General features: G+C 70.1%; 101 protein-coding genes, 1 tRNA gene and 1 pseudogene (1 of these 103 only partly in view). 66 read left to right on the top strand and 37 right to left on the bottom strand.

What is annotated here, in order from left to right; all coding sequences use genetic code 11:
• Positions 1 to 151 precede the first annotated feature (151 nt).
• Positions 152 to 1,186, bottom strand: a complete 1,035-nt coding sequence (locus tag G4Z16_RS12890) for an alpha/beta fold hydrolase (protein ID WP_197350918.1) — start codon at positions 1,184 to 1,186, stop codon at positions 152 to 154.
• A 77-nt stretch (positions 1,187 to 1,263) separates the two neighbouring features.
• On the opposite strand from G4Z16_RS12890, the gene G4Z16_RS12885 reads away from it, so the two are divergent.
• The 7 genes from G4Z16_RS12885 (at position 1,264) to G4Z16_RS12855 (ending at position 6,252) form a co-directional block, all read left to right on the top strand.
• The gene (locus G4Z16_RS12885; protein ID WP_197350917.1) at positions 1,264 to 1,881 is read left to right on the top strand and encodes a TetR/AcrR family transcriptional regulator; all 618 of its coding nucleotides are present in this window, start codon (positions 1,264 to 1,266) and stop codon (positions 1,879 to 1,881) included.
• Positions 1,882 to 2,455: 574 nt separating this feature from the next.
• Entirely contained in the window at positions 2,456 to 2,782 is a 327-nt protein-coding gene (locus tag G4Z16_RS12880; RefSeq protein ID WP_246530823.1) for a helix-turn-helix domain-containing protein, read from the top strand.
• 72 nt (positions 2,783 to 2,854) lie between these two features.
• On the top strand, positions 2,855 to 3,184 hold the full coding sequence (locus G4Z16_RS12875; protein ID WP_197350916.1) for a hypothetical protein: 330 nt from the start codon (positions 2,855 to 2,857) through the stop codon (positions 3,182 to 3,184).
• Between the two features lie 103 nt (positions 3,185 to 3,287).
• A complete protein-coding gene (locus G4Z16_RS12870) occupies positions 3,288 to 4,004 on the top strand; it encodes an ABC transporter ATP-binding protein (protein ID WP_197350915.1) in 717 nt (238 codons plus the stop codon).
• Positions 4,001 to 5,533, top strand: a complete 1,533-nt coding sequence (locus G4Z16_RS12865; RefSeq protein ID WP_197350914.1) for a hypothetical protein — start codon at positions 4,001 to 4,003, stop codon at positions 5,531 to 5,533. The genes G4Z16_RS12870 and G4Z16_RS12865 overlap by 4 nt, the downstream gene beginning before the upstream one ends.
• Positions 5,514 to 5,747: a hypothetical protein gene (locus G4Z16_RS12860; protein WP_197350913.1), complete on the top strand. Its 234-nt coding sequence runs from the start codon at positions 5,514 to 5,516 to the stop codon at positions 5,745 to 5,747. Before G4Z16_RS12865 ends, G4Z16_RS12860 begins: the two co-directional genes overlap by 20 nt.
• Entirely contained in the window at positions 5,716 to 6,252 is a 537-nt protein-coding gene (locus G4Z16_RS12855; RefSeq protein ID WP_197350912.1) for a hypothetical protein, read from the top strand. The genes G4Z16_RS12860 and G4Z16_RS12855 overlap by 32 nt, the downstream gene beginning before the upstream one ends.
• Positions 6,253 to 6,352: 100 nt before the next feature.
• On the opposite strand, the gene G4Z16_RS12850 is transcribed toward G4Z16_RS12855, so the two are convergent.
• Positions 6,353 to 7,336, bottom strand: a complete 984-nt coding sequence (locus tag G4Z16_RS12850) for an alpha/beta fold hydrolase (protein WP_197350911.1) — start codon at positions 7,334 to 7,336, stop codon at positions 6,353 to 6,355.
• Between the two features lie 545 nt (positions 7,337 to 7,881).
• On the opposite strand from G4Z16_RS12850, the gene G4Z16_RS12845 reads away from it, so the two are divergent.
• A complete protein-coding gene (locus tag G4Z16_RS12845; RefSeq protein ID WP_207794545.1) occupies positions 7,882 to 8,034 on the top strand; it encodes a hypothetical protein in 153 nt (50 codons plus the stop codon).
• A gap of 267 nt (positions 8,035 to 8,301) precedes the next feature.
• Here the strand turns inward: G4Z16_RS12845 and G4Z16_RS12840 are convergent.
• A pseudogene (locus tag G4Z16_RS12840) lies at positions 8,302 to 8,748 on the bottom strand (SRPBCC family protein).
• Between the two features lie 274 nt (positions 8,749 to 9,022).
• Here G4Z16_RS12840 and G4Z16_RS12835 point away from each other — a divergent pair.
• The 5 genes from G4Z16_RS12835 to G4Z16_RS12815 all read left to right on the top strand — a co-directional run bounded on the left by G4Z16_RS12835 (position 9,023) and on the right by G4Z16_RS12815 (position 13,759).
• Positions 9,023 to 9,775 carry an alpha/beta fold hydrolase gene (locus G4Z16_RS12835; protein ID WP_197350910.1) on the top strand — a complete coding sequence of 251 codons (753 nt, stop codon included), beginning with the start codon at positions 9,023 to 9,025 and terminating at the stop codon, positions 9,773 to 9,775.
• Complete coding sequence (locus tag G4Z16_RS12830; RefSeq protein ID WP_197350909.1) at positions 9,775 to 11,064, top strand: cytochrome P450; 1,290 nt, start codon at positions 9,775 to 9,777, stop codon at positions 11,062 to 11,064. Before G4Z16_RS12835 ends, G4Z16_RS12830 begins: the two co-directional genes overlap by 1 nt.
• Positions 11,065 to 11,262: 198 nt before the next feature.
• Positions 11,263 to 12,492, top strand: a complete 1,230-nt coding sequence (locus tag G4Z16_RS12825) for a Tm-1-like ATP-binding domain-containing protein (protein WP_197354456.1) — start codon at positions 11,263 to 11,265, stop codon at positions 12,490 to 12,492.
• Positions 12,482 to 13,309: a phosphoenolpyruvate hydrolase family protein gene (locus tag G4Z16_RS12820; protein ID WP_197350908.1), complete on the top strand. Its 828-nt coding sequence runs from the start codon at positions 12,482 to 12,484 to the stop codon at positions 13,307 to 13,309. The genes G4Z16_RS12825 and G4Z16_RS12820 overlap by 11 nt, the downstream gene beginning before the upstream one ends.
• Positions 13,310 to 13,342: 33 nt before the next feature.
• On the top strand, positions 13,343 to 13,759 hold the full coding sequence (locus tag G4Z16_RS12815) for a cupin domain-containing protein (protein WP_197350907.1): 417 nt from the start codon (positions 13,343 to 13,345) through the stop codon (positions 13,757 to 13,759).
• A gap of 194 nt (positions 13,760 to 13,953) precedes the next feature.
• Here G4Z16_RS12815 and G4Z16_RS12810 read toward each other — a convergent pair whose 3' ends face one another.
• Together G4Z16_RS12810 and G4Z16_RS12805 are read right to left on the bottom strand one after the other, a co-directional pair.
• Positions 13,954 to 15,348, bottom strand: a complete 1,395-nt coding sequence (locus tag G4Z16_RS12810) for an alpha/beta hydrolase (protein WP_343070806.1) — start codon at positions 15,346 to 15,348, stop codon at positions 13,954 to 13,956.
• 175 nt (positions 15,349 to 15,523) lie between these two features.
• The gene (locus tag G4Z16_RS12805; RefSeq protein WP_197350905.1) at positions 15,524 to 16,519 is read right to left on the bottom strand and encodes a helix-turn-helix domain-containing protein; all 996 of its coding nucleotides are present in this window, start codon (positions 16,517 to 16,519) and stop codon (positions 15,524 to 15,526) included.
• A gap of 247 nt (positions 16,520 to 16,766) precedes the next feature.
• On the opposite strand from G4Z16_RS12805, the gene G4Z16_RS12800 reads away from it, so the two are divergent.
• From G4Z16_RS12800 to G4Z16_RS12785, 4 genes are all read left to right on the top strand, one after another.
• Positions 16,767 to 17,435, top strand: a complete 669-nt coding sequence (locus tag G4Z16_RS12800; RefSeq protein WP_197350904.1) for a GOLPH3/VPS74 family protein — start codon at positions 16,767 to 16,769, stop codon at positions 17,433 to 17,435.
• Between the two features lie 256 nt (positions 17,436 to 17,691).
• Entirely contained in the window at positions 17,692 to 17,865 is a 174-nt protein-coding gene (locus G4Z16_RS12795; RefSeq protein WP_197350903.1) for a hypothetical protein, read from the top strand.
• A gap of 239 nt (positions 17,866 to 18,104) precedes the next feature.
• Positions 18,105 to 18,743: a DUF4142 domain-containing protein gene (locus G4Z16_RS12790; protein ID WP_197350902.1), complete on the top strand. Its 639-nt coding sequence runs from the start codon at positions 18,105 to 18,107 to the stop codon at positions 18,741 to 18,743.
• A 77-nt stretch (positions 18,744 to 18,820) separates the two neighbouring features.
• Entirely contained in the window at positions 18,821 to 19,546 is a 726-nt protein-coding gene (locus G4Z16_RS12785; RefSeq protein ID WP_197354454.1) for a class I SAM-dependent methyltransferase, read from the top strand.
• Between the two features lie 57 nt (positions 19,547 to 19,603).
• On the opposite strand, the gene G4Z16_RS12780 is transcribed toward G4Z16_RS12785, so the two are convergent.
• The 4 genes from G4Z16_RS12780 to G4Z16_RS12765 all read right to left on the bottom strand — a co-directional run bounded on the left by G4Z16_RS12780 (position 19,604) and on the right by G4Z16_RS12765 (position 23,389).
• On the bottom strand, positions 19,604 to 20,959 hold the full coding sequence (locus G4Z16_RS12780; RefSeq protein WP_197350901.1) for a hypothetical protein: 1,356 nt from the start codon (positions 20,957 to 20,959) through the stop codon (positions 19,604 to 19,606).
• A 279-nt stretch (positions 20,960 to 21,238) separates the two neighbouring features.
• Entirely contained in the window at positions 21,239 to 22,243 is a 1,005-nt protein-coding gene (locus G4Z16_RS12775) for an MBL fold metallo-hydrolase (protein WP_197350900.1), read from the bottom strand.
• A gap of 50 nt (positions 22,244 to 22,293) precedes the next feature.
• Positions 22,294 to 22,656 (bottom strand): PaaI family thioesterase, encoded by a 363-nt coding sequence (locus G4Z16_RS12770; protein ID WP_425508161.1) that lies wholly within the window; start codon positions 22,654 to 22,656, stop codon positions 22,294 to 22,296.
• Between the two features lie 253 nt (positions 22,657 to 22,909).
• A complete protein-coding gene (locus tag G4Z16_RS12765) occupies positions 22,910 to 23,389 on the bottom strand; it encodes a hypothetical protein (RefSeq protein WP_246530822.1) in 480 nt (159 codons plus the stop codon).
• A 439-nt stretch (positions 23,390 to 23,828) separates the two neighbouring features.
• Between G4Z16_RS12765 and G4Z16_RS12760 the strand changes: the two genes are divergently transcribed.
• Positions 23,829 to 25,307, top strand: coding sequence for an MFS transporter (locus G4Z16_RS12760; RefSeq protein WP_197350899.1), 1,479 nt, complete (start codon positions 23,829 to 23,831; stop codon positions 25,305 to 25,307).
• A gap of 124 nt (positions 25,308 to 25,431) precedes the next feature.
• On the opposite strand, the gene G4Z16_RS12755 is transcribed toward G4Z16_RS12760, so the two are convergent.
• On the bottom strand, positions 25,432 to 25,893 hold the full coding sequence (locus tag G4Z16_RS12755; protein ID WP_197350898.1) for a MarR family winged helix-turn-helix transcriptional regulator: 462 nt from the start codon (positions 25,891 to 25,893) through the stop codon (positions 25,432 to 25,434).
• Positions 25,894 to 25,989: 96 nt separating this feature from the next.
• Between G4Z16_RS12755 and G4Z16_RS12750 the strand changes: the two genes are divergently transcribed.
• Entirely contained in the window at positions 25,990 to 26,832 is an 843-nt protein-coding gene (locus tag G4Z16_RS12750) for an SDR family NAD(P)-dependent oxidoreductase (RefSeq protein WP_246530821.1), read from the top strand.
• A gap of 29 nt (positions 26,833 to 26,861) precedes the next feature.
• Here G4Z16_RS12750 and G4Z16_RS12745 read toward each other — a convergent pair whose 3' ends face one another.
• The 3 genes from G4Z16_RS12745 to G4Z16_RS12735 all read right to left on the bottom strand — a co-directional run bounded on the left by G4Z16_RS12745 (position 26,862) and on the right by G4Z16_RS12735 (position 30,376).
• Entirely contained in the window at positions 26,862 to 28,583 is a 1,722-nt protein-coding gene (locus G4Z16_RS12745; protein ID WP_197350896.1) for a Na+/H+ antiporter, read from the bottom strand.
• A 154-nt stretch (positions 28,584 to 28,737) separates the two neighbouring features.
• On the bottom strand, positions 28,738 to 29,637 hold the full coding sequence (locus G4Z16_RS12740) for an MIP/aquaporin family protein (protein WP_197350895.1): 900 nt from the start codon (positions 29,635 to 29,637) through the stop codon (positions 28,738 to 28,740).
• 91 nt (positions 29,638 to 29,728) lie between these two features.
• Positions 29,729 to 30,376 carry a TMEM175 family protein gene (locus G4Z16_RS12735; RefSeq protein ID WP_246530820.1) on the bottom strand — a complete coding sequence of 216 codons (648 nt, stop codon included), beginning with the start codon at positions 30,374 to 30,376 and terminating at the stop codon, positions 29,729 to 29,731.
• A gap of 285 nt (positions 30,377 to 30,661) precedes the next feature.
• Here G4Z16_RS12735 and G4Z16_RS12730 point away from each other — a divergent pair, with 285 nt between their 5' ends.
• The gene (locus tag G4Z16_RS12730) at positions 30,662 to 31,294 is read left to right on the top strand and encodes a TetR/AcrR family transcriptional regulator (protein WP_197354447.1); all 633 of its coding nucleotides are present in this window, start codon (positions 30,662 to 30,664) and stop codon (positions 31,292 to 31,294) included.
• On the opposite strand, the gene G4Z16_RS12725 is transcribed toward G4Z16_RS12730, so the two are convergent.
• Together G4Z16_RS12725 and G4Z16_RS12720 are read right to left on the bottom strand one after the other, a co-directional pair.
• Complete coding sequence (locus tag G4Z16_RS12725; RefSeq protein WP_197350894.1) at positions 31,263 to 32,267, bottom strand: MaoC family dehydratase; 1,005 nt, start codon at positions 32,265 to 32,267, stop codon at positions 31,263 to 31,265. The genes G4Z16_RS12730 and G4Z16_RS12725 overlap by 32 nt on opposite strands.
• A 5-nt stretch (positions 32,268 to 32,272) precedes the next feature.
• Complete coding sequence (locus G4Z16_RS12720; protein ID WP_197350893.1) at positions 32,273 to 33,676, bottom strand: 3-oxoacyl-ACP reductase; 1,404 nt, start codon at positions 33,674 to 33,676, stop codon at positions 32,273 to 32,275.
• A gap of 72 nt (positions 33,677 to 33,748) precedes the next feature.
• Here G4Z16_RS12720 and G4Z16_RS12715 point away from each other — a divergent pair, with 72 nt between their 5' ends.
• The 3 genes from G4Z16_RS12715 to G4Z16_RS12705 all read left to right on the top strand — a co-directional run bounded on the left by G4Z16_RS12715 (position 33,749) and on the right by G4Z16_RS12705 (position 38,166).
• Positions 33,749 to 35,050: an acetyl-CoA C-acetyltransferase gene (locus G4Z16_RS12715; RefSeq protein ID WP_197350892.1), complete on the top strand. Its 1,302-nt coding sequence runs from the start codon at positions 33,749 to 33,751 to the stop codon at positions 35,048 to 35,050.
• Between the two features lie 82 nt (positions 35,051 to 35,132).
• Complete coding sequence (locus G4Z16_RS12710) at positions 35,133 to 37,055, top strand: AMP-dependent synthetase/ligase (RefSeq protein WP_246530819.1); 1,923 nt, start codon at positions 35,133 to 35,135, stop codon at positions 37,053 to 37,055.
• 643 nt (positions 37,056 to 37,698) lie between these two features.
• On the top strand, positions 37,699 to 38,166 hold the full coding sequence (locus G4Z16_RS12705; RefSeq protein ID WP_197350891.1) for an ASCH domain-containing protein: 468 nt from the start codon (positions 37,699 to 37,701) through the stop codon (positions 38,164 to 38,166).
• A gap of 63 nt (positions 38,167 to 38,229) precedes the next feature.
• On the opposite strand, the gene G4Z16_RS12700 is transcribed toward G4Z16_RS12705, so the two are convergent.
• The 7 genes from G4Z16_RS12700 to G4Z16_RS12670 form a co-directional block, all read right to left on the bottom strand.
• Positions 38,230 to 39,432, bottom strand: coding sequence for a lipase family protein (locus G4Z16_RS12700; RefSeq protein ID WP_197350890.1), 1,203 nt, complete (start codon positions 39,430 to 39,432; stop codon positions 38,230 to 38,232).
• Between the two features lie 415 nt (positions 39,433 to 39,847).
• Positions 39,848 to 40,849 carry a hypothetical protein gene (locus tag G4Z16_RS12695; protein ID WP_207794544.1) on the bottom strand — a complete coding sequence of 334 codons (1,002 nt, stop codon included), beginning with the start codon at positions 40,847 to 40,849 and terminating at the stop codon, positions 39,848 to 39,850.
• A 214-nt stretch (positions 40,850 to 41,063) separates the two neighbouring features.
• Positions 41,064 to 41,999, bottom strand: coding sequence for a TauD/TfdA dioxygenase family protein (locus G4Z16_RS12690; RefSeq protein ID WP_197350888.1), 936 nt, complete (start codon positions 41,997 to 41,999; stop codon positions 41,064 to 41,066).
• A 294-nt stretch (positions 42,000 to 42,293) separates the two neighbouring features.
• Positions 42,294 to 42,749, bottom strand: coding sequence for a thioesterase family protein (locus G4Z16_RS12685; protein ID WP_246531278.1), 456 nt, complete (start codon positions 42,747 to 42,749; stop codon positions 42,294 to 42,296).
• Between the two features lie 152 nt (positions 42,750 to 42,901).
• Positions 42,902 to 43,930 (bottom strand): 3-hydroxyacyl-CoA dehydrogenase NAD-binding domain-containing protein, encoded by a 1,029-nt coding sequence (locus G4Z16_RS12680; protein ID WP_197350887.1) that lies wholly within the window; start codon positions 43,928 to 43,930, stop codon positions 42,902 to 42,904.
• 163 nt (positions 43,931 to 44,093) lie between these two features.
• Positions 44,094 to 44,987: a beta-keto acid cleavage family enzyme gene (locus G4Z16_RS12675; protein WP_197350886.1), complete on the bottom strand. Its 894-nt coding sequence runs from the start codon at positions 44,985 to 44,987 to the stop codon at positions 44,094 to 44,096.
• A 146-nt stretch (positions 44,988 to 45,133) separates the two neighbouring features.
• Positions 45,134 to 46,072, bottom strand: coding sequence for a TetR/AcrR family transcriptional regulator (locus G4Z16_RS12670; protein WP_197350885.1), 939 nt, complete (start codon positions 46,070 to 46,072; stop codon positions 45,134 to 45,136).
• A gap of 347 nt (positions 46,073 to 46,419) precedes the next feature.
• Here G4Z16_RS12670 and G4Z16_RS12665 point away from each other — a divergent pair, with 347 nt between their 5' ends.
• The gene (locus tag G4Z16_RS12665; RefSeq protein ID WP_425508160.1) at positions 46,420 to 46,851 is read left to right on the top strand and encodes a spore-associated protein A; all 432 of its coding nucleotides are present in this window, start codon (positions 46,420 to 46,422) and stop codon (positions 46,849 to 46,851) included.
• Positions 46,852 to 47,033: 182 nt separating this feature from the next.
• Here G4Z16_RS12665 and G4Z16_RS12660 read toward each other — a convergent pair whose 3' ends face one another.
• Positions 47,034 to 47,747, bottom strand: a complete 714-nt coding sequence (locus G4Z16_RS12660) for a hypothetical protein (RefSeq protein WP_197350883.1) — start codon at positions 47,745 to 47,747, stop codon at positions 47,034 to 47,036.
• Between the two features lie 1,173 nt (positions 47,748 to 48,920).
• Between G4Z16_RS12660 and G4Z16_RS12655 the strand changes: the two genes are divergently transcribed.
• Entirely contained in the window at positions 48,921 to 49,172 is a 252-nt protein-coding gene (locus tag G4Z16_RS12655) for a DAK2 domain-containing protein (protein WP_246530818.1), read from the top strand.
• A gap of 398 nt (positions 49,173 to 49,570) precedes the next feature.
• Here the strand turns inward: G4Z16_RS12655 and G4Z16_RS12650 are convergent, their stop codons facing one another.
• Entirely contained in the window at positions 49,571 to 49,774 is a 204-nt protein-coding gene (locus G4Z16_RS12650) for a cold-shock protein (RefSeq protein ID WP_028432886.1), read from the bottom strand.
• Between the two features lie 286 nt (positions 49,775 to 50,060).
• Between G4Z16_RS12650 and G4Z16_RS12645 the strand changes: the two genes are divergently transcribed.
• The 5 genes from G4Z16_RS12645 (at position 50,061) to G4Z16_RS12625 (ending at position 55,769) form a co-directional block, all read left to right on the top strand.
• Positions 50,061 to 50,969 carry a menaquinone biosynthetic enzyme MqnA/MqnD family protein gene (locus tag G4Z16_RS12645; protein ID WP_197350882.1) on the top strand — a complete coding sequence of 303 codons (909 nt, stop codon included), beginning with the start codon at positions 50,061 to 50,063 and terminating at the stop codon, positions 50,967 to 50,969.
• A 93-nt stretch (positions 50,970 to 51,062) separates the two neighbouring features.
• Positions 51,063 to 52,259, top strand: coding sequence for a cyclic dehypoxanthinyl futalosine synthase (gene mqnC, locus G4Z16_RS12640; RefSeq protein ID WP_197350881.1), 1,197 nt, complete (start codon positions 51,063 to 51,065; stop codon positions 52,257 to 52,259).
• 210 nt (positions 52,260 to 52,469) lie between these two features.
• Positions 52,470 to 53,567 (top strand): CCHC-type zinc finger protein, encoded by a 1,098-nt coding sequence (locus G4Z16_RS12635; protein ID WP_197350880.1) that lies wholly within the window; start codon positions 52,470 to 52,472, stop codon positions 53,565 to 53,567.
• A gap of 82 nt (positions 53,568 to 53,649) precedes the next feature.
• The gene (locus tag G4Z16_RS12630) at positions 53,650 to 54,342 is read left to right on the top strand and encodes a demethylmenaquinone methyltransferase (protein WP_197350879.1); all 693 of its coding nucleotides are present in this window, start codon (positions 53,650 to 53,652) and stop codon (positions 54,340 to 54,342) included.
• Positions 54,343 to 54,485: 143 nt separating this feature from the next.
• Positions 54,486 to 55,769, top strand: a complete 1,284-nt coding sequence (locus tag G4Z16_RS12625; RefSeq protein ID WP_028437891.1) for a geranylgeranyl reductase family protein — start codon at positions 54,486 to 54,488, stop codon at positions 55,767 to 55,769.
• A gap of 77 nt (positions 55,770 to 55,846) precedes the next feature.
• On the opposite strand, the gene G4Z16_RS12620 is transcribed toward G4Z16_RS12625, so the two are convergent.
• Positions 55,847 to 56,860 (bottom strand): ArsR/SmtB family transcription factor, encoded by a 1,014-nt coding sequence (locus G4Z16_RS12620; RefSeq protein WP_197350878.1) that lies wholly within the window; start codon positions 56,858 to 56,860, stop codon positions 55,847 to 55,849.
• A 281-nt stretch (positions 56,861 to 57,141) separates the two neighbouring features.
• Between G4Z16_RS12620 and G4Z16_RS12615 the strand changes: the two genes are divergently transcribed.
• The gene (locus G4Z16_RS12615) at positions 57,142 to 57,993 is read left to right on the top strand and encodes a peptidoglycan recognition protein family protein (RefSeq protein ID WP_197350877.1); all 852 of its coding nucleotides are present in this window, start codon (positions 57,142 to 57,144) and stop codon (positions 57,991 to 57,993) included.
• A 31-nt stretch (positions 57,994 to 58,024) separates the two neighbouring features.
• Positions 58,025 to 58,909 (top strand): hypothetical protein, encoded by an 885-nt coding sequence (locus tag G4Z16_RS12610; RefSeq protein WP_197350876.1) that lies wholly within the window; start codon positions 58,025 to 58,027, stop codon positions 58,907 to 58,909.
• A 126-nt stretch (positions 58,910 to 59,035) separates the two neighbouring features.
• On the opposite strand, the gene G4Z16_RS12605 is transcribed toward G4Z16_RS12610, so the two are convergent.
• On the bottom strand, positions 59,036 to 59,800 hold the full coding sequence (locus G4Z16_RS12605; protein ID WP_197350875.1) for a C40 family peptidase: 765 nt from the start codon (positions 59,798 to 59,800) through the stop codon (positions 59,036 to 59,038).
• Positions 59,801 to 60,682: 882 nt separating this feature from the next.
• On the opposite strand from G4Z16_RS12605, the gene G4Z16_RS12600 reads away from it, so the two are divergent.
• The 15 genes from G4Z16_RS12600 to G4Z16_RS12530 all read left to right on the top strand — a co-directional run bounded on the left by G4Z16_RS12600 (position 60,683) and on the right by G4Z16_RS12530 (position 77,829).
• The gene (locus G4Z16_RS12600) at positions 60,683 to 61,042 is read left to right on the top strand and encodes an NADH-quinone oxidoreductase subunit A (RefSeq protein WP_028437889.1); all 360 of its coding nucleotides are present in this window, start codon (positions 60,683 to 60,685) and stop codon (positions 61,040 to 61,042) included.
• 12 nt (positions 61,043 to 61,054) lie between these two features.
• Positions 61,055 to 61,609, top strand: coding sequence for a NuoB/complex I 20 kDa subunit family protein (locus tag G4Z16_RS12595; RefSeq protein ID WP_028437888.1), 555 nt, complete (start codon positions 61,055 to 61,057; stop codon positions 61,607 to 61,609).
• Complete coding sequence (locus G4Z16_RS12590; protein WP_197350874.1) at positions 61,606 to 62,346, top strand: NADH-quinone oxidoreductase subunit C; 741 nt, start codon at positions 61,606 to 61,608, stop codon at positions 62,344 to 62,346. The genes G4Z16_RS12595 and G4Z16_RS12590 overlap by 4 nt, the downstream gene beginning before the upstream one ends.
• A complete protein-coding gene (locus G4Z16_RS12585) occupies positions 62,346 to 63,683 on the top strand; it encodes an NADH-quinone oxidoreductase subunit D (protein WP_197350873.1) in 1,338 nt (445 codons plus the stop codon). Before G4Z16_RS12590 ends, G4Z16_RS12585 begins: the two co-directional genes overlap by 1 nt.
• Positions 63,680 to 64,576: an NADH-quinone oxidoreductase subunit NuoE gene (nuoE, locus tag G4Z16_RS12580; RefSeq protein ID WP_197350872.1), complete on the top strand. Its 897-nt coding sequence runs from the start codon at positions 63,680 to 63,682 to the stop codon at positions 64,574 to 64,576. The genes G4Z16_RS12585 and nuoE overlap by 4 nt, the downstream gene beginning before the upstream one ends.
• Entirely contained in the window at positions 64,576 to 65,925 is a 1,350-nt protein-coding gene (gene nuoF, locus G4Z16_RS12575; protein ID WP_197350871.1) for an NADH-quinone oxidoreductase subunit NuoF, read from the top strand. The genes nuoE and nuoF overlap by 1 nt, the downstream gene beginning before the upstream one ends.
• The gene (locus tag G4Z16_RS12570; RefSeq protein WP_197350870.1) at positions 65,922 to 68,462 is read left to right on the top strand and encodes an NADH-quinone oxidoreductase subunit G; all 2,541 of its coding nucleotides are present in this window, start codon (positions 65,922 to 65,924) and stop codon (positions 68,460 to 68,462) included. The genes nuoF and G4Z16_RS12570 overlap by 4 nt, the downstream gene beginning before the upstream one ends.
• A 29-nt stretch (positions 68,463 to 68,491) precedes the next feature.
• The gene (gene nuoH, locus G4Z16_RS12565) at positions 68,492 to 69,889 is read left to right on the top strand and encodes an NADH-quinone oxidoreductase subunit NuoH (protein WP_197354439.1); all 1,398 of its coding nucleotides are present in this window, start codon (positions 68,492 to 68,494) and stop codon (positions 69,887 to 69,889) included.
• A 16-nt stretch (positions 69,890 to 69,905) separates the two neighbouring features.
• Entirely contained in the window at positions 69,906 to 70,655 is a 750-nt protein-coding gene (gene nuoI, locus G4Z16_RS12560; protein WP_197354438.1) for an NADH-quinone oxidoreductase subunit NuoI, read from the top strand.
• 2 nt (positions 70,656 to 70,657) lie between these two features.
• Positions 70,658 to 71,608 carry an NADH-quinone oxidoreductase subunit J gene (locus G4Z16_RS12555; protein ID WP_246531277.1) on the top strand — a complete coding sequence of 317 codons (951 nt, stop codon included), beginning with the start codon at positions 70,658 to 70,660 and terminating at the stop codon, positions 71,606 to 71,608.
• A complete protein-coding gene (gene nuoK / locus G4Z16_RS12550; protein WP_028437880.1) occupies positions 71,605 to 71,904 on the top strand; it encodes an NADH-quinone oxidoreductase subunit NuoK in 300 nt (99 codons plus the stop codon). Before G4Z16_RS12555 ends, nuoK (G4Z16_RS12550) begins: the two co-directional genes overlap by 4 nt.
• A gap of 13 nt (positions 71,905 to 71,917) precedes the next feature.
• A complete protein-coding gene (gene nuoL / locus G4Z16_RS12545; protein ID WP_197350869.1) occupies positions 71,918 to 73,807 on the top strand; it encodes an NADH-quinone oxidoreductase subunit L in 1,890 nt (629 codons plus the stop codon).
• A gap of 5 nt (positions 73,808 to 73,812) precedes the next feature.
• The gene (locus G4Z16_RS12540) at positions 73,813 to 75,477 is read left to right on the top strand and encodes an NADH-quinone oxidoreductase subunit M (RefSeq protein ID WP_197350868.1); all 1,665 of its coding nucleotides are present in this window, start codon (positions 73,813 to 73,815) and stop codon (positions 75,475 to 75,477) included.
• Entirely contained in the window at positions 75,474 to 77,141 is a 1,668-nt protein-coding gene (gene nuoN, locus G4Z16_RS12535) for an NADH-quinone oxidoreductase subunit NuoN (protein WP_197350867.1), read from the top strand. Before G4Z16_RS12540 ends, nuoN begins: the two co-directional genes overlap by 4 nt.
• Before the next feature lie 145 nt (positions 77,142 to 77,286).
• A complete protein-coding gene (locus G4Z16_RS12530; protein ID WP_197350866.1) occupies positions 77,287 to 77,829 on the top strand; it encodes a hypothetical protein in 543 nt (180 codons plus the stop codon).
• Between the two features lie 838 nt (positions 77,830 to 78,667).
• Here the strand turns inward: G4Z16_RS12530 and G4Z16_RS12525 are convergent.
• Both G4Z16_RS12525 and G4Z16_RS12520 read right to left on the bottom strand, forming a co-directional pair.
• Positions 78,668 to 79,591 carry a fumarylacetoacetate hydrolase family protein gene (locus G4Z16_RS12525; RefSeq protein WP_197350865.1) on the bottom strand — a complete coding sequence of 308 codons (924 nt, stop codon included), beginning with the start codon at positions 79,589 to 79,591 and terminating at the stop codon, positions 78,668 to 78,670.
• A complete protein-coding gene (locus G4Z16_RS12520; RefSeq protein WP_197350864.1) occupies positions 79,566 to 80,960 on the bottom strand; it encodes an MFS transporter in 1,395 nt (464 codons plus the stop codon). Before G4Z16_RS12520 ends, G4Z16_RS12525 begins: the two co-directional genes overlap by 26 nt.
• A 366-nt stretch (positions 80,961 to 81,326) precedes the next feature.
• Between G4Z16_RS12520 and G4Z16_RS12515 the strand changes: the two genes are divergently transcribed.
• Together G4Z16_RS12515 and G4Z16_RS12510 are read left to right on the top strand one after the other, a co-directional pair.
• On the top strand, positions 81,327 to 82,679 hold the full coding sequence (locus tag G4Z16_RS12515; RefSeq protein WP_197350863.1) for an enolase C-terminal domain-like protein: 1,353 nt from the start codon (positions 81,327 to 81,329) through the stop codon (positions 82,677 to 82,679).
• 5 nt (positions 82,680 to 82,684) lie between these two features.
• Positions 82,685 to 83,461 (top strand): FadR/GntR family transcriptional regulator, encoded by a 777-nt coding sequence (locus G4Z16_RS12510; RefSeq protein WP_197350862.1) that lies wholly within the window; start codon positions 82,685 to 82,687, stop codon positions 83,459 to 83,461.
• 66 nt (positions 83,462 to 83,527) lie between these two features.
• Here G4Z16_RS12510 and fahA read toward each other — a convergent pair whose 3' ends face one another.
• A complete protein-coding gene (fahA, locus tag G4Z16_RS12505) occupies positions 83,528 to 84,754 on the bottom strand; it encodes a fumarylacetoacetase (protein WP_246530817.1) in 1,227 nt (408 codons plus the stop codon).
• A gap of 329 nt (positions 84,755 to 85,083) precedes the next feature.
• Here fahA and G4Z16_RS12500 point away from each other — a divergent pair, with 329 nt between their 5' ends.
• The 4 genes from G4Z16_RS12500 to G4Z16_RS12485 all read left to right on the top strand — a co-directional run bounded on the left by G4Z16_RS12500 (position 85,084) and on the right by G4Z16_RS12485 (position 89,881).
• On the top strand, positions 85,084 to 86,097 hold the full coding sequence (locus tag G4Z16_RS12500; protein WP_197350861.1) for a polyprenyl synthetase family protein: 1,014 nt from the start codon (positions 85,084 to 85,086) through the stop codon (positions 86,095 to 86,097).
• A 420-nt stretch (positions 86,098 to 86,517) separates the two neighbouring features.
• Complete coding sequence (locus G4Z16_RS12495; protein ID WP_197350860.1) at positions 86,518 to 87,885, top strand: LolA family protein; 1,368 nt, start codon at positions 86,518 to 86,520, stop codon at positions 87,883 to 87,885.
• Positions 87,886 to 87,993: 108 nt separating this feature from the next.
• The gene (locus G4Z16_RS12490; protein WP_197350859.1) at positions 87,994 to 88,986 is read left to right on the top strand and encodes an ABC transporter ATP-binding protein; all 993 of its coding nucleotides are present in this window, start codon (positions 87,994 to 87,996) and stop codon (positions 88,984 to 88,986) included.
• Positions 88,973 to 89,881: an ABC transporter permease gene (locus G4Z16_RS12485; protein WP_197350858.1), complete on the top strand. Its 909-nt coding sequence runs from the start codon at positions 88,973 to 88,975 to the stop codon at positions 89,879 to 89,881. The genes G4Z16_RS12490 and G4Z16_RS12485 overlap by 14 nt, the downstream gene beginning before the upstream one ends.
• Here G4Z16_RS12485 and rarD read toward each other — a convergent pair.
• From rarD to G4Z16_RS12450, 7 genes are all read right to left on the bottom strand, one after another.
• On the bottom strand, positions 89,871 to 90,923 hold the full coding sequence (gene rarD, locus G4Z16_RS12480) for an EamA family transporter RarD (protein WP_246530816.1): 1,053 nt from the start codon (positions 90,921 to 90,923) through the stop codon (positions 89,871 to 89,873). The genes G4Z16_RS12485 and rarD overlap by 11 nt on opposite strands.
• 195 nt (positions 90,924 to 91,118) lie before the next feature.
• Entirely contained in the window at positions 91,119 to 92,210 is a 1,092-nt protein-coding gene (locus tag G4Z16_RS12475) for a 2-oxoacid:ferredoxin oxidoreductase subunit beta (RefSeq protein ID WP_197350856.1), read from the bottom strand.
• Positions 92,203 to 94,188 (bottom strand): 2-oxoacid:acceptor oxidoreductase subunit alpha, encoded by a 1,986-nt coding sequence (locus tag G4Z16_RS12470; RefSeq protein WP_197350855.1) that lies wholly within the window; start codon positions 94,186 to 94,188, stop codon positions 92,203 to 92,205. The genes G4Z16_RS12475 and G4Z16_RS12470 overlap by 8 nt, the downstream gene beginning before the upstream one ends.
• A gap of 236 nt (positions 94,189 to 94,424) precedes the next feature.
• Positions 94,425 to 95,108 carry a response regulator transcription factor gene (locus G4Z16_RS12465; protein WP_281393687.1) on the bottom strand — a complete coding sequence of 228 codons (684 nt, stop codon included), beginning with the start codon at positions 95,106 to 95,108 and terminating at the stop codon, positions 94,425 to 94,427.
• A gap of 139 nt (positions 95,109 to 95,247) precedes the next feature.
• Complete coding sequence (locus G4Z16_RS12460) at positions 95,248 to 96,567, bottom strand: sensor histidine kinase (protein WP_197350854.1); 1,320 nt, start codon at positions 96,565 to 96,567, stop codon at positions 95,248 to 95,250.
• Positions 96,568 to 96,814: 247 nt separating this feature from the next.
• On the bottom strand, positions 96,815 to 98,065 hold the full coding sequence (locus G4Z16_RS12455) for a sensor histidine kinase (protein ID WP_197350853.1): 1,251 nt from the start codon (positions 98,063 to 98,065) through the stop codon (positions 96,815 to 96,817).
• Positions 98,066 to 98,308: 243 nt separating this feature from the next.
• Positions 98,309 to 99,148, bottom strand: a complete 840-nt coding sequence (locus tag G4Z16_RS12450) for a serine protease (RefSeq protein ID WP_246530815.1) — start codon at positions 99,146 to 99,148, stop codon at positions 98,309 to 98,311.
• Between the two features lie 386 nt (positions 99,149 to 99,534).
• On the opposite strand from G4Z16_RS12450, the gene G4Z16_RS12445 reads away from it, so the two are divergent.
• The 11 genes from G4Z16_RS12445 to htpX all read left to right on the top strand — a co-directional run bounded on the left by G4Z16_RS12445 (position 99,535) and on the right by htpX (position 111,059).
• Positions 99,535 to 99,906 carry an NADH-quinone oxidoreductase subunit A gene (locus G4Z16_RS12445; protein WP_197350852.1) on the top strand — a complete coding sequence of 124 codons (372 nt, stop codon included), beginning with the start codon at positions 99,535 to 99,537 and terminating at the stop codon, positions 99,904 to 99,906.
• Positions 99,897 to 100,610 (top strand): NADH-quinone oxidoreductase subunit B, encoded by a 714-nt coding sequence (locus G4Z16_RS12440; protein ID WP_197350851.1) that lies wholly within the window; start codon positions 99,897 to 99,899, stop codon positions 100,608 to 100,610. The genes G4Z16_RS12445 and G4Z16_RS12440 overlap by 10 nt, the downstream gene beginning before the upstream one ends.
• Positions 100,607 to 101,875 carry an NADH-quinone oxidoreductase subunit C gene (locus tag G4Z16_RS12435; RefSeq protein WP_197350850.1) on the top strand — a complete coding sequence of 423 codons (1,269 nt, stop codon included), beginning with the start codon at positions 100,607 to 100,609 and terminating at the stop codon, positions 101,873 to 101,875. Before G4Z16_RS12440 ends, G4Z16_RS12435 begins: the two co-directional genes overlap by 4 nt.
• Positions 101,872 to 102,834, top strand: a complete 963-nt coding sequence (locus tag G4Z16_RS12430) for a complex I subunit 1/NuoH family protein (RefSeq protein ID WP_197354429.1) — start codon at positions 101,872 to 101,874, stop codon at positions 102,832 to 102,834. The genes G4Z16_RS12435 and G4Z16_RS12430 overlap by 4 nt, the downstream gene beginning before the upstream one ends.
• On the top strand, positions 102,834 to 103,472 hold the full coding sequence (locus tag G4Z16_RS12425; protein WP_197350849.1) for a NuoI/complex I 23 kDa subunit family protein: 639 nt from the start codon (positions 102,834 to 102,836) through the stop codon (positions 103,470 to 103,472). Before G4Z16_RS12430 ends, G4Z16_RS12425 begins: the two co-directional genes overlap by 1 nt.
• Complete coding sequence (locus tag G4Z16_RS12420; RefSeq protein ID WP_197350848.1) at positions 103,469 to 104,038, top strand: NADH-quinone oxidoreductase subunit J family protein; 570 nt, start codon at positions 103,469 to 103,471, stop codon at positions 104,036 to 104,038. The genes G4Z16_RS12425 and G4Z16_RS12420 overlap by 4 nt, the downstream gene beginning before the upstream one ends.
• Positions 104,038 to 104,466 (top strand): NADH-quinone oxidoreductase subunit NuoK, encoded by a 429-nt coding sequence (gene nuoK, locus G4Z16_RS12415; protein WP_197350847.1) that lies wholly within the window; start codon positions 104,038 to 104,040, stop codon positions 104,464 to 104,466. Before G4Z16_RS12420 ends, nuoK (G4Z16_RS12415) begins: the two co-directional genes overlap by 1 nt.
• A complete protein-coding gene (locus G4Z16_RS12410; RefSeq protein ID WP_197350846.1) occupies positions 104,463 to 106,493 on the top strand; it encodes an NADH-quinone oxidoreductase subunit 5 family protein in 2,031 nt (676 codons plus the stop codon). The genes nuoK (G4Z16_RS12415) and G4Z16_RS12410 overlap by 4 nt, the downstream gene beginning before the upstream one ends.
• A gap of 26 nt (positions 106,494 to 106,519) precedes the next feature.
• Positions 106,520 to 108,385, top strand: coding sequence for a complex I subunit 4 family protein (locus tag G4Z16_RS12400; RefSeq protein WP_246531275.1), 1,866 nt, complete (start codon positions 106,520 to 106,522; stop codon positions 108,383 to 108,385).
• Entirely contained in the window at positions 108,382 to 110,007 is a 1,626-nt protein-coding gene (locus G4Z16_RS12395; RefSeq protein ID WP_197350845.1) for an NADH-quinone oxidoreductase subunit N, read from the top strand. The genes G4Z16_RS12400 and G4Z16_RS12395 overlap by 4 nt, the downstream gene beginning before the upstream one ends.
• A 191-nt stretch (positions 110,008 to 110,198) precedes the next feature.
• Positions 110,199 to 111,059, top strand: coding sequence for a zinc metalloprotease HtpX (gene htpX, locus G4Z16_RS12390; RefSeq protein WP_197350844.1), 861 nt, complete (start codon positions 110,199 to 110,201; stop codon positions 111,057 to 111,059).
• 307 nt (positions 111,060 to 111,366) lie between these two features.
• On the opposite strand, the gene G4Z16_RS12385 is transcribed toward htpX, so the two are convergent.
• Positions 111,367 to 111,855 carry a YajQ family cyclic di-GMP-binding protein gene (locus G4Z16_RS12385; RefSeq protein ID WP_197350843.1) on the bottom strand — a complete coding sequence of 163 codons (489 nt, stop codon included), beginning with the start codon at positions 111,853 to 111,855 and terminating at the stop codon, positions 111,367 to 111,369.
• 189 nt (positions 111,856 to 112,044) lie between these two features.
• On the opposite strand from G4Z16_RS12385, the gene G4Z16_RS12380 reads away from it, so the two are divergent.
• Both G4Z16_RS12380 and G4Z16_RS12375 read left to right on the top strand, forming a co-directional pair.
• Positions 112,045 to 112,126: transfer RNA gene (locus tag G4Z16_RS12380), tRNA-Tyr, on the top strand.
• A 148-nt stretch (positions 112,127 to 112,274) separates the two neighbouring features.
• Positions 112,275 to 112,942 carry the 5' portion of a GNAT family N-acetyltransferase gene (locus tag G4Z16_RS12375; RefSeq protein WP_197350842.1) on the top strand. Its footprint extends 193 nt past the window's final position, so only the first 668 of its 861 coding nucleotides appear in the window; the start codon lies at positions 112,275 to 112,277; the stop codon falls past the right edge of the window.

Raw genomic sequence — 112,942 nt, 5'->3', positions numbered from 1 at the left:
CGGCTTCGGAGCCCACTGATCGATGGCCAGTACGGCAGCTCGTCGCCCTTCGAGCCGGAGCCGGAGCCAGAGCCCGCGGCCGCGGTGGCGTGGCCCGGTCCAGGTGCAGGACTCGTCAACTCCCCCTGCTCCGTGTTCTAACGGGCCCGGGTCAGGGGGCGGCGAGGAACTCGCGGACCTGGCGGGCGATGTCCTCGGGTTGTTCCGAGCCCACGGCGTGGGAGGCGTCCTCGTGGACCACGACGGTTCCGTTGCGCAGACGGCGCTCGGCGACCTGGCGGGAGGCGTCGATGTCGTGCATGACGGAGTCGCCGGCGAGGATGGCGAGCACGGGCATCTTCAGACCTGCCAGGTCGTCTTCGGAGATCAGGGTGGGCTGGGGAAGCTTGATCGCGTAGGTGCTCATGGCGGTCTCGGTCATGCGGGCCAGGGGTACGTCCTCCACCGGTGCGCCGCCGGCGGTGTAGGAGTTGAACGAGTCGCGCCAGGACTTGGGCAGCCAAGGCACCGAGGCAGGGATGGCCCTCACCGCCGTCTCCGCGGGCATGCCGCTGAAGGTGTAGACCGGGTCGATCAGCATCAGGGCGTTGATCCGTTCCGGGTGGTGGACAGCCAGATTCGTGGCAGTCCATCCGCCTATGGACAGGCCCAGAACGTTGAACTTCTCCTCGGGCAGCGCCGCGAGGGTCCGGTCGAGCCACGCGGCGTTGTCGGCGTCGGTGGCGATCGGGGCCTCCTGCACGCTCATGCCGGGCTCACCGAGCAGGTCCACGGCGTACACGTCCGCGACTTTCAGCAGGGAGGGCATGTTGTCCGCCCACACGGGGGTGGGCGAGGAGCGACCCGGCAGCAGCACCAGCGGATCGACGTCGTCGCGGCCTGTGCCCTCGAACTTGTAGACCCGTACGAACCCGAATCGGGTACGGACGTCCAGGGTCCTGTCCGGCTCCGGCATGTCCTCCATGGCGGCCTTGTAGTCGCGCAGGAACTCCTGTTGTGCCTGCGCGGAGTTCCAGTGGCCGACGGGAGAGGGGGTGCGCAGCGCGAAGGCCGCGGTGAGCACCGTGACCACGACGACGGCGGCAGTGATCGCGAGCATCGTGCGTCGTCGTCGCTTCCAGCCGGGCTTGCGGTCGGGCCGGCCCCGCGACGGTTTGGTGCCGTCGTCCTGCTGACGCCTTCCCATCGTGCTTCCCCCTGCTCGTCGTCCGAAAAATTTGACCGCGTGGTCAAAGATTAGCAGGCTGCGGGTAGCCTCCTGCCATGGCAGGACGACGCCCAGGGGGTAAAGGGCCGAGCCGCATCGAGCGGGAACGGCGTGCCCAACTGACCAGAACCACGATCGACTTGGTCACCGAGCACGGGTACGCCGCCGCCTCCCTCGCGCGGATCGCGCAGGCCGCCGGGGTCACCAAAGGCACGGTCGTCTACCACTTCGCGACGAAGGACGCCGTACTGGAGGCCGCGTATCAGCAGGTCCTCAACGAGCTGGTGGCCGACGTCGGGCAGGCCGTGGACGCGGTCACCGCCGAGCAGGCACCGGCCGCCTATGTCCGGCGGATGGTCGGGCACTTCGCCGAGCACCCCAAGCACGCCCGCATGATCGTGGAGTCGAGGCTGCATCAGGTCAGCAAGGACGAAGACACCCCCGCAGGGGCCACCGGGCCTGCGCGCGCGGAACGCCGGCAACCCCTCGCCGCCCTGTTGACCGAGGCGCGAGGGGACCGCAGCCGAGCCGAGGGCCGCGACATGCGCACACTGGCCGTCCTCGTGGGCGGGATGATCGACGCTGTCGTGGCCGAGGGGCTGGACGATCCCACCTACGACATGCAGGCGGCCGCCGAGACGATCGTGCAGATGCTGGAGGCCGAGCTCTTCTAGGGCGCTCCGCCCATGGGGGCCTTCGACCCCGAGTCGCGGCCGGCGCCGTGGCGGCGTAGCACCGTCCTGGCGCACGGCCCGTCAACGCACCGCTCGTCAACTCCCTTGGCTCCTCCGCGAGTCGGGGGAGTTGCCGGTGTCCCCGTCCCGTGGCGCGCGTACTCGGCGGGCATCGGCGGTGCGGCGTCCCCTGCCGCCGTGGACTGTCCACGGCCGCACCGTCCTGCGTCTTGAGACGGCCCCTGGGGACACGGAGGGCGACAGCAAGTTCCTTCGGCAGCGGCTGAAAATGGCCACCTCAGCTGAAAAAAGTAGCCATGTCACCCAACGGGTATCGGCCACTTCCGGTACGCGCACCCCTGACCTCGGTCATTCCACTTTCACCGGTTCTTCACATGGGGGCCTCGCTGGTTCGCAGTTCGGCCATGATTCCGTCGCCCGATCCTGCGTAGTCGAATAAGCGCCAGCTCACATCGCTGCATTGCCCGTGGTTCAAGCCCCGCTTACGGTAAGCGCTGCGACATGGGGTTCTGACCAAGCCGACCAGGTCATACGCAGCCGAACGCTCAGGCGCGTGACCGCTGCCACGGGGGATCGGGAAGTGGACCTGCCATCAGACAGACGTGTTGATCACGACGGGTCTCGCGTCTGCTGCGGAGGCATCAGCGTGCCGTCATGGGTGCGCGCCGCAGATCTGTCTCTTCTGACCGCCCGTGAGCGCGAAGTTCTCGTCGCGCTGGGCGACTGCCTGCCGAACTCCGTCATAGCCGGCCGTTGGCACGTGGCCGAGCGAACGGTCAAGAAGCATGTGGCCAGCGTGTTCACCAAGCTGGAGATCTCCTCACGCGCGCAGGCGGCCGTGATTGCGAACTACCGGAAATGCATCGAACAGTGCCCCTGAGGACACTAGCGGCATCTGTCATGAGCATGGCATTTTTCACCGGGTCAACATCAACCGCAGAGGAGAAGAACTGTGTCTGCGTCAACTCTCGTACGGGAACCCGGGACCGCCGAGCCGGTGAGGGCGAAGTCCGCCAGTGCGGCCACGTCCGCGTCGATCGCTGCGTACGTGGCGGCCACCACGGCGCCCGAGCGTGCCCTCGCGTCGATCAGATCCAAGGTCGACAAGGGGCTTCTCCGCTACGACGCGTGGTTCCTGATCTTCACCGCCGTCATTCTCGGCCTGGGCGCCACCATCTACGCCGGCCTGGTCATCTGGTGCGTCGTCTACCAGGACAAGAGCTTCACCGGCAGCTGGTCCTTCAAGGACTTCGGTCTGAAGGTCAGCGCCGAATGCGTGTAGCTGCCTGACAGCTGATTCGAACGGTGTCCAGGAAGCCCGGGCCGCATCCGGGCTTCCTGGACACCACCCTGGTTGACGGACTCGGTAAAGGAATCCCGCGACAGTGTCTCTCCTGAATGTCAACGACGTCAGCTACTCCTACGACGGCATTGTCAACGTCCTGCTGGACGTTTCCTTCACGGTCGAGGAAGGCACGATCGTCGGTCTCGTCGGTCCCAACGGTTCCGGCAAGTCCACACTGATCAAGAACATCTTCGACCTCGTCCGTCTTCAGTCGGGATCCATCCGGATCGGCGGCCACGAGCACGCCCGGCCCGAGGCGAAGAAGCAGGCCATCTACCTCTCCAGCAACGACTACCTGCCCGAGTTCCTCACCGCCCGCGAGTACATCTCCATGATGGGCAAGCTGTTCGGCCTCGACGTCGACCACGGTGAAGCGCTCGGCCTGTTCCGCAAGTTCGCCATGGAAGGCCGCTACGACGACCTCATCGAGGATTACTCGCACGGTATGCGGAAGAAGACGCAGCTGGTCTCCGCGCTCGTCATCCGCCCGCCGCTGCTCGTCATCGACGAGACCCTCAACGGCATCGACATCGAAGCGCTGCACCTCGCCGAAGGGGAGTTCAGGAAGGTCCGCGACGAGGGCCGCTCCGTCCTGCTGTGCACGCACGACTTCGCCGTGCTGGAGCGCCTGGCCGACAGGACCCTCTTCCTCGACCTGGGTTATGTGGTGCGTGACGAGCAGACGAAGGACCTGGTCGAGGAACACGGATCGGTTGCCGCCATGGTTTTCGACTACCTCGAAACGTCCGAGCGATGACCGGCGTACGGCTGAAGCACTCGGCTGTCCTGGCCAGGATGCTCTTCGTCTTCTTCCTCCGCCGGGTGCTGCGGGCCGGCTTTCTGAGGTCCACCCCGGTCAGGGTGTTCGTGATGGCGGCGGCGGTTGTGCTCCTGGGCGCCATGTGCACCGCCTCCTACTACTTCCTGCGGCCCATGGCAGGCGAAGCAGCCGTGTGGCGGCTGCTGTTCGACACCGCGACGGTGTCCATCCTGCTGTGGGTGCAGATCGCCTTCCTCCTGGTGAAGGTGCTGTTCATCAACGCCGAAGGGATGCTCAGGCTCAGCTACCAGCTGCCCGTCACCAACCGGGAACGGTCGGCGGCGTTCCTCCTCTACGAGGCAGCCATGACGGCCCTGGTCGCCGCCGCGGGACTGGTCTCCCTCTCCGTGAGCGCGCTGATCATCCTCGGACCGTCCGCGAGCGGATACATCACCGCGTCGGTCGTTCTGCCCGTCGTCCTGGCCTACCTGGGCCTGTCCGTCCTCTACCAACTGCTGACCAGGCTGTGGATGTTGCTGGGGCTCAGCAGGATGGCGGGCATCCTCAACGTGCTGGCCCTGTTCGCGATGCTCGCGTACTACTTCGGGCAGATGACGCCGATGATCTCGGACGTCTCCGGCGCGTACCTCAGCAAGCGGACCGAGTACACGTGGGTCACGTCGGTGTCCTGGGCCTGGAACGAACAGGGGCCCTGGCTGACGCTGGCCGCCGGGGCGGCACTGTCGGCCCTGCTCGTGGCCCTGGTCTTCGCGCTCGCCCCGAACCAGCATGTACGTCAGGCCCGATACCTGAAGCTTCCCGGAAGCGTGCGGCTGCGAGGCGTTCTCGGGCCTTACGACTGGTGCCTGCTGCGCAGCGCGCAGACCGTGGCCGCCGCCGCGATGGCGCTGGCCGTGTTCGCCTACCTGCTGCTGTCCGAATCCTCGGTGAACCCCCTGTGGGGCCTCGCCGCCCTGTCCTTCGGCGGCCTCTACCAGTTCACGGCCACACAGCAGTTGAGGGTGCTGCCGGGTGCGCAGGAGCCGGCCTGGCGGGTCTATGTGCGGCTCATCAGGGCGCAGCTGGTCCTGCTCGCCCTGTTCGCCGTGCCCGCCTTCGCGATCACGGTCGCGCTCTTCCCGCACCTGCTCCTCTCCAGCGCCGTGGCACTGGCGTCCTGCGTGGGCGGAGCGGGGGTGACCACCTGCATCAGCATCGTCTTCCCGGCAGAGAAGGACAACCCGTTCTCGGTGTTCCTGGGGCTGTCGGTGTTCATCGTCGTTGTCGGCCTGTCAGTGATCGGCCTGGGTCTGCTCAGTCTCCCGCCCTGGGCGGTGGTCGTCTGCCTTTCCGGGGGAGCCGTCGCGTTCGTCTGGTACGCGATCCAAGGAATCCAAACAAGCGAGTCGAGGAGAAGGAATGATCAAGGCCATGTCGGTAGTGAAGTCCGCTCTGGGGGCCGCGCTGCTGACGCTGGGCACCGCAGTGGTGACCCTTCTCGTCCTTATGTTCTCAACGGGTCCTGACCAGATCGTCGAACGGAAGGCGCTCTTCGGGTCGATGGTCTTCGAGACCGTGAAGAAGGACAACGGGGCGCTGGGCATCACCGCGGGCGTCGACAATCCGGTCCCGCTCGTCGTCCTGTTCATCTTGCTGACGGCCTTCCTGACCATGACCGCGGCCATCTACCGGGGGTTGAAGCAGCGCCGTGAGCAGCTCCTCAACGAGTCGGGCAGATGACCTGAAGGTCCGCACCGTCGCCTTGGCGGTGGCCGCGCAGGTGTGGCCTCTGCTGGCGTTGGTCGGTGGCCTCCTGGCCGCGGCCCTGGCCTGGATGGCGCGTTCCGGTGACGCCGTACCGGCCACCATGGCTTGGGTGTTGCTGGTCAAACCGGCCGCCCTGGGCATGGTGGTCGGGTTCGCTCTGCACGAGTCGGCGCACGTCGTCGTCCTCAAGCGGATCCGTACGGTCACTCACATCACGATCGAGCGGTCAGCGTTGCGCACGTCGGTCGTGCCGGAAGGGACCATGACCGCGCGGCAGGCGGCCGTGGTGGCCCTGGCCGGGCCGTCCGCCTGCGTCGCGGTGGGTGCCGTTCTGTGGATCTCGGGTCTCGACCGGTCCTTGTCCTGGTGGTACCTCGCGCACATCGTGTTCCTCTTGCCGTTCTTCGGCGACGGCCGAGCGCTCCGGCACGGTCTCCGCGCGGCGTCGGGCCAGACCGTCGAAGCAGAAGGGAACTGAAGTCCTGCGCGCTCCGCCGCGACCGCGTCCGCGCTCGTACTCGCAGATCATCTGCTTCGCAGCTCCTGGGGAAGCCCCAGCCAGTGCGTGGGGCCGTGCCTCATGGAGCGAGAGCCGTGAGCCAGTCGGTCAGGATCTGATTGGTCTCCCGGGGGCGTTCTTGCTGGATGAAGTGGCCGCAGCCCTCGAGGATGTGCGAGGCGGCGAGGGCGGGCAGCGTGGTGGGGTACTCCGTGATGGCGTTGGCCAGCCAGGTCGTGGAGGAGTCCAGGCTGCCGCCGATGAACAGGGACGGCTGGGTGATGGGGGCGCTCTCGAAGGCGGCGAGGTCCTCCCAGTCCCGGTCCATGTTCCGGTACCGGTTGAGGGCTCCGGCCATGCCGGTGCGTTCGAACTCCCCGGCGTAGACGTCAAGTTCGTGTTCGCTGAGCCAGGCGGGGAGCCGGCCGGCGGGGAAGCGGTCGCGCAGCATGCCGTCACGGCTGACGAAGTGCGGGTCCGGCGCGCCGGGAGAGGGCATGGTGTCGGCGGACAGGGCCGCGAAGAAGCCCGCGAGCCAGCCGCGGACGTCGGGCTCGATCTCGGCTTCGGCCCGGCCCGGTTGCTGGAAGTAGGAGACGTAGAACTCGTCCGTGCCGCCCATCTGCGCGAAGACCTCGCTGGGCCTGGGGCCGCCGGGCGGCGTGTAGGGCACACTCAGCAACCCGACCGCGCGGAACACTTCGGGCCGGACGAGGGCGGAGGTCGCGGCGATGGTCGCGCCCCAGTCGTGCCCCACGATCACCGCGGACCGCTCACCCAGGGCCTCCACCACGGCCACGTTGTCCGACACCAGATCGAGCATCCGGTACGCCTCCACCCCGTCGGGCTTGGAGGAGCGCCCGTAGCCGCGGACATCGATGGCCACCGCCCGGTAGCCGGCGGCGGCCAGTGCGGGCAGCTGGTGACGCCAGGCGTACCACGACTCGGGGAACCCGTGCAGGAGCAGGACCAGAGGCCCGCTGCCCTGCTCCACCAGGTGTGTTCGGCCGGCCGGCGAGGAGACCAGACGATGGGCGCCGTCAGCGGCGGGTGGCTGAGACATGGTTCGTTCCTCCTGGTGGCGTCGGGCGGGGTGGTGCGGACGAGCAGTCCGGACCGGGCTGACGTCTCAGCGGTCAAGGGCGGCATCGACGATCATCCAGCCGACAGCGGGATGATCGCAAAATTCTTTGCCGGTTCAGCAATTCAGCGATACCCCGGCGGGCCGCCGTTGCGCCGACGTCATCGCCACGATCTGCAGCTCGCCGTGGCGGAGGAGGAGCGCCGCGCGGTACGTGACGAATCCAGAGGCCGGACGTTCCCGGTGATGGCCATCGCCGCTCCCATGACTCGGCTCAGCTCCGAAGACTGGGGGACCGTGGCGGGGTCGGCATACTGGCCGCACGGCTTACCGGAGGTTGGGCGGCGCTGTCCCGACGGAAAGGACGGCAGTCCCGGGCCCCGCATCCGATGCGCCGTCAGGTCCGATGCCTTGACGGCGCACAGGGTGGCACATGACCCCTGGCCCAACCTCGCCCGACCCACCAGCACCATGGAGGAGACCAAGTGACCGCCGACGGCAATGCTCACCGCCGTGAGCGTTATGCGATGGCGCTGTACGCGACGCTCGGGTTCTCCGCCGAGCGTCACCCCTGGGCGACCCTGGCCCCTGCCAGGCGTGAGGTCTGGTACAGGCGTGCCGACGCTGCCATGGCCCTGGCGGACGAGGAGATCGCGGAAGCCGTGCGCGCTTCGGAGTGAACATCCGTCGCGACCTCGCAGTGCCCTTCCGCAGGCAATCGGGACGGTCGGTCGGCCCTCGCCGAAAGGGGGTTCCGGAGAGCGGAGTCGACAGCCGCATCCAGTTCGACCGGCCGAGACGCAATGTGCCGAACCGCGGAAACCAAGTCACGGTCGCCGCTCGGGACTCCGGCTGCCGCCCCGGCAGGCGTACCCGCGAAGCACTGGACCTGTGTGCCGCGGGTACGCCGGTTCTCAACGGGTCCTCAACGGGTCCTCAACGGGTCCTCAACGGGCGGACTCCACTGCGGACTTGATGCGCTTGCCGAAATGGTCCGCCTCCTTGCGGGCCGCCTTCAGCGCGGCGCCGACGATCAGCTTGCCGGGCCCGTGTCCCGTCAAGGTGTTGAACAACCGCACCCGCGTCCTGCCGTCGCCCGCGGATTCCAGGTCTTAACCGCCCTCGCCCGTGACGAGGTTCTTCGACGTCTCCGTCCATCGGATGCTGCGGGGCGGATCGAATTCGGTGATCCGGAACTCCCTGTGGGTCTTCATCCCGGCGTCCTTGACCGTGCTGCGATAGACGGTATCGACGCCTGCCGGACCGTCCGTCGTCTTCGCGATCTCCAGGACCCGGGGGCTGAACTCCGGGTCGTTCTCACCATCCGCGAGGAAGGAGAAGACCTCCTCGATCGGCCGGTCGATCTCCGAGATCACTTCGAACTGTCCTGCCATCAGATCTCCACTCGTCGAGTCCGGGAAGGGAAGCGGGACAGCCGGTTCGTCAGTCGCATGAGGTTTCCGCGTCACCGGCCGGCACGTGCCCGGAAAGGCTAGCCGCGGGGTGTGACACCGGCCCGAGGCTCGTGGTGGGGGCGTGGCCGGCGGCAGGCGGTCGAATCGAAAGGACACGCGGTTCCTCGTGGAGGCGGCGACGGCGCCGTGTTCCCTGGCCCGGGACGTCGGCCTAGCATCGCCGGAGGCCCAACTCGAAGGCGGAGGGCGGAACATGAGCATCAAGCGTGTCGGCACCGGAACGCACACCGTGCTGGTTCTGCACGGCTGGTTCGGCTCGTCGCGGTCGTGGCAGGCCCTGCTGCCGCACCTGGACCGGGAGGCGTTCGGCTATGTGTTCCTGGACTACCGCGGCTACGGCGACCGTCGCGGCGAGACGGGCCGTTACTCGATTGCCGAGGCGGCGGGCGACGTGCTGGCCGCGGCCGACGAACTCGGCGTCGACTGCTTCTCGTTGCTCGGGCACTCGATGGGTGGATCGGTCATGCAGCGGGTGTACGCCGACGCGCCGGACCGGGTGAAGGCGCTCGTCGGCGTGTCGCCGGTGCCCGCGAGCGGTGTGCCGTTCGACGAGCAGAGCCGGCAGCTGTTCGAGGGCGCCGCCGACAGCCCCGCCAACCGCCGCGCGATCATCGACTTCACCACCGGGAACCGGCTCACCGGCACCTGGCTGGACGCCATGGTGCGGCATTCGCTGGAGCACTCGGACCGCGACGCGTTCGCTGCCTACCTTCCCGCCTGGGCGCGCACCGACTTCCACACGGAGATCAAGGGCAGCGACGTGCCGATCCAGGTGATCGCCGGGCGGCACGACCCCGCGCTGGGCGCCGAGACCATGCGGGCGACCTTCGGAGCCTGGTACCCGAACCTCGAGCTGGAGATCTTCCCCGACGCCGGGCACTACGCGATGGACGAGTCCCCGGTGGCCCTCGCCACCTGCGTCGAGCGCTTCCTGGGGAGGCATTGATGCCCCAACCCACGGCGAGACCCGATGTGTTCGACCCACGCGTGTTCGCACGCGGCATCCCGCACGACAGCTTCCGTCGCCTCCGCGACGAGGCGCCCGTCTGCCGGCAGGACGAACACGAGGTGGACGACTGGCCGGCCGGGCCCGGGTACTGGGCCGTCACCCGCTACCGGGACGTCCGTGCCGTGCTGCGCAACCCCGCCGACTATTCGTCCTGGCTCGGCGCCACCCAGATCCGCGACCCCGCCCCCGAGGACCTCGGCTTCATCCGGCGGATGATCCTCAACATGGACCCGCCCGAGCACAACAGGATCCGGCACCTGGCCGCCGCCATCTTCACCCGGCGGCGGCTGGAGCAGTTCACCGGGCAGATCACGGCACGCGCCACCGCTCTTCTGGACGCGGTCGCCGAGCGCGGGAGCTGCGACCTGCCACTCGACGTCACCGACGACTTCCCGCTCGCCAACCTCGCCGAACTGCTCGGCGTCCCCGCATCCGACCGCGACCTGCTGCTGAAGTGGACCAACCGGGTCATCGGCTACCAGGACCCCGAGCACGCCGACGTCGTACGCGACGCCGACGGACGACCGGTCAACCCGCGATCACCCGCGATGCTGCGCGACATGTTCGACTACGCGCACGAACTCGCCCGGCACAAGCGCAGCCACCCCTCGGACGACCTGATGACCGCGCTGGCCACCGCCACCGTCGAGGACGGCCGCCCGCTGACCGAGGAAGAACTGGCGATGTTCTTCTTCCTCGTCGTGATCGCCGGCAACGACACCGTGCGCAGCGCCCTGCCCGGCGGGGTCCTGGCCCTCCTGGAACATCCCGACGCCTACCGGCGGCTGCGCGCCGACCCCGGGCTGGTGCCCTCGGCCGTCGAGGAGATGCTGCGCTGGCACCCCCCGGTGCTCAGCTTCCGACGCACCGCCACCAGGGACACCGAACTCGCCGGGCAGCGGATCGCGCGGGGGGAGAAGGTCGTGGTCTACCACGCCTCCGCGCACTTCGACGAGCGTGCCTTCCCCGACCCGTACCGGTTCGACATCACCCGCGCGCCCAACGACCACCTGGCCTTCGGTCAGGGCCCCCACATGTGCCTCGGCGCGCACTTCGGCCGCATGCAGATGCGGATCTTCTTCACCCAGCTGCTCGCCCGCCTGCCGGAGCTGGAACTCGACGGGCCGCCGGTCCGCCTGAGTTCCAACTTCATCAACGGCATCACTCACCTGCCGGTGCGCTGGACACCGGCCCGCCCCGACGCCCGCCCACCGCTGACCGAATGAGCTGCAGCCGGCGGCACCATCCGGTCCCACCGGGCGACAGGCGCGGCGCGGTCACGTGCAGCCACCAGCCGCCCCCGGCCCTTGGGCCGTCCACACTGGAACTCGCCCTTGAGAGGGGGCAGTCGGCCGCCCGGAGCATGAGGCGACCGTCCCCCGCGTCACGATCGAAACCGAAGGAGGAACACCGGCTTGGCAGTGATGTTGTGCGGGTCCTTGGACACCAAGGCCCCTGAGTACGCATTCGTTCGCGACCTGGTGGTCGAGCGGGGGCTCGAGGTCGTGCTCGTCGATACGGGAGTGCTGGGGGAGCCCGGTCTCGAGGCCGACGTGACAGCCGCCGCCGTCGCCGAGGCTGCGGGAACGAGCCTGGAGGCGCTGAGAGCCCGGCAGGACCGAGGGCACGCGCTGGCGACGATGGCTGCCGGGGCAAAGGCCGTTGCCGATGACCTGCATGCGCGAGGGCGGCTCAGTGGCGTGCTCGCCCTCGGCGGCAGCGGCGGCTCCTCGATCGCCGCAACCGTCATGAAGTCGTTGCCCGTCGGTCTGCCGAAGCTGCTGGTCTCGACAATGGCTGCCGGGGATGTCTCCACCTACGTCGGCACCTCCGACGTCACGCTGATGTACAGCGTCGTCGATATCGCCGGCATCAACTCGATCTCCCGGCAGGTCCTCGCCAACGCGGCGGCAGCGGTCGCCGGGATGGCCGCCGCGTTCGACGCCCGGCGAACTGCGGGGGCGGCGCCGCAGGACAAGCCACTCGTCGCGGCGACCATGTTCGGCGTCACGACGGCCGCCGTGGAAACGGCGCGGCGGCGGCTCGAAGAACTGGGTTACGAGGTCCTGGTGTTCCACGCGACCGGCTCGGGCGGACGCACGATGGAGTCGCTCGCGGCCGAGGGCCATCTCTCGGGGGTGCTCGACCTGACCACGACGGAGATCGCAGACGAGGTCGGCGGCGGTGTGCTGTCCGCCGGTCCGGACCGGCTCACCGCCGCAGCCGTTGCCGGCGTGCCGCAGGTGGTCAGCCTCGGTGCACTCGACATGGTGAACTTCGGGGCCCGGAGCACGGTGCCTGAGCAGTTCGAGGGACGCACACTGCTGGCCCACAACGAGGCGGTGACGCTGATGCGGACGAGCACGGTCGAGGCCGCCGAGATCGGTGGCGTGGTGGGCAGGAAGCTCGCCGCGTCGACCGGCCCGGCCGCGTTGTTCGTACCGCGTGGCGGATTCTCGGCCCTCGACGCTCCAGGCGGGGCGTTCTGGGACCCGGAGGCGGACGCCGCGTGTGTCGGCGCTGCGCTCGAGGCGGTCGACGGCAGTTCCGTCGAGGTCGTCGACACCGAACTGCACGTCAACGACGCCGAGTTCGCGGAATCGGCTGCCGACCATCTGCACGGAATCATTCAGAGGAGGCGCCATGAATCGTGATCAGGCACTCGCCGCCTTCCGCAGCCAAATCGAGGAGGGGCGGCTGATCATCGGTGCCGGCGCCGGCACCGGGCTGTCCGCGAAGGCAGCCGAGGCAGGCGGCGTCGACCTGCTCATCGTCTACAACTCGGGGCGTTTTCGGATGGCCGGACGCGGTTCGCTGGCCGGCCTGCTGCCTTACGGCGATGCCAACGCGATCGTGCTGGAAATGGCCGGGGAGGTGCTGCCCGTCGTCGAATCCACTCCCGTCCTCGCAGGCGTCTGCGGCACGGACCCCTTTCGACGGATGCCGTGGTTCCTCGACCAACTGCGGTCGATCGGGTTCACCGGGGTGCAGAACTTCCCGACCGTCGGGCTCATCGACGGCGTCTTCCGCGCCAACCTGGAAGAGACCGGCATGGGCTTCGACCTCGAGATCGAGATGATCAGGCTTGCTGCCGAGCGCGAACTGCTCACCGCGCCCTACGTGTTCGACGCGGAGCAAGCCACAGCCATGGCGCAGGCCGGCGCCGACATCATCGTCCCGCACCTCGGCCTGACGACCAAGGGCAGCATCGGTGCCAGGACAACGATCACTCTCGACCAGGCTGTCGACCGCGTCCAGGAGATGCGCGACGCGGCCGTCGCAGTGGCGCCCCACATCCACGTGCTGTGCCACGGCGGGCCGCTCGCAGAGCCGGACGACGTGCGCTACGTCCTGGACCGGACACAGGGCATCACCGGGTTCTTCGGCGCCTCGTCGATGGAACGGCTGCCCACGGAACGCGCGATCGCCGGCCAGCTCCGTGCGTTCAAGCAGCTTCCCTCCGCCGACTAGCAACGAACGCCACCCGGACAGAGGAGATTTCTCATGCGCCGAGACCCGAGCACGCTCCCGACGATGGTCTTCGACTGGGGGTCGATCAAGTGGCACGTGACGCCGGACGCCGTTCCCGGTGCGTCCTCGACTCTGGGAGAGGTCGTGATCAACCCCAACAAGGGCCACGACAGGCACGAACACCCCGACGCCGACGAGATCCTCTACGTCGTCGAAGGCGAGGGCAGGCAGACGGTCGGCGACGACCCGGAGTTCACGGTGCGCACGGGCGACGCCGTATGGATCCCGAAGGGCACGCTGCACTCCACGTTCAACACCGGCTGGCGGCCCCTTCGTCTGGTGGCGACGTACACGCCGGGCGGTGCCGAGAACGCTCTGCGCGGGCTGCCCGATTTCGTCGAGCTGGCGCCGGGGCAGGCGCCGACGTGGGCGGTGGCGTCCGGCGGGTGAGCGCAAGCCCACCCGGAGCTTCGGCCTGTGACGGTCGCGGGTGGTCGTCCTGCGGAAGAGCCCTCCGGGTGGGCAAGAAGGAACCCCGGCCGGTCTCCCCTCGCGCCGGCCACAGTCGATGTGCCGTCCCGGGAATGGCAAGCACGGACGCGGTGTGGGCCCCTGACATGACGGGGCCCACACCCTTCGCGTCGTCAGAAGCGGTCAGGCAGTCCCGGGACGCGCCGCGGTGCTGACGGCGGGTGCTCGTTCGCGTCGCGGTCCTTGTTGTTCGCCGCCTTGCAGGTGACGTCCTTGGCCGGAAGCTTTCCGGTGCTCAGGTAGGCGTTGACCGCACGGTTCGCGCAGGCCTTCGGGTCGCTGTCGTAGACGCCGTGCCCTTCGCCGCCTCGGACGTACACCATGCGTGAGCCCTTCAGCGCCTGGTGCATGCCGCGGCCGCTGGCCAGGGGAGTCTGGGAGTCCCACTGGTTCTGGACGGTGAGCGTGCCCACGCCGTTGTTCACGTCGGTGACGGGCTCGGCAGGCTTGTTCCAGAACGCGCAGGGCGTGATGTTGGAGCCGAAGTCGCCGTAGAGCGGGTACTTGGCCTTGTCCCGGATCGCGTCGCGGCGGTACTGCTCGGGGTCCCTGGGCCAGGCAGAGGTGTCGCCGCAGACGACGGACCAGAACGACGCGGTCATGTTGTCCGTGATCTCATCCGCGGCCGCGGAGCTGCGTGCCTTCGGCCCGCCGTCGGCCGCCTCCTTCAGATCGGCGACGACGGTGGCCGCCTCCTTGGGGCTGAAGAACCGGCTTCGCAGCATGGAGCGGATCTCGTCGCCGTTGAGCTTGTCGTCCTCGTACGGGATCGGCTTCTGGTCGGCCCGGGCGATGAGTGCCCAGAAGGTCTTCCGCACCTCGGCGGAGGTCTTGCCGAGCTTGTAGGTGCTGTGGCGCTCGGCGGTCCACTTGGTCCACCGGGTGAACGCCGGTTCGGTGCCCGACGCCCATATCTGGATCATGCCCCGCCAGACCCGTGCCGGGTCGACCGCGCTGTCCAGTACGAAGCGGTCCGACCGCTCGGGGAACATCTGCGTGTAGACGGCGCCCAGATACGTTCCGTAGGAGATGCCCAGGTAGGAGATCTTCTTCTCGCCCAGCACGCCGCGGATCACGTCCATGTCGCGGGCGGTGTTGCGGGTCGTGATGTGCGGGAGCTTGTCGCCGTTGTTGTCACGGCACTTCTTCGCGACGGTCCGTGCCCACTTGACGTCACTGTTGAACGTCTCGGGCTTGTAAGGGCGTTCAAAGTTCTGCTCGGCGTCCGAAAGATCACAGGTGACGGGGCTGCTCTTGCCGACGCCGCGCGGGTCGAAGCCGATGAGGTCGTACTGGTCGCGAATCTTCTTGGGCAGCGATTCCTTCATGTAGAGGGGCATGCTGAGGCCTTCGCCGCCCGGGCCTCCGGGGTTGAACAGCATCGCGCCGTGCCGCTTGCCCGGAACGGCGGTCTTGATACGGGAGATGGCCAGCTTGATCTTCTTGCCGGTGGGGCGGTCGTAGTCGAGCGGGACCTTGATCGTGGCGCACTGGAACTTTGCGGGCATCTCGGGGTCGCAGCGGTGCCACGAAGGTCTCTGGCTCTCGAACTGTCCGAGTGGTTCCGCCGCGGCCACCTCCGTGGGAGCGAGTCCGGGAACAAACGCCGCGGTGACCCCCACAACGAGCAAGGGTGGTGCTATGCGTCGTATTCGCACGACAGCCGTTCCTTCCTTTCAGCTTTCAGGTGGAATGACTCTGTCGTGCCGAGGAGTCGGGACGAATCCATCCACGGGGCGGCTTTCGTACGACCTGCGACGTAGGGGGGTCGGCACCTGCGTAGGAGGCGCGGGGCGCGAACCCTGAGCCAGGACCGCTCGGCCTGCCACGTCCGTCCCGGCACACCAACTGGTGTCCGGCAGCCGGTAGTTGGCAGCTCCCCTGCGGTTCCCGGCGCTGCGACTGGCTACGGTTGCTCTCGCCCGGAGTCTCCGGCGGCCTGGCCGGTTCCCCGTCGGAGCCCGTGGCGAGCAGTGCGTTGAGGCGCTGCAGGACGTCGAGCTGCGCGGGGTTGTACAGGTCTCGGAGCGCCTTCCCCATGGTCTCTTTGGCGAATGCCTCCCCGTGAGGAGCGTCCGCCTCCGGTGCGCGCAGGTCCGGGTACTCGTCGAACATCTTCCGGGTGGAGGGCGCCATGCGCTCGGCGATGTCCTGGCGGGTGTGCTCGTCGGCGTCGGCGGGCAGCGTGTCGAACTCCTTGCTCACGGGGTCATGGGACTGGTTCCGCATCACGTCCGCCCAGGCCTGTCGAGGTGCCGGCCCGAGGACTCGCGTCATCACGGTGAACAGGGACCGGTCGGCGTCGGATATCTCCGTACGGGCAGCCGGGGCGAATTCGGGAGGCAGATCCGCCGGCAGCGACTGGCGCAGAATCAGGCCGAGTTCGGCGCGGGCCCGCTGAAGGCGTTCGATGGTGGCGGCGAGTTCGGCGTCGAGGGTGCGCAGGGCTTCCTCCGGGTGGTGCTCGACGTCGCCCATGGCGGCGATCTGCGCCAGTGAGAACCCGAGATCGGAGAGGCGCTTGATGCGCAGCAGCCGGACCAGGTGCGCGACGCCGTACTGCTTGTAGCCGTTGGCGCGCCGCTCGGGTTCGGCCAGCAACCCGACCTCGTGGTAGTGCCGGACCGCTCGCAGGCTGACGCCGGCGAGCTCGGCGATCTGTCGGGTGCTCCAGGCCATACGACCAGTGCACACCATGCCGTAGCGGCACGGGCAAGGCCCCATGCCGGCCGGCTCGTCGTCACGGACCGCTTGACTGTGACGCAGCGGCACGGTGTGTCGTGAGCGGTGGCAGCCCCCGGGCGGCCGCCCGACCGCCGGTACCCGCGGCGACGCGTTCGACCATGTCCGGCTCGCGGACGCGCTCCTGGTGGCGTCACCCGCGTGCCGCAACCCCGACCCCATGACCACGGCAGGAGAAGAGACCATGCGGAACGAGCTGCTCATCGTCGAGGATCTGATGCTGCTGATGATGGACGACACGTCGGGAGTGATAGCGGGAGAGGGCACCCTGTACTACACGCTGGGCGGCGCCGTGCTGGTCGAACTCGGTCTCGGCGGACACGTCAAGGTCGATGGGAACGACAGGGGACTGACCGGCCTGAAGGTGCGGGCCGCCTCCGGCGGCCCGCTGCCGGACCCCATGCTCCGGAGCGCCCACGACAAGGTCGCCAGGCGAGTACGCGGTGTACAGGGTCTCCTCGCCGAGATCGGCACCGGACTGCGCGAGCCCGTCCTCCAACGACTCGTCGAGCGAGGGATGTTGCGCCGCGAAAGCAGGAAGTGGCTGGGGGTCTTCACTGCGACGTCGATGAGGCTCGCTGACACCCGGCACAAGAAGGCCCTGGTCAAGAAGGTGCGTGCCGTCCTGGTGGACGACGTGGAGCCCGATGCCCGTACGGCGGCGCTCGTGGGGCTGCTCTCCGCGAGCGGCACCCTGACGAGCCTGCACCGCTCCATCCCGTGGTCGGGCAAGGTCCACGAGCGTGCGAAGGAACTGGAGCAGGACAGCTGGGGTGCGGAAGCGGTGAACACCGCGGTGATGCGAACCATGGCAGCGATCTCCGCAGGAACCGCCGCCGCGGTCACCACCTAGGCCAACTGGTGGCCGTCGAAGCGGCAGTTGCCGCGCGCCTGCTCGGTTCTGGCACGCCCTGCCCCGAGCAGCTCCGCACGGACCTGATCCGCATGCATTGCCGTCATCGGAACCATTCAACCGGCGGGCTCGCGATTCACCGGCGGGATTTCGGACAGAGCACAAAGCCCTTTCAGCAAGTGGGGTCAAAGAAGACCTTTGGGATTTCGGGGGACTTCTGATTTGTGCGGGCGGGCTGGCCGATCGGCACACGCTGGTGGACACGATCCCGTGGTGGCAGGACCGGTGCCGGCGGGGCATCGAGACCGGCGCCGCCGACGGGGACCCGGCAATGGTGCGCCTGCGGGACCAGGGGGCCGTGGAGTCCGTGCAGGACGCGTACCGGTGGGTGGCCGGCCACGGGAGCGTGCTGCGGGCGGCGTTGCGATAAGGCCGCCCCGAGCCGGTGATCGGGCGACGGAATCGACCCGGGGCTCCGAGCGCGAGAACCGCCCTGCGGTCGGGACGACGAGCCTTTCCGAAGTCCAGGTCTCACCAGAGGCAGCACTGTCGGCGTATGCCGAAAGGGTTTGTCAGATCGGGACGATTCCACGAGCACGAACTCACGCGCACCATTAGTCTCCGCTGTTGTCCACCGCGCTCGGAGGATTGTGTGGAGGGGGAAAAGGGATGAGTTCCACCGCGCCGTCGGGGCGGGCGGCCGGCACCGCGCTGGTCGTTCTCGGCCTCGTCGCAACCCTTGCCGCGCTGCTGGTGCCCATCTACTTCTTCGACGGGAACCGGTCCGCCGCACTCTCGAGATCCGGATGGCACGACGACGGCAAGGGGACCTGGAAGACCGAATACGGACCGCTCACCTCGCTGGACCGCGACTTCATGCGCAATGTGCGGGCCGCGGGTCTGTGGGAGCTGCCTGCCGGACGCACCGCACGGGAGCAGAGCACGAAGAGGTCGGTACGGATCGTCGGGGACCATGTCGTCGACGGGGACACCGAGTTGGACAAGCGGGTCATCCAGGCCTCTCGCGCGTTGAGGGTGACGCTGCCGAACCGGCCGACGGCCGCACAGCAGAAGTACCTGGACGACATCGACAAGGCCAGGGGCGAGAAGCTCGACGAGGTCCTCGTCAACCATCTGCGGAAGCAGGACGGCGGAACCTTGAACCTCTTGAGCCTCGTGCGCGACCAGACCCGCAATTCGATGGTCCGTTCCTTGGCGACCAGGGCCAACACGATCGTCCTCGACCACATCGCAGTGGTGGAGGAGACGGGTCTGGTGGACTACGACGCGCTGCCCCACGCGCAGTGACCGACGTCGTCCTGGTCGTCCCCGACCCGGGCGCGTGACCCGGCGCGCGAAGCGCGGGCTAGCGTGAGGGCGTGACGCTGTTCATCTCCCGGGAGGGACCGGGCCTCGCCGAGCTGGCCCGCCAGGCGCTGTCCTCCACGCAGCGCGGCTACGACCTGCTCGCGCCGAAGTTCCACGCCACCCCGTTCCGGACCCCGGACGAAGTCCTGGACGCCACCGCTCGCGCGCTGCGCCCGCTCGGCCCCTTCGGGGCGGGGCTCGACCTCTGCTGCGGCACCGGGCTCGGCGTCGACCGGGTGCTGCGGCGGGTGTGCACGGGCCCCGTCACCGGGATCGACTTCAGCGAGGGCATGCTCGCCGAGGCCCGCCGTGCGGTGCCCGACGCTGAGTGGGTGCGGGCCGACGCCCGCGCGCTGCCCGCCCGCGATGCCTTCGACCTGGCGGTCAGCTTCGGGGCGTTCGGCCACTTCCTGCCGCACGAGCGGCCCACGCTGTTCGCGCAGGTCCACGCCGCTCTGCGTCCCGGCGGCCTGTTCGCCTTCCCCGTCGCGGCGCCGCCCCCTGTCGGTTCGCGCCAGTACTGGACACTGTGGGGATTCGACACCGCGATGCGGGTGCGCAACGCGCTCTGGCACCCCCGCTTCGTCATGTACTACCGGAGGTTCCGCCTCCCGGAGGTGAGCCGCGACCTGCTCGACGCGGGCTTCACGGTCAACACCGTCCCCCTGGAGCGCCTCGGCCGCCGGCCGGACGGCAGCCCGCGCTGCCGCCTGGTCCTGGCCCGCCGCCGGGACCGATCTTGATCCATCGGCTGTGGATCAAGTTCCAGCGGCGGGCCACTCCCACGGTCCGCTCGGCATTCAGGAAGCGGCCGGGAACTCGCCCTTCGTGATGAACCATTCGCGGGTGATGGGCGGGAAGTCGATGCGCTTGGACGGGCGGTTGCCGATGATCACGAACGGCAGTTGCGCGTAGAGGGAGCTCTCCAGGGTCAGGCCCCCGTGGAGCTGCCACGCGCCGCGTCCGTCGGCGCCGCCCGGCGTCTGCTGTGAGAACTGGGCGGTGGCCCTCAGGTACGGCCCGAGGAAGGCGGTCACGCCCACCGTGTCGTAGAGGCTGACGTCCGCCTCGGGGCCGAGCGCGGTGCGCAGTTCGCCCTCGCCGGAGACGTCGGCCCTGCCGCCGGGAAGGGTCGTGCCGTCGGCCTGGTTGTCGGACTCCCAGCCGGAGTCCTTGGCGTACCGCGTGCCGACCTTCACCGTTCCGTTGACGTCCTTCTGGACGTCGACCTGTATCCGGCCGTTCGCCTGCACCTTCAGTACGAGCGTCAGCTTCACCGTGACGACGACCGGCACAGGACCGACCATGATCACGGGATGGGCCTTGACCTCGGCCACGGGGATGCGACGTGATAGATCGGGCTCCGCGACGGTGCCCTTGACGCTCCAGCCGGCCTTGTAGTCCCCTCCGACACCGATGGAGGCCGTCGCCTCGGCGGGGTCGGAAGAGCCGTGCCCGTCGTAGGAGAAGTCCACCTTCGGTGAGAAGTCGAGGTAGCCGCCCACCTGGGTCGGGGGCACCTGGTCCGACTCGTCCCCGTCGGGCAGCGGGGTGTCGAAGTCGAGGTGCAGGTTGTCGCCGTTGGCATCGCGCCCGGCCTTCGCCGCGCCCCGCTCGACGTCGAGTCCCTTGACCAGCGGATCGACCTTCCACGCCGAGGGCGAGACCGGGACCTTCCCATCGGCCTTCGCGCCGCCGAAGACCTCCGTGAGGTTGGCCCGGGAGGTGCGGATCTCGGTCTTCCCGTCGTCGCTGGACGCTACGTCCTTGACCTTGACGAGTGCGCCCGCGGGGGCCGACTTGGTGGGCGGGCTGGCGATCACATCGCCTTCGCGGACGTCGACGGCGCCGGCACCGCCGCCCCGGGTCTTCCGGGTGAGAACGGCCCGGCCGTCCTCGGCGTCGTAGGAGGTGAGCGTGACGCTCTTGGTCTTCAGGGTGTTGGGTCCCCGCCTGTCCGAGGGACGGCTGATCGCCGCGGACTCGGATCCGCCTGCTGTGACGGAGAGTTCGGCACCGCGTCTTCGGTCGTTGTCCGCGGAGGGACCGTTCGGGTCCTCTGTGGTGCCGAACGCGCTCGGTACCGCGATGCCCGCGACCAGCAAGCCGGATATGCCGATTATGGAGATCTTGGCGCGGCTAGTAACACGCTTCACGTGGAACCTCTTCGCTCGCGCGGGCGCAGGGCCCGTGCCCGTGGGGGGGTGGACCGGCGAAACCTACTACTGAGTTGCGCCCGTTCCAAGTCCCTGCGCGAACACGCCTGGTGGGCCGCATCGCCCGCTCCGCGCCTATGTGGTCCTGTGCGTACGCGTGGGCGGTTCGCGATACGGGACGAAGCGGGCGCCCGGCCAACGGCGGGGGCGCGGAACGCCGTTCGGGCTCCTGACTCGCGGGGCGCCCGGGTCACGGGGTTCCCTCGTGGGGCGCCCGGGTCACTGCGGTTCCGCGACTCCCGTCACGGGGGACGCGGGCGTGGGCCATGCGCGCGGGTACGGCACTCGCAGCGTTTCCGGCGCGACCGGCGTGTGTTCCGCGGCTGCGCGCAGCAGCCCGTCGCGGTGGACGACGGCGCCGCTGCGGAGCATGGTGTCGACCAGCTCGGCCGAGAGCGCTTCCGGGGACCTGCCCAACTGCCGTGCCGCGTCCGTGAGCCAGGCCCGTGCGTGCAGATACGGCTCGACCTCGTCGGCGGGGATCCCGTCGCGGATCATCAGGGCGAACGCGAAGATCCGCCGGGCGCCGTACCAGACCGCTCCGTCCGGATCGTCGACCAGACGCCGGGCGCGACGCAGCGCGGAGGTGAAGGCCGCGGAGGGGTCGGTGGGGATCGGACCGTGCGAGGGCAGCAGCACGCGCGGGGCCAAGCCGGCCAGCCGGTGCAGGGAGTCGAGGGCCGTGGCCGCCGCGTCGGGCCCGTCGAGGGCGAGGTTCACCCAGCCCACGTCGTAGTCCGAGAGCGCGTCTCCGGCCACGAGCAGCCGCTCCTCGGGCTGCCAGAGCGAGAGATGGCCGGGCGTGTGCCCGGGCGTGCGCACGACCTCCCAGTCGGCGTCCCCGAGCCGCAGGACCTGCCCGTCCTCCAGCGGCTCGTCGACGGTGTACGGGGCGACCGGCTGGTCGAGATACTCGGCCACGCAGCAGCCCGCGTCGCGCCGGGCGACGGCGTGGGCGTCGGGGGCGCTGGCCGCGATGCCGGCACCTCCGGCCTGCAGAAGGGCGTTCCCGCCGACGTGGTCGGAGTGCCAATGGGTGTTCACGACCCGTGTCAGATGCCCCGCGTGCGCGCGCACCCAGGCGGCCGTCTCCTCCGCGTGGCCGACGAACCCGCTGTCGACGAGGGCCGGTTGGCGCCCGTGCAGCAGGAGCAGGTTGGCGTCGGGGAACGGCCGGCGCTGCCAGGTCACCCAGGCCGGGAGCCCTTCGGGGGCGTCGTTCATCAGGGGCCTCCTTACGTGACGGCGGTGCCGGGGGTGCCGGTCATCTCTGGTCAGCTCACGCAGATCAACGTCTGCTGGCCGGTGGCGACGAGCTTCCGCTGATCGTCCTTGACGGAGAAGACTTCCAGCCGGCAGACGGTCAGGGTGCGGCCCGGCTTCAGCACCGTGCCCACCGCCTCGATGTACTCGCCGACGGCGGGTGCCAGGAGATTGACCTTGTACTCGACGGTGAGCACCGCGGTGTCCTCGGGGAAGAGGGTGAAGGCCGCGTAGCCGCCGGCGGTGTCGGCGACGGCGCTGGTGGCTCCCGCGTGGAAGTAGCCGTCCTGCTGGGTGACTTCGGGCCGCCCGGGCAGGACGATGTGCACGCGCCCCGGTCCGATGTGGGATATGCGGGCTCCGAGGTGGCCCATCAGCCCTTGCCGGTCGAAGCTCTCCTGAATGCGCTTCTGCACCTCGGGGCTTGCCTGTTCGTGCTGCGCGTCTTCTTCCACTTCTTCCACGAGCTCTCCTTGAGCGGTGTTCGCTGCCGGTCCCGCACACGGGCGTGGAGCGCTGCTTTGGGCGGGTGCGCCGGCTCTGCGTCCTGCCGGGCGTTCGACGGGGCGACTCCCGCCACCGGCGATCATCATGGCACCGAGGTGCGTGCGGCTCCCGGCCCCGGCGTCAGTCGAGCTCCAGGGGTCCGACGCCCAGGTCCTCGCGCATGCGGTTGCGCATCAGGGCCATCGCCGTGCGGCGCTGTGCGATGAGGGGCGCGTCCTCGTCGGATCCGACGGTCGCGCCACCGGCGTAGGCGTCGCGCAGGCGGCGCAGGCTGTGGAAGGCCTCGTTCCCGGCGGCCACGACGTGCTGCGGGCCCACGAGCCAGAGGCGTTCGCTCGCCGTGTAGAGCCCGGTGCCGCGGAAGGCCTCGCGTACGGCGGCCTCACGTGCCGACCCGCTCATGTGATCGCCCAGAGCGACGGCCCGTATGTCCTCACCGGCTGCCTTGAGTGCGGTGACGTACTCCGTGTACGCCTCACGTCGCACCTCCAGCGCGTGCCGGTTCTCCTCCCGGCGCCATCGGTTGCGGTCGGCGATCACGGTGGCGGCGATGCCGATCACGGCGCCGGACAGTGTGGACAGCAGCGGTATCCAGTTCATGGGCGGCAGCATCGTCGAGGGTGCCGTGCCGGTGCCAGTGCCTCTCCGGCCGTCCCGCCGGGGCTTGCCGAGGGGATGCGGCGTGCGCCGGGACGAGCCCGAGTCACGCGGTTCCGCCCGCCGTTTCCATATCCATCGGACCCCAATCGGTGCGGGGCATATGCCAATTCCCTGAGCCCCTCCCGGATGGTTTCAATCTGATTTCGAAGGGTCCTTGGAGTCTGATTCCCCGTCCGGGATGTTCCGCCATGGGTGAAGTGCCGTCAGGCGCCCGTGACTTGCGCCGAAAGCCGTCCGGACCTGTGTTTCGATACGGCACTTCCCCGGTTGACCGAGCGTGTTAACTGTGCGGCCAGGCATGCCGGTTGAGCTCGTCTTCTGACGGCAGGGGGCGAGCGGCATGACCTGAAAACAGTGAACAATTCAGACGGAGTATGCAATGGCAGTTGAAGGTGGAAGCAGCGGGACGCTTTCATCGGGCACAGTCAGAACGGCAGTACCGGCCCGCCTCGACAGACTGCCCTGGTCGCGCTGGCACTGGATGATCGTGATCGGCCTCGGGACGGTGTGGATCCTCGACGGGATGGAGGTCACGCTCGTCGGCAACATCGCCGGGCGGCTGTCCGAGCCCGGGAGCGGACTGGCCATCACCTCGGCCCAGGTCACGGGACTGGGCGCCGCTCTGTACGTGGCGGGGGCGTGTCTCGGTGCGCTGTATTTCGGTTGGCTGACCGACCGTTACGGACGTAAGAAGCTCTTCCTGATCACGCTCGCCGTCTACCTCGCGGCGACCGCTCTGACCGGCCTGTCGTTCGACAGCTGGTGGTTCTTCGTGTGCCGTTTCCTCACGGGATTCGGCATCGGAGGCGAGTACGCGGCCATCAACTCCGCGATCGACGAGCTCATCCCCTCGTACTATCGGGGCCGCGTCGACCTGATGATCAACGGCAGCTTCTGGCTCGGAGCCGCCGCCGGAGCCATGCTCTCGATCCCCATGCTCGACACGGACATCTTCGCGAAGGACGTCGGCTGGCGCCTGACGTTCGCCTTCGGTGTCGTCCTCGGCCTGGTCATCCTGGTGGTGCGGCGGAATGTGCCGGAGAGTCCACGGTGGTTGTTCATCCATGGACGCGGCGACGAGGCCGAAGAAATCGTGAAGGATGCGGAGGCACGCTGCATCGCCCAGCACGGCGAGGGCAGCTTGCCCGAGCCCGCCGGAGAGATGGTCATCAATCAGCGTCAGGCCGTCGGTTTCGGGATGATCGCGCGTACGGTCTTCTCCAAGTACCGTTCCCGTGCGTTTCTGGGGCTTTCGCTCTTCGTCGGTCAGGCATTTCTGTACAACGCCGTCACTTTCGGGTTCGGTGCCATTCTCGCGGCCTTCTACGAGGTGCCTGCCGGTGCCACGGGTTACTACTTCGTAGCCATCGCGATCGGCAATCTCCTCGGCCCGATTCTCCTCGGTCCGCTCTTCGACACCGTGGGGCGCCGGATAATGATCTCCGGCACCTATATCGGGTCCGGGGCGCTGCTGTTCGGCACGGCGGCGCTGTTCGCCGGTGGTCATCTGTCGGCGACGACACTGACCGCCTGCTGGAGCGTCGTGCTGTTCTTCGCGTCCGCGGGCGCGAGTTCGGCCTACCTCACGGTCAGTGAGATCTTCCCGATGGAGACCCGTGCCATGGCCATCGCGTTCTTCTACGCGCTGGGCACGGCGGTGGGAGGCATCACCGGTCCGCTGATCTTCGCCGAGCTCACCGAGAACGGCGTCCTCGCCGACACGACCCTCGCCTTCCAGATCGGTGCGGGCCTGATGTGCATCGCCGGTGTGGTGGCTGCGTTCCTGGCAGTACCGGCCGAGCGGCGTTCCCTCGAGGACATCGCCACGCCGCTCTCCGCCCAGGAGTCGTCAGCCTGAGGTGGCCGGCTGAGCTCGCCGGTACGTGCCGTGCCGGGACGCCCCATCGGCGTCCTGGGCGGGACGTACCGGCGGGCCTTTCCGGTGACGGAGACGCTCGCGGCACGCTCCGGGAGCCGTCGAGTCAGCCCTGTCTGTGCTTCTTGAGCTTCTGCCAGATGGTGTCCAGTGCCCGCAGATCCGCCTCGTCCAGTACGTCGGTGAAGACGGGGGCCAGGCAGGCCCTGCGAGTGGCGTCGGCCTCGGCGAAGAGCTCCCGCCCCGCCGGGGTGAGCGCGACCTGGACGGAACGCGCGTCGTGCGGCGCGGGGGAGCGCGTCACCAACTCCCGTGCCTGCAGGGCGTCCAGCACGCGGGAGACCTGGCTGCGGCTGAGCATCGTGCTGTTGCCCAGAGCCGACGCCGAGACGGGCTCGTCCTGCTGGGAGAGCCACAGCATGACCTCGAACCAGGACAGCGGCAGTTGGTGTGCCTTGGTCAGTGCCTGGCCCACGCGCTCGGTGAGTACGGTTCCGGCCCAGACGAGGCCGTAGAAGGCGCGGTCGGCGACGGGCAGTTCCCGCTGGTTGAGCTTTCCGGTCGGCATGGCTCCAGCTTACGCAGTTGTGTGTGCGTACACGAATATGTAATGTGTGTGCGCACACACGTAAACCACTCCACTCGCCGAAGGGCTTCAACTGTCATGTCTTCCAAGGTCGTTCTCATCACCGGCACCTCCTCCGGCATCGGACTGGCCACCGCCGTCGCAGCCGCCAGGGCCGGATTCCGGACGGTGGCGACGGTGCGCGCCCCCGAGCGCGCCGACGCCCTGCGCAAGGCCGCCGCGGAGGCGGGCGTCGAGCTGGACATCCGCAGGCTCGACGTGACGGAACCTGATTCCGTGACCGCCTGCGTCGACGGCGTCGTCGCCGATCACGGCAGACTCGACGCGGTCGTCAACAACGCCGGCGCGGGCCACGTCGGGACCATCGAGAACGAGAGCGTCGAGGACGTGCGCCGCGTGATGGAGGTGAACTTCTTCGGCGTCGTCCAGGTGACCAAGGCGGCCATGCCTCATCTGCGGGCGTCCGGCGGCCGGCTGGTCACCGTCAGCAGCGTCGGGGGAGTCGTCGGGCAGCCCTTCAACGAGGCGTACTGCGCCGCGAAGTTCGCCGTCGAGGGCTTCATGGAGAGCCTCGCACCGGTCGCCGCCGCCGTCGGTGTGCGCGTCTCGGTGGTCGAACCCGGCGCTGTCACAAGCGAGTTCGTCTCCAACCTGGGTGTCGACCCCCAGCAGGTCGTCGAGTCCGCCGGCCCCTACGCGAGCGCCGTACGGGCCTACATCACCCGCACCCTCGAGCAGTTCAGCGGTGACGATGCGCAGACATCGGCCCAGGCGGCGCAGCCCGTCCTCTCCGCGCTCACCGACCCGGAGCCCGCCTTCCGGATCCAGACCTCCCAGTGGGCGCGGGAGTTCAGCAGCACGAAGCTCTCGGACCTCGACGGCTCCGCGGTGCAGGCACTCACCGGGCCCTGGGTGGTCTGAGCACCCCGCTCGAACGCCCCGGCCGCCGCTCAGGTCTCCGTGCGGCCGGGGCCGCCGCTTCCCGGTGCGCCGCCGTTCCCGCCAGGACTGCCCGTGCCCGGGCCGCCCGTGTCGGGGCCGTCCTCGCCCTCGTCCGGGCCGCCGTCCGGGCTGCCGTCCCGGTCGGGGCCGCCGCCGGCGCTCTCCGAGACCCGCCGGGCACCCTCGCGCAGCTCGAGGCGCAACTCCTCGGCATCGAGGCCCGCTTGTACGCGGCGGAGCACCGCGTCGTCGATGTCGTGCGCGTCCCGCAGCGCGACGAGGGCGTCCCGCTTCACCCTCAGCAGGACGGAACGCAGTTCGTGCTCGTGTTCGTGACGGGGGCCGCCCGCGTCCAGATCGTCGGCGTGCTCGCGCAGCTCCTGGCCGAGACGGTCGGTGACGTGCTGCGGCGCTCCGACGCGCGCCGCCTCGCCGGGCAGTTCGCGCAGCGCGGTGTCCACGATGCGCCGCCGCGCGAGCAGTTCCTCGCTCTCCTCGTCCGGGTCGGGCGGCAGCCGGGCCCAGCGGATCACCGCCGGCAGCGTCTGGCCCTGGAGCACCAGGGTCACCAGGATGACGGCGGCGGTGACGAACACGATCACGTCCCGCCCCGCCAGCCGCGACCCGTCCGCCGAGAGCACCGGCACCGCCAGCGCCGCCGCGAGCGAGATGGCGCCCCGCACACCGGCCCACGCGAGCGGCATGCGCTGCCTCGTGGGGACCCGGCGGGCACGCTGCAGCGGCCGCCGGTCCAGGGCACGGATCACGTACGGCATGGTGTTCCCGTACAGCAGCCGCGTGCCGATGACCGTCGCGGCGACGGCCGCCGCCAGTGCCGACGCCTCGCCCAGCGTCAGCGTGCGCAGTCCGGTCACCGCCGCGGGCAGCTGCACGCCGACCAGCACGAAGAGCGTTCCGTTGAGCAGGAACGTCGTCACGCCCCAGAACGCGAACGTCTGGACGCGGCTGCGTGCCTGGACCAGCGTCGGTCCGGCCCTGCTGACGATCAGCCCGCAGACGACGACGGCCAGCACGCCCGAGACCTCGGCCAGCTCCGCGGGCAGATACGCGGCGAACGGCGTGAGCACACTCAGCCCGCTCTCGACCGTCGCGTCGTGCAGCCTCCGTCGTACGAGGATCACCAGCAGGGCGACGGTGGCGCCGATACCCACGCCGCCCGCGTAGCTCAGCACGAAGTCCCAGATCACGGGCCCCCATGCGAAGGACGTCTCGCCTGTCGCGATCTCCACGGCCACGGCGAAGAGAACGAGCGCAGTGCCGTCGTTGACGAGGCTCTCCGCCCGCAGCATGGTCATCGCCCTGCGCGGCAGACCCCGCGCCACCGATGCGACAGCGGTGGCATCGGTGGGTGCGAGGACGGCACCGAGTACGAAGGCGATGGGCCAGGCCAGTCCGAAGGCGTACGCGGTGCCCGCCACGGTCACCGCGGTGATCAGGACGAGCCCCACCGACGTCAGGACGATCACGCGCAGATTCGCCCGCGCCTGATGGAGCGAGATGGTGAGCGACTCCGCGTACAGCAGCGGCGGCAGGAAGATGAGCAGTACGACGTCCGCGGGCAGATGCAGGGGCGGGAACCGGCCGGCGACCCCGATCACGACCCCGCCGAGCAGCAGGAACACCGGCTCGCTGAGCCCCAGCCGCCGGGCGGTCCAGCTGAGCGCCAGCACCGCGAAGAGCAGGACGACGACGATCTCCAGGCCCACCATCGCCCGTCCGTCCCTCCCTGCCGTCGTCCGCCGTTCCGCCCGAGGCGGCCGGTTACGACGAAGACCCCCGGTCCCGGAGCCGTGCGGGGCTTCCGGTTACGGAGGTCTTCGTCGTTTCCTGGGTGGTTCCGGGGTGGTGCGCCGCCCCGCGTCGCTACTCCGCCTCGCCCGCTTCCCCCTCCGGGTGCACCTGGCCGCGGGCCGTGATGACCCTGCTGATGAGGTGCTCGTAGACCAGGGCTCCGATGACGCCGCCGATGAGCGGTCCGATGATGGGGATCCACCAATAACTGCTGAACCAGTCGAAATTCCCTGGGAAGGCGATCGCTCCCCACCCCTCGAAGAAGGTGAAGAGCCGGGGGCCGAAGTCGCGGGCCGGGTTGATGGCGTAGCCCGCGTTCGTCCCGTAGGTCAGGCCGATCGCGACGACGACGAGACCGATCAGGAACGGTCCCATGTTCGACATCGGTGCGGTGTTGCGCATGTCGATGAGCGCGCAGACGAGAAGCAGCAGGAACGCGGTGCCGACGATCTGATCGAGGAACGGTCCCCACCACGAATTACCGAAGTACTCGGCCGGGAAGGTGGCGAAGATGGAGAAGGTCGGAAGGGATTTCTCTCTTCCCGTCCCCTCCTTGGCGTTGAACGCGTCGATCGCCCAGTGGTACGTGGCGTACACGGTGGCGGCGGCGACGAAGGCGCCGACCAGCTGTGCCCCCCAGTAGGGGAGCACCTTCTTCCAGGGGAAGTGGCCGCGCACCGCGAAGCCGAGCGTCACGGCCGGATTGATGTGGGCGCCGCTGATACCTCCGGCGACGTACACGCCGAAGACGACCGCCAGGCCCCATCCCCAGGAGATGATCAGCCAGTTCGAAGGGCCGAAGGCCCCTTCCTGCCGGCCCGAGCCGGAGAGGCCGACGACGGCGACGGCGACCGACCCGCAGCCGATCAGAATGAGGACGAAGGTGCCGAGGAACTCGGCGATCAGTTCGCCGCCGATTCCGGTTCGGTAACCGAGTCGGCGTGGACTGCTCTTCGCATGCTGCTCAGCCATCGGCTCTCCTTCATCGATCGGAACAGCCCTGCCTGCCCCTCTGCGAAACCGTAAGCAGGGGGGCTTGCGACGAAGCGGGGCTGAGCGCGCGTCACCCCGTTTGTCCACCCGATGGCGTACGGGCGCGTTCCTGCTTGCGCCCGATCAGGAATTTGGCCGGGACGAGGGCGAGCCAGACCCACTTGGCGGCGGTGGGGGAGGCGAAGGCGAGGGGGACCGTGACGCCGAAGACGAGAACGGTGCTGGCGAGGTCGAAGGTGTCGAGGCGGCGGGTCCGGAGTGCGGAGGCGTCGTCCGTGCGTCCGAGGCGCCGGTGCGAGGTGAGCAGCAGCGACAGATGGACGGCGTTCAGCGCGGCGACGTTCAGCCCGTAGACGGCGACGGCCTGCGGCTGGCTGCTGTACTCGGCGAGCAGAGCGGTGGGGAAGGGCAGCAGCGCGGTGAGGCCGAGGCCGAGCAGGGTGACGCCGGTGACTCTCGCGTCGACCGCCGGGAAGGCCGACAGGATGCGGCGGTGGTCGAGCCAGAACTCCGCGATGACCGCGAAGCTCAGCGCGTACGCGGCGATGTGGGGGAGCGTCAGATGCAGGGCCTCGAGGAACCCCTCGGTGCTGAGGCCCCGCCGCACCGTGATGTCGAGCACCAGCAGCGTCATGGCGATGGAGAAGACGTTGTCCGAGAGGCTCTCCAGGCGTTCCAGCCCTCCGTCTCCCCGGCGGGAGGCCGATGTGTGATCCACGTCGGGGATGGTAGGTGTGCCCCCGTATCGGAGGATTCATCCCGCGCCCGTGCCCGGCGAATCGCACGCGAGTGCCGTGCTGCCGCTTGACGGGCGCGGCGGCGGGCAGAAGCGGTGGAGGCGTCGGCCCCGCTTGTGAAGTGCGGCAACCCGGCGCTCGCCAGGTGAGTTGACGCAGGGTCCGCGTACGCTTACGTCCGAGTATTCCGTGGGGAGACGGGGGAGATGGGGCGGAGGGGCGTACAGGTGGGGACCAACAGCACGAGAACCGGGGGGCGCCGGCGGATGCCGCGGGAGGTGCGCGAGCGGCAGATGCTCGACGCCGCGGTCGCGGGATTCGCACGGCACGGCTACCAGGCGGCGTCGATGGACGACATCGCCGAGGAGGCGGGCGTCTCCAAACCGCTGGTCTATCTGTATCTGAAGTCGAAGGAAGACCTGTTCACGGCGTGCATACGCAGGGAGCGGGCGGCTCTCGTCGAGGCCGTACGGGGCGGCACCGGGAAGAGCGAGGTGCCCGGCGCCCGTGCCGAGCAGCAGTTGTGGAAGGGGCTGTGCGCGTTCTTCGCGCACACCGCGGCGCGGCCGGACGGCTGGTCCGTGCTGCACAGGGCCGACACCCAGGGCGAACCGTTCGCCCGTGAGATCGCCGCGATGCGGGCGGAGATCACGGAGCTCGTGACGCTGCTGCTGGCCCGTGCCGCCGTGGACGCCGGCTGCGACGAGAAGTTCGCCGAGCGGGAGGTGTCCGGGCTCGCGCACGCCATGGTCGGCGCGGCCGAGTCGCTCGCGGTGTGGGCCAACGCCCGTACGGAGGCGGCCCCTTCGCCGAAGGAGACCGCCGCCACCCTGATGAACTTCTGCTGGACCGGCCTGGAACAGATGATCAAGGGCGCTCGCTGGTCACCTCACCGGTGAGGTGCAGCCGCTGCCGCTCCCCTTCTCCGCTGCGCAGTTCGAACCGGTGCACGCGGACGGGGGCGCGGTAGCCGCCGGCTGATGCCGTCGGCTCGTCCCCGTGGTAGGCGACGGTCGAGGGGAGCAGCACCGGGGCCTTGAACTCCGCGCGGGCGGTGAGCTGTTCACTGCCCGCGGCGGCGCCCGTCCCGGCGAGGGAGCGGGCGAAGGTCCACATGCCGTGCGCGATGTGACGGGGGAAGCCGAAGAGCTTCGCGCTGAGCGGGTGCAGATGGATCGGGTTGCGGTCGCCGGAGGCGCGCCCGTACCGGCGTCCGAGGCCGGATGGCAGGTCCCAGTGCTCACGCAGGGGCAGCGGCGCGGCCGTTGCTTCCGCGTCGTCTTCCCGGCGCCCGATGCCCTGGACACCTCGGCCCTTGCCGGAGGTGTCCGCGGTGCGGTGACGGCACAGATACGTGCTGCGTGAGTGCCACACCAGCTGACCGCCCAGCCGTGCCTCGGTCACGACGTCGAAGCTGCTGCCGCGACGGTGCGGTGCCGGGCCCTCGGCGTGCACCGAGATCTCGGGGCGGTCGTCCGGGCGCAGCGCGCGGTACTGGGTGAGTTCGATGCCGGTGTGGACGAGGCCGAGCATCGGAAAGGGGAAGTCGGGCCGCGCCATCAGCCGCATCGCGAGGGGGAAGCCGAGGATGTGCGGAAAGGTGGCCGGGACCGGGGAGCCGGCCGGTGCGCCGCCCTGCGCGACCGGCTGCCCCGCCGGCGGCCCGACTGCCGGCCCGGTGCCGTCCGCGAAGCCGCAGACGCGGGTGTACGCGCGCAGCCGTCCGGCGTCGATGCGCGCATCCGGAAGCATCAGCCGTTCGTCGGGCAGCCGGGCCTGCTCGTACGGGCCGCGCTTGGAACGTGAGGCGAGGGCTCCCCGGGCGAGGACCAGCGCCAGTTTCGGCGGGGCGGAGAGACGGCGAATTGGCATGACGCTCACGCCCCCAGCAGGCTCTGGCCGCAGACCCGTACGACCTGGCCGTTGACGGCGGAGGACGCGGGTCCCGCCAGCCAGGCGGTGGTCTCGGCGACGTCCACGGGGAGGCCGCCCTGGGAGTGGGAGTTCATGCGCCGGCCGGCCTCCCGGATGAAGAAGGGAACGGCGGCCGTCATCTTCGTCTCGATGAAGCCGGGTGCCACGGCGTTGACGGTGACGCCGTGCTCCGCCGCGGCGCGCGGCGCGAGCGAGCGCACGAGACCGATGATTCCGGCCTTGCTCGCCGCGTAGTTGGTCTGGCCGACGTTGCCCGCGATGCCCGCGATGGAAGCGGTGGCGACGACGCGCCCCGTGCCGCGCCGCAGCGCGCCGGCCGCCAGCAGGTGGTCGGTCGTGCGCAGCACGGAAGCCAGATTGACCTCGAGTACCTGGTCCCACCGCTCGGCCTTCATGTTGACCAGCCTGCGGTCCCGGGTGATGCCCGCGTTGTGGACGAGCACGTCCAGGCCGCCGTCCGGCAGCGCCTCCGCGATGCGGGCACCCGCGTCGTCCGCGGTGATGTCGAGCGGCAGGGCCGTGCCGCCGAGGGCCTCGGCGACGCGGTTCAACTCGGCCTCCGCCTGCGGGACATCGAGGCAGACGACGTGGGCGCCGTCCCGTGCCAGCGTCGCCGCGACGGACTCCCCGATGCCGCGCGCGGAGCCGGTGACCAGCGCCGTGCGTCCCTGGAGCGGCCGCTCCCAGTCGATCGCCGGGGTCTCCGCGGCGGTTCCGGCGGACGGGTGCTCGCCGATCTCGATGACCTGGCCGCTGACGTAGGCCGACCTGGGCGAGAGCAGGAAGCGGAGGGTCGACTCGGCGTCCGCGACCGTGGCTCCGGGCGCGAGCCGTACCAGCTGCGCCGTGCGTCCGCCGCCCGTCTCCTTCGCCAGCGAGCGCACGAAGCCCTCCAGCGCCTGCTGCGCCGCGGCCTGGTGGTGGTCGGCGTCGTCGGGGCGTGCGGCGAGCAGCACGATGCGGCCGCACGGGACGACGGATCGCAGGACGGGGTGGAGGCATTCGTGCACCCGTCGCAGTCCCGGTACGTCGCGGATGCCCGTAGCGTCGACCACCACGGCGGCATGGCGTTCGCCCGGTTCCGCACCGTCGGAGTCAGTACGGACGGGGAGACCGGCACCCGCGAGCACCGCCGTGAGTTCCTTCGTGTGCGCACCGGCGTCGCCCTCGCTTCCGCGAGGCGGCACGGGCGTCAGGTGCAGCACAGGGTGAGGGGAAGGGCCGTCTCCGAGTACGGGCCGCTCCGCCGACCAGCGGTGCAGCGGTACGGGACGGGGGAGGCCGAGCCGGCGGGTCACGAGGCGGCCGGGCCTTGTGTTGGTCCAATGCAGATATCGGTCAGCCATTCCCCGATTCCTCCAGCTCGCGTAGATTTACTTCCGAGTAAGGTTACTTACAGGTCAGGAGTTTGGTCGAGGATGAGTTCCAGCGGCCTCATTGGTTCCACCCCGCGGCGAGTTGCCGTCATCGGCGGAAGTCGCATCCCCTTCGCACGTTCGGACGGACCGTACGCGTCCTGCTCGAACCAGGAGATGCTCTCGGCCGCACTCGACGGACTGATCGAGCGGTTCGGGCTGACCGGCGAACGCCGGGTCGGGGAGTTCGTCGCCGGTGCCGTGCTCAAGCACAGCCGTGACTTCAACCTCGCGCGGGAGACCGTCCTCGGCTCCCGGCTCGACCCGCGCACTCCCGCCTACGACATCCAGCAGGCGTGCGGAACCGGTCTGCAGGCTGTCATCGCCGTGGCCAACAAGATCGCGCTGGGCCAGACCGACGCGGGCATCGCGGGCGGCGCCGACACCGCCTCCGACGCACCGCTCGGCGTCAACGACGAGCTGCGGCGCATCCTCCTCGCGACGCGCAGGGCGAAGACGCTCAAGGACCGCGCGAAGGAACTCTCCCGCGTACGCCCGCGCCACCTCGTACCGGAGATCCCGCGCAACGCCGAGCCGCGGACCGGCCTGTCCATGGGCGAGCACGCGGCCCGCACCGCACGCGACTGGGGCATCACCCGGGCCGACCAGGACACGCTCGCGGCCGCCAGCCACCGCAACCTGGCCACCGCCTACGACAGCGGCTTCCTGCACGACCTCGTCGTCCCCTTCCGGGGCCTGGCACGCGACCAGAACCTGCGGCCCGGCACCTCAGCGCACAAACTCGCCGAGCTGAAGCCCGTCTTCGGCACCTCAGAACCGGACGCGACGATGACGCCCGGCAACTCCACCCCGCTCACCGACGGCGCCGCGACAGTGCTGCTCGCGAGCGAGGAGTGGGCCGAACGGCACGGCCTCGCGCCGCTGGCGTATCTGACCGCCTACGAGACGGGAGCCGTCAGCTTCTACGAGGAGGACGGCAGGCCCGGCGAGGACGGTCTGCTGATGGCTCCCGCTTACGCCGTTCCCCGGATGCTGGAGCGCGCCGGACTCGGCATCGAGGACTTCGAACTCTTCGAGATCCACGAGGCGTTCGCGTCCCAGGTGCTGGCCACTCTCGCGGCCTGGGAGAAGCGCGGGCTCACGCCCGTGGACCGCGAACGCCTCAACGTCGCCGGCTCCTCGCTGGCCACCGGACACCCCTTCGCCGCGACCGGCGCCCGCATCGTCGCCACCCTCGCCAAGCTCCTCGCGGAGCGGGAGGGAGCCGAAGCCGGGGCGCGAGGTCTGATCTCCGTCTGCGCGGCAGGGGGCCAGGGGGTGACTGCCGTACTGGAGAGGGCCTGAGCGTCCTTCCCCGATCCGCCGGCTCGGCCGGTCCGCTGAATCAGCCGAATTCAACGAGGTACCTCACGAACAGGAGCCGCTCGTGACGACCCAGCCCGCCAGTCCAGTCCCTGCGCCCGCCTCCGCGGGCCCCACGCTCGTCGAGCCGGAGAAGGAGGTGCTGGACGGCGTCGTACGGCAGGTCAGCATGCCTCCGTTCGCACCCGTGGTCACGAGCGGTTCCCTCGGCGACATCCCGTTCACCAACGCCGTCGAGGCGCCCTTCGAAGCGGTGCTCAGCCGCAAGCAGCCGGACGGAACCTGGCGGGACGTGACCGCCTCCGAGTTCGCGCACGAGGTCCTGAACGTCGCGAAGGGCCTGATCGGACTCGGCCTCGAGGCGGGGGACCGGATCGCCATCATGGCCCGCACCACGTACGAGTGGACGCTGTTCGACTTCGCGGGCTGGGCAGCCGGGCTCGTCACCGTGCCCATCTATCCGACGTCCTCCAGCGCTCAGGCCCGCTACATCCTCCAGCACTCCGGTGCGCGCGGCTGTGCCGTGGAGAACGTGGAGCAGTCGCGGATGCTCTCCGCGGAGCGCGGCGCCATGCCCGCACTCGAACACCTCTGGCAGTTCGACGCCGGCGGGCTCTCCCAGATCGCGGCGTCCGGCAGGCACCTGGACGACGAAGCGGTCGCGGAGCGGCGCGGGCTCGTGAGCCCTGAACACATCGCGACCCTCATCTACACCTCGGGCACGACGGGACAGCCCAAGGGCTGCGTCCTCACCCACGGCAACTTCTTCGCCGAGATCGACAACGCCATCGAACTGCTGCACCCCGTCTTCAAGTCCGTCAGCAAGGACCCGGCCTCGACGCTGCTCTTCCTGCCGCTCTCGCACGTCTTCGGGCGGATGGTCGCCGTCGGGTGCATGCGGGCGCGCGTACGGCTCGGGCACGCGCCGAGCATCCAGACCGAGGAACTCCTCGCCGATCTCGGGGGCTTCAGCCCGACGTTCCTGCTCGGCATCCCGTACGTGCTGGAGAAGGTCTACAACACCGGACGCGCCACGGCCGAGAAGATGGGCCGCGCCTCCTCCTTCGACCGCGCCGCGCGCATCGCCCGCCGATACGGCGAGGCCGTCGAGGAGCAGGAGCACGGACGCGGGAACGGCCCCCGCGCCGGTCTGAAGGCGGCGCGCGGACTGTACGACCTGCTGGTCTACCGCCGCATACGTGCCGCGCTCGGCGGCCGGTGCCGCTATGTCATCAGCGGTGGTTCGCCGCTCGGTTCGCGCCTCGCCGCCTTCTACGAGGGCGCCGGGATCTCGGTGTTCGAGGGCTACGGGCTCACCGAGACCACCGCGGCCTCCACATGCACCCCGCCGCTCAAGCCCCGCCTGGGCACCGTCGGCTGGCCCGTACCGGGTACGGCGGTGCGGATCGCCGACGACGGGGAGGTGCTGCTGAGGGGCGCGCACGTCTTCGGCGGCTACTGGGACCCGCAGCGCAACGGCGCCGTCCCGGACGTCGGGCACGACGGCTGGTTCGCGACGGGCGACATCGGCACCCTCGACGACGAGGGCTATCTGACGATCACCGGCCGCAAGAAGGACCTGATCATCACCTCCGGCGGCAAGAACATCGCCCCGGCACCAATGGAGGACTGGCTGCGCGCACATCCGCTCGTCAGCCAGTGCCTCGTCATCGGCGACGACCGGCCGTACATCACCGCGCTGATCACCCTCGAACCGGACGGTCTCGCCCACTGGCAGCAGATGCACAAGAAGCAGGACCTCACCCCCGAACAGCTCGTCCAGGACGGCGACCTGCTCGCCAATCTCCAGCAGGCGGTCGACGAGACGAACCGGATGGTCTCCCGCGCCGAATCGATCCGCCGCTTCGCGGTCCTCCCTCAGGACTTCACCGAGGACGCGGGGCATCTCACGCCGTCCCTGAAGCTGAAGCGGGCTGCGATCCTGCGGGACTTCGAGCGGGAGATCGCGAAGCTGTACGACCGGTGAGGCACCCCGCGGTGGCCGCCGCGGTGGCCACCGCGGGGTGCGCTTCGAGTCGGGCCTGGACGTGCTGCTCTCGACGCCGCGGAGCCGGCTGAGCCACCAGATCGGCCGGCTGGCGGCGAACGGGCCCCTCAAGTCGTGGACCGGGTCCGCGGGGGGGGCGCGGTGCCCGGACTCCACCAGTTGGGGCGGCGCTGCGCGGCTACCGGCGGCTCGCCCTCGGCATGTCGTGGCAGCGCATCTGCGCGCGCACCGCGGATGACCGCGCACGGCGGGCTCTCGTCCAGTGGCACTGCGGGACGCGGGACCGAGGCGATGCTCCGTACGTTCGGGCCCGTCATCCGCTGAGACCCTCCCGTGCTGGAGTGCGACCACCCCGCCGACCACGACGTGCATCTGCACGGCCGCGGGCTGCTGTTGATCCCGTCGTACTTCTGCCGCCCCTACGCACGTGGCGCACGCGGACACGTCGCGGCCCCCCACGCTCGTCGACCCGGCGGTGCAGCCGGTGTTGGCCTCACGCACCCCGGCCGCCGGGCCCCCGCCCGCGAAGTGGGGGAGAGCGTGCGTGCAGGACGGCGCCACCGGCGAAGGGCGCCGGCTACGTGCCGCCGGGAGCACGTGGCCGCCGTCCTAGGGTGAGTGGATGACTTCCTCATCGGAATCCGCACTGCCGCAGGAGCTCGCCTCCCTGCCGCGCGCCGAATTCGGCTTCCCCGGACCGCTGCGGGAAGAGCTCGTCGCAGCGATACTTCAGGGCCGCAAGACCGCGACGACGGGCCTGCTTCGCGAGTACCGGCACGACGGCGAGCCACTGCCCGAGTGCGGGTCCAGGGCCGTCGTCATCGACTCGGCCGCGAATCCCGTCGCCGTCATCGAGACGACCGAGGTCCGCGTCGTCGCGCTCGGCGAAGTGGACCTGGGGCACGTCCAGGACGAGGGTGAGGGCCACGAGTCCGTGGCCGCCTGGCGTTCGGACCACGAGGACTTCTGGAACAGCAGCGCCATGCGTACGGCGCTCGGCGACCCGGAGTTCACCGTCGACGACACGACGGAGGTCGTCCTCGAGAGCTTCCGTCTCGTCGAAGGAATCCCGGGCCCCCGGGCCCGCTGACCTGCGTCCTGCGCAGGTCAGCGGGGCCGGGAGCCGTTACGGGCGCGGCTCGTGCCGAGGGGCTCAGCTGCCGCAGTCGCCCTGTGTGGGCTCGTCCTTGAAGCGATCGGAGAGCCAGTTCATCGCCGGGATCGAGGCGAGGATCGCGGTACCCGCGTGCGGGGACAGCGGGAAGCTCGTCCACTCGACGGTGTTGCCCTTCGCGCACCAGTCGGCGCGCAGCTGCTTCCCGACGTCGTGCGGAATGATCTCGTCGGCCTCACCGTGGTACAGGTACACGGGCGCGCCCGGTGCCTTGGTGCCCAGCTTGTCCTCGGCGAGACGCTGCTGCCAGTCCGGTTCCTGGTTGGGATCCTTCGTGGTGACGTCCTCGACGGACTTGTTCGCCCCGGCCTCCGACGCCTCGGCCAGGCAGCCCTCCTTCATGATCCCGGTGATCCGCCTGCCCTCGTCGTTGAGGTAGCGGTCCAGGCCGAGTTCGGGGTACGCGGCGTCGTGGCCGATCGCCGACATCAGCACCAGACCGGCTTCCTCGTCGCCGTCGTTGTACTCCGCGACCTTCGGCAGGTCCGCCGGGACGCCGCCGCTGGCGGTGCCCTTGACCTTCAGCTCGGGGGCGTAGGTGCCGGCGAGTTCCGCCGCCCAGCCGCTGGCCTGGCCGCCCTGCGAGTAGCCCATGATGCCGACGGGCGAGTCCTGGGAGACCCCCTTCTCCTGTGCCCCGGGCAGGCGTTGGGCGGCGCGGGCCGCGTCCAGCACCGCGGTACCGGCGGCCCGGCCGACGGTGTAGGTGTGCGTGCCGGGCGTGCCCAGCCCCTCGTAGTCGGTGACGGCGACGGCCCAGCCGCGCAGCAAGGCCCCCTCGATCAGCGGTGCTTCCTTCGTCTTGCCCACCGGGAAGTTGACGGACGGCGCGCACTGATCGGCGATTCCGACGGTGCCGACCGCGTACGTCAGCAGGGGGCGCGGGCCCTCGCGGTCGTCCTTGGGGACGAGGACGGTGCCCGAGACGGTGTTGGACTTCCCGTTCGCGTCGGTCGAGTTGTACTTGATCGTCCAGGCGTGCGTGGGGATGGGCACGCCCGGAAAGACCTGGAACTCGCTCGGTTCGGCGCTGACGATGTCGCCGGGCTGCCCGGCCGCGGCGGTGCCGGCGCTCGCGCTCGTGCCCTTGCTCGCGGCGTGGGATGTGGCCGCGTGACCGCCGGCGGCAGCGGCAGCCGGTGCCACCGCGCCGCCGGAAACACACAGAGCGGCCACCGCCATTGTTGCGGTGACCGCTCTGGTTCGGGCTCCTCCGGTACGAGGGCCTCTTCGGGTGGGGCTCTGCATGGGGGGTCTCCCAACGATTCAGAAATGCTGGGCTCGTTGGGATGGAACGTACTGACCCGTCAGTATCTCGTGAAGGGGTTGCGCCGCAGTTGTGCACGCAGAGCACAACGTTGGCCCCCTGCGCCGCACGGGCGTCGTGCTCACAAGCGCTTCCTCGCCCCGCAGGCATCAGGCGTCCCGCGGGTGCGCTGCGCGGACGGTGTGAACGGACCGCCGCCCGCTGCTCCTTCGCGACCGGCGTCCCGCACGCGCTTCGAAGGTGCGATCCCGCCCCCGGCGTCGCTCCGTCACGGAACCACGGGGGCGGGACCGCGCTGGCCGTCACAAGAGGGAGACGCTACGCGGGTGTTCAGGGACCGCCGACGACGATCCCCAACAGGTCGAATGCTTGCCGTACCTTTCGGTTCCAGACAATTGCCATGACAATGAGGACGACGAAGATCATCACGATCGGCTCAGCGCCGCTGGAAAGACCCAACCTCGAAATGAGGATCACAGCTCCTGTGGAAAGCGCGGCCCACGCGACGATCCTCAGCCACTCACGGTCAGGGCCGGGCTGAACTCCTTCGATCTGTTCGTCGTTCAGCAAGGCGCCGACACGGGCATCGCAGTAGCGCTGGGAAATTGTCAGCAGGATTTCACTCAGTTCCTGGAGAGCGCTCTGTGTATCGCGGTCCAGGCGTTCTTCGGTCTTGTGGATCGCTGCAATGACTTGACGTGCATGCATATCCAGGATCTGGCGTCGGTGAGACCGGAGAGGAACCGAGCCGCGGTATTTATAGGCAGTCCGCAGCGATCGGGTCACGGCTGCAAGGTGTCGTGAAACTTGACGGAGGGCAGGTGCGCGCTCTTCGCGTCTCGACTCGTAGGCGTCCGCACACGCTGTGATGGTGTCCGCGATCACCATGACCAGTGCGTATCGACGTGCGGCCTTGAATGAATCAGTGTCCTTGATGTACCAAAAGGATCTTCCGCGAGTGTCTTCCAGCGCCATGCTGAAGGCGGCCAAGAGTGCTGCTGTGAGGAGCACTGTGAGGAGTGCAAAGAGGGGCCACTTGGGGATTGCAAGAATGAATCTGATCTGCGATTCCGTCATCCTCTGGCCAGAGACTATGTCCGGCCTTTCTAATTCTGCGCGCGTGGGGAAGTCCATCAAGTGCGCCAAGTAGATGGCCGCCGCCAAGGACAGTGTCGTTGATGTCGCGGCCTGGATGACCCAGCCCTTTAGCTGAGCGCGGCGGTGCATGGCGACTCGCACTCGCCCGGAGGCTTGGCGATTCACGCCCAAGCGATCAAGGTCGTAGGTGAGTTGATCGAAGCGCGACCGCGAGGCAGATCGGCTGGTAGTCACAACAGCGCATCATTGCATGTGCACTTCGCGTTCCGCCGCCCCCGACGGTCCCGCAGCCCGGTGTGGCCCGCTGGGCCCTGGTACAGGGCGCCGGAACCGCCCGGTCCGGGTTCTCGTCCGCGGCGGCGTGGGCCACCAGGGCGATCCCGCCCCCGGCGTCGCTCCGTCACGGAACCACGGGGGCGGGAGCGCTGTTTCTCCCTGGGGCCTGCTCCTAGAAGGGCCGGTCGCCCGCGATCGCGACGCGCTCCGCGACCCGGCGGTGCGGGGCGTAGTCGTCGACCGCGTAGTGCTGCGTCGCGCGGTTGTCCCAGAAGGCGATGTCGCCGGCCTGCCAGCGGAAGCGCACCTGGTACTCCGGCACGTGCGCCTGCCGGACGAGGAAGCTCAGCAGCCGGTCGCTCTCGTCACGGTCCATGCCCACGATGTGCGTGGTGAAGGAGGTGTTGACGAAGAGCATCCGGCGGCCCGTCTCGGGGTGCGTGCGCACCACCGGGTGTTCGACGGGCGGGAACTCCTCCTGCATCGGGATCAGCCGCTCCGGGCCGTAGAACCGCACGAACCCCGGGATGAAGTCGTGCACGGCGGTCGCATCGTCGATGCGTGCCTTCACGGAGTCGGGCAGGTTGTCGTACGCGGCGGCCATGTCCGCCCACATGGTGTCGCCGCCGACGGGCGGCACCTCGTGGAGCTGGAGCACGGCCCCGAGGGCGGGCCGTTCGCGGAAGGTGACGTCCGTGTGCCAGACGTTCTCGAAGGTCGGTGCGCCGCTGCCGCCCTTCTCGAAGCGGACGACCTCGGCGGAGGAGCCGCGTGCCAGCAGCGGATTGGTCTCCAGCTCGCCCCAGTTCGCGGCGAAGTCGCGCTGCTGCTGTGACGTGATGCCCTGGCCGCGGAAGAAGAGCACCTTCCACTCCAGGAGCGCCCTGTTCAGCTCCTCGCGCAGCTCGGGCGTGAGCGGACGCGACAGGTCGACGCCGCTGATCTCGGCGCCGATCAGGCGGCCCTGCGGTGCGATGTCGAAGAGCTCGTACGGGCGTTCACGAGTGCCCTCGGGCAGACGGTTCAGGGTGCGGCGCCCCTCGTACATGCCGTCGGCGGGCACGCGGGCATCGCGCAGGACAGGGGTGGCTGAGGGGGTGACGGTCATGGTGATGATCCTTCGAAGTCGACGGTCGGCTCAGGGAGTCGGCGTGCGCACCCGCGTGTGCGAAGCGTGCATGCGCGATGCGACGCGCTATCGACCGGACCGCTCACACCCGCGCCGCCACGGCACGCTGAGGCGTCCGACGGCGGCGGTACGGGTGTGCTGGATCATGACCGCATTTTGTGGGTGGCGCCTGCGCCGCGTCAACGCATGACCGCGATGCGGACGGTCATATGAGACGCCGCGTGGCGAAGTCCCGTGGCGTGGGGCGTTGTGGGTGCTGTGGCGCACCGGCCCCTATGACTTGGGCACGGGCCCGATCGAGCTGCCGGCCCACTCCGGCGCCTTCTCCGTCAGCGACGCGAAGCGCTCGCGTACCGCGTCCGGGAAGGGCGCGGCACGGCCCGCCGACTGATCGACATGGATCATCAGCAGTTCGGACGTCGCCACCGGGTCCTTCCTGTTCGCGGCACGCATCTCCAGCACGAGCCGCACCTTCTTCGCGTCGACTCCCAGGATCCGTGTGCGCACGGTGAGTTCGGTGCCCTCGGAGACCTCGCGCAGATAGCGGACGTGGGCCTCCGCCGTGTACAGGGAGCATCCGCTCTCCCCGCGGTACTGCTGGCCCATGCCGGTCTCGATCATCATGGCGTCCGTGGCGTGCCCGAAGACGAGCACGTAGAACGCCTCGTTCATATGGCCGTTGTAGTCGATCCACTCCGGGCGGACCGTCGCCGTGTGGTCCGGGATCAGCCCGTCCTGCGCGGGACCGGCACCCGAATTGGGACCGGCACCCGAACCGGAAACGGCACCGGAACCCGGCGTCGTCCCGTCGCTCTGCTCCTCGGCGGGCGGCTCGCTCTGCGCTGCGGCCTGCCCCTCGGTCGTCTCGCCCTGATCTGTGCTCACGTGCTCTCTCCTTCGGCTGTGGCGTCCCCTCGGTCCTTGTGCCCCCCGCTGCCCTGCGGCAGGCGGCCCGTCGCCCGGAGCACGTCGATGACCCCCTGGTCGCGCTCGGCCACGAGCTGGGCGATGGAGCGGCCGGCGGCCGCCTCCTCGCACCCTTCGACCATCGCATCACGCAGAGGCGCGTCGAGCTCCGGCGCCTCCAGCCGCGTCCAAGGCGACTTCAGCGACGGACCGAAGTGGTCCAGCATGTGGGCCATTCCGCCCTCACCGCCCGCGAGCGCGAACGTGAGGCAGGGCCCCATGAACGCCCAGCGCAGCCCCGGTCCTTCGGTGATCGATGCGTCGATGTCGCGTACGGACGCCTCGCCGTTGGCGACCATGTGCAGCGCCTCCCGCCACAGCGCCTCCTGGAGGCGGTTGGCGATGAAGCCCGGCAGTTCGCGGTCCATGGTGATGACGGACTTGCCAGCCACCTCGTAGAAGCGCGACGCCCACGCGACGGCGCCGGGGTCGGTCGACTCGCCGCCGACGACTTCGACGAGCGGGATGAGATACGGCGGATTGAAGGGATGGCCGACCAGCAGCCGTCCCGGGTCGGTGGCCTCGCCCTGCATGTCGGTCATGGGATAGCCGGACGTGGACGAGGCGATGACGGCGCCCGGCGGGGCGGCGGCGTCCAGCTCCGCCAGCAGCGAGCGCTTGAGCTCCAGTTTCTCGGGCGCGCTCTCCTGCACGAACTCGGCGTCCGCGACGGCGTCACGGAGTTCGGGCACGACGGTGAGCCGACCGCGAGAAGCGCCCTCGGCGAGGCCGAGCTGCTCCAGGGCGGGCCAGGCGGCGTCGACGAGCCGCCGGAGCTTCCGCTCGGCGTCGGGGGCCGGGTCCCAGGCGGTGACGTCGTAGCCACGGGCGAGGAAGTGAGCCGCCCAGCCGCCGCCGATCACGCCGGCTCCGACGCAGGCGACTCGGCGCACGGCCTCGGGCGGGAAGGCAGCGGCGAACGGGCCGGGGGAGGGTGCGGTCATTCTGGTGGTGTCCTCACGGTTGCTGCTGCGGGGATGTGGGGGTGTGGGGGAGTGGGAGTGCGGGTCTCCGGGGGCTGGGGCCGGGCGCCGCGCCTGGGCGCCGGGACTTCGCGCCCTGGGACTTCGCGCCCGGGCGGCGGAAGATCCGCTCAGGGGCGGCCGCTCAGGCGCGGGGCTTCAGCCCGAGGCGTTCGCGGGCCTGGTCGGGCGTGGCGACCTGAGCGCCCAGCAGCTCGGTGATCTGCACGGCGCGCTCGACGAGTTGGCCGTTGGTCGCCTTGACCCCCCTGCTGAGGTAGAGGTTGTCCTCCAGGCCGACCCGAACGTTGCCGCCGAGCAGGATCGACTGCGCGACCCACGGCATCTGCATCCGCCCCAGAGCGAAGCTGGCCCACTGTGCGCCCTCCGGCAGCATGTCGACCATGGACTTCAGGACGCCCGGCTCCGCAGGCGCACCCCACGGGATGCCCATGCACAGCTGGAAGACGGTCGGGTCGTCCAGCAGTCCCTCGTCCCGGAGTTGCTTGGCGAACCACAGCTGACCGGTGTCGAAGATCTCCAACTCCGGCCGCACGCCCAGCTCCTGGATGCGCTTGGCGCCAGCCCGCAGCATGTCCGGTGTGGAGACGTAGAGGTTGCTGCCCTCGCCGAAGTTGAGCGAGCCGCAGTCGAGGGTGCAGATGTCGGGGAGCAGGTCCTCGACGTGCGGCAGCCGTTCGATGCCGCTGACGAGGTCGGTGCCGGGCAGGTGCGTCAGCGGGTTCTCCGGATCGATGACGAGGTCGCCGCCCATGCCCGCGGTCAGGTTGATGACGACGTCGGTCCCGGTCTCCTTGATCCGCTCGACGACCTCCCGGTAGAGGCGGGGATCGCGCGCCCCTACGCCGGTCTCCGGGTCGCGCACGTGGATGTGCACCACCGCGGCGCCGGCGCCCGCGGCCTCGACGGCGGAGCGTGCGATCTGCTCGGGAGTCACCGGGACGTGCGGGCTGCGGCCGACGGTGTCGCCGGCACCGGTGAGCGCACACGTGATGATGACGGAGCTGTTCATGGGCATGGTCTTCCTCCGCTCTTACGGCCTGACGGGACAGGGATTCGGGATCGGGTGAGTGTCGGACGGGAGTCGGGACGCGATCGGCGATCGGCAGTTGGCAGTTGGCAGTTGGCTGTCCGGACGGATGTGGCTGTGCGGTGCGTGGTCGGCTACGGGGCGGGCTTCGCGGCGAGCTCCGTCTCGACATGGGCGAGGAGCGCGGTCCGCATGGTCTCGGCGCCGTCCGCCTGCGGCTCCGTCCCGGGACGTGCCCCCAGCCGGTCCGGGGCCGGTGCCGTGGCCAGGGCCTGGGCGGCCAGGCCGTCGATGAGAGCGGTGAGGTGCAGGGCGGCGAACTCCGGGTCCACTTCGCGGAAGACGCCCTGCGTGATGCCGCGCCGGATCACGTCGGCGACGGTCGTACGCCACTGCCGGTAGTAGTCGACGTGGAGTTGACCGACCGCGGTGGAACGGGCCGCCTCCGCCCACAGGTCGAGCCAGACCAGCCACTGCCGGCGCTGCTGCGGGCTCGACGGGATCTGCAGGTCGATGAGCTGGCGGAGTTCGTCCGCCGCGTCGCGGGCCTCGGCGGTGCGGGCGGCACGGCGCGCGGTGTCCTCGTCCATGCACCAGCGGATGGCGGCCTCGAGCAGTTCGGCACGGCCGGGGAAGTGGTAGTGGATGGCGGCGGTACTCGTCTCGCATGCCTCCGCGATGTCGGAGACCCGGACGGCGTGGAAGCCGGATTCGGCGATGAGGCGCACCGTTTCGCGGACGATCTGAAGCGGCCGGCCGCCCTCGGGCGCCGCTGAGGCGGCGTTCCCGCCCGCGTCGCCGTTGCCCCTCCGTGGCCCGGAGCGGGCACCGGCTCCCGCGCCCGAACCCAGCAGCCACGCGGCGTCCACGTCGCCCGCGTCTGCGATGCGCGCCAGTTCGGCGACGGTGAAGCGGCGGCTGCCGCCCAGAGAGCGGGAGAGCTTCGAGGGGTCCATGACGATGCGCCGCGCGAACTCCCGCTGGCTGCAACCGACTTCGCCGATCACCTGCCGTACGCGTGCGGAGACGTCGCCGACGGCGTCCGCGACCCGGCTCGATGACTCCTGCTGCATGGGCGTCACCGTACGAGCGTGTTGAGGAAAACGCAACATCGCTTTCAGAAGTCGGACAGAAACACAGGTGAACCGCCGTTGTGGTGCTGACTGGCGAGCCGGTCAGTAATGCAACACGTCCGCCTCTGCCGGCGGGCATCAGCGACAGCCCGCCGGTTTGGCCGAGATCCGTGTACAACCCCCGCATCTGTTCGCCGGTCTCTTCTGATGGACCGGCGGATGCCGCCGATCCCGATCGACCGACCATCGACCGGGCAAGACAGATGACCATGACTGGGGGAACAGTTATGCGTTCGAAGAGTGCTGCTCTGGCAGCCGTCACCCTGTTCGTCGCGGGCACGGGCCTGATGACGACCGCTGGCTCCGCCTCCGCGGCGACGACGGCCACCGGCACGACGCCGGGTGTCACCGCTGCCGCTGCCGCGAGCCCCGCACCGAAGGCGGCCTACAACGGGGCGTGCGGCGCCGGGTACTCGGTGGTGAACTCCGCCGGGATCGCCGACCTGGGCACCGTCTTCCTGACGTACAACTCGAAGAGCGGCAAGAACTGCGTCGTCACCGTGCGCAACGCGAAGGACGACCCGATCCACATGGCGGCAACCGTCCGCGTGCTCCTCGACGACGAGGAGACCGAACCGGTCGTCGACGAGGGCGAGTTCACCACCTACGCGGGCCCCGTGTACGTGGAGGAGGGCACCGGGCACTGCATCGAGTGGAGCGGTGTCATCGGGGACGAGGAGTACTTCAACAGCGGCTCGAACTGCGGCGTACGGAAGTAGCGCGCGGCAGCCTGTCCGGCGCCGTGCGGGGCCGCACACAAGTGGTGCGACGCCCCGCGCGGCGCCCGGGCGGTGCTCAGACGTCGGGGGCGGTCGACCCGGGGGAAACGGTCAACCGCCCCCGACCGTGAGGGACTTGAAACCTGCTCCCTTCAGCCGGCCGCCGTGCCCTCACCTGTCTTCTAAGGCTGTTTCCACGTGTTGAGAGCCGTGGTGAAGACCTGCTCCGTACCGGAGTCCCACAGGCGGTGCCTGGCCTCGACGTAGATCGTGTACTCGGTGCCCTCGTCGTCGATGTACGCCTGCTGCAGAACGTGCATCGGCTCGCCCGACTCCGGCGTGTAGATGAACTCCCAGCGCGCGCCCGGGTGCCCCTGGTATTCGACGTGCGACAGGCTGATGCGCTCGTAGCCGTTGGACGACTCCTGCATGGCCTGCTCCATCTCCAGGTAGTTGATGAAGGAGGCCCTCGGTGCGCCTTCCACCTCGCTGATCTGGAGGTATTCGTCGCCCGTCGGCGGCATGTAGCCGACCTGGGTGGGGCTCAGCTCCCTGCGGTCCCAGCCCTTCATCACGGCAAGGGAGAAGCCCCTGTCGTCGACGACGGTGCGGAATCCGGCCGGCAGCCCGTTGCCGGGGGACGGGTCCTCGGGAGGCTTGGGCTTCGCGGGTGCGCTCGTGGCCGGCTTGCTCGTGGAGGGACTGGGAGACTTGGCCTTTTTCTTCTTCTTGAGCTTCGGCGATGCCGCCTCGGTGGTCACCGAGGGCTCGGGTGAGGCCCCAGTGTCGACCATCTTGTACTGCGAGACCTGATTGTCGGACGCGCGGTTGTCCCGGGCGTCTTCACGGTTCATCAGAATGCCCGAGGACGCTCCCGCGCCGACCAGGAGGGCCATGACGCCCAATGTGATCCCCAGCCGGACATAGTTGGTCCTGGTGCGGAACTTGAAAGGTGGCGGCGGCGGTGGCGCCGTCAGTGGATACAAGGCGCGGTCGCATCCCGCGCAGGCGTCTGCCGTCGCAGGCGATCTGGTGCCGCAGTGCGGGCATGTGGTCAACATGAGCAGCTCCCGTGCTCCGAGCGTTTCCCGATGGTCCCCTTAACCCGGTGCATGACAGACGGTACTGCCGCGGCCACAAATTGACCCCACAGCGGATTCACTTTTAGCACACACGTACAGTCCCTGAGCAGGGAATCTTCCCTATTTGCCGGGCTGTTCACGGTTTCAATCACCGCTGTCGCGTCGGGCCGATGTACGCGCATACGTGGCGGGTCCGCACGTCTCCGTGCGGGCCCGGCGCGCTGCGTTCGCTCTGCGTCCGCTCGCCGGAGCGGCGGCGGAGGCTTTCGCCGCCTCGGGTTCGGCGACGCGCTCCGTGGCGCCGCCGCTGTCCGGGGTGCCGTCCGCGGCCGACCGCCCTCCTCCTCGGGCAGCTTGAGGACGAACGTCAGCGCCGCCGCCACGAGGTACAGCGCCGTGAAGACGATGGTGACACCGTCCGCACCGGCCAGCGGGTGTCGAGGATCCGCACGGCGCGGCCCACGGCGACGCGGGACTTCACGATGGGGTTGTTGAACAGGCCCTGCCTCGTGGCCGGTTCGGGCGGGACCGGCCCGTCGCCGCCCGCACGGGCACGCGCCCGCCTCGCACAGCGACGGCGGTCCGCCCGCGGCGATGAGCCCGAGCGCGGACCAAGGGGTCCCAGCTCCCCGAGGGGCGGAATCGTCAGGCTCGCCCCTCGGAGCCCAGGGTCGAAGGCCGCAGGTGAAGGCGAAGCAGAACCAGCCGACGGCCGTGCCCAGGCGGCGGCCGGCAGACGGAGGGCGTCGAAGACGATCCAGATCCACAGCCCGAGCCGGATCACATCGGCGCGGGCCCCGGATCTCGGCGAGTGCTCCGGATGACCAGGGAGGCCAGCCGCCCCGTCACGCCGTGGACGGTCATCACATCGCCGGCCCTCACGTCCGTGACGTCCGTCCGGCGCCGTGGTCCGTCATGTACGGCGCGAGGCGACCGGCCTCCACGCCGCCGATCATGAAGGGCAGCACGTCGGCGTAGCCAGCAACGATGACGTGGGGATGCCGATCCGGTCCGGCAGACCTTCCCGCCCCTCCTCCTTCGCCGGCGGTCGCGGCGGGCGGCAGTACGTCGCGGCTGCGCCCGCTGCTGGGAGGGGCCCGGCCGCTCGCCGAGCGGAGCATCGGAACGCCGGATCCCGGAGCCGTCTCGCCGGCGGCGGTGCTCGAAGCGGTGCTCGACGCCGGGCCGGGCGCGGACAGCGGTCCATCCGGCCACCCCTCCGGAGCCCCCACACGATGAGACCGGCACAGGACAGGCCCGGGGCAAATGAGCGGGCCAGCGGTCAGCAGGCAGGCGCAGTCACGAAGGAGCACGCCACATGGACACCGCGGCAACCCGGCAGCCGGACCCCGGTCAGCTGGCCCGGACCACAAGGAGGCCATCAGCGCGACCTGAGCTGCGACCCACGGGTGGCCGAGGTCTCGGACGTGCGCGTCGGCACCGATGAGCGCACGCGTACCCGCACCTCGCGGTGGAGGCCGCCCGCGACGAGCGGTCGGCGTCCGCGGAGAAGGCCGCCGCGCTCGCCGGCCACGAACGCTCCTGAGCCGCGCTCGCCTCCCCCCCCACACCCACCACACGGCAGGAGCCCCCGCCGGACGATTCCGGCGGGGGCTCCTTGGGTGGTACGACTCAGGTCACTGAGGGGTGACGTTCTCCGCCTGCGGCCCCTTCGGACCCTGGGTCACGTCGAAGCTCACGAGCTGGTTCTCCTCCAGGGAGCGGAAGCCAGTCGCGTTGATCGCGGAGTAGTGGACGAAGACATCGGGACCGCCGCCGTCCTGGGCGATGAAGCCAAAGCCCTTTTCAGCGTTGAACCACTTGACGGTTCCGGTAGCCATAAGCCCTCCTTGGGCCTATAAGGGTCGCCCTGCTCCCAGAACCCCGCTAAGAAGTCTCTGAAAACGACGAGAGCCCGCGGTCACATGCTCCGCAGGCTCTGTACTGCAAGGAAACCAAACTGCAACTTGTCCGCGAGCCTAGCACGGTGCCGCGTGGTGCGGAAGGGCGAACGATCTCGGCCGTGCGCTGGTCGGTTTCCCCGGCGACCGCCCGCCGGGAAGCCGGCCGGGCTCCCCGGGCCGGGGCTGTGACGGGCCGCCGTGGGTCGCGGCGTACGCTCCGGGTGTGACTGAGTTTCCAAGGGTTCCCAGATCCCGTCCGCGTGTGGGGCACATCCAGTTCCTCAACTGCCTCCCGCTGTACTGGGGTCTTGTTCACACCGGCTCCCTGCTCGATCTGGAGCTCACAAGAGACACCCCTGAAAAGCTGAGCGACCAGTTGGTGAACGGGGATCTCGATATCGGCCCCATCACGCTCGTCGAATTCCTCCGGAATGCCGATCAGCTCGTTGCGCTTCCGGATATCGCGGTGGGCTGCGACGGTCCGGTGATGTCCTGCGAGATCGTCTCGCGTGTGCCGCTGGACAGGCTGGACGGAGCGAAGGTCGCCCTGGGCTCCACTTCGCGTACGTCCGTACGGCTGGCCCGGCTGCTGCTCTCCGAGCGGTTCGGTGTGCGGCCCGACTACTTCACGTGCGAGCCGGACCTGGAGCGGATGATGGACGAGGCCGATGCCGCCGTCGTCATCGGCGACCTCGGGCTCCGCGCCTATCTGCGCAACCTGCCCGAGCCCGGTCTCGAGGTCCACGACCTGGGCCAGCTGTGGAAGGAATGGACGGGGCTGCCGTTCGTCATGGCGGTGTGGGCCGTGCGCCGGGACTACCTGGCACAGCACCCGGAGACCGTGGACGAGGTCCACCGCGCTTTCCTCTCCTCCCGTGACCTGGCACTGGAAGAGGTCGCCAAGGTCGCCGAGCACGCGGCGCGCTGGGAGGTCTTCGAACCGCCGGTGCTGGAGCGGTACTTCACGACCCTCGACTTCCGCCTCGCCGGGCGGCAGTTGCAGGGCGTCGAGGAGTTCGTGCGCCGCACCGCCGCCACCGGTGACTACCCCGCGGACGTCCGGGTGGATCTGCTGCACGAGCCGGGACGGGACCGGGAACCGGTCGGCGACCACGAGCCTGTCAGGGACTGACGCCGGGGGCGCTGGCCGAGGCCGCCACGGGCCCCTGGCGTACGCTGGCCCGGCAAGGAAAATGCCGCCAGCCACCTCCGGAGGGACGCCCCGGTGTCCGAAACCGCCGACCGTCAGGCCGTTCTCGATCGCGCTGCCGAGGGCGGCCGTATCACCCCCGAGGAAGCGCTCGACCTGTACCGCTCAGCGCCGCTGCACGCCCTCGGCGCGGCGGCCGACGCCGCCCGGCGCAAGCGCTACGCGGGCACCGAGCACATCGCGACGTACATCATCGAGCGGAACATCAACTACACCAACTCGTGTGTGACCGCCTGCAAGTTCTGCGCCTTCTACGCCTCACCGAAGAGCGAAGACGTATGGACGCGCGACCTGGACGACATCCTGCGCCGCTGCGCGGAGACGGTCGAACTGGGCGGCACGCAGATCATGTTCCAGGGCGGCCACCACCCGGACTACGGGGTGGAGTACTACGAGGAGCACTTCGCGGCCATCAAGGAGCGCTTCCCGCAGCTCGTGATCCACTCGCTCGGCGCGTCCGAGGTGCAGCACATGGCGAAGATCTCCGGCGTGACGCCGGAGGAGGCGATCCGCCGCATCAACGCCGCAGGTCTCGACTCCTTCGCGGGCGCTGGCGCCGAGCTGCTTCCCGCACGGGCCCGAAAGGCCATCGCGCCGCTCAAGGAATCGGGCGAGCGCTGGCTGGAGATCATGGAGACGGCGCACAACCTCGGCGTCGAATCCACCTCGACGATGCTCATGGGCACCGGTGAGACCAACGCTGAGCGGATCGAGCACCTGCGGATGATCCGCGACGTGCAGGATCGCACGGGCGGCTTCCGCGCCTTCATCCCGTACACGTACCAGCCGGAGAACAACCACCTGAAGGGCCAGACGCAGGCCACCATCTTCGAGTACCTGCGGATGATCGCCATCGCGCGGCTCTTCTTCGACAACGTGGCGCACATTCAGGGCTCGTGGCTGACGACGGGCAAGGAGGTCGGCCAGCTCTCCCTGCACTACGGCGCCGACGACCTCGGTTCGGTGATGCTGGAGGAGAACGTCGTCTCCATGGCGGGCGCCAAGCACCGCTCGAACCGGATGGAGCTGCTCGAACTGATCCGTTCCGCGGACCGGGTCCCGGCGCAGCGCAGCACGACGTACGAGCACCTGGTCGTCCACGAGGACCCCGCGGACGACCCCTCCGACGACCGCGTCGTCTCGCACTTCTCCTCGACGGCGATCGAGGGCGGTAGCGCGCACCCGGAACTCAACCTGATCGAGGCGAAGTAGCCCCTGGCGGGGCAGGCCGGCCGCGTGGGTTCCGGCGGCCCCGCCGCGCGTCCCGCGAGCCCCGGCCGAGTGACGGCCGGGAGCTGACGCGTCCTCAGCCGCGGTGCGTATGGCGCCCGTTGCGGGGGTAGGTCCGCTGGTGCACCGCATGTCCGTATCAGGCCGCCGCGGCCCGGACAGGGGTGCACCAGCCGGGGAGTGGGGGGCGAGTTGGACGACGAGGACGCTCTGGAAGCGGTACGGCGCCACCTCGACCGTCGTGGCGAGCTGACGAAGGCGGGTCCGCCGGACACGTGGAAGCCTGCCCCGCTGACCCTGGTGAAGGGGCGGATCGTCCGCAGCATCGAGAACCGCGCGGAGCGCCCCGGAAGCGAGCCGGGTGACTTCGACCTGTCGGAGCGGCCGAGGTACGACGACCTCGACGGATACCACCTCGACCCGCCGCGGAACCCTGCGGAGCCGATGGAACTCCGGCTGGTCAAGCGGGACTCGGAGTCCTCGGAGCCCTGCTCACGTGACTGCGACCGCGGCCGGACCAGGTGTGGTGAGTGCCGGGGGCGGAAGAGGCTGCGCTGCGAGCCGCGCACCGACTGCGAGGCGTGCGCGGGCGAGAACTCCTGCCTCAACTGCGCGGCGTCCGGCGGCACTGCGGGCGCGGCAGGGCCCGACGCGGCGCGACCCGCACGTACGGAGAAGCGCCTCACGTGCGTCAAGTGCGGGGAGCGGGGCGTCGCCTGCCGCTCGTGCCAGGGCAGGGGCGATGTCCCCTGCGCGCTGTGCGAGGAGACGGGGTTCCGAGACTGTCCCACGTGCCGGGGTTCCGGCACGGTGCGCCACGACGACTGCAAGGGCACCGGGAGGTTCACGGTCTGGACCGCGGGGACGATCACCAGGAAGCCGGAGACGGGAGCCATCCGCCGGCCGGAACACAGCGTGTCCTGGCACACCTGGAACAAGGCGCGCCGTCACGGCAGTTGGCGTACGGAAGTGCTGAGCGGCGACGCCGGGACCGCGTCGGTCGCGGACCTGGACGACGAGGCCGCCAAGGGGCTGGCACCGGACCTGACGAAGAAGCAGGGTGAAGTCGCCCGCGAGGTCACCCTGGAGATCCTCCGGCTGACCCGCGTCGAGGTGCCCCTGCTGCCGCACCGCGTCCATTACGCACACCCCGCACCGGCGACGCACCCCTCGGGCACCGTGTACGAGGTCTTCGCCGTACCGTCCGGGCAGCGCGTCCTCCAGATCGCCGTGGCCGCCCTGGGAGCCCTGGCGGTCCTCACGCTGGTCTGGTGGCTGCTCACGCCCTAGCCGCCGCCGGCCCGGACGGCCCGGACGGCCCCGGCGGCGCCCCGGCGGACCGCCGGTCCGTGGGACGGGACACAATGGGACCGTGACCCGCGCATCCCTGGACAAGCAGCCGCACGAAGTCGCCGCGATGTTCGACGACGTCGCCGCGCGGTACGACATCACCAACGACGTGCTCTCCCTCGGGCAGACACGGCTGTGGCGGCGTGCCGTCGCCAGGGCCGTCGACGCGCGGCCCGGCGAGCGCGTACTCGATCTGGCAGCCGGTACGGGCACCTCGTCGCAGCCCTTCGTCGCGGCGGGTGCCTACACGGTGCCCTGCGACTTCAGCCTCGGGATGCTGAAGGAGGGCAAGAAGCGGCTCCCGTGGATGCCGTTCACCGCCGGCGACGCGACCCGACTGCCGTTCCGCGACGGCGTGTTCGACGCCGTGACGATCTCCTTCGGGCTGCGCAACGTGCACGACACCGACGACGCCCTGCGGGAGCTGCACCGCGTCACCGCGCCCGGCGGCCGCATCGTCATCTGCGAGTTCAGCCACCCCACTTGGGCGCCGTTCCGCACCGTCTACACCGAGTACCTGATGCGGGCGCTGCCTCCGGTCGCCAGGGCCGTCTCCTCCAGTCCCGACGCGTACGTCTATCTCGCCGAGTCGATCCGCGCCTGGCCCGACCAGCCCGCTCTCGCACGCCATCTCCAGCAGGCGGGCTGGGAGAAGGTGGCCTGGCGCGACCTGACGGGCGGCGTGGTGGCCCTGCACCGCGGCGTTCGCACGTGAGGCCGCGGGCCGCCGCCTCCCGATGAGAACGGACGCGATGTCCCCCGGGTCCACGCACTGCGTGGCCCCAGGGGGTGCCCGGACGCCCGGGACCGTCCTCTTAGACTGCAACTGCCCAGTACCCAGCCTTTGCGGGAGTCCTTGTGACTGACACCGTCACCTCCGAGCGGACCGCCGATGTGATCGTCGTAGGTGCCGGCCCCGCCGGGGCCACCACCGCCTACCACTTGGCCCGCAGCGGCCTGGACGTGCTGCTGCTCGAGAAGACCGCCTTCCCCCGTGAGAAAGTGTGCGGCGACGGCCTCACGCCGCGTGCCGCGAAGCAGCTCGTCGCCATGGGCATCGACATCTCCGAGGAGGCCGGCTGGCTGCGCAACAGGGGGTTGCGCATCATCGGCGGCGGTCAGCGCCTCGAACTCGACTGGCCGGAGCTGGCCACGTATCCGGACTACGGGCTCGTGCGCAAGCGCGACGACTTCGACGAGCAGCTGGCCCGGCAGGCGGAGAAGGCCGGTGCCCGCATGTACGAGCGGTGCAACGTCGGGGAGCCGATCCTGGACGCGGGAGGCCGCATCACGGGTGTCCACGCCAAGCTCGGCGAGGAGAAGACCCCGGTCACCTTCCACGCTCCGCTCGTCGTCGCCGCGGACGGCAACTCCACGCGCCTCTCCCTCAAGATGGGCCTGCACAGGCGCGAGGACCGTCCGATGGGCGTCGCCGTCCGCACGTACTTCACTTCCCCGCGCCACGACGACGACTACCTGGAGTCCTGGCTGGAGCTGTGGGACCGGCGCGGCGCACAGGACCGCCTGCTGCCGGGCTACGGCTGGGTGTTCGGCATGGGCGACGGCACCAGCAACGTCGGCCTGGGTGTCCTCAACACCTCGGACGACTTCAAGGAGCTGGACTGGCGCGAGATCCTCAAGGCGTGGACGGCGTCCATGCCGGAGGAGTGGGGCTACACCCCCGAGAACATGACGGGCCCCATCCGCGGGGCCGCCCTCCCCATGGCCTTCAACCGGCAGCCGCACTACACGCGCGGGCTACTGCTCGTGGGGGACGCGGGCGGGCTGGTGAACCCGTTCAACGGCGAAGGCATCGCGTACGCCATGGAGTCGGGCGTGATCGCCGCGGAGACGATCGTCCAGGCGCACGCACGGGCCACGCCCGCACAGCGCGAACTGGCCCTGCGCCGCTACCCGAAGATCCTCAAGGAGACCTACGGGGGCTACTACACGCTGGGCCGCGCGTTCGTGAAGCTGATCGGCAACCCGAAGGTGATGAAGGTGGCGACCGAGCGCGGCCTCTCCCACCCGCTGCTGATGCGCTTCGCACTGAAGATGCTGGCCAACCTCACCGACCCGTCGGGCGGCGACGCGATGGACCGGGTCATCAACGGCCTCAGCAAGGTCGCTCCGCGGGCCTAGCGGGCGCCTGCTGGGACGATCCGTCACGATCCGGCGAGAGAGCAGGGGCGGCCCGCATCGGGCCGCCCCTGGTCAACTCACGCGGCAGGCAGCGCGTCTCCCGAGTGCGATGCCCGCCGCAGCAGCGCCGAGCCCAGAGATCCCAGCGTGTGATGGACGCTTGCGCCGGCACGGTGCGAGGTGATCAGACCCGCCTCCCGCAGGATCGCGGTGTGGTGGGTGGCCGTCGCCGGTGAGATGTTGAGACGGCGGGCCAGTTCCGACGTCGTGCAGCCGGAGGCCACGACCTCGAGTGCCGCCGCGCGGGTCCGACCGAGAAGCGCGGCACACGGGCTCTCCTCGCTGTCCGTCTTCGGGCGCACCCTGAAGTCCGCCTCGTCCCATCCCGGCTGGTGCTCGACCGGGTAGACCAGGACCGGCTGGAGGGACACCTCCCGCAGCGTGACCGGATTGCGCCGGCAGAAGAACGACGGGACGAGACGCAGACCGCGACCGCCCAGCGGAACGTCACGGTCCACGTGAGTGCCCCGTACCTCCAGCACGGGAGGTTCCCAGCGCAGGTTCGGATGCAGGCCGTCGAGCAAGTGCTCGACCCCGCCGTTCAGCACGCGGTGGGCCCGCTCGGCGCGGTCGGCCTCCAGATGGCCGCGGATCTGCGTGTGGTAGGGAGCGATCGCCTGCGCGTGATAGCTGCTGATGGCGTCGGCCAGGCGCTCCAGGCCGCGCGGGCCGACATCCCTCGCCCGCTCCGGGACATGGCGGTTCACGGCGAGCCTGCTCATGTCCGTGCCGAGGCGCTCGCGGGAAGTGGAGAGCAGGGCTTCGAGCCCCGCCTCCAGCCCGTTCGCGGACTCGGCGGGAGTGAGGAAGTCCGGTGAGTATCCGCGGGGCGGTGCGAGCGCGCACAGAAAGTGCCTGACGTATGCCGGGACCAGCGCGCGCGTGCGCTTCCTCCACTTCCCGAAGACTGATGTTCCTTCCCGCTCCTGAAGTACGTGCAGGCTGAGCAGCGTCTCCCACAACGGGTCGGGCGCCCCTGCCACTTGAGTCCTTGCCAGGTCCTCTGCCTCGAAGTGGATGCGGATGGGCATGACTGGTACCTCGTTTCTGTCCCCCGTGGCCCCGAAGAGGACGAGCTCTTCGGGGGTTCTTGCCTGTTCAGGATGCAGGGCCCGGCCTTTTCGCTGTCAACTTCCTGTTCCAGCCAGACCGTTCGCGACCTGCGCTTTTCGAGTCAGATCGAACGTGTTTGGGCGCGCGGGTGCTTCCCGCCGAGTGTTGGGAGCGAACGGACACGGGCCGACGTGGGGGCCCAACTGCCCTGCACCGTACGGCTCTTGGGATCGCCGGCAAGGAAACAGGGGGACACCTCATGCCGAACATGACGTGGTTGGCCGATGTGCTGAGGCAGGGCGGCCTGAAGGTCCAGGAGGAAGGCGGGTGGCAGACGCGCGGTCACGGCGAGATGGGTGACGTGAGGGGGATCCTGCTGCACCACACCGCGGGCCCCGCCGAAGGCAACTACCCGAGCCTGAACATCGTCAGGGACGGCGACGCCTCGCTGCCCGGGCCCCGCGCCCAGCTCGGTCTGGCCAGGGACGGCACCTGGATCGTCATCGCCGCGGGGGTGGCGTACCACGCGGGCAAGGGCGGCCCCTGGGAGAGCGTGCCGAAGGACGAGGGCAACGAGTACATGATCGGGGTCGAGGCCGAGTCCGTTGGCACGCACCCGGACTGGACACCGGAGCAGCTCGACTCGTACCCACGCGGGGTGGCGGTGCTGCTGAGGCACGTGCATCAGCCCGCGTCGCGGGCGATCGGGCACAAGGAGTGGGCACCGGAGCGCAAGAGCGACCCGGCCTTCTGGCCGGGCGACATGGACGGCTTCCGCAAGGAGGTCGAGAGGCATCTGAGCGGGCAGGGCGGGCCGGCTCCGGCGCCGCCTCAGCCTGGTCCGGGCGAGCCGCAGCCGGGTGGCCGGGAGTTCGGGACGTGGGGCACGGGCGTGAAGGTGCACAGCGAGCCCAAGCTGGACTCGCCCGTGGTGCACACCATCAACGGCCCGACGAAGGTGACCGTCGACTTCCAGCAGCGCGGTGACCTGGTCAACACCGACGGGTTCAGCAACCCCTGGTGGGCCCACATCCCGCAGTTCAACGGCTTCATGACGAACATCTACATCGATCACCCGGACTCCCTCCTGCCGGGAGTCCCCCAGCGCTGAGGCGACGGGAGAGCCGACGCAAGGGAGCACCATGGCCTTCGAAGAGATCCGGGACTGGGGAAAGCGGCAACTGGCCCGCCTCGGCGACACGGACGAGCAGGACACGACGAACGCACAGGGCGCGCAGGGCGCGAACGCGCATGGCGCACGAGGAGCGCAGGGCGCAGGGGAACAGGCTCCAGCGCCGGCGAATTCCGCGCAGGAGAACGGCTCACGACAGACCGGGGGGAAATCCATGGCATACGACCTCGAAGCAGCGAAGACCATCTACCGGGCCGGAAGGGATCTGAAGGTCAACGACAAGGTCATGCTCTCGGCCTTCGAGACGGGCATCGTCGAATCGGGCATGCGCAACCTCAACCACGGTGACAGCGACTCGCTCGGCGTCTTCCAGCAGCGGCCGTCGCAGGGCTGGGGCACGCCGGAGCAGATCCTGGACGTCAACCACGCGGCCCGCTCGTACTTCGAGAGGGCGATCAAGTCGGACGCGGAGGACAAGAACCAGTCCACCGGACACCTGGCGCAGAGCGTGCAGCGCTCCGCCTACCCGGAGAGGTACGACCAGGCGGAGGGGGAGGCACGCCGGCTCCTCGACCAGACGGCGGCGGCCGTCGACGGCGGCCGGCCGGCGCCGCCACCGCCCGGTCCGGGCGAGCCGCAGCCGGGTGGCCGGGAGTTCGGGACGTGGGGCACGGGCGTGAAGGTGCACAGCGAGCCCAAGCTGGACTCGCCCGTGGTGCACACCCTCAACGGCCCGACGAAGGTGACCGTCGACTTCCAGCAGCGCGGGGACCTGGTCAACACCGAGGGCTTCAGTAATCCCTGGTGGGCCCACATCCCGCAGTTCAACGGCTTCATGACGAACATCTTCATCGACCATCCGGACGCCCTGCTCCCGGACGTCCCTCAGCGCTGACCGGGCGTCGGCAGCGGGAGGACACGGATCCGGGCACGGGAACGCCCTGCACACTACGGAGGCAGACGGAAGGGGCCCGCCGCGGGTTCGCGGCGGGCCCCTTCGACGTCGTGAGGCGGGCGGGTCTCAGGTGAGGCGGAGTGCGCCTGTCGGCGGGTCGTAGTCCAGGGGCTTCTCGACGACACCAGTCGAGGAGTTCTGCGCGCCGATGAACTTGCCGTCCCCGACGTAGACACCGACGTGGTACGCGCTGCCGGCGCCGCCCCAGTAGAGGAGGTCGCCCTTCTGCAGGGAGTCCATGGAGACGGAGGTGCCCGCGGTGGACTGCGCCTGGGAGGTGCGCGGCAGGCTCACGCCGAGCTGCTTGAAGGCGGCCTGCGTCAGTCCGGAGCAGTCGTAGGAGGAAGGCCCGCTGGCGCCCAGCACGTATGACTTGCCGACCTGGGCCTTGAGGAAGCTGATGACTCCGGCGATGTTGCCGCTGCCGGCCGAGAGAGACGTGCGCTCGCTGGTGCGCGAAGCGCGCTCCTCGGCGGCCTTCTTGCGCGCGGCCTCGGCCTTGCGCTCGGCGGCCTGTTCGGCCTTGCGCGCCTCAGCCTGCGCACGGTCCGCGGCACTGGCCTCGGCCTGTGTCACCTGTCGCTGGAGTGCGTTGGTCTTGAGCGAGTCGGCTGCTTTGGAGGTGGACCCCTCCACCGTGTTGCTGACCGCAGCCATTTCGACTGTCTCGGTGGCTTCATCCTGCTTCTCGGCCGCCGAGGACGCCGGGGAGATCGCCGTGGTGAGGGCGACTGCTCCCAAGACGCCACCCGTCGCCCCTGCACGCAGCGCCTTGTTCACGTTGCTGGTGCGGGGTTTCCGGTGTCTGGGTACGTGAGCGTTCCGGGACATGAGGCATGGATAGCAGCCCCGGGATGATCCGTTCAAAGAAGGTGCGATGCGCCACAGTGGGCCCGTATTCGCCCAGTTGAGGACGAGTTGATCTTCCAAAGGTCTCGGTCCGGTCACGGTGGCCGTCCAACTACGGGACTGTGACCACGCAGTTGTCCGTATTGCGTGCATTGATCTGGCGCATATCACCCCTTGCGCCTCGTGTGCAAAGGTGGCAGGAGCTGTCAAGGAAGTGTGTGGCGCAGGTCACGCTCCCACTGTCAAGTCTGTTCATGAATGGGTGATTGAAGTGTCGTCATCCCTTTTGGGCAGCGAGGAGACGATGTGTGGAGCGTGAAGAAAGTCGTCAGGCCGAGGCCGATTGTTCCGACGTTCACAAACGACCCGCTGCCGGCGCCTGCCGGCGTGCGGAGAGGCTTCCCGCCCCGAGTCGAGGTGCACTTTCCGGTCGGGGGCCGGGGATCTCGCTCGCGCTGCGCGCGGATCTCGTTCGGGTATCGGTTCACGGCCGCCGGGGTGGAGTCGCCGGGTGCGTCTTCGACCCCGCGACGCGGTGTGTGCGCTGCCCCGACGGCCGCTTTCACACGGGTTCGGCGAAAGGGCTTTCGCGCCCTCGCACTTGAAGATCGACATTCCTCTGACGTGCGACTTCGGCTCCGGGTGGTGGAGATCACAAACTCCTAACCGGACCCCGTGTCGCAGATCACAAGGCCCGGGCATAAGATGCCTCCCGCAAGGGCTTGTGAACTGCCTCACATAGAAGCGATCTTCATGGGAGGCGGACCATTCGCCCGGCGGACAGCCGGCAGTCAGCGTCGACGGTCCCACTGGGCCCACCGGTCCGGGAGGGTCCCCAGGGTCGACTGGAAGGAGCGGGGAGCGGTGAACGCCTACACGCCAATCCTTGTACTGGGAGCCATCGCGGCGGGCTTCGCGATCTTCTCGGTGGTCGCGGCATCGGTCATCGGCCCCAAGCGCTACAACAGGGCCAAGCTGGAGGCGTACGAGTGCGGCATCGAGCCGACTCCGCAGCCGGCCGGCGGCGGGCGATTCCCGGTCAAGTACTACCTGACGGCGATGCTCTTCATCGTCTTCGACATCGAAATCGTCTTTCTCTACCCGTGGGCGGTCCACTTCGACTCCCTCGGGATCTTCGGCCTCGCCGAAATGCTGGTCTTCGTCGCCCTCATCGGCGTCGCGTACGCCTACGACTGGCGGCGCGGCGGCCTGGAATGGGATTAAGGCAGGTACTCAATGGGACTCGAAGAGAAGCTGCCGAGCGGCTTCCTGCTGACCACCGTCGAGCAGGCCGCGGGCTGGGTGCGTAAGTCGTCCATGTTCCCGGCGACCTTCGGACTCGCCTGCTGCGCCATCGAGATGATGACGACGGGCGCGGGCCGCTACGACCTCGCCCGCTTCGGCATGGAGGTCTTCCGCGGGTCGCCCCGCCAGGCCGACCTCATGATCGTGGCCGGCCGCGTCAGCCAGAAGATGGCTCCGGTGCTGCGGCAGGTCTACGACCAGATGCCGAACCCCAAGTGGGTCATCTCCATGGGCGTCTGCGCCTCGTCCGGCGGGATGTTCAACAACTACGCGATCGTGCAGGGCGTCGACCACATCGTTCCGGTCGACATCTACCTGCCCGGCTGCCCGCCGCGCCCCGAGATGCTCCTGGACTCGATCCTCAAGCTGCACAAGCACGTGCAGGGCGAGAAGCTCGGCGTCAACCGCGAAGAGGCCGCCCGTGAGGCGGAGGAGGCGGCGCGCAAGGCGCTCCCGACGATCGAGATGAAGGGGCTCCTGCGTTGACCGAGAACAACAAGGACGACAGCAGCGCCAACGGGGAGAACGGGAACGGCTCCGTGCCCGCGCCCCGTCAGGATCCCGGTGAGGCCATCGGCGTCCGCCGCGGGATGTTCGGCGCCAGCAACGGTGGCGACACCTCGGGTTACGGCGGCCTCGTCCGTACGGTCCGGCTGCCCGGTGCGAGCCGGCGTCCCTACGGGGGCTGGTTCGACGAGGTGGCGGACGAACTCGAAGGCGCCCTGGAGGAGCAGGGACTTGCTCCCGAGGAGGCCATCGAGAAGACGGTCGTCGACCGCGGCGAGATCACCTTCCACATCGCACGCGAGCACCTCGTACAGGTCGCACGTACCCTCCGGGACGACCCGGCGCTGCGCTTCGAGCTGTGCACCGGGGTCAGCGGCGTGCACTTCCCCGGCGACAAGGGCCGGGAGCTGCACGCGGTCAACCACCTGCGTTCGATCACGCACAACCGGATGATCCGGATCGAGGTCAGCGCGCCCGACGCCGATCCGCACATCCCCTCGATCGTCGAGGTCTACCCGACCAACGACTGGCACGAGCGCGAGACGTACGACTTCTTCGGCATCGTCTTCGACGGCCACCCCGCGCTGACGCGGATCATGATGCCCGACGACTGGCAGGGCCACCCGCAGCGCAAGGACTACCCGCTCGGCGGCATCCCCGTCGAGTACAAGGGCGCCCAGATCCCGGCTCCCGACCAGCGGAGGTCGTACAGCTGATGAGCACGCCAACCCCTGCCCACGCACCCGCGGGCATCCGCGAGACCACCGAGGGCACCGTCTACGACGTCACCGGGGGCGACTGGGACGAGGTCGCAGCCGCTGCCGCCCGGAGCGACGACGAGCGGATCATCGTCAACATGGGCCCGCAGCACCCCTCCACGCACGGCGTGCTGCGGCTCATCCTCGAGATCGACGGCGAGACGGTCACCGAGGCCCGCTGCGGCATCGGCTACCTGCACACCGGCATCGAGAAGAACCTCGAGTACCGGACGTGGACGCAGGGCACGACGTTCGTGACGCGCATGGACTACCTCACGCCGTTCTTCAACGAGACGGCGTACTGCATGGCGGTCGAGAAGCTGCTCGGCATCGAGGACGACATCCCGGACCGCGCCAACGTCATCCGCGTCCTGATGATGGAGCTGAACAGGCTCTCCTCGCACCTGGTGGCCATCGCCACCGGCGGCATGGAGCTCGGCGCGACGACCGTCATGATCTTCGGCTTCCGAGACCGCGAACTGGTCCTGGACCTGTACGAGTTGATCACCGGTCTGCGGATGAACCACGCCTACATCCGCCCCGGAGGCCTCTCCCAGGACCTTCCGCCCGGCACGGTCGACGCGCTGCGCGAATTCCTGAAGAAGATGAAGAAGAACCTGCCCGAGTACGACGCGCTGTGCTCCGGCAACCCCGTCTTCAAGGCCCGCCTCCAGGACATCGGCTACCTCGACCTGGCCGGGTGCATGGCGCTCGGCGCCACCGGCCCGATCCTGCGCTCCGCGGGTCTCCCGCACGACCTGCGCAAGTCGCAGCCGTACTGCGGTTACGAGACGTACGACTTCGAGGTGCCGACGCTCGACACCTGCGACTCCTACGGGCGCTTCCTTCTCCGGCTGGAGGAGATGCGCCAGTCGCTGCACATCATCGAGCAGTGCATCGACCGCCTGGAGCCCGGACCGGTCATGGTCGGCGACAAGAAGATCGCCTGGCCCGCGCAGCTCGCGCTCGGCCCGGACGGTCTCGGCAACTCGCTGGACCACATCAAGAACATCATGGGCACCTCCATGGAGGCCCTGATCCACCACTTCAAGCTCGTCACCGAGGGATTCCGCGTCCCGCCGGGGCAGGCCTACGCGGCGGTGGAGTCCCCGAAGGGCGAACTCGGCGTGCACGCCGTGAGCGACGGCGGCACCCGTCCGTACCGCGTGCACTTCCGTGACCCCTCCTTCACCAACCTCGAAGCCATGGCGGCGATGTGCGAAGGCGGCCAGGTCGCCGACGTGATCGTGGCCGTGGCGTCCATCGACCCCGTGATGGGAGGCGTCGACCGATGACCACCGCGCCCGACCGGGGCAGTGCCCCCGAAGCACCCATGCTCGGCATCCCCGCGATGCCGGCGCCGGACTATCCGGCCGACGTGCGCGAGCGGCTGGAGCCGGACGCACGGGAGATCATCGCCCGCTACCCCAACAGCCGCTCCGCGCTGCTGCCGCTGCTGCACCTGGTGCAGTCCGAGGAGGGGCACGTCACGCCCACCGGGCAGCGCTTCTGCGCCGAGATGCTGGACCTGACGACGGCGGAGGTGAACGCCGTCGCGACGTTCTACTCCATGTACCGGCGCAAGCCCTCCGGCGACTACCAGGTCGGCGTCTGCACCAACACGCTGTGCGCGGTGATGGGCGGCGACGCCATCTTCGACGACCTCAAGCAGCACCTGGGCGTGGGCAACAACGAGACCACCGAGGACGGCAAGGTCACGCTGGAGCACATCGAGTGCAACGCGGCCTGCGACTACGCACCCGTCGTGATGGTCAACTGGGAGTTCTTCGACAACCAGACGCCCGAATCCGCCCGCAGGCTCGTCGACGACCTGCGCGCCGGACGCGAGGTCCTGCCGACGCGGGGTGCGCCGATGTGCACCTTCAAGGAGACGGCGCGCATCCTCGCCGGCTTCCCCGACCAGCGCCCCGGCGCCGTCGAGGCGACCGGCGGCGGGGGCGAACCGTCCATCGCCGGGCTGCGGTTGGCCAGGGGCGAAGCGCCCGCAGGCAGGCTCGCGCATCCGCGGGGCCCGGCCGGTCCCGCCGACCAGCCCATGCCGCTTCCGGGTGAGGAAGCCCCGCAGAGCCACCCCAGTTCGCACGATCTGCCGCAGTCGACGTCTGCGTCCGATCCGGCCAGCGAGGCCAACCCGGTGCGGCCGGAGTCGGGGGAGGAGAGCGAGTAATGGCGACCGAATCCCCCGAGACGCTGCTCACCCCGGTTCTCTCCGCGCACTGGGACGACCCCGAGGCGTGGACGCTGGAGACGTACAAGAAGCGCCACGACGGATACGCCGGTCTGGCCAAGGCCCTCGCCATGCCGCCGGACGACGTGATCGCGTACGTGAAGGACGCCGGCCTGCGCGGCCGCGGCGGCGCGGGCTTCCCGACGGGCATGAAGTGGCAGTTCATCCCGCAGGGCGACGACAAGCCGCACTACCTGGTCGTCAACGCCGACGAGTCGGAGCCGGGCACCTGCAAGGACATCCCGCTGATGTTCGCCAACCCGCACTCCCTCATCGAGGGCATCATCATCGCCTGCCACGCGATCCGCTCCTCCCACGCGTTCATCTACCTGCGCGGCGAGGTCGTGCCCGTACTGCGGCGGCTGCACCTGGCCGTGCGCGAGGCGTACGAGGCGGGCCTCCTCGGCAGGAACGCGCTGGGTGAGGGCAAGCACCTCGAACTCACCGTGCACGCGGGCGCGGGCGCGTACATCTGCGGCGAGGAGACGGCCCTGCTCGACTCCCTGGAGGGGCGCCGGGGGCAGCCGAGGCTGCGGCCGCCGTTCCCGGCGGTCGCCGGTCTCTACGCGTGCCCGACCGTCGTGAACAACGTCGAGTCCATCGCCTCGGTGCCCGCCCTGATGAACAAGGGCAAGGAGTGGTTCCGCTCCATGGGCAGCGAGAAGTCCCCGGGCTTCACGCTCTACTCGCTCAGCGGCCACGTGGCGGGCCCCGGCCAGTACGAGGCGCCGCTCGGCATCACGCTCCGCCAGCTGCTGGAGATGAGCGGCGGCATGAGGCCCGGCCACCGGCTGAAGTTCTGGACGCCGGGCGGCTCCTCGACGCCGATCCTCACCGACGAGCACCTCGATGTGCCGCTCGACTACGAGGGCGTCGGCGCCGCCGGTTCCATGCTCGGCACCAAGGCGCTGCAGTGCTTCGACGAGACGACCTGTGTCGTACGGGCCGTCACACGCTGGACCGAGTTCTACGCGCACGAGTCCTGCGGAAAGTGCACGCCCTGCCGCGAAGGCACGTACTGGCTCGTCCAGTTGCTGCGCGACTTCGAGGCAGGCAAGGCCACCAAGGCCGACATCGACAAGATCGACGACATCCAGGACAACATCAACGGCAAGTCGTTCTGCGCACTGGGCGACGGCGCGGCCTCCCCGATCTTCTCGTCGCTGCAGTACTTCCGCGGGGAGTACGAGCAGCACATCGAGGAGGGCGGCTGCCCCTTCGACCCGGCGAAGTCGGTCATCTGGGCCGACGGCCACCACGACAGCGCTCACCCGGAGGTGAAGGCGTGACAGTCACCACAGACGCGAAGACCTCCTCGGGGGGCGACGGACCACCGCCGGAGGACCTGGTCTCGCTCACCATCGACGGCGCCGAGATCTCCGTGCCCAAGGGCACGTTGGTCATCCGCGCCGCGGAGCAACTGGGCATCGAGATCCCGCGCTTCTGCGACCACCCGCTCCTCGACCCGGTGGGTGCCTGCCGGCAGTGCATCGTCGAGGTCGAGGGCCAGCGCAAGCCGATGGCGTCCTGCACCATCACCTGCACCGACGGCATGGTCGTCAAGACGCAGCTGTCGTCGCCGGTCGCGGAGAAGGCACAGCGCGGCGTGATGGAGCTGCTGCTCATCAACCACCCGCTGGACTGCCCCGTCTGTGACAAGGGCGGCGAGTGCCCGCTGCAGAACCAGGCGATGTCGACCGGCGAGGCCGACACCCGGTTCGAGGGCGCCAAGCGCACCTTCGCCAAGCCTGTGCCGATCTCCGACCAGGTGCTGCTGGACCGCGAGCGCTGCGTGCTGTGCGCGCGCTGCACACGCTTCTCCAACCAGATCGCCGGCGACCCGATGATCGAGATGCTCGAGCGCGGCGCGCTCCAGCAGATCGGCACCGGCGAGGGTGACCCCTTCCAGTCGTACTTCTCCGGCAACACGATCCAGATCTGCCCGGTCGGCGCGCTGACCTCGGCGGCGTACCGCTTCCGTTCGCGCCCGTTCGACCTGGTCTCCTCGCCTTCCGTGTGCGAGCACTGCTCGGGCGGCTGCGCGACCCGTACCGACCACAGGCGCGGCAAGGTCATGCGGCGCATGGCCGGCTTCGACCCTGAGGTCAACGAGGAATGGCTCTGCGACAAGGGCCGCTTCGGGTTCCGCTACGCGCAGCGCCCCGACCGCCTCACCACACCGCTGGTCCGCGGCGACGACGGCGAACTGGCGCCTGCCAGCTGGCCGGAGGCGCTGGAGGCCGCGGCCCGCGGGCTGGCCGGTGCGCGTGGACGTGCCGGCGTGCTGACCGGTGGCCGTGTCACCGTCGAGGACGCCTACGCGTACGCGAAGTTCGCCCGCGTCGCCCTGGGCACGAACGACATCGACTTCCGCGCACGCGTCCACTCCCGTGAGGAGGCCGAGTTCCTGGCCTCCCGGGTCGCAGGCCACGGCCGCGACCTGGACGGCGCGGGCATCACCAACAGCGCCCTCGAGGCCGCGCCCGCGGTGCTCCTCGTCGGCTTCGAGGCCGAGGAGGAGGCGCCCGGCGTCTTCCTGCGGCTGCGCAAGGCCATGCGCAAGTACGGCCAGCGCACCTTCTCCCTCGCCTCGTACGCCACTCGCGGCCTGGAGAAGGCGGGCGGCACGCTGCTGCCGGCCGCACCGGGCACCGAGACCGAGTGGCTGGACGCGCTGTCCGGACGGGTCGGGCTCGAGGAGTCCGGCGAGGCCGCGGCCGACGCGCTGCGCGCCGACGGTTCGCTGATCATCGTCGGCGAGCGGCTGGCGGCCGTGCCCGGTGCGCTGACCGCGGCGGTGCGTGCGAGCGCCGCGACCGGCGCCCGGCTGGTGTGGGTTCCGCGCCGCGCCGGCGAGCGCGGCGCCATCGAGGCCGGTGCGCTGCCGACGCTGCTGCCCGGTGCACGTCCCGCCTCCGACGCACGCGCCCGCGAAGAGGTCGCCCGCGCCTGGGGCCTGGCCGAACTGCCCGCCGGAACGGGCCGGGACACGGCCGGCATCATCGATGCCGCCGTGGACGGTGAGCTCGCCGCGCTGGTCGTCGGCGGCGTCGAGCTCGCCGACCTGCCCGACCCGGCGCGCGCGGCACAGGCGCTGGACGAGGTGGGCTTCCTCGTCAGCCTGGAGCTGCGGCCGAGCGACGTCACCTCACGGGCGGACGTCGTCCTCCCGGTCTCCGCCGTCGTGGAGAAGTCCGGCACCTTCCTCAACTGGGAAGGCCGGGCACGGCCGTTCGAGGCGTCGCTCAAGGCGGACCAGATGACGCGCCGCCACGTACAGCCCGACGCGCGGGTGCTGCACATGCTCGCCGATGCTCTCGACGTGCACCTGGGCCTGCCCGACGTGCGCACCATCCGCGGCGAGATCGACAGGCTCGGCCAGTGGGACAGGCAGGCGGCGGACCCGCACGGCGTGCCCGGCCAGGCCTCCACGGCGACGTCCTCGAGCGGGTCCTCGACACCGCAGGCCGGCAAGGGTGAGGCGGTGCTCGCCGGACACCGGCTGCTGCTGGACCAGGGCCGGCTCCAGGACGGCGACGAGGCACTGGCCGGCACCAGGCACCCGGCACGCGCGAGGCTCTCCAGGGCCACCGCGGCCGAGGCGGGCGTCGAGGACGGCGGGGTGCTGTCGGTCTCCGGGCCGCTGGGCAGCGTCCAGCTCCCGCTCGAGATCACGCAGATGCCGGACCGAGTCGTGTGGCTTCCGCTGAACTCGGTGGGCGGCGGCGTCCAGGCGGACACGGGCGCCCTCCCGGGTGAGCTGGTCCGCATCGCGCCGGCACCGGCAGCGCGCGATCGCGCCGTAGACGAGGAGGTGGGCGCGTGAGCGCGCTCTCGCACATCCATCAGTCCGGCATGTTCCTTGCCGAGGAGGACCTGTCCTTCTTCGGCAAGGACCCGATCTGGCTGATCGCGCTCAAGGCCGTCTTCTGCTTCGCGTTCCTGATGGTGACGGTCCTGATCTCCATCGTCATGGAGCGCAAGGTCGTGGGCTGGATGCAGCTGCGCATCGGTCCCAACAGGCACGGCCCCTGGGGCATGCTCCAGTCGCTGGCCGACGGCATCAAGCTGATGCTCAAGGAAGACGTCGTCGTCAAGGGAGCCGACAAGGTCGTCTACCTGCTGGCGCCGGTCCTCGCGGCCATCCCCGCCTTCCTGGCGATCGCGGTCATCCCGTTCGGGCCGCCTGGCAACGAGGTCTCCATCTTCGGCACCCGTACCGCGATGCAGCTCACCGACCTTCCGGTGGCCGCGCTGTACATTCTCGCCACCGCATCCATCGGTGCGTACGGCGTCGTCCTCGCGGGCTGGTCGTCGAACTCGACGTACCCGCTGCTCGGAGCCGTCCGCGCCACGGCGCAGGTCATCAGCTACGAGATCGCGATGGGGCTCAGCTTCGCCGCCGTCTTCCTCTACTCCGGCTCGATGTCGACGTCGGCGATCGTGGACGCGCAGCAGGACACCTGGTTCGCGGCGCTGTTGCCCGTCTCGTTCCTGATCTACATGGTCTCGATGGTCGGCGAGGCGCACCGCGCCCCGTTCGACATGCCGGAGTCCGAGGGCGACCTGGTCGCGGGCTACCAGACCGAGTACAGCTCCATCAAGTTCGCGCTGTTCATGCTCTCCGAGTACGTGCACATCGTCACGCTCTCCGCCCTCGCGGCCACCCTGTTCCTGGGCGGCTGGCGGGCGCCGGCGCCGATCTCCACGTACTGGGAGGGCGCCAACCACGGCTGGTGGCCGCTGCTCTGGTTCTTCCTCAAGGTCTGCGCCCTGATCTTCTTCTTCGTCTGGATCCGCGGCACGCTCCCGCGTGTGCGCTACGACCAGTTCATGAAGCTGGGCTGGAAGGTCCTCATCCCCGTCTCCCTGGTGTGGCTGATGCTCGTCGCCACCGTGCGGGCGATGCGCAACGAGGGCTACGACTTCGCGGGGATCGTCTACTGGGTCGCCGGCGCGGCCCTCGCGATCCTGCTGATCTCCTTCGTCATCGACGTATTCCGCGGACGCAAGGAGGAGGCCGAGGACGAGGCCGCCAAGAAGGAGGCGGACTCCGAGGTCTTCGATCCGATGGCGGGCGGCTTCCCCGTACCGCCGCTGCCCGGGCAGACCCTGCCGCCGGTGCCGCGCCGCCGCTCGCGCCACGACCGTGCGCTGGTCGGGCCGTCCGGTGCGTCGGAGGCCGCGGACGGTACGGACCGGGACGGGCAGTCCGCCCAGAACACTGACGGAAAGGAGGCCGACGGTGCCTGACAACGACGCCGAGGGGATGCACCCCGAGACCCCCCGCAGCTCCGTGGCCGGCTTCGGCGTGACCTTCAAGGGCATGTTCAAGAAGCGGCTGACCGAGCAGTACCCGGAGTACAAGAAGCCCACGGCACCGCGCTTCCACGGCCGCCACCAGCTCAACCGGCACCCCGACGGGCTCGAGAAGTGCGTCGGCTGCGAGCTGTGCGCTTGGGCCTGCCCCGCGGACGCCATCTACGTCGAGGGCGCGGACAACACCGACGAGGAGCGCTACTCGCCGGGTGAGCGCTACGGCCGCGTCTACCAGATCAACTATCTGCGCTGCATCCTGTGCGGCCTGTGCGTCGAGGCGTGCCCGACCCGCGCGCTGACGATGACGAACGAGTACGAACTCGCCGACTCCTCCCGCGAATCGCTCATCTACACCAAGGAGGAGCTGCTCGCGGGTCTGGAGGAGGGCATGGTCGACTCTCCGCACGCCATCTTCCCGGGCATGACGGAGAAGGACTACTACCGCGGGCTCGTGACCGAGGCGGCACCGGGCACCGAACGGCAGCCGGTGACCGACACGGGCGACCCGCAGGAGTCGGCCGGGACCTTCGGTTCGTCCGAGCCGGGAGCGCAGCCCGTGGTCACCGACGCCCCCGTCTCCCACGCCGACGGTGTCGACCCCTCCTCGCGCGACGCCGCCGAGGCGGACGTCGCCCTGCAGGGCGCGGCCGCGCGGGCCGAGGGCAACCGCTCCGGGAACGACTCGAAGGAGGGTCGGTGACCATGCCCGCCATGGCGGCCATGCCGCATTCCGCCGCCGCGTTCGACCTCGCGGCCACGTCCACCTCGCCGGGTGAGACAGGGGCGTTCTGGGTGCTGGCCACCGTGGCCGTGCTCGGCGCGCTCGGCACGGTGCTGCTGCGCCGCGCGGTCCACTCGGCGCTGTGCCTCGCGGGCACGATGGTGATCCTGGCGCTCTTCTACCTCGCCAACGGCGCGTACTTCCTGGGCATCGTGCAGATCGTCGTCTACACCGGCGCCGTCATGATGCTCTTCCTCTTCGTGCTGATGCTGGTGGGCGTGAGCACCGCCGACTCGCTCAAGGAGACGCTCAAGGGCCAGCGCTGGCTCGCGGCCGCCTGCGGTCTCGGGCTGGGCATCCTGCTCGTCTCCGGCATCGGCCAGGCCTCGGTGCACTCCTTCGAAGGGCTCGCCTCGGCCAACGCGGGCGGGAACGTACCGGCGCTGGCCACTCTGCTCTTCACCAAGTACGTGGTGGCCTTCGAGGTGGTGGGCGCGCTGCTCACCGTCGCCGCCGTCGGCGCGACGCTGCTGACGCACCGGGAGCGCATCGAGAAGAGCAAGTCGCAGCGCGAGCAGGCCGAGGAGCGCGTCAAGCGGGGCACGCAGCTGCCGCCGCTGCCCGCGCCCGGGGTGTACGCGCGGCACAACGCCGTCGACCGTCCCGGCCTGCTTCCCGACGGCACGCCGTCCGAGCTGACCATCAGCGCGACGCTGCGCCAGCGCGGCCAGGTGCGCGAGGTCGGCAAGGAGGCGCTGCACCGGGTCGCCGCGCTCGAGCAGCGCACGGCCGACAGCCACGGTCAGACCGAGCACACCGGACGGATGTACGGCGAACCTCACGACCCGGAGCGGGACGTGCAGGACGCCGACGACGCGGGAGAAGGCGGCCCTGAGGCCCGCAAGGCCCGGGAAGAGGAGGCCGCGAAGTGAGCCCCGTCAACTACGTCTATCTCGCCGCGGTGCTGTTCACCATCGGCGCCGCCGGGGTGCTGATCAGGCGGAACGCGATCGTGGTGTTCATGTGCATCGAACTGATGCTGAACGCGGCGAACTTGACCCTGGTCGCCTTCTCCCGCATCCACGGCAATCTCGACGGCCAGATCATGGCGTTCTTCGTCATGGTCGTCGCGGCCGCCGAGGTCGTGGTCGGGCTGGCGATCATCGTGATGATGTACCGCTCCCGCCACTCGGCCTCGGTCGACGACGCCAGCCTGATGAAGCTGTAAGGGGTACGAACCAGTGGAGTCATTGATCGGACTGCTCGTCGGCTTCCCGCTGCTGGGCGCGGCGGTGCTGCTGTGCGGCGGCAGGAAACTCGACCGGAGCGGGCACTGGCTGGGCGTGCTGCTCTCCGGGGCCTCGTTCGTGATCGGCGTCGTCCTCTTCGCAGGAATGCTGGGCAAGCCGGCGGAGGAACGGTCCCTGCACCAGCACCTGTTCAGCTGGGTGCCGGTGGAGAGCTTCCAGGCGGACGTCGCCTTCCAGCTCGACCAGCTGGCCATGACGTTCGTGCTGCTGATCACCGGTGTGGGCACGCTGATCCACATCTACTCGGTCGGCTACATGGAGCACGACGTCGGCCGCCGCCGCTTCTTCGGCTATCTCAACCTGTTCCTCGCGGCGATGCTGCTGCTCGTCCTCGCCGACAACTACCTTCTGCTGTACGTCGGCTGGGAGGGCGTCGGCCTCGCCTCGTACCTGCTCATCGGCTTCTGGCAGTTCAAGCCGAGCGCGGCGGTGGCGGCGAAGAAGGCGTTCCTGGTCAACCGCGTCGGTGACGCGGGCCTGGCCATCGCCATCTTCCTGATGTTCACCACCTTCGGCACCTTCAGCTTCGCGCCGGTGCTCGGCAACGCGACGGACGCCGGCGAGGGCAAGCTGACCGCGATCGGGCTGATGCTGCTGCTCGCCGCGTGCGGCAAATCCGCGCAGGTGCCGCTGCAGTCCTGGCTCGGGGACGCGATGGAGGGCCCGACACCGGTCTCCGCCCTGATCCACGCCGCGACGATGGTGACCGCGGGCGTCTACCTCATCACCCGTTCCGGCGCCATCTTCAACGGGGCGCCGGACGCGCAGACCGCGGTCGTCGTGGTCGGCGCGGTCACGCTCCTCTACGGTGCGATCGTCGGTTGCGCGAAGGACGACATCAAGAAGGCGCTGGCCGGTTCGACGATGTCGCAGATCGGCTACATGGTGCTCGCGGCCGGACTCGGCCCGATCGGCTACGCGTTCGCGATCATGCACCTCGTCACGCACGGCTTCTTCAAGGCGGGCCTCTTCCTCGGCGCCGGTTCCGTGATGCACGGGATGAACGACGAGGTCGACATGCGCAAGTACGGCGGCCTGCGCAAGTACATGCCGGTCACCTTCGTGACGTTCGGGCTCGGCTACCTCGCCATCATCGGCTTCCCCGGCCTGTCCGGCTTCTTCTCCAAGGACCAGATCATCGAGGCCGCATTCGCCAAGGGCGGCACGCAGGGTCTGATCCTCGGGGCGGTCACGCTCGTCGGCGCCGCGATCACCGCGTACTACATGACGCGCGTGATGCTGATGACCTTCTTCGGCGAGGAGCGCTGGCGCGGGCAGGAGAACGAGCCGCACCCGCACGAGTCCCCGAAGGTCATGACGATCCCGATGATCGTGCTGGCCTTCGGATCGGTCTTCGCGGGCGGCCTGTTCAAGGTCGGCGAGTCCTTCGTCCACTGGCTGGAGCCGGTCACGCAGTTCGAGCACGGCCACTCGCCGTTCTCGGCGGCAGCGGTGACGGGCGCGACGGTCGTGGCTCTGATCCTCGGCGTCGCCGGGGCCTGGCTGCAGTACGGGCGCCGGCCGGTGCCGTCGGTGGCGCCGCGCGGCAGCCTGCTGACGCGTGCGGCCCGTCGCGACCTGCTGCAGGACGACATCAACCACGTCGTCCTGGTCAAGCCCGGCGAGTACCTGACGCGCGGGCTGGTCTACGCCGACAACAAGGTGGTCGACGGAGCCGTCAACGGCACCGCTGCGGCCTTCGGTGGCCTGTCCGGCCGTACGCGCCGGATCCAGAACGGTTTCGTCCGCTCGTACGCGGTCTCGATGTTCGGCGGCGCGGCGATCCTGGTCGCCGCGACCCTGCTGATGAGGGCGGTCTGAGTCTCATGTCTGTAGCAAGTGCAGGTTTTCCCCTGCTGACGGTCACGGCCGCGCTGCCCGCGGTCGGCGCGGTCGCCACCGCGGCCGTGCCCGCCGCCAAGAGGAACGCCGCGAAGTGGGTGGCGCTGCTCTTCTCCGTGGCGACGCTGGTCTCCTCGCTGATCGTTCTGGCCCGCTTCGACCCGGGCGGCGCGCGGTACCAGCTCACCGAGTCGCACGCGTGGATCGCGGACTTCGGCGTGCGTTACGAGCTGGGTGTCGACGGCATCGCGGCCGTACTGATCGCGCTCACCGCCCTGCTGCTGCCGTTCATCATCGGGGCGGCCTGGCACGACGCCGACGAGCTGGAGCCCGCGCGGCCCAACCGCCGGTGGCGTCCCACTCAGGGCTTCTTCGCGCTGATGCTCGCCACCGAGGCGATGGTGATCATCTCGTTCGCGGCGACGGACGTCTTCCTCTTCTACGTCTTCTTCGAAGCGATGCTCATCCCGATGTACTTCCTCATCGGAGGCTTCGGGGACCGCGCGCACGCGGCGGGCGAGGAGGAGGCCGCGAAGCAGCGCTCGTACGCGGCCGTGAAGTTCCTGCTCTACAACCTCGTCGGCGGCCTGATCATGCTGGCCGCGGTGATCGGCCTCTTCGTCGTCACCTCCGACCAGCTGGGCGAGGGCACCTTCTCGCTCCAGCGGATCCTGGAGGCCCGCGCGGACGGCGGCTTCCAACTCGACACGAACATCGAGCGGTTGCTCTTCCTGGGCTTCTTCTTCGCCTTCGCGGTGAAGGCCCCGCTGTGGCCGCTGCACACCTGGCTGCCCAACGCGATGGGAGAGGCGACGGCCCCGGTGGCCGTGCTGATCACCGCGGTCGTCGACAAGGTCGGCACCTTCGCGATGCTCCGCTTCTGCCTGGGCCTCTTCCCGGAGGCGAGCAAGTGGGCGACGCCGGTGGTGCTCGTGCTGGCGCTGGTGAGCATCCTCTACGGTGCGCTGCTGGCCGTGGGCCAGCGGGACATGAAGCGGCTGATCGCCTACGCGTCCATCTCCCACTTCGGCTTCATCATCCTCGGCGTCTTCGCGATGACCAGCCAGGGCCAGAGCGGCGCCACGCTCTACATGGTCTTCCACGGCGTCTCCACCGCCGCGTTGATGCTGGTGGCCGGCTTCCTCATCAGCCGCCGCGGCTCGCGTCTCATCGCGGACTACGGCGGCGTGCAGAAGGTCGCGCCCGTGCTCGCGGGGACGTTCCTCGTGGGCGGCCTGGCGACGCTGTCGCTGCCGGGGCTGGCTCCGTTCATCAGCGAATTCCTGGTGCTGGTGGGCACGTTCAGCCGCTACCCGGTGGCCGGCGTCGTCGCGACGGTGGGCATCGTCCTCGCCGCGCTGTACGTGCTGCTGATGTACCAGCGCACGATGACGGGGCCGGTGGAGAAGCCCGAGGTGCGGGCCATGCCGGACCTGCGGGTGCGTGAACTCGCCGTGGCGGCACCGCTCGTCGCGCTGCTGATCTTCCTCGGGGTCTTCCCGCAGCCCCTGACCCAGATCGTCAACCCGGCCGTCGAGCACACGCTGTCGGACGTGCAGAAGAAGGACCCGGAACCGGACCACCCCGTCGCCGAGACGGGCCGGTCCGACAACAAGCCGGCTGAGCACGCCGGAGGTGACCACGAGTGAGCGCGGTGGCAACGGCGGGGACGGCAGCGGCTGTCCCCAGCCTGTGGACACTGGGGGCCGAGCAACTCCAGGCCCCGAAGATCGAGTACGCGCAGCTGTCCCCGACGCTGATCGTGCTGGGGGCGGCCGTCATCGGCATCGTCCTGGAGGCGTTCCTGCCCCGGAAGCTGCGCTACGGCGCGCAGTTGATCCTCACGGCGCTCGGGCTCGCCGCCGCCTTCGCGGCGGTGCTGGGTCTCGCGGTCACGGGGCACGGGACGACCAAGGCCGCGATCGCGGGCATGGGCGCCATCGCCGTCGACGGGCCGGCGCTCTTCCTGCAGGGCACGATCCTGCTGGTCGGGCTGGTCTCGGTCTTCGTCTTCGCCGAGCGCCGGCTGGAGCCGCGCTCGCACAAGGGCCAGGCCCACGTCGACTCCTTCGCCGCGCAGCCCGCGTCGGTGCCGGGCGGTGAGGGCGAGCGGGAGGCCACGAAGGCGGGCTGGACGACCACAGAGGTCTACCCGCTGCTGCTCTTCGCGGTCGGCGGCATGCTCATCTTCCCGGCCGCCAACGATCTGCTGACCCTCTTCATCGCGCTCGAGGTCTTCTCCCTCCCGCTCTACCTGCTGTGCGCGCTGGCCCGCCGCCGGCGGCTGCTCTCGCAGGAGGCGGCGGTCAAGTACTTCCTGCTGGGCGCCTTCTCCTCGGCGTTCCTGCTCTTCGGTGCGGCACTGCTGTACGGATACGCGGGCACCTTCGGCTACTCGGGCATCGCCCGCGTCATCGGCAACGCGGACCGGGCCACGAGCGCGATCCTCGCCGAGACCACCGCCAACGACGCGCTGCTCCTGATCGGCGGCGCCATGGTCGTCATGGGCCTGCTCTTCAAGGTCGGTGCCGTGCCGTTCCACATGTGGACCCCGGACGTCTACCAGGGCGCCCCGACGCCGGTGACCGGCTTCATGGCGGCCGCGACGAAGGTGGCCGCGTTCGGCGCGCTGCTGCGTCTGCTGTACGTGGTGCTGCCGGGTCTGCGCTGGGACTGGCGTCCGGTGATGTGGGGCGTCGCGATCCTCACGATGCTGGCTGGCGCGGTCGTGGCCATCACCCAGACCGACATCAAGCGGCTGCTGGCCTACTCGTCGATCGCGCACGCGGGCTTCCTGCTCGCCGGTGTCATCGCCACGTCGCGTGACGGCGTCTCCTCGGTGCTCTTCTACCTGGGCGCCTACTCGTTCGTGACGCTGGGCGCCTTCGCGGTCGTCACGCTCGTACGGGACGCGGGCGGTGAGGCGACACACCTGTCCAAGTGGGCCGGGCTGGGCCGCCGTTCGCCGCTGCTGGCCACGGTCTTCGCGGTGTTCCTGCTGGCGTTCGCGGGCATTCCGATGACGTCCGGCTTCGCGGGCAAGTTCGCGGTGTTCAAGGCGGCCGCGGAGGGCGGCGCGGGCGCGCTCGTCGTCGTCGGTGTGATCGCCTCGGCGATCGCGGCCTTCTTCTACATCCGCGTCATCGTCCTGATGTTCCTCAGCGAGCCCAAGACGGACGGGCCGACGGTCGCCGTCCCCAGCGCATGGACGACGTCGGCCATCACCGTCGGCGTGCTGGTGACGATCGTGCTGGGCGTCGCACCGCAGTACTTCCTGGACCTGGCGAACCAGGCGGGTGTCTTCGTCCGTTAGCCCGCGGTGAATTTCACGCCACGCCGCTGCCCGGCACCTCCAACGGGGGCCGGGCAGCGGCGTTTTCAGCGGACCGGGCGCCTGCTAGCTTGACGTGGCCCTGCTAAAAGGCGGGCCGGAGCCGGAGAACTGCGAAGGAGTACGCGTGCGCACGACAGCGCGGAGGGCAGCGGGGGCGGTGGCCGTGATCGCGGCCGGCGCGCTGCTGGTGAGCGGCTGCGGAAGCAGCGACGACGACGGCGCCAAGAGCGACAAGGGACAAGGCGGAGGTGGCAAGCCGGAGGCGTCCGCGTCGGAGTCCGCGCAGAAGCCGGACAAGCCGTCCGGCGAGGCCACCGAGCAGGCGCCCGACGACGCGGCGGACGACGGCAACAGCGGCGGGTCCGGCAAGTCCAGCAAGCTGACGGGCATCTGGAAGGCGAAGGGCAAGCAGTACGTGCTCACCTTCGTCGGCGACAAGGTGACGCTGCTGCGCGAGCGGGGGAGGAACTGCACGGGCTCCCTCGGTGACGCGGCGGGGCAGAAGAGCCTGACGCTCAAGTGCCCCGACGGCGGGGACCAGAGCCGTACGAACGGCAAGGTCGGCGCGGTCGAGTCCAAGTCGATCAAGGTGACCTGGAAGGGCGGCACGACGGAGGTCTACGCCCGTGTCTCCGACGTCCCGGTGAAGCTGCCCGAGGAGAACTAACAGGCAGAGAGGCCGGTCCCGGCGCCGACCCGTTGTCGGGCGGACCGGCCGTCAACGCGTCGCGATGGGGCCCGCGTCGGGCGCCGGGCACGGGGTGGCGTGGCTCCCGGCTCCGGTCCTTCGCGTGCCGCACGGCGGAGAGAGCCTCGTTCCGGGGGATGAGCGGCCGGTTCCCGTTCCCGCCGGGCGGGGAACGGAGGACCGATCCGGGGGCCGGCGTCAGGGCCTCGTCCGCTCGGCAACGACGAGGGCCAAAGCGGCTTCCAGGCAGACCCGGACCATCACGACGACGGCAACTCCGGTGGACGCGAGCACACCCGTGCCCCGATGGGCGGTAACTGCCGCGCACGTGGTGGCACTTGTCACCTGCCCACCGGGCTGTGGCGTCTCGCGCCCGCACTCGGGCTGCACGAACGAGGGGTACGCGGACCTCGCGCTCGACGCGACCGGCCCACGCGACCGGCCCACGCGACCGGCACGGCCCACGTGATCGGACTGAGCGTCGTGAGCGAGCCGCCGGCGCTGCCCGTGCTCGGCCTCGTCCCGCCGTGGTGCGAGAGGGCGCCGCACCGGGTGCCCCTGCTCGGCGGGCGTGCCGTGAGGCCCATGGCCGCCGTGGTCCCGGCGTACCTCGGAGCGGCCGCGCCGACGGCGCTGTGGACCCCGATGCCGCTGTGGTGGCACGACCGCACGACGACGACGCCTGGCACGCACGTTCGCTGCGTTGTCGTTCGTCGGCGCAGCCCGCTGCGCTCTCCTCCTCCGCTTTGCGTCCGCACGCACCAGACACCGCGACCCACGTCCTGACGGACGTACGACGCTATTTGTCAGACAGGGCCTAGCCCTGCCGGTCCCGCCGCACCAACGGCCGGTCCACCGCCTCGACGAGCCAGTCCAGCATGGCCTGGTCACCGACGACCGGGTTGGACAGCACGCCCACACCCTCGATCTCGATGCGTGCCGTGTCGCCGCCCTTCAGCGTGAAGTCCATGCTGGGGACGATGCCGGTGCCGGTCGCCAGCACGGCGCCCTCGGGGAACGGCTGGGCGTGCCAGAGGTACTTGGCCAGGCCGTGCGGGTCGCGGTGGAAGGCGGCCGTCGAGGTCTCGCCCTCGAAGGCCACGGCACCGTCGCGGCTGATCGTGAGGGTGATCCGCAGCGCGGAGACGTCTTCGAGCTCCCAGGCGGGCACGATGCCGGAGGAGACCGCGGCGCTTCCGCCGTAGATCTTCGCCTGGGGCAGGTAGAGGGGATTCTCGCCCTCGATCGAGCGGGAGCTGACGTCGTCCGTGACCACGTAACCCACGGTCTCGCCCTGCCTGTTGAGGACGAGCCCGAGTTCGGGCTCGGGCACGTTCAGCTCGGAGTCGTCCCGTACGGCGATCGGCTCGCCGTCGGTGACGATCCGCCAGGGCTGCGCCTTGAAGAAGAGTTCGGGGCGCTCGGCCTCGTAGACACGCTCGTAGATGGACTGCTCGGTGCTCTCGGCGACGCGCGCCTCGCGTGAGCGCTCGTAGGTGACGCCGGCCGCCCACAGCTCCATCATTCCGTCCAGCGGCGGCAGCAGCACCACGTCGCCCTCGGCGAAGACGGCGGGCGTGCCTGCGGCGCTCTCGACCAGGGAGCGAAGCTCCCCTGCGGACAGCCGCAGCAGGTCGGCGATGCGCCGTGTGCCGTCGAACGTGCGGATGGCTCCGGTGCCGTCCGCGACGCCGGTACGTATGGTTCCGCTGTCGTCAGCGAATCGCACGATGCGTGTCATCGCTGCTCCTTTCTGCCTGTTGCGTTCCGGTGTGTGCTGCTGCCCGCCGTGCCGGGTCCGGCTGCGCGCCGCCCGGCCCTTCCGGGGTGGAGTGCCGCTGCGTGCCCGCCCAGCGGAAACCTGTGACGACGAGGGCCCCGGCGGTCACCACGGCGGCGATGGCGTACAGCCCGTTCGCGCCGGAGCCGGTGCCCTCCTCGATGGAGCCCATGAGGTACGGGCCCAGGAAGCCGCCGAGGTTGCCGAACCCGGAGATGAGGGCGATCGTGCCGGCCATCTGCGCGCCGGAGAGGATCGTGGGCGGCACCGTCCAGAAGACCGGCTGTGCGCCCAGGAAGCCGAACGCCGCGACGCACAGGGCCGCCACGGCGGGCACCGGCGGCAGGAGTACACCGCCGATCAGCCCGGCGACGGTCAGCAGCAGGGCGAGCCGCAGCGGTCCGCGCCGGTTGCCCGTACGGTCCGAGATCCACGGCAGGACGAGGACGCCGAGCAACGCGAACACCCAGGGCAGCGCCGACACGAAGCCGATCCCCAGGTCGCCGAGCCCCTCGATGCGGCCGACGAGGGCGGGCAGCCAGAACGTCACGCCGTAGACGCCGATCTGGATGGCGAAGTAGACGAACATCAGCCGCAGCACCTTGCTGTCGCGGAGCACGCTGCCGGCCTTCGCAGGGACGCGCTGCCGCTCGTCCGGGACGTCTGCGGCGATGCGGTCGGCCAGTAGCTTCCGCTCGGCGGCGCTGAGCCAACGGGCCTGTTCGGGACGGTCGGTGAGCAGCCAGGGCACGGCGAGCGCGACGACGACCGTGGGTGCGCCTTCGAGGATGAACATCCACTTCCAGCCCTCCAGACCGGCAAGACCGTGCAGACCCAGCAGATAGCCGCCGACGGGGTTGCCGATGATGCTGGCGAAGGCGACGGCCGACTGGAACATCCCGGTGGCCTTGCCGCGGTCCTCGGCCGGGAACCAGTAGGTGATGTAGAGGATCACGCCCGGGAAGAAGCCGGCCTCCGCGGCACCGAGCAGGAACCGCAGAGCGTAGAAGCTCGCGGGGCCGTCCACCAGCCCCATCGCACAGGAGAGCAGTCCCCACACGAGCATCAGCAGCGCGAGCCAGCGGCGGGCTCCGAAGCGGTGGAGCACCAGGTTGGACGGGATGCCCAGCACCGCGTAGCCGACGAAGAAGATGCCGGCCCCGAGGCCGAAGGCGGCGGCGTCGATGCCGGCGTCGGTGGCGAGGTGCGACTTGACGAGGGCGACGTTCGTACGGTCGAGGAAGCTGAGCACGAACATCACGAAGAGCGGGGGCAGCAGGCGCCGGGACACCTTGCGGCGTACGGCTTCGGCTGCTGGGGCCTCGTTCATCAAAGGGGCTCCATGGGGACGGCGGAGGCGTGGACGCGCGGATGAGGGCAACGGTGGCGGGGGTGGGAAACACAGCCGATACCGCTGAGACATCTGACCGCTGGAAGGTAGCTTCCACGTCGAACCCTGACAAGGGTTTGTTCATCTGGCCTTATGTCCCGGGAAGGTCGGGGGGAGGTCTGGCGGCGAGGCGAGACATCTGACATCTTGGGTCGTGTCCTGGTCTCGGTGTGCCCCGTGGGCGCCTTCGGGTGATCACCTCGTCCCCCGCGGGCACCGTCGCCCTGGGCCTCGCGGCCCGGGGGGGACCCCCAGGGACCCCGCAGCCCTTCGCCGCCCTCTCGCACGTTTCAGGAGTGAGTGCCGATGACCGCCCGCATCGTCGACGTCGAGACGATCGACGTCCGCTTCCCGACCTCGCGAGCCCTCGACGGCTCCGACGCCATGAACGAGGCGCCCGACTACTCCGCCGCGTACGTGATCCTGCACGTCGGTGACGACGGAGACGGAACGGCGGACGACGCGGGCCCGCAGGTGTCCGAGGGGCACGGTTTCACCTTCACCATCGGCCGGGGAACCGATCTGGCGGTCGGCGCCGCCGAGGCGATCGGCCGGCGCGCCGTCGGCATGTCCGTCGACGAGATCACGGGCGACCTCGGCGGCTTCTCGCGTCACCTCCTCGGCGACAGCCAGCTGCGCTGGCTCGGCCCCGACAAGGGCGCCATCCACCTCGGGGCGGCCGCGGTCATCAACGCGGCCTGGGACCTGGCGGCTAAGCGTGCCGGCAAGCCCGTGTGGAAGCTGCTGGCCGACTTCACCCCGCGCCAGATCGTCGACCTCGTCGACTGGCGTTACCTCAAGGACGCGCTCACACCGGAGGCGGCCCTGGAGCTGCTGGAGTCCAGGGTGCCCGGCCGGGCCGAGCGCGAGGCGTACGTCCGCGAGCACGGCTACCCCGCCTACACCACCAGCGCGGGCTGGCTCGGCTACGACGACGAGAAGCTGGCGCGGCTGTGCCGCGAGGCCGTCGAGCAGGGCTGGGACTCGGTCAAGCTGAAGGTCGGCGCGAACATCGACGACGACGTTCGCCGCTGCCGCATCGCCCGCGAGATCATCGGGCCCGACCGCCGTCTGATGATCGACGCGAACCAGACGCTCGGCGTCGACGAGGCGATCGAATGGGCCGACGCGCTCAAGGAGTTCGACATCTGGTGGTTCGAGGAGCCGACCAGCCCGGACGACGTGCTCGGCCACGCCGCCATCCAGTGCCGCATCGCCCCCGTCCACGTCGCCACCGGCGAACACGCCCACAACGCCGTGATGTTCAAGCAGTTCCTCCAAGCGGAGGCGATCGGCATCTGCCAGATCGACGCGTGCCGGCTCGGCGGCGTCAACGAGGCGGTCGCCGCCCTCCTGCTGGCCGCGGCGCACGGCGTGCCTGTGTGTCCGCACGCCGGCGGTGTCGGCCTGTGCGAACTGGTGCAGCACCTCTCGGTCTTCGACTACGTGGCGGTCAGCGGCTCCATGGAGGACCGCGTCGTCGAGTACGTCGACCACCTGCACGAGCACTTCCACGACCCGGTACGGGTCGAGGGCTCCCGCTACCGCGTGCCCGAAGCCCCCGGCTACAGCGCCCAGATCCGCCGCGAGACGCTGGAGGCCCACCGCTTCCCGGACGGGCCGGTGTGGAGCGACGACGCGGCCCCGGTGACATCCTGACCGGCATGACTTCCGACAGAGCCGGCGAGGACGGCGAGACGAGCGGAGCCGGCGACCCGGGTGCGAACGGTGTCGGCAGCGTCGTGGACGTGGCGATCAGCCGCCTGAAACAGCGCATCGGCAGCGGAGAGTTCGCCCCCGGGCACAGGCTGCCTCCCGAGTCGGTGCTCGCCGGTGAACTGGAGCTGTCCCGTCCCTCGCTGCGCGAGGCCGTGCGGGCGCTGGCCATGGCCGGAGTCCTCGAAGTGCGGCGCGGCGACGGCACGTTCGTCACCGACCTGCGTCCCGAACGGCTCATGAGCGCCATCGGCAGCTTCCTCGATCTCGCCCAGGACACCGCCCTGGACGAGATGCTCGAGTGCCGCAAGGTGCTGGAGCCCGGCGCCACCGCCATCGCCGCGACCCGCATCGACGACGCAGCGCTCGACGGGCTGCTGGAGCGCATCGAGCGCATGCGAACGATGCAGGATCCTCGCGAACTCGTCCGCGAGGACCTGGCGTTCCACGCCGACATCGTCGCTGCGACGGGCAACCGCACCCTTCAGTCGCTGGTCTCCTCCGTCAGCAACAGGACGGCCAGGGCCCGCACTTGGCGGGCCCTGGTCAAGTCCGACGTGCTCGCCTGGACTCATCAGCAGCACATGGACATCCATGCCGCGCTGCGCGCCCGTGACAGCCTCGGCGCCTTCGCGGCGGCGAGCCGCCACGTCAACGACGTGGAGACGTGGGTGCGCGAACGACTCGATGCGGTACGGGAGACGCCCGGAGGGCCCCTGGGCTGAGGCCCCGCGACGTTCGGACAGCAGGCAGGGCGTGCCGGGGGCGGAACCCCGGCACGTCCCGGGCCCCTACCGCGCGGGACGCACCGTGCCGGTGACCTCGCCCAGCCCGATGCGGCTGCCGCCGGGTCCCGGCGCCCATGCGGAGAGCGTCACCTCGTCCCCGTCCTCCAGGAACCCCCGGCTCCCGTCGGGCAGTTCGAGGGGTTCCTTGCCGCCCCACGTCAGCTCCAGCAGGCAGCCGCGCTGCGAGCGCTCCGGCCCGCTCACGGTGCCGGAGGCGTAGAGGTCGCCCGTGCGCAGCGAGGCTCCGTTCACGGTCATGTGCGCGAGCTGCTGCGCGGCGGTCCAGTACATCGCGGAGAACGGCGGCTCGGAGACCGCGTGACCGTTGATGCTCACGGTGATGCGCAGATCGATGCCGCCGGGCTCCGGCTCGGCCGAGTCGTCCAGGTAGGGCAGCAGCGGCACGTCGCGGGCGGGCGGCGCGGTGCGGGCGGCGTCCAGGGCGTCGAGCGGAGTGATCCACGCGGAGACGGACGTCGCGAAGGACTTGCCGAGGAAGGGGCCGAGCGGCACGTACTCCCAGCCCTGGATGTCGCGCGCCGACCAGTCGTTGAGGAGCGTCACGCCGAAGACGTGGTCGCGGAAGCCGGAGAGCGGCACGCTGTCGGTGTGCGCGGATGGGGTGCCGACGACGAAGCCGACCTCGGCCTCGATGTCGAGCCGCCGCGAGGCGCCGAAGACCGGCGCGTTCTCGGTGGGCGGCTTGCGCTGGCCCTTGGGCCGCACGACAGGTGTGCCGGAGACGACGACGGTGCCCGCGCGGCCGTGGTAGCCGATGGGCAGGTGCTTCCAATTGGCCGGCAGCGCGGCGCTGTCGGGCCGGAAGATCTTTCCGACGTTCGTGGCGTGGTGCTCACTGGCGTAGAAGTCGACGTAGTCGGAGACCTCGAAGGGCAGACGCATCGTCACGTCCGCCAGGGGCCGCAGGAACCGGCTCGCGGTCTCCCGGTGCCCGGGCGCGGTCAGCCACTCGCGCAGCTCCCCGCGCACCGCCTGCCACACGGGACGTCCCGCCGCCATCAGGGGCCCCAGCAGCGGCTGCCGCAGGAGATCCGCGTGCGCCGAGCCGAAGGCCGCCGCGGCACCGCCCGCGTCCAGCACGTGGTCGCCGTAGCGCACGACTATGTGCGGCCGGCCGGGGTCTTCGGGGGTGGTGCACACGCCGTACGGGAGGTTGTCCGGGCCGAAGGGGTCGCCCTCGGGCAGGTCCAGCGGTCTTGCGTCTGTCACGGTGCCTCGCCTTCGAGATCGTCGCCGGTCACGGGCGAGCTCAGCGTACGGGCACCGCGGCGGGCCGTTCGCGCAAGGGCTCCCGTACGGCAGAGGGCGGCGAGGGCCCGGCGGGACGCGGTGCGAATGCGAGCGGCGGACCGGGGAGAACGGCGCAGCGCACGGCCCGGGACGCCCCGCTGCGGGGCCCATGTGCGTGAGGGCATACGCGCCCACGGAGATCGACACGCGACCGGATACGCTGCCCGTGATGGCGACGACCCGAAAGTGAAAGCAGTGAGCGTTCCCCGTGTTCGCTCCTTCGTCGTATGCAGACAGGAGACCCCCTCGTGACCGAAGTCGGGCCCTTCGGACTGACCGTGCGGGACAAGGCTCTCGAAGCCGATGTCCAGGCGGGGTTGGCTGCTGTCGAAGAAGGCCTCTTCGAGGCCACGAAGAGCGACGTCCCGTTCATAACGGGCGCCGCGCAGCACCTGGTTCGCGCCGGCGGGAAACGCTTCCGGCCTCTTCTGGTGATGCTCGGCGCACAGTTCGGCGACCCGCACGCGCCCGGCGTGGTGCCCTCGGCCGTCGTGGTGGAGCTGACGCACCTGGCGACGCTCTACCACGACGACGTGATGGACGAGGCGGACGTGAGGCGCGGAGTCCCCAGCGCCAACGTCAACTGGACCAACTCGGTGGCGGTGCTCACCGGTGACTATCTCTTCGCCCGCGCCTCCCACATCCTCGCCGACCTCGGTCCCGAGGCCGTCCGCATCCAGGCGGAGGCGTTCGAGCGGCTGGTCACCGGGCAGATCATGGAGACCGCCGGTCCCGGCGAGGGCCGCGACCCGGTGCAGCACTATCTGGACGTCATCGCGGGCAAGACGGGCTCGCTGATCGCGGTTGCCGGACGCTTCGGGGCGCTGATGGCCGGGGCGGAAGAGAGCGTCGTGTCCATCCTCACCCAGTACGGGGAGCGGATCGGCACCGCCTTCCAACTCGCGGACGACGTACTCGACATCGCGAGCGACTCCCACGAGTCCGGCAAGACGCCCGGCACCGACCTGCGCGAGGGCATCCCCACCCTCCCGGTGCTGCATCTCCAGGCACGTGCCGCCTCCCCGGAGGCCACGCCCGAGGACCGGGCGCTGCTCGAACTGCTCGGAGGCGATCTGACGGACGACGCCCGTCACGCCGAGGCCCTCACGGGACTGCGGGCGCACCCCGCCCTGGAGCAGGCCCGTCAGGACACCATCCGCTACGCGAACGAGGCGCGCGAGACGCTGATGCCGCTGCCCGACTGCGCGGCCAAGGCGGCGCTTTCGCAGCTGTGCGACGCCGTCGTGCACCGCGCCGCCTGAGGGTCCGCCCCACCCGCGTACGACTCCGCGTCAACCTCTGCGCAAAGCCCGCGTCACCTGCGGCGTTCGGGTCCGCACACCGGTCGGCCATGCACCGCGGGGCGCCTGAACGATTCAGGGATGGCCCCCATCGGCGGCCTCCGCACGGGGGACATGCGCCGCCGCCTCTCCACCCGCAGGAGTACGCGGACTTGCCTCTTCGGGCGGACGCCAAACGCTCACCGGTTTGGTGCCATTGAGACTCCACCCCGCACGTTCCCGTGGAATTCGGGGACAATGGCCGAGCGGGAGTGGGTCTCCCCGCCGAAGGCAGGCGTGGGGTCTCCCCGCCGAAGGCAGGCGTGGGGTCTCCCCGCCGAAGGCAGGGGACGGACGAGTGCACGTACAGAACCGGCCACCGACCCGGAGGTAGGGCACGACATGGCACAGATCCAACCGAGGACATCCGGCAGGAAGGCCGTCCGGTACGGGATACCGGTCGGTGTCGCGGGAATCGCCGCGGTGACCATCGGACTCGTCCCGGCGCTCGCGGACGTCGGTGCCCCCGATCTGCCGAAGATCTCGGCGGAGGAGCTGGTGGCGAAGATGGCCGCGTCCGACACCCAGCACATGTCGGGCACCGTGAAGATCAGCACCGACCTGGGCCTGCCCGAGCTGCCCGGCGCCGCCGACGGGAGCGGGAAGCAGGGCGGCCTGTTCGGCGGCGGCCCGCACGGTGACGGCGAGCGCGGCGAGCACGGCGGCAAGGGCGGGGTGGCCGAACCCCAGGAGAAGCTGATGGAGCTTGCTTCCGGCGAGCACACCCTCCGCGTCGCCGCTGACGGCCCGGACAAGCAGCGCGTCTCCCTCGTCGAGGACGCGTCCGAGTACAGCTTCATCCACAACGGCGACGAGGTGTGGACGTACGACAGCGGTTCCGACTCCGCCTTCCACGCGAAGGCACCGGAGGGCGCCGCGGGCAAGCACGGCAAGCACGGCAAGCACGGCAAGCACGGCAAGCACGGCAAGGGCCACGGCGGGATGCCGGGCGGTGGCGGGATCGGCGACGTCACACCGCAGGAGGCGGCCAAACAGGCGCTGAAGGCGGCGGACGACTCCACCTCCGTGACCGTCGACGGCACGGCGCAGGTGGCCGGCCGTGACGCGTACCAGCTGGTGATCAAGCCGAAGGGTGCCCAGCACTCGACCGTCGACTCCATCCGGATCGCGGTCGATGCGGAGAACGGCACACCACTGACATTCACCCTCGCCCCGAAGGGCGGTGGCGAACCGGTCGTCGATGTGCGGTACACCAAGGTCGACTTCGGCAAGCCGGACGCCGGAACCTTCGAATTCAAGCCGCCGAAGGGCACCGACGTCACCGAGGCGCCGCACGGAAGGCCACCGCGCGAGCACCCGGGCAGGCCGGGAGCCGCCGAGAGGTTCGACAAGCTGCAGAAGCACGGCAAGGGCGAGAAGTTCAAGGACTTCGAGAAGGGCGAGGGGCTCGGCCTCTCCGGACTGAAGACGCTCGGCAAGGGCTGGGGCTCCGTCGCCGAGATCGACATGGGGAAGGGCGGGGCGAGCGGCATGCCCGGCGCCCCGGCACCCCGCGGCGAGGACGGCAAGTCGCCGCAGGCCGACGGGCTTCTCGACAGCTTCACCGAGAAGGCCAAGGGCGACTTCGGCACCGGACGGATCTTCCACACCCGGCTCGTCAACGCCCTGATGACGGACGACGGAAAGGTCTACGTGGGCGCCGTGACGAAGGAGGGCCTGATCAAGGCCGCCGACGCCGCTGCCAAGTGACCTCCTCCTTCGGCAAGTCGTGAACGGCCGTCCGTCCCCATCGCCCGCACCGGGTGGTGGGGACGGACGGTCGCGCAGGCAGTTGCACCGACAGACCACGGGAGCGCCATGGCTCAGCCGTCCCACGCAGCGGTCATCGAGACGCGCGGGCTCAGCAAGCGCTACCGGGGTGGTCAACTCGCCGTCGACGGGCTCGACCTGGCCGTTCCCCGCGGCAGCGTCTTCGGCTTCCTCGGGCCCAACGGCTCGGGCAAGACCACCACGATCCGCATGCTGCTCGGCCTCATCGACGCCACCGAGGGCGCCGTACATGTGCTGGGCGAGCCGATGCCGTCCACGGCCCGGCGTGTGCTGCCGCGCGTAGGTGCGCTCATCGAGGGGCCCGCGCTCTACGGCTTCCTCTCCGGGCGGGCCAATCTCCACCGCTACGACGCCGCTGATCCCACGGCAGATCCCCGTACCCGCAAGGCCAGGGTCGAGGGCGCGCTGGAGCGTGTCGGGCTCTCGGCGGCGTCGGGCAAGAAGGCGAAGGCGTACTCGCTCGGCATGAAGCAGCGCCTGGGTATCGCCGCTGCTCTGCTGAAGCCGCGCGAACTGCTGGTGCTGGACGAGCCGACGAACGGCCTCGACCCCCAGGGCATGCGCGAAATCCGTTCACTCGTACGGGCGTTGGCGCAGGACGGCACCACCGTCTTCCTCTCCTCCCACCTCCTGGACGAGATCGAGCAGGTCTGCACCCACACGGCGGTGATGAACCGGGGGCGGCTCGTCACGCAGGGAACCGTCGCCGATATGTCGGCGGGCGCCCGCGGCCGGGTCACCGTCACCACACCGGACGGCGCCGATGCCGCGCGCGTACTGAAGGAGCACGGCGTTGCCGACCTGACGGTGCTCGGCGACGAGGTCACGGGCGAACTTCCGCTGACGGAGGCGGCGCGAAGACCCGGATCGCCGGATACGGCCGGCGTGCCGGATCTCGCCGACCTGAACGCGGCGCTCGTACGGTCCGGGGTCCGCGTGCGGGGCTTCGGCGTGACGCGCGCGTCGCTGGAGGACATCTTCGTCTCGCTCACAGGGGAGGGCTTCGATGTCGCGGGCTGATGTCATCGGCGGTGTCTCCGGCTCTCCCCGGACCGTTGCGCCGCAGGAGGAGAAGAGCCGCCTGCGCACGTCCGGTCTGCTGCGCAGCGAACTGCTCACGACCTTCCGCCGCTGGCGCACCGTCACGCTGCTGGGTGTGCTCGCGGTGATCCCGGTGCTGGTGGGTATCGCGGTCAAGATCGAGACGGGGGACGGGGGTTCGGGCGGCGGAGGCGACGGCGGCGGACCGGCGTTCATTTCGCAGATCACCAACAACGGCCTGTTCCTCGTCTTCACCTCGCTCGCCGCCACGCTGCCCTTCTTCCTGCCGATGACGGTCGGCGTCGTCGCGGGTGACTCGGTGGCCGGCGAGGCCAACGCGGGGACTCTGCGCTATCTCCTGGTCGCTCCGGCGGGACGCACGCGGCTGCTGCTGGTGAAGTTCGCGGGCACGATGGTCTTCTGCTTCGCCGCGACCCTCGTCGTCGCGGTCTTCGCCCTCGCCACGGGCGCGGTCCTCTTCCCGCTCGGTGAGGTCACCCTGCTGTCGGGGACGACGGTCCCCCTCTCCGAGGGCCTGCTGCGCGCGCTGGCCATCGCGGTGGCCGTGGCCGTCTCGCTGGCCGGGCTGGCCGCTCTCGGTCTGTTCATCTCGACCCTCACGAACAGCGGGATCGCCGCGATGGCGGCCACTGTGGGTCTGCTGCTCATGGTTCAGATCGTGGACACCATCCCGCAGTTGCACGCCGTGCAGCCCTACCTCTTCCCGCACTACTGGCTGAGCTTCGCGGACCTGCTGCGCGACCCCGTCTACTGGGACGAGCTGGTGAAGAACTTCGGCCTCCAGGCGCTGTACACGGCCGTGTTCGGCTCCGCGGCCTGGGCGCGGTTCACCGTCCGCGACATCACTGCCTAGAGCTGGGCTGCGAGGACGGGGACGGGGGCGCCGCCGGTGAGGACGCGGAGGCGGCCGTCGAGGAGGAGGGGGCAGAAGACGTGGAGGTGGCCGGGGTCCGGTCCCCGGTCGCCGCGGACTCCTCCGCACGCGCCGCGGCCTTCCGCAGCTCCTCGCGTGCCCGGCGCCTGGTGCGCAGCGCGTCCCAGGTGAGCACGCACAGCGCGAACCAGACCAGTACGAAGCCGGCCCAGCGCTCCGGCGGCATCTCCTCGTGGAAGGCCAGCAGTCCCAGCACGAACATCAGCGCCGGCGCCACGTACTGGAGCAGTCCGACGGTGGAGAGCGGCAGCCGCACGGCCGCGCTCCCGAAGAAGATCAGCGGAACCGCGGTGACCACACCGGAGACGGCGAGCAGCAACGCGTGGCCCACGCCGCCGGAGATGAACGAACCCTCACCCCTGGCACCGAGGTAGATCAGGAAGCCCATGGCGGGCACGAACTGGACGGCGGTCTCGGCGCTGAAGCTGTCGACACCGTCCAGCAGGATGCGCTTCTTGACGAGCCCGTACGTGGCGAAGCAGAGGGCGAGCGCGATCGACAGCCACGGCACCTGCCCGTACCCGATGCTGAGGACGGTCACCGCGACACCGCCGATGCCCACGGCTGTCCACTGAGCGGGCCGCAGCCGTTCACGCAGCAGCAGCACGCCGAACGCGATGGAGACCAGCGGATTGATGAAGTAGCCGAGGGAGGACTCCAGGACCCTGCCGACGCTCACCGACCAGATGAACAGCCCCCAGTTCACGGAGATCGCCGCGGCGGCAACGACGACGAGGCCGAGCCGCTTGGGCTGCCGCAGCAGCGGACGGATCCATGACCAGCGCCGCAGCACGGCGAGCAGCACCAGTGCCGTCGGCAGGGACCACACCATCCGGTGTGCGAGCACCTCGCCGGGGTTGGTGGATTCCAGCAGGTGCCAGTAGAGCGGGAGGATCCCCCAGAGGCCGTAGGCCGCGAAGCCGTAGAGAAGGCCGGTGCGCTGGTCGCTTCGGGTTCCCACGAACCGTCCTCCTCGGGTCTCGGAAGAGCCGCCGATGCCGCATCGACCGTAACGCCCGCGGAAAGCAGCTGTCATCTCCGTTTCACATGACGGTACTGACAGCGCAGCAGGGCTGGGCAGCGGCACCGCCGCACAGTGAGACGCGGCCCCTCCGGAAGGAATCCGGCGGGGCCGCGCCCGAGTTGAACGCTCGCGTCAGCCGGCGACAGTCCAGTTGTCGTTGCCCGCGAGCAGCGCCCCGAGGTCACCCTTGCCCTGGTTCTCCACGGCCGCCTCGAGCTGCGTGTTCATGTCCGCGTCGTACACGGGCCGGTTCACGTCCCTGAGCACCCCGATCGGCGTGCGGTGCAGGGTCTCCGGGTCGGCCAGGCGCGAGAGCGCGAACGCCGTCGTCGGGGACTCCGCGTACGCGTCGTGCACGAGCACCCCGTCGCTGCCCTCCTCCGCGATGTCGATGACGCGCAGGTCACCGGTGGCCGGGTCGCGGACGACGCCCTTCGAGCCCAGGCCGTCCTCGCCGGGAGCCCCGAAGCGGATCGGTTCGCCGTGCTCCAGGCGGATCACTGCCTCCTGGGCCTGCTGCTTGTCCTTGAGGGCCTCGAACGCACCGTCGTTGAAGATGTTGCAGTTCTGGTAGATCTCCACCAGCGCGGTGCCGTGGTGGTCGGCCGCCGCCCGCAGCGTGCTCGTGAGGTGCTTGCGGTCCGAGTCGACCGTGCGGGCCACGAAGGACGCCTCCGCGCCCAGCGCCAGCGAGACGGGATTGAACGGGGAGTCCAGCGACCCCATCGGCGTCGACTTGGTGATCTTTCCTGTCTCCGACGTGGGGCTGTACTGGCCCTTGGTGAGCCCGTAGATCCGGTTGTTGAAGAGCAGGATCTTCAGGTTCACGTTGCGCCTCAGCGTGTGGATGAGGTGGTTGCCGCCGATGGACAGCGCGTCGCCGTCGCCCGTGACGACCCACACCGACAGGTCGCGCCGCGTGCTCGCGAGGCCGGTGGCGATGGCGGGCGCACGGCCGTGGATCGAGTGCATCCCGTAGGTGTTCATGTAGTACGGGAAGCGGGAGGAGCAGCCGATCCCGGAGACGAAGACGATGTTCTCCTTGGCCAGGCCGAGCTGCGGCATGAAGCCCTGCACGGCGGCCAGTACTGCGTAGTCACCGCAGCCGGGGCACCAGCGCACTTCCTGGTCGGACTTGAAGTCCTTCATGCTCTGCTCGGCTTCGGCCTTCGGCACCAGCGAGAGAGCCTGGCTCTCCCGGGGTGTCCCGGTCGTCTCAGTCATCGAGGGAGGCCTCCTTCAGTGCGGTCGCGAGCTGCTCGGCCTTGAAGGGCATGCCGTTGACCTGGGTGTAGGAGTGGGCGTCGACGAGGTACTCGGCGCGGATCAGGGTGGCCAGCTGGCCCAGGTTCATCTCGGGGATGATCACCCTCTCGTAACGCCTCAGCACAGCGCCGAGGTTGGACGGGAACGGGTTGAGATGGCGCAGGTGTGCCTGCGCGATGTGCTGCCCGTCCCTGCGCAGCCGGCGGACGGCCGCGGTGACCGGCCCGTAGGTCGACCCCCAGCCCAGCACGAGCGTGGTCGCGAGGCCGTCAGGGTCGTCGGCCACGACGTCGGGGACGTCGATGCCGTCGATCTTGGCCTGACGCGTGCGCACCATCAGATCGTGGTTGGCCGGGTCGTAGGAGATGTTGCCGGTACCGTCCTGCTTCTCGATGCCGCCGATGCGGTGTTCGAGGCCGGGCGTGCCCGGTACGGCCCAGGGCCGCGCCAGGGTCTGCGGATCGCGCTTGTACGGCCAGAAGGCCTCGGTGCCGTCGTCGAGGCGGTGGTTCGGCAACTGGGCGAACTGCACGCGCAGGTCCGGCAGTTCACCGGGCTCCGGTACGCGCCACGGTTCGGAGCCGTTGGCGAGGTAGCCGTCGGAGAGCAGGAAGACCGGAGTGCGGTACGTCAGCGCGATGCGCGCCGCCTCCAGGGCCGCGGTGAAGCAGTCGGCCGGCGTGGACGGCGCGATGACCGGCACCGGAGCCTCGCCGTTGCGTCCGTACATGGCCTGGAGCAGGTCGGCCTGCTCGGTCTTCGTGGGGAGACCCGTGGAGGGGCCGCCGCGCTGGATGTCGACGATCAGCAGCGGCAGTTCCAGCGAGACCGCGAGGCCGATGGTCTCCGACTTCAGCGCCACGCCCGGCCCGGAGGTCGTCGTCACGCCGAGCGCGCCGCCGAAGGCCGCGCCCAGCGCTGCGCCGATGCCGGCGATCTCGTCCTCGGCCTGGAACGTGCGCACCCCGAAGTTCTTGTGCCGGGACAGCTCGTGCAGCACGTCCGAGGCGGGGGTGATGGGGTACGAGCCGAGGAAGAGCGGCAGTTCGGACTGCTGGGAGGCGGTGATCAGCCCGTACGCGAGGGCCAGGTTGCCGGAGATGTTCCGGTACGTCCCGGGCGGGAACGCGGTGGTGGCCGGCGCCACCTCGTAGGAGACGGCGAAGTCCTCGGTGGTCTCGCCGAAGTTCCAGCCGGCCCGGTATGCGGCGATGTTGGCCTGGGCCACCTGCGGCTTCTTGGCGAACTTGGTCCGCAGGAAGTGCTCGGTCTGCTCGGTCGGACGGTTGTACATCCACGACAGCAGGCCCAGGGCGAACATGTTCTTCGAGCGGCCCGCGTCCTTGCGGCCGACGTCGAACTCCTTCAGCGCCTCCACGGTCAGCGTGGTGAGCGGCACCTCGTGCACCCGGTAGCCGTCGAGCGAGCCGTCCTCGAGCGGGCTGACGTCGTAGCCGACCTTGGCCATGGCGCGCTTGGTGAACTCGTCGGTGTTGACGATGATCTCCGCGCCGCGCGGCACGTCGCCGATGTTCGCCTTCAGCGCCGCGGGGTTCATCGCGACGAGGACGTTGGGCGCGTCGCCCGGCGTGAGGATGTCGTGGTCCGCGAAGTGCAGCTGGAAGGAGGAGACGCCCGGGAGCGTGCCCGCGGGGGCGCGGATCTCCGCCGGGAAGTTCGGCAGCGTCGAGAGGTCGTTGCCGAAGGAGGCCGTCTCCGAAGTGAAGCGGTCCCCGGTCAGCTGCATTCCGTCGCCCGAGTCTCCGGCGAAGCGGATGATCACGCGTTCCAGGCGCCGCACCTCTTTGCCGGAAGCAGGGCGGGCGCCCCCGTTCGCGCCGACGGCATCGACGGCGTCTGAGCCGTTCGTCCCGCGAGCGGCGGGTTCATCGGCGCCCGGGCGCTGCCCGGCCGGGCTGTTGACCTGGTTGGTCACGGTGGATCGGACCTCCTCGAGGCGGCGTGCTCGCCAGCCATCGTACGTCGGTAAGGGTTACCTTCCCTGGAGTGACCACATCGCGGACGAGTACGTGAGACGCCCGGTGGCCTCCGGATCCGTACCCTGTGCGACTCTCCTCCTCCTTTGCGCCGGCCGCCGTACGCCCTGCTCAGGACGCCTGCGACCGGATGCCGGACCTGCCGGGGACCTGCGGCGGCCCTCGGCCGGCACGGCTAGGAGTTGATGTACGTCAGCACCGCCAGCACGCGGCGGTGATCAGCGTCACTCTGTGACAGACCCAGCTTCATGAAGATGTTGCTCACGTGCTTCTCGACGGCGCCGTGGCTGACCACGAGCTGCTGTGCGATCGCGGAGTTCGTCCGGCCCTCCGCCATCAGCCCCAGCACCTCCCGCTCGCGCGGAGTCAGCGCCGCCAGTACGTCCTGCTTGCGGCTGCGGCCCAGCAGCTGGGCCACCACCTCCGGGTCGAGCGCCGTGCCGCCATGGGCGACACGGACCACCGCGTCCACGAACTCCCGCACCTCGGCCACGCGGTCCTTGAGCAGGTAGCCCACGCCGCTGCTGGAGCCGGCGAGCAGTTCGGTGGCGTACTGCTCCTCCACGTACTGCGAAAGCACCAGGACGCCCAGGTCGGCGTGGGCCTCGCGGAGTGCGATGGCGGCGCGCACACCCTCGTCCGTGTGGGTCGGCGGCATCCGTACGTCCGCGACCACCACGTCCGGCGGTGAGCCCGCGGCGGCGAGGTCGGCGACCGTCTTGACCAGCGCGTCGCCGTCCCCGACGCCCGCGACGACCTCGTGGCCCCGGTCCGTGAGCAGCCGGGTCAGGCCCTCGCGCAGCAGCACCGAGTCCTCGGCGATGACCACGCGCACCCTGTCCTCCACGTCCTTCGCCATTCACGGCCCCCGGTTTCTCCCTGCGTCCTGCTCTCTAAGACGCCTGCGACGCGCTCAGCATTCCAGAAGCCGGGCCGCCGGACGGGGGGACGCGGCAGCGGGGCGGCAGGTTGCCGCCCCGCTCGGGTACGGGCGCGGGTCAGTCACGCCAGGGGAGTTCGGCGGTGATGGTGGTGGGGCCGCCGGTGGGGGAGTTGATGGCGAGGAGGCCGTCGACGGCGGTGAGGCGTTCGGTGAGTCCGGCGAGTCCGGTGCCGGTGGTGGTGTTGGCGCCGCCGTGTCCGTCGTCGGTGACGTGGAGGAGGAGTCGGTCTTCGGTGCGCCACAGGTCGATGCGTGCGGTGTGGGCGGCGGAGTGTTTGCTGATGTTCTGGAGGAGTTCGGAGACGGTGAAGTAGGTGATGCCTTCGATGGCTTGGGCGGGGCGGGTGTCGAGGTCGACGGTGACGGTGACGTCGGCGGTGCAGCGTGCGGCGAGTGCTGAGAGGGCGGGGCCCAGGCCGCGGTCGGTGAGGATGGCGGGGTGGATTCCGCGGGCGAGGTCGCGGAGTTCTTGGAGGGCGAGTTTCACTTCGCCGTGTGCTTCGCCGACCATGGCGGCGGCTGCTTGGGGGTCTTCGAGGAGTTTTTCCTTGGCGAGGCCGAGGTCCATGGCGAGGGCGACGAGGCGTGCTTGGGCGCCGTCGTGGAGGTCGCGTTCGATGCGGCGCAGGTCGGCGGCGGCGGTGTCGACCACCGAACCACGATCCGACTCCAGCTCCCGTACGCGCGTCGCGAGGGAGGACGGGCCGAGCAGCCCGAGCACCATCAGACGGTCGACCTGGGTGAGTCCCCGCACGACCCACGGCGTGACCAGCAGCAGCGCCGCTCCCGTCGCGGCGACGGCCAGCAGCTCCAGCGGCCGGTCCGCGTACCAGCCCGCGGTGCGGCCTTCGGACCACCCGATGCCGGGCTGGTCCAGGTACCGCGGATAGACCCACTGCCAGGCGGGATACAGCGCCAGCGGCCACGCCAGGGTCCACAGGACGACAGTGACGACGAAGGAGAAGACCGCCCACGGGAAGTGCAGCACCGTGTAGAGCAGGTGCCGCCAGGAGACGCCGCTGCGCAGCAGCGCCCCCACCCACGCCATGAGCCCGTTGCGCCGCTGGAGCGTCCGTACGGGCTCGGGCTCGGCGATCTCCAGGCGCAGCAGCACCCTTGCGCGTGCCCGCTCCAGGCGGCCGACCGCGCGGCAGCCCAGCAGGCCCGCGGCGAGGATGGGCACTCCGAGGAAGGTGATCAGCAGCCCGGCGCCCGTCGAGAGCGTCGTGACCGCGTACGCGAAGTACACGCACGCCAGCGGCATGCCCGTGACGACGTGCAGGAACTCCAGCCAGGTGCGGCCCTCGAAGGGGGCGCGCAGCACACCCGGCACCCCGTGGGGGCGGGGCCGCGCAATGTCGGATGCGGTGGCCATGGGATGTGCCCGTCCTTCCGGGTCCGTGGGGCGGATGCCGTACGCGCACCGGGCGCGAGGCGGGCCCGGCGGGGTGGCGAGCCGGGGCCGGGCCCGGTGCACGGCCCACGCGAGCCTCACTCACAGAATCCGCCGACGGCACGTTCCGCGGCCATGGCGTGAGCACGCGTCTCGTGGCGGGGGTTTACCCCACCCCTGGTGACGGCGGGGCCCTGGTCCAGGAGGCAGCGGCTCCGGCGGGCCGGAGTCAGCCGCTCCGCAGGCGCTGCCTGCGCCCGCGCTTGCGGGGAGCCGTGCTGTCGCTGCCTCGCCCTTGGTCTTCGTCCCGCCCCCGCCAGGGGAGTTCGGCGGTGATGGTGGTGGGGCCGCCGGTGGGGGAGTTGATGGCGAGGAGGCCGTCGACGGCGGTGAGGCGTTCGGTGAGTCCGGCGAGTCCGGTGCCGGTGGTGGTGTTGGCGCCGCCGTGTCCGTCGTCGGTGACGTGGAGGAGGAGTCGGTCTTCGGTGCGCCACAGGTCGATGCGTGCGGTGTGGGCGGCGGAGTGTTTGCTGATGTTCTGGAGGAGTTCGGAGACGGTGAAGTAGGTGATGCCTTCGATGGCTTGGGCGGGGCGGGTGTCGAGGTCGACGGTGACGGTGACGTCGGCGGTGCAGCGTGCGGCGAGTGATGAGAGGGCGGGGCCCAGGCCGCGGTCGGTGAGGATGGCGGGGTGGATTCCGCGGGCGAGGTCGCGGAGTTCTTGGAGGGCGAGTTTCACTTCGCCGTGTGCTTCGCCGACCATGGCGGCGGCTGCTTGGGGGTCTTCGAGGAGTTTTTCCTTGGCGAGGCCGAGGTCCATGGCGAGGGCGACGAGGCGTGCTTGGGCGCCGTCGTGGAGGTCGCGTTCGATGCGGCGCAGGTCGGCGGCGGCGGTGTCGACCACCGAACCACGATCCGACTCCAGCTCGGCGATGCGCCGCTCCAGTTCGTCCGAGGGTGAGAGCAGTGCACGTACGAACGCGCGGTCGACATTGGTCAGGCCGCGCGTCAGCCACGGCAGCACCGGCCAGGCCACGAACAGCGCGGGCAGGACCAGCCCGAAGGTGAGCCAGTCCCAGGGCAGGCGGACGAAGAAGTAGAGCACGTGCCGCCAGGCCACCGAGTCCCTCAGCCGCGTCCACAGCCAGGGCAGGAACCCGCGCTCACGCGCACGCAGCGGGCTCGGCTCCTCCACGTGCACGCGCAGCAGCTTCCTTGCACGCGCCCGCTCGAAACGTCCCAGCGGACGGACGCCGACCAGCGTGATCGCGAGCAGCGGGAGCCCGACCAGAGTGAACGAGAGCGCCGCGCCGGCGGAGATGAACACCGTGACGTAGGCGAAGCCCGCCACACCGACCGGCATGTTGCTCAGCAGATGAACGATCTCGCGCCACGTCTGCGCGCCGAGCACCGGCGCCGGCGGCGGAAGGCGTTCGTCGTGAGGTTCCCCGGCACCAGGACGGTGTGCACTCGCGGTCATGGGCCAAGACTGCCGGGTGACGGGGGGTGGCGCCATGGGGTAGGGCGGGGGGACGGCGTGGGGTTAACCCCACCACGGCCCGCGGTCGCCCCTCGCCCCCGCGCACGACAACGCCTGCGCACGACAGCGCCTGCGCACGACAGCGCCTCCGGACGACAGCGCCTGCGCACGACAACGCCCGCGCTGCGCGGAGGCGCAGGCACGGGCGTCGTCGTCAGATGAACGGGACCGTACGGCCGGGCGTCAGCCCAGGTCGGCCGCCGCCTTCTTGATGTCGGCCGCGAAGTTGCTCACCTCGGTGTAGACACCGGGCTTGCCCTTGCGGGCGCAACCCTCGCCCCAGCTCACGATGCCGACCTGGACGAACTTGTCGTTCTCGTCCTTGATGAACATCGGGCCGCCGGAGTCGCCCTGGCAGCTGTCGATGCCGCCCTTCTCCATGTCACCGGCGCACAGCTCCTCGCCCACGACGAGCTCGCTGTAGGCACCCTTGCAGGTGTCGTCGTCGACGAACGGAACGTCGACCTTCAGCATCTTCTGCTGCTGCTCGCCGCCTTCCTTGTCCGCGCCCCAGCCGGCGACGGTGAAGGTGCCCTTGTTGTTGGCGTCGTCCTCGGCGATCGGCAGCGTCTCCTGGTCGATCGGCTTGGCCAGCTTGATCAGCGCCCAGTCCTTGCCCTTGCCGTCGTAACCCGGGGCCTGCAGGACCTCCTTGGACTTCACCTCGACCTTGTCGGCGTCCTCGAGGTCGACGACGCCGCCGGTGGCCGTGATGCTGTCGTTCGGGCCGCTACCGTCCACACAGTGGGCGGCGGTCAGGACGACGTCCTTCTCGAACAGCGCACCGCCGCAGCCCATGGACAGGCGGACCATCCACGGGAACTCGCCCTTCTTGGCCTCGGTGCCGCCGACGATCTTGGCGCTGATGTCGTCGGAGTGCTGCTCGACGCTCGACTGCGAGGTGGCCTTCGCCGCGCCGTCCTCGCCGGCCATGGCGATGCCCATGGGGGCGAGGCTCACGGCCGCGAGCGCCACAGCGGCACCCGCTATGAGTCTCGCTATCTTCTTCCGCTGCTTCTGCACGGGTTTTTCCTCTCGTGGGGGGTTACGCGCGTAGCCCGGCAGAGACGCACCAAATCGCCGTGGAAAACAGGGAATTGAGTGGCCCCCGACAAGCGTTGTGCGATTTTCTCCGGCCGTACGCGGCATGGCAAGGGGCGGTTTCCGGCGACAACGGCCCCATACAGGGGCACATGCGGCATGGAATCGGCTGCCCGGTCCCGCCGGGTGAAAGATTGCGCGCACGCCCTAGACTCCCCTGCGTACAAAGCGCTGGACGCATGACGCGGAAGGCGTGGTGAAAGTCGCCCACGGTGCGCGCCGGATCGCGGCCCTCGCGGCCGGCGCACCGCGCCGGGGAACACCGACACAGCGAGCGGCGAGCAGCCTGCGAGTGAGGAAGGGCGGACGTGCCGGACTATTTCCACGGCTATTCGGTCGTCGGGCTGGTCGCGGTGGTCGGAGTGCTCTTCGTCGCCGTGGCCTTCGGGGCCGGCCGGCTGCTGCGGCCGGTGGTGCCGACCCGTGAGAAGTTCCTCACGTACGAATGCGGAGTCGACCCGGTCGGAGAGGGCTGGGCCCATACGCAGATCCGCTACTACGTCTACGCCTTCCTGTATGTGATCTTCGCCGTCGACTCGGTCTTCCTCTTTCCGTGGGCGACCGTCTTCGCGGAGCCCGGGTTCGGCGGCATCACGCTGACGGAGATGTTCATCTTCCTGGGGTTCCTCACCGTGGGCCTGCTGTACGCGTGGAAGAAGGGCGTCCTGGAATGGACGTGACGAACACGGGGCGAGGTCCGGTGGACCTCCCGGACCCGGCACCGCCGGCGGCATCCGGCGCCGGAACGGTGGCGGCGAGGGCGATCGGCCCGCTGGCCAGGCTCGCCCCCGAACCGATGAAGGTCATCCTCAACTGGGGCCGCCGGTACAGCCTCTGGGTCTTCAACTTCGGACTCGCCTGCTGCGCCATCGAGTTCATCGCCGCTTCGATGGCCCGGCACGACTTCATCCGCCTCGGCGTCATCCCCTTCGCGCCCGGCCCCAGGCAGGCGGACCTGATGGTCGTCTCGGGGACGGTCACGGACAAGATGGCGCCCGCGGTGAAGCGGCTGTACGAGCAGATGCCGGAGCCGAAGTACGTGATCTCCTTCGGGGCCTGCTCCAACTGCGGTGGCCCGTACTGGGATTCGTACTCCGTCACGAAGGGCGTCGACCAGATCATCCCCGTCGACGTGTACGTGCCGGGCTGCCCGCCGCGGCCCGAGGCGCTGCTTCAGGGCGTGCTGAAGCTCCAGGAGAAGATCGCGCAGGAGTCGACGGCGGAGCGGTACGGGCCGTCCGCCGGGCCGGAGCCGGGCAAGGGCGCCGGTCGGCGTCCGTCGGCCGCCGCGCTGAAGAGCGGCCTGGTCGCGCCGCCGCCCGCGAAGGACGCGGACACCGGCGGGGAGCCGGGCCGCGCGCCTGAGGAGGGCGACGGCCGGTGACCGGGCCCGACGAGCCGAAGCAGACCGACGAGCCGGGCGAGCCGCGCGAGCGGCGCGAGCCGCGCGGGGCGAGCGGGGCGGACGGAGCCCCCGCCTCCTCCGGTGAGCAATCCGCACCCGAGCAGGACGAGGCGGCCGCCCCCGCGCTGCCCGAGTCCGCGACGACGCCGGCCGGCTGGCTGCCCGACGGTGCCGAGGCGCTGTTCGGCGAGGGAGCGCGCGCCGAGGAGGCGTACGGCCTGCTGACCGTCGACGTGCCGCCCGGTTCCTGGATTCCAGCGCTGGAAACCGCCCGGGACGCCCTCGGCTGCCGCTTCTTCGACTGGCTGAGCGCGGTGGACGAGCCGGGCACCGGCTTCCAGGTGTGCGCGCACGTGGCCGCGCTGCCGGACGCGGGGCGGCCCGGTGGTCCCGTGCACCGGCTGCTGCTGCGTACGACGGTGCCGCACGAGGCGCCCGTACTGGCCACGGCGACCGGTGTCTTCGCGGGTGCGGCCTGGCACGAGCGCGAGACCCACGAGATGTTCGGAGTGGCCTTCACCGACCACCCCGATCTGACTCCTCTGCTGCTGCCCGAGTCCTTCGAAGGGCATCCGCTGCGCAAGGACTTCGTGCTCGCCGCACGGGTGGCCAAGGCGTGGCCCGGCGCGGTGGAGCCCGGCGAGTCGTCCCACGGTGCGCCGAAGCGCAGGCAGATGCTGCCGCCCGGCGTCCCCGACCCCAACGAGTGGGGCCCGCTGAAGGGGCAGCTTCCGCCCGTGCCGTCCCGTCCCGCGCGCGGACGTGCGGGGCGTGCGGGTGCGGCGGAACGCCCGGCCCGGCGAGCCCGGTCGGCGAGCGCGGGCTCCGCCAGCCAGCGCGGTGCCGGGGAGACGGGCGAGCCGCAGGACGACGGTGCGCGGCAGCCCGGCGAGCGGGCCGGGCAGCCGTCAGAGCAGGCCGGGCAGCCGTCAGAGCAGCACCCGGCCCGGGACCGGGCTCAGGAACGGGCGCCCGAACAGGCCCAGGACGGGGCCCAGGACCGGGCCCAGGACGGGGCCCAGGACCAGGCAACGGACCGCACGCGGGAGCAGCCTCCAGAGGAGAAGCGGACGCCGGGTGCGTCCGGTGCCTCCCCTGCCTCCGACGCGCCGTGGCACGATGCCCGCCCGGCCAAGCGTGACAGCGGTGGCGGACGTGACGCGAGTGACGGCGACCGGGGTGAGGGCGACGGCGGCGACGCCGGCAGTGGGTCCGGTGACGGGCAGACGGAGGAGGGCGCCTGATGGATGTGGCGGACGTCCTCTGGCGGCTGCTCGCCGTGCTGCTGGCCTTCCTGCTGCTTCCGCTGATCGTCGGACAGGCGGAGCACAAGGCGATGGCCCACATGCAGGGCCGCGTGGGCCCCATGTACGCGGGCGGCTTCCACGGCTGGGCGCAACTCGTCGCGGACGGCGTGAAGTTCGCGCAGAAGGAAGACATCGTGCCGAGCGGTGCCGACCGCCGGGTCTTCCAACTGGCCCCGGCCATCGCGCTGTTGCCGTACCTCATCGTGCTGATCGCCATTCCCGTCGGGAAGGGCGACGCGGTCGGCCAGGTCGTCGATGCCGGCGTCTTCTTCGTGCTCGCCGTGATGGGCGTGGGCGTGCTCGGCTCGCTGATGGGCGGCTGGGCCTCCAACAACAAGTTCTCGCTGCTCGGCGGGCTCCGTACGGCGGCACAGCTCCTGGCGTACGAACTCCCCATGCTGCTGGCCGCCGCCTCCGTCGCGATGGCCGCGGGCACCCTCTCGCTCCCGGGCATCCTGGACGCCTGGCAGTGGTGGTGGCTGCCGTGGCAGATCATCGGCGGGCTGGTCTTCTTCACCGCCGGTCTCGCGGAGCTCCAGCGGCCGCCGTTCGACGCGCCGGTCGCCGACTCCGAGATCATCTTCGGTGCCTACACCGAGTACACAGGACTGCGGTTCGCGCTCTTCCTGCTCGCCGAGTACGCGGGCATCGTCGTGCTCTCCGCGCTGACGGCCGTGCTCTTCCTGGGTGGCTGGCACGGCCCGTCCGACAGTGAACTCGGCTGGGTGTGGACGCTGTTGAAGACGGCCGTCCTCGCCTTCGTCGTCATCTGGCTGCGGGTGAGCTATCCGCGTCTGCGTGAGGACCAGATCCAGCGCGTGGCCTGGACCGTGCTCGTCCCGCTCGCCCTTCTCCAGATCGCCCTCACCGGCGTCGTCAAGGTGGTGATCCAGTAATGCCCGTGCCCGGCTCCGGACTCGCCAAGGGGCTGGCCGTCACCCTTCGCACGATGACGCGCCGTTCGGTCACCGCGCACTACCCCGACTCCCTGCCCCAACTGCCGCCGCGCAGCCGCGGGGTGATCGGGCTCTTCGAGGAGAACTGCACGGTCTGCATGCTGTGCGCCCGCGAGTGCCCCGACTGGTGCATCTACATCGACTCGCACAAGGAGACGATGCCCGCCGCCACCCCCGGGGGCCGGGAGCGCAGCCGCAACGTCCTGGACCGCTTCGCGATCGACTTCGCGCTGTGCATGTACTGCGGCATCTGCATCGATGTCTGCCCCTTCGACGCGCTGTTCTGGTCACCGGAGTTCGAGTACGCCGAGACCGATATCCGCGACCTCACCCACGAGCGGGACAAGCTCCGTGAGTGGATGTGGACGGTGCCGGAGCCGCCGCCGCTGGATCCCGCGGCCGAGGAGCCGAAGGAGCTCGGCGCCGCGCACAAGGCCGCGGACAAACTCGCGGCGCAGCAGGCCGAGTCCGAGCAGCAGGCCGAGTCCGACGGGGAGAGCGAGCCCCCGCGAGAGACCGGGACGGACCCGTCCGGCCCGTCCGCGACGGCGCGGGACGAGCAGGAGGGCGATCGGTGATCCTCGCCGCGGCAGCCGCCCATCCCGGGTTCCTCTCACCCACCGGGGTCGAGATCGTCTTCGTGCTCGTGGGGCTGGCCACCTTCGGCGCCGCACTCGTCACCGTCACCACCAAGCAGCTCGTGCACGCCGCCCTGTGGCTGGTGGCGGCGCTCGGCGGTGTGGCCGTCGAATACCTGCTCCTCACGGCCGAGTTCATCGCCTGGGTCCAGGTCCTGATCTACGTGGGCTCGGTGGTCGTGCTCCTCCTCTTCGGGCTGATGCTCACCAAGGCGCCCATAGGGCGCTCGCCGGACGCCGACTCCGGAAACCGGTGGATCGCGCTCCTCGTCGCCGTCGCCTCGGCGGCGACGCTCGTCACGCTCGTCGTCGACGCCTTCCGCACCACCTGGATCGACCTGGACGTCGCCGCCGGGGGATCGACCCGGGTCACGGGCGAGGCGCTCTTCCGCGGCTGGGTTCTTCCCTTCGAAGCCTTGTCCGTACTGCTGCTCGCGGCGCTCGTCGGTGCCATAGTCCTCTCCCGACGGGCGGCGCCGGAGAAGAACGAGGAGGGGCAGCGCTGATGCATCTCGCGTACCCGGCCGTGCTCGCAGCCCTGCTCTTCTCCGCCGGTCTCTACGGCGTCCTCGCGCGCCGCAACGCCATCCTCATGCTGATGTCGGTCGAGTTGATGCTCAACGCCGTCAACCTCAACCTCGTCGCCTTCGACGTCTGGCTCCGCGAGGAGCTCCACACGGGACAGGCGCTCGCCCTCTTCACCATCGCCATCGCCGCCGCCGAGATCGGCATCGGCCTCGCCATCGTGCTGCTGGTGTACCGCAGCCGCGGCACCTCCGACATCGACCGGCTCAGAGATCTCCGTGAGGGCGGCCCCGGCGCGGACGGTGACGAGGCGGACCGCCCCGGCGAACCGGGCGGTGCGGCCGGCGGGAGAACGAGCGGTACGGCCGGCGTGACCGCATCCACCGACAGCGGGAGGCAGACAGCGTGAGCACCACGACCCTTGCCGCCCTCGTCCCCCTGCTGCCCTTCATGGGCGCCGTCGTGGGCCTGCTCACCGGCCGGCGCGCACCCGGCTTCGCCCGGCCGCTGGCCGTGCTTCCCACTCTCCTCTCGACGGCGTTCGCCATCACGGTCGCCGTGCGGCAGGGCGGCGGAGAGCCCCTGAGGGCCGCTACCGAGCTCACGCCTACGGGCTCCGCCGCCCTCCCCGTCCAACTGGCCCTGCAACTCGACGGGTTCGCCGTCCTCGTCGCGGTCCTGGTCGGCGTCGTCGCCTCCTGCGTGCAGCTGTACTCGACCGGCTATCTGCGCGAGGACCCGCGCTACGCGAGCTACGCCGCGTTCGTCTCCCTCTTCACCGCCGCGATGCTGCTCGTCGTCTACGCGGACGACCTCATCGTCCTGCTCGTCGGCTGGGAAGTCATGGGCATCTGCTCGTACTTCCTCGTGGGCCACTACTGGGAGACGCGCGTCGCCCGGGACGCGTCGATCAAGGCCTTCCTCGTCACCAAGCTCGGCGACGTGCCCTTCCTCATCGGCATCCTCGTGCTGGCCACCGAGGCGGGAACGTTCCGCATCAGCGGCATCACCGGCAAACTCACCTCCCAGCTCGCGCAGTTCGAGCTGACGCACCCGACTCTCATCGCGCTGCTGCTGCTCGCCGGTGTGGCGGGCAAGTCCGCGCAGTTCCCGCTGAACACCTGGCTGCCGGACGCGATGGCGGGTCCCACACCCGTCTCCGCGCTGATCCACGCGGCCACGATGGTCGCCGCCGGCGTGTACTTCGTCGCCCGGCTGCTGCCGGTCTTCGCGGCCTCGGCCGCCGCGCTCGTCGTGCTGGCGGTGATGGCGGCGGTCACGATCGTCGGATCGGCTCTTTCCGCGCTCGCGCAGGACGACATCAAACGCGTCCTCGCCTACTCGACGATCGGTCAACTCGCCTACATGGCAGGGGCGCTGGCCGTCGCCGACCGCGGCGCCGCCGTCTTCCACCTCCTCACGCACGGAGCGTTCAAGGCACTGCTCTTCCTCGCCGCGGGCGTCGTCATCCATGCGGCAGGCACCAACTCGCTCGCTGCCATGTCCCGCATGGGCGGCCTCAACAAGATCGCCCCCGACGCCTATTGGACGATGACGATCGGGCTGCTCGCCCTGGCCGCCGTGCCCCCCTTCAGCGGCTTCTTCTCCAAGGAGGCGGTGCTGGGCGCCGCGGAGCACGCCGCGTTCGGCGAGGCGCACGGCGGCGTCACCCCGGCGGGCGGCTGGGTCGTGCTCGTGGCCGGAATGCTCGGCGCGCTGCTGACCGCGGCGTACGCCACACGCCTGTGGCTGCTCGCCTTCCGCGGCGAAGGGCCGCGCGAGGCGGCCGAGGAACAGGGGCGCGAACCGGTCGTGATGAACGTCGTGCTGTGGGTCCTGGCCGTGCCGTCGATCGGGCTCGGACTCGCCTTCGGCGCGCTGCCGGGCTGGTTCGACAGCGAATCGCTCGCTCCCTCCCTTCCGACGTCCGTGCTCGCCACCGGCATCGCGCTCGCCGGCGGTCTGGTGATGTACGCGGCGTGGCGGCACACCACCGCGCTCGCCGCCTCCCGCGCGCCCATGGGAGCCGTCGTCGCACACCCGCACGGCGACCCGGCCCTCTCCGAGGCCGAGGCCATCGCCACGCACGAACCCGTCTACGGGGACATCGCCTCCGCCCCCGACCCCGCCGACCCGGGACGCCTGCTGCTGGGCCCCCTGCACGGGACCGCCGCGCACGGCTTCCGCCTGGACGCCGCCTACAGCGCGCTGTTCGTGCGTCCCACCAGGGCCGCGGCGCGCCTGGTGCGCTTCGTCGACCGTGAGGTCATCGACACCTACGTACGAGGGGCCGGCCTCGGGCCCCGGCTGCTCGGCACCCTCGTGCGCCGCACGCAGACCGGCAACACGCAGACCTACCTCGGCGCGCTGATCGTGGGCTCGCTGCTGCTCACCGTGGCCGTCGTCCTCGTCGCCGCCGGAACCGGAGGGGCCTGACAGTGATCTCGCTCAGCAACACCGTCATGCAGGCGCTCCTCATCGCCGTCCTCGTCGTTCCCCTGCTCGGCTCGGCCTCCGCTCTGCTGCCGGCGCCCCCCGGCCTCAAGGGACGCGGCCCGGCGCAGGCCGTGCTCCGGCACGGCGTCACCGTCACGGGCGTCGTCCTCGCCGCCACGGTGGTCCTCGCGCTCGGCTTCGACACCGGCCGGGCGGACACCATGCAGGCCGAGTCGGACGTCGAGTGGATCCCCTCCCTCGGCATCCACCTCCATCTCGGCGTGGACGGCGTCTCGTTGCCGCTGCTCGTGCTGACCGCCCTGCTCGCCTTCCTCTGCGCGCTCTACAGCTACGGCACCAACGCCAAGGCGGCGCCCGCCGGTTCGGACGGTGGCGCAAGTTCGGACGGTGGCGCCGGTTCGGACGCGGATGCCGGTGCCGACGGAGACGCCGCCAAGGACAAGGAGGCGGCTGCGGACGACACCGCGGACGGCGCGTCCACCGATGGCACGGGGGACAGCCGCCCGGAGGACGGCAGCCCGAAGGACGCCACCGGCCGCCGCGACGGCAGCCCGCAGGCGTTCGTCGCGCTGATCCTGCTCCTCGAGGCCGGGACGCTCGCCACCTTCGCCACGCTCGACCTGGTGCTCTTCTTCCTCGCCTTCGAGACCGTGCTCGTCCCGATGTACTTCCTGATCGCCCGCTGGGGCGTGGCCGAGCCCCGTGAACGGGGCCGCGCCGCCTGGAAGTTCATCCTCTACACGCTGCTCGGCTCCGTCGTGATGCTGCTCGGTCTGCTCCTCATCGGCTTCAAGACCGGCACCTTCGACATGGTGGCACTCGCCACCGACAGCCACCCGGCCCTGAGCGGCACCACGCAGATACTCGCCGTACTGGCCATCGGCATCGGCCTCGCCGTGAAGACCCCGATGTGGCCGCTGCACAGCTGGCTGCCCGACGCCCACACCGCGGCACCGACCGTCGGCTCCGTCCTGCTGGCCGGAGTCCTGCTGAAGATGGGCACGTACGGCTTCGTACGCATCCTGCTGCCGATCGCGCCCGAGGGCATGCGCACCTTCGCTCCGTACCTCGGCGCGCTCGCCGTGACCGGCATCGTCTACGGATCGCTGGCGTGCCTCGCCCTCGCACGCCGTGGCGCGCACGGCGACCTGAAGCGGCTCATCGCGTACTCGTCCGTGGGGCACATGGGCTTCGTGCTGCTCGGCATCGCCTCGATGACACCCACCGGCGTCAACGGCGCCCTCTTCGCGAACGTCGCGCACGGCCTCATCACCGGCTTGCTCTTCTTCCTCGTCGGCGCGCTCAAGGAGAGGACCGGCAGCACCGACCTCGACACCCTCGCGGGTGACACCGGCGGCGCGCTGTACGGCACCGCCCCGCGTTTCGGCGGGCTCCTCGCATTCGGCGCCGTCGCCTCGCTCGGGCTGCCCGGACTCGCCGGATTCTGGGGGGAGATGCTGACGCTGCTCGGCTCCTACGACCCGGCCGGTGGCCTCCACCGATCCGCGTTCGTCACCTACATGGCGATCGGCGGCCTCGGCACGCTGCTGACCGCCGCGTACATGCTCGTCGTCGTGCGCCGCGTCTGCATGGGTGACCCGTTCGAGGCACGCGAAGCCCCCCACGCCCGCGAACGCCCGGAGCTCCAGGGCCCGGAGCCGGGCACGGCCGCGCCCGCCGAGTCCGGGGAGGCGGGGGAGCACCCGCACCCCGAGCCCGTGACGGTGCACCTGCCGGAGCTGCGCAGCTACGAATACGCGGCCTGGACGCCGCTCGTCGTCCTCACCGTCGCCGCCGGACTGTGGCCCGCGCTCCTCCTCGGTCTCACCGACCCCGCCGTGCAGAGCCTCCTGCCGGGGGTGAGCCGATGACGCTCCCGGCACACGGTGCGGCGGAGGCCGTGCGGGCGGCACAGCCCCTGCACGCGACGAGCCTCGGAGAGCCGACGCAACTCGCGGCCTCCGCCGTGCAGTCCGTCGACTGGCTCGCGATCTCCCCGCCGACGATCGCCGCCGTGGCGGGGCTCGCGGTCCTCGTCGCCGACCTCTTCCTGTCCGAGCGCGGCAAGCGGCTGCTCGGGCCTGTCTCCGCCGTGACGCTGCTGCTGGCGGCGCTGCCCCTGCTCTTCCTCCGTACGAGGAACCTCAAGACCTTCTGCCTGCCCGACGGGTCCCAGGCGTGCGCCTACTCCGCCGACACCCTCGCGCTGGTGCTCCAATTCCTCGTGCTGGGCGCCGCGTTCGTCACCGCGCTGCTCTCGATGCCCGCGGTGCGCGACCTGGGGCTGCCCGCCGGCGAGTACTGGTTCCTGCTGCTGTCCGCCACCGCCGGAGCCGCCCTCATCCCCGCCTCCCGCGACCTGGTCACCCTCGTCATCGCGCTGGAGACGGCCTCGCTGCCCGCCTTCGCGCTCGTCGGGCTGCGCCGCGGCAGCCGCGGATCGGCAGAGGCCGCGCTGAAGTTCTTCCTCTCCTCCGTCACCGCCACAGCCGTCACCCTCCTCGGTGCGAGCTTCCTCTACGCCGTCACCGGCACTCTCTACTTCAAGGGGATCAGCGAGGGCCTCACCAGGGCCGATCCGCAGCTGGACGCACTCGGCAGCGCGGGCATCGCCCTCACCCTCGTCGGCTTCGCCTTCAAGGCGTCGGTCGTCCCCTTCCACTTCTGGGTCCCCGACACCTATGTGGGTGCGCCCGTGCCCGTCGCGGCGTTCCTCTCGGTCGTGGGCAAGACGGCGGGGATCTCCGGCCTCGTCCTCCTCCTCGTCCAGGCCTTCTCCACCCGCGCGGAGCTGTGGGGCACCGCCCTGGCTGTGCTCGCGGCCGTCACGATGACCGCCGGCAACGCCGCCGCCCTGCGCCAGGGCGCCGACCGCGCGCACGGCGCCGTGCGGCTGCTCGCCTGGTCTTCCGTCGGGCAGGCGGGGTACCTGCTGGTGCCCCTCGCCGCCGCCGCGTCCGACGTCGGCGGCAGCGAGCCCTCCGGCCCGGCCCTGTCCACCGTCGGCGCCACCGTGGCCTATCTGCTGATGTACGCGGCCGTGAACCTCGGCGCCTTCGCCGTCGTCGCGCACATCAGCCGCACCAGCAGTGCCAACCGCCTGGCCGACTACCGCGGCCTGTACGCGGCCCACCCGCTGGCCGCACTCGCGCTCGCCTTCTTCCTGCTCTGCCTCGCCGGCCTGCCGCCCGGCGTGATCGGCCTCTTCGCGAAGGTGGCGATCTTCTCCACGGCCGTCGCCAACGGCCTCGGCTGGCTGGCTGTGATCATGGCCGTGAACGTGGTGATCGCCCTCTTCTACTACCTGCGCTGGACCGCGCTCGCCTTCCGGCCCCCGGCGGCCGCCGTCGCCGCACAGGCCGGCGAAGAGCCGCAGCGGACCCGCATGGCGCCGCCGCTGGCGGCCGGGATCGCCCTCACCGCGGCAGCGGGCGTGGCCCTGTCCCTGAACCCGGATCTGGTGCTCACCTTCACCGCCGGGGGCCTGCGCTAACGGGCTCCCGCACGGGCAGCACGCCCCGGATCCCGCAAGCGGAAGGCCCCGCAGGGCCGTACGGGCTACATCGTCCCTGGCAGGGAACTGTTGTCCGGCTCCCGGCGTTGACCAGGGCGGAGAGGTTCCAGCGAACCGTGGCAGGACCACGCGGCTCAGGGTTCCCCTGATGCACCACTGGAGGGCGTACTGTGCACCGGCACAACGGGCTGAGGACGGCCCTGCTCCTCGGGGGACTGTCGGCACTCATCATCGTCATCGGCAGCTTCTTCGGCCGTGCGGGCCTCGTCATCGCGCTGCTCGTCGCCCTCGGCACGAACGGCTACGCGTACTGGCGCAGCGACAAGATCGCGCTGCGCGCCATGCGTGCCCGCCCGGTCAGCGAGTTCGAGGCACCCGAGCTGTACCGGATGGTGCGCGAGCTGTCCACGGCGGCCCGGCAGCCGATGCCCCGCCTGTACATCTCGCCCACGCAGGCGCCGAACGCCTTCGCCACCGGACGCAACCCCCGCAACGCGGCCGTGTGCTGCACCGACGGCATCCTGCGCCTGCTCGACGAGCGCGAGCTGCGCGGCGTCATCGGCCATGAGCTGAGTCACGTCTACAACCGCGACATCCTCATCTCCTCGGTCGCCGGCGCCCTCGCCTCGGTGGTGATGTTCCTCGTCAACTTCGCCTGGCTGATCCCCTTCGGGCGCAGCGACGACGACGAGGGTCCGGGCATCTTCGGCATGCTGCTGATCATGATCGTGGGGCCCCTCGCGGCCACCGTCATCCATCTGGCCGTCTCCCGTTCCCGCGAGTACGAGGCGGACGCGTCGGGCGCCCAGCTCACCGGAGATCCGCTCGCCCTGGCGTCCGCGCTGCGCAAACTCGAAGCGGGCACCAAGCAGTTGCCGCTGCCGCCGGAGCCGAGGCTGGAGACGGCGAGCCACCTGATGATCGCGAACCCGTTCCGCCGCGGCGAGGGCATGGCCCGCCTCTTCTCGACGCACCCGCCCATGGCTCAGCGGGTCGCGCGACTGGAGCGCATGGCGGGGCGGCGCCGGTAGACGGGGTCCGGCACGAGGCCTACGGGTGCCTGGTCCGGAGGGGAGCCCTCGGTCGGGCCGCGTGATTCCAGGCCCGTACGAGCCGGCCGCGGGTGCCCGCCGAAGACCTCCTCACCATCCACGTGCTGCTCGCTCATGCGGTGACCTCACTCACACCGCGCTCCCTGCCGGGCCGGCGCACGGTCGCGGCACGGGGCACGACCGGGACGGCTCGCGATGCCGTGCCTCGCCGTGCCCCCTGAGTGCCGCATGCCGTGACCCGGCGACGTACGCGCCGGGGCAGTGCCGGAGGTCAACGGGCCGCTGCTCAGCGGTAGTTCACGAACTGCAGCGGAAAGTCGAAGTCCTTGCCCTTCAACAGCGCGATGATCTCCTGCAGATGGTCGCGGCTCTTGGAGGAGACCCGCAGCTCGTCGCCCTGCACCTGGGCCTTGACGCCCTTGGGGCCCTCGTCGCGGATGACCTTCGCGATCTTCTTGGCCTCGTCCTGCGCGATGCCTTCCTTCAGCGTCGCGGAGATCTTGTACTCCTTGCCGGAGGACTGCGGCTCTCCCGGGTCCAGTGCCTTCAGCGAGATCCCGCGCTTCACCAGCTTGGACTGGAAGATGTCGAGAACGGCCTTCACCCGTTCCTCGGCGTTGGCCCGCATCTCGATCCGCTCGCCCGACCACGCGATCGAGGCGTCCACGCCGCGGAAGTCGTAACGCTGCGAGATCTCCTTGGAGGCCTGGTTGATGGCGTTGTCAACCTCCTGCCGCTCGACCTTCGAGACGATGTCGAAACTGGAGTCCGCCATGGTGAGTTGGCTCCTCGTGATTGATCCGTCAGAGAAGCGGTCCGCGACGCGCACCGCGCGGTCAGCCTAGCCACTGAGCAGCGCCCGCACCCCTGATCAACCGGGTGGCGAAGCACCCCCGGTCATCGGGTATGGTTTACACCGTTGCCGCGGAGCACCGCCCAAGGGCGGGCCGGGCAGCAAAACCCAGGCGGTGTGCCCGAGCGGCCAAAGGGAGCAGACTGTAAATCTGCCGGCTCAGCCTTCCTAGGTTCGAATCCTAGCGCCGCCACAGCGATGAATCCGACCCCTGACCAGCAAGACGGTCAGGGGTCGGCTTTTGCGTGATCACTGGGAGACGCCGTCGTTCCCTCGGCTCCCCGCCCTGTCCCGCACGGGCGTGGCACGGACTCCCGACGGGGAGTACGCGACCATGAGACATGCGCTCGGACGGCTGGCACCTGACCGAAGATGTCGATCACCTTCTCGCTCGAGCCGGAGACTTCCTGCGCTCGCGACCCGCCCTGCACACCATGCCGCTGACGGTGATCGAAAGACTGCGAACGCGTGGGGCGGACGCATACGGAGCCGAAGCCACTGTCTTCGGCCGTCTGGAGCGAGCGGGCGGGGTCCGCGCCGTCTTCTACCGCCTTCCGTCCCACCGCCTGGGCCTCACCCCACTTACCCCTGAGCATGCAGGCGCCCTAGCCGCACATCTGGTTGACCTCGGCCACTCCCTCTCCGGCGTCACCGCGGACCACGACACCGCCACCGCCTTCGCCGAGACCTGGCAACGCCAGACAGGCACGACGCCGAGACTCAGCACGCGGATCCGTCTGTACCGTCTTGGCACGCTCACCACCCCGAAGCAGACGCCTCCGGAAGGCCGGAGTCGGGTCGCCGGCGCACAGGACCATGAGCAAATCGTGCGCTGGTGCGGCGAGTTCATGGACGCCGTCGGCGAGACCCCGTCCGTGGACGCCGAGTCCTGGGCCGGCTCGCGCTTCGCCGACAAACACTTCACGTTCTGGGAAGCCCCGGACGGCATTCCCGTCTCCATGGCGGCCGTGACTTCGATGACGGCCGACATGGTCCGGGTGGACCCCGT

The organism is Streptomyces bathyalis (genome assembly GCF_015910445.1).
Lineage (GTDB): Bacteria > Actinomycetota > Actinomycetes > Streptomycetales > Streptomycetaceae > Streptomyces > Streptomyces bathyalis.
Note: the sequence above shows the minus strand (reverse complement) of the source record. Positions and strands in the feature narration are given on the sequence as shown.

What these genes read in the sequence shown, in the direction of transcription:
- nuoI (WP_197354438.1), top strand. Translation starts at nt 69,906, where the DNA reads ATGCACCCCGAGACCCCCCGCAGCTCCGTGGCCGGCTTCGGCGTGACC.
- G4Z16_RS12865 (WP_197350914.1), top strand. Translation starts at nt 4,001, where the DNA reads ATGACCGGCGTACGGCTGAAGCACTCGGCTGTCCTGGCCAGGATGCTC.
- G4Z16_RS12790 (WP_197350902.1), top strand. Translation starts at nt 18,105, where the DNA reads ATGAGTTCCACCGCGCCGTCGGGGCGGGCGGCCGGCACCGCGCTGGTC.
- G4Z16_RS12715 (WP_197350892.1), top strand. Translation starts at nt 33,749, where the DNA reads ATGAGTTCCAGCGGCCTCATTGGTTCCACCCCGCGGCGAGTTGCCGTC.
- G4Z16_RS12510 (WP_197350862.1), top strand. Translation starts at nt 82,685, where the DNA reads ATGACTTCCGACAGAGCCGGCGAGGACGGCGAGACGAGCGGAGCCGGC.
- G4Z16_RS12655 (WP_246530818.1), top strand. Translation starts at nt 48,921, where the DNA reads ATGACGTGGGGATGCCGATCCGGTCCGGCAGACCTTCCCGCCCCTCCT.
- G4Z16_RS12440 (WP_197350851.1), top strand. Translation starts at nt 99,897, where the DNA reads ATGGACGTGACGAACACGGGGCGAGGTCCGGTGGACCTCCCGGACCCG.
- G4Z16_RS12805 (WP_197350905.1), bottom strand. Translation starts at nt 16,519, where the DNA reads ATGGCCTGGAGCACCCGACAGATCGCCGAGCTCGCCGGCGTCAGCCTG.
- G4Z16_RS12425 (WP_197350849.1), top strand. Translation starts at nt 102,834, where the DNA reads ATGCCCGTGCCCGGCTCCGGACTCGCCAAGGGGCTGGCCGTCACCCTT.
- G4Z16_RS12885 (WP_197350917.1), top strand. Translation starts at nt 1,264, where the DNA reads ATGGCAGGACGACGCCCAGGGGGTAAAGGGCCGAGCCGCATCGAGCGG.
- G4Z16_RS12800 (WP_197350904.1), top strand. Translation starts at nt 16,767, where the DNA reads ATGCGGAACGAGCTGCTCATCGTCGAGGATCTGATGCTGCTGATGATG.
- G4Z16_RS12495 (WP_197350860.1), top strand. Translation starts at nt 86,518, where the DNA reads ATGGCACAGATCCAACCGAGGACATCCGGCAGGAAGGCCGTCCGGTAC.
- G4Z16_RS12660 (WP_197350883.1), bottom strand. Translation starts at nt 47,747, where the DNA reads ATGGCCCTCCTGGTCGGCGCGGGAGCGTCCTCGGGCATTCTGATGAAC.
- nuoH (WP_197354439.1), top strand. Translation starts at nt 68,492, where the DNA reads ATGTTCCTTGCCGAGGAGGACCTGTCCTTCTTCGGCAAGGACCCGATC.
- G4Z16_RS12890 (WP_197350918.1), bottom strand. Translation starts at nt 1,186, where the DNA reads ATGGGAAGGCGTCAGCAGGACGACGGCACCAAACCGTCGCGGGGCCGG.
- nuoK (WP_197350847.1), top strand. Translation starts at nt 104,038, where the DNA reads ATGCATCTCGCGTACCCGGCCGTGCTCGCAGCCCTGCTCTTCTCCGCC.
- G4Z16_RS12615 (WP_197350877.1), top strand. Translation starts at nt 57,142, where the DNA reads ATGCCGAACATGACGTGGTTGGCCGATGTGCTGAGGCAGGGCGGCCTG.
- G4Z16_RS12555 (WP_246531277.1), top strand. Translation starts at nt 70,658, where the DNA reads ATGCCCGCCATGGCGGCCATGCCGCATTCCGCCGCCGCGTTCGACCTC.
- G4Z16_RS12540 (WP_197350868.1), top strand. Translation starts at nt 73,813, where the DNA reads ATGTCTGTAGCAAGTGCAGGTTTTCCCCTGCTGACGGTCACGGCCGCG.
- G4Z16_RS12675 (WP_197350886.1), bottom strand. Translation starts at nt 44,987, where the DNA reads ATGCCCATGAACAGCTCCGTCATCATCACGTGTGCGCTCACCGGTGCC.
- G4Z16_RS12700 (WP_197350890.1), bottom strand. Translation starts at nt 39,432, where the DNA reads ATGGCGGTGGCCGCTCTGTGTGTTTCCGGCGGCGCGGTGGCACCGGCT.
- G4Z16_RS12765 (WP_246530822.1), bottom strand. Translation starts at nt 23,389, where the DNA reads ATGAACTGGATACCGCTGCTGTCCACACTGTCCGGCGCCGTGATCGGC.
- G4Z16_RS12705 (WP_197350891.1), top strand. Translation starts at nt 37,699, where the DNA reads ATGACTTCCTCATCGGAATCCGCACTGCCGCAGGAGCTCGCCTCCCTG.
- G4Z16_RS12730 (WP_197354447.1), top strand. Translation starts at nt 30,662, where the DNA reads ATGCCGCGGGAGGTGCGCGAGCGGCAGATGCTCGACGCCGCGGTCGCG.
- G4Z16_RS12385 (WP_197350843.1), bottom strand. Translation starts at nt 111,855, where the DNA reads ATGGCGGACTCCAGTTTCGACATCGTCTCGAAGGTCGAGCGGCAGGAG.
- G4Z16_RS12670 (WP_197350885.1), bottom strand. Translation starts at nt 46,072, where the DNA reads ATGCAGCAGGAGTCATCGAGCCGGGTCGCGGACGCCGTCGGCGACGTC.
- G4Z16_RS12825 (WP_197354456.1), top strand. Translation starts at nt 11,263, where the DNA reads ATGTTGTGCGGGTCCTTGGACACCAAGGCCCCTGAGTACGCATTCGTT.
- G4Z16_RS12485 (WP_197350858.1), top strand. Translation starts at nt 88,973, where the DNA reads ATGTCGCGGGCTGATGTCATCGGCGGTGTCTCCGGCTCTCCCCGGACC.
- G4Z16_RS12755 (WP_197350898.1), bottom strand. Translation starts at nt 25,893, where the DNA reads ATGCCGACCGGAAAGCTCAACCAGCGGGAACTGCCCGTCGCCGACCGC.
- G4Z16_RS12475 (WP_197350856.1), bottom strand. Translation starts at nt 92,210, where the DNA reads ATGACTGAGACGACCGGGACACCCCGGGAGAGCCAGGCTCTCTCGCTG.
- nuoE (WP_197350872.1), top strand. Translation starts at nt 63,680, where the DNA reads ATGACCACCGCGCCCGACCGGGGCAGTGCCCCCGAAGCACCCATGCTC.
- G4Z16_RS12455 (WP_197350853.1), bottom strand. Translation starts at nt 98,065, where the DNA reads ATGACCGCGAGTGCACACCGTCCTGGTGCCGGGGAACCTCACGACGAA.
- G4Z16_RS12650 (WP_028432886.1), bottom strand. Translation starts at nt 49,774, where the DNA reads ATGGCTACCGGAACCGTCAAGTGGTTCAACGCTGAAAAGGGCTTTGGC.
- G4Z16_RS12665 (WP_425508160.1), top strand. Translation starts at nt 46,420, where the DNA reads ATGACGACCGCTGGCTCCGCCTCCGCGGCGACGACGGCCACCGGCACG.
- G4Z16_RS12740 (WP_197350895.1), bottom strand. Translation starts at nt 29,637, where the DNA reads ATGGCTGAGCAGCATGCGAAGAGCAGTCCACGCCGACTCGGTTACCGA.
- G4Z16_RS12525 (WP_197350865.1), bottom strand. Translation starts at nt 79,591, where the DNA reads ATGACACGCATCGTGCGATTCGCTGACGACAGCGGAACCATACGTACC.
- G4Z16_RS12460 (WP_197350854.1), bottom strand. Translation starts at nt 96,567, where the DNA reads ATGGCCACCGCATCCGACATTGCGCGGCCCCGCCCCCACGGGGTGCCG.
- G4Z16_RS12775 (WP_197350900.1), bottom strand. Translation starts at nt 22,243, where the DNA reads ATGAACGACGCCCCCGAAGGGCTCCCGGCCTGGGTGACCTGGCAGCGC.
- G4Z16_RS12860 (WP_197350913.1), top strand. Translation starts at nt 5,514, where the DNA reads ATGTTCTCAACGGGTCCTGACCAGATCGTCGAACGGAAGGCGCTCTTC.
- G4Z16_RS12770 (WP_425508161.1), bottom strand. Translation starts at nt 22,656, where the DNA reads ATGGGCCACCTCGGAGCCCGCATATCCCACATCGGACCGGGGCGCGTG.
- G4Z16_RS12830 (WP_197350909.1), top strand. Translation starts at nt 9,775, where the DNA reads ATGCCCCAACCCACGGCGAGACCCGATGTGTTCGACCCACGCGTGTTC.
- G4Z16_RS12585 (WP_197350873.1), top strand. Translation starts at nt 62,346, where the DNA reads ATGAGCACGCCAACCCCTGCCCACGCACCCGCGGGCATCCGCGAGACC.
- G4Z16_RS12760 (WP_197350899.1), top strand. Translation starts at nt 23,829, where the DNA reads ATGGCAGTTGAAGGTGGAAGCAGCGGGACGCTTTCATCGGGCACAGTC.
- G4Z16_RS12725 (WP_197350894.1), bottom strand. Translation starts at nt 32,267, where the DNA reads ATGCCAATTCGCCGTCTCTCCGCCCCGCCGAAACTGGCGCTGGTCCTC.
- G4Z16_RS12750 (WP_246530821.1), top strand. Translation starts at nt 25,990, where the DNA reads ATGTCTTCCAAGGTCGTTCTCATCACCGGCACCTCCTCCGGCATCGGA.
- G4Z16_RS12815 (WP_197350907.1), top strand. Translation starts at nt 13,343, where the DNA reads ATGCGCCGAGACCCGAGCACGCTCCCGACGATGGTCTTCGACTGGGGG.
- G4Z16_RS12810 (WP_343070806.1), bottom strand. Translation starts at nt 15,348, where the DNA reads ATGCCCGCAAAGTTCCAGTGCGCCACGATCAAGGTCCCGCTCGACTAC.
- G4Z16_RS12465 (WP_281393687.1), bottom strand. Translation starts at nt 95,108, where the DNA reads ATGGCGAAGGACGTGGAGGACAGGGTGCGCGTGGTCATCGCCGAGGAC.
- G4Z16_RS12400 (WP_246531275.1), top strand. Translation starts at nt 106,520, where the DNA reads ATGCAGGCGCTCCTCATCGCCGTCCTCGTCGTTCCCCTGCTCGGCTCG.
- G4Z16_RS12720 (WP_197350893.1), bottom strand. Translation starts at nt 33,676, where the DNA reads ATGGCTGACCGATATCTGCATTGGACCAACACAAGGCCCGGCCGCCTC.
- G4Z16_RS12520 (WP_197350864.1), bottom strand. Translation starts at nt 80,960, where the DNA reads ATGAACGAGGCCCCAGCAGCCGAAGCCGTACGCCGCAAGGTGTCCCGG.
- G4Z16_RS12820 (WP_197350908.1), top strand. Translation starts at nt 12,482, where the DNA reads ATGAATCGTGATCAGGCACTCGCCGCCTTCCGCAGCCAAATCGAGGAG.
- G4Z16_RS12610 (WP_197350876.1), top strand. Translation starts at nt 58,025, where the DNA reads ATGGCCTTCGAAGAGATCCGGGACTGGGGAAAGCGGCAACTGGCCCGC.
- G4Z16_RS12850 (WP_197350911.1), bottom strand. Translation starts at nt 7,336, where the DNA reads ATGTCTCAGCCACCCGCCGCTGACGGCGCCCATCGTCTGGTCTCCTCG.
- G4Z16_RS12595 (WP_028437888.1), top strand. Translation starts at nt 61,055, where the DNA reads ATGGGACTCGAAGAGAAGCTGCCGAGCGGCTTCCTGCTGACCACCGTC.
- G4Z16_RS12690 (WP_197350888.1), bottom strand. Translation starts at nt 41,999, where the DNA reads ATGACCGTCACCCCCTCAGCCACCCCTGTCCTGCGCGATGCCCGCGTG.
- G4Z16_RS12395 (WP_197350845.1), top strand. Translation starts at nt 108,382, where the DNA reads ATGACGCTCCCGGCACACGGTGCGGCGGAGGCCGTGCGGGCGGCACAG.
- G4Z16_RS12680 (WP_197350887.1), bottom strand. Translation starts at nt 43,930, where the DNA reads ATGACCGCACCCTCCCCCGGCCCGTTCGCCGCTGCCTTCCCGCCCGAG.
- G4Z16_RS12515 (WP_197350863.1), top strand. Translation starts at nt 81,327, where the DNA reads ATGACCGCCCGCATCGTCGACGTCGAGACGATCGACGTCCGCTTCCCG.
- G4Z16_RS12490 (WP_197350859.1), top strand. Translation starts at nt 87,994, where the DNA reads ATGGCTCAGCCGTCCCACGCAGCGGTCATCGAGACGCGCGGGCTCAGC.
- nuoF (WP_197350871.1), top strand. Translation starts at nt 64,576, where the DNA reads ATGGCGACCGAATCCCCCGAGACGCTGCTCACCCCGGTTCTCTCCGCG.
- G4Z16_RS12745 (WP_197350896.1), bottom strand. Translation starts at nt 28,583, where the DNA reads ATGGTGGGCCTGGAGATCGTCGTCGTCCTGCTCTTCGCGGTGCTGGCG.
- G4Z16_RS12845 (WP_207794545.1), top strand. Translation starts at nt 7,882, where the DNA reads ATGGCGCTGTACGCGACGCTCGGGTTCTCCGCCGAGCGTCACCCCTGG.
- G4Z16_RS12620 (WP_197350878.1), bottom strand. Translation starts at nt 56,860, where the DNA reads ATGCCCATCCGCATCCACTTCGAGGCAGAGGACCTGGCAAGGACTCAA.
- G4Z16_RS12835 (WP_197350910.1), top strand. Translation starts at nt 9,023, where the DNA reads ATGAGCATCAAGCGTGTCGGCACCGGAACGCACACCGTGCTGGTTCTG.
- G4Z16_RS12605 (WP_197350875.1), bottom strand. Translation starts at nt 59,800, where the DNA reads ATGTCCCGGAACGCTCACGTACCCAGACACCGGAAACCCCGCACCAGC.